General features: G+C 72.0%; 100 protein-coding genes. 47 read left to right on the top strand and 53 right to left on the bottom strand.

The features are described 5' to 3' along the window. The first annotated feature begins 5 nt into the window (after positions 1-5). Positions 6-821 (top strand): enoyl-CoA hydratase/isomerase family protein, encoded by an 816-nt coding sequence (locus tag ACFVDM_RS08040; RefSeq protein ID WP_383634655.1) that lies wholly within the window; start codon positions 6-8, stop codon positions 819-821. 9 nt (positions 822-830) lie between these two features. On the opposite strand, the gene ACFVDM_RS08035 is transcribed toward ACFVDM_RS08040, so the two are convergent. Together ACFVDM_RS08035 and ACFVDM_RS08030 are read right to left on the bottom strand one after the other, a co-directional pair. Next, entirely contained in the window at positions 831-1,424 is a 594-nt protein-coding gene (locus ACFVDM_RS08035; protein ID WP_383634653.1) for a DNA-3-methyladenine glycosylase I, read from the bottom strand. Continuing rightward, entirely contained in the window at positions 1,421-1,843 is a 423-nt protein-coding gene (locus ACFVDM_RS08030) for a hypothetical protein (RefSeq protein WP_383634651.1), read from the bottom strand. Before ACFVDM_RS08030 ends, ACFVDM_RS08035 begins: the two co-directional genes overlap by 4 nt. A gap of 119 nt (positions 1,844-1,962) precedes the next feature. Here ACFVDM_RS08030 and folP point away from each other — a divergent pair, with 119 nt between their 5' ends. Further along, complete coding sequence (folP, locus tag ACFVDM_RS08025; protein ID WP_383634649.1) at positions 1,963-2,835, top strand: dihydropteroate synthase; 873 nt, start codon at positions 1,963-1,965, stop codon at positions 2,833-2,835. Positions 2,836-2,892: 57 nt separating this feature from the next. Here folP and ACFVDM_RS08020 read toward each other — a convergent pair whose 3' ends face one another. Together ACFVDM_RS08020 and dapE are read right to left on the bottom strand one after the other, a co-directional pair. Continuing rightward, entirely contained in the window at positions 2,893-3,678 is a 786-nt protein-coding gene (locus ACFVDM_RS08020) for a TIGR00730 family Rossman fold protein (RefSeq protein ID WP_383634647.1), read from the bottom strand. Positions 3,679-3,775: 97 nt separating this feature from the next. Beyond that, complete coding sequence (dapE, locus tag ACFVDM_RS08015; RefSeq protein ID WP_383634645.1) at positions 3,776-4,855, bottom strand: succinyl-diaminopimelate desuccinylase; 1,080 nt, start codon at positions 4,853-4,855, stop codon at positions 3,776-3,778. Between the two features lie 96 nt (positions 4,856-4,951). Between dapE and ACFVDM_RS08010 the strand changes: the two genes are divergently transcribed. After that, the gene (locus tag ACFVDM_RS08010) at positions 4,952-5,908 is read left to right on the top strand and encodes a hypothetical protein (protein ID WP_383634643.1); all 957 of its coding nucleotides are present in this window, start codon (positions 4,952-4,954) and stop codon (positions 5,906-5,908) included. A 370-nt stretch (positions 5,909-6,278) separates the two neighbouring features. Continuing rightward, positions 6,279-6,665, top strand: a complete 387-nt coding sequence (locus ACFVDM_RS08005; RefSeq protein ID WP_383634641.1) for an ATP-binding protein — start codon at positions 6,279-6,281, stop codon at positions 6,663-6,665. A gap of 55 nt (positions 6,666-6,720) precedes the next feature. Here ACFVDM_RS08005 and ACFVDM_RS08000 read toward each other — a convergent pair whose 3' ends face one another. Both ACFVDM_RS08000 and fdxA read right to left on the bottom strand, forming a co-directional pair. Then, positions 6,721-7,815: a bifunctional succinyldiaminopimelate transaminase/glutamate-prephenate aminotransferase gene (locus ACFVDM_RS08000; protein WP_383634639.1), complete on the bottom strand. Its 1,095-nt coding sequence runs from the start codon at positions 7,813-7,815 to the stop codon at positions 6,721-6,723. A 117-nt stretch (positions 7,816-7,932) separates the two neighbouring features. Beyond that, entirely contained in the window at positions 7,933-8,253 is a 321-nt protein-coding gene (fdxA, locus tag ACFVDM_RS07995) for a ferredoxin (RefSeq protein WP_018956287.1), read from the bottom strand. Positions 8,254-8,370: 117 nt separating this feature from the next. On the opposite strand from fdxA, the gene ACFVDM_RS07990 reads away from it, so the two are divergent. Then, positions 8,371-9,372 (top strand): GNAT family N-acetyltransferase, encoded by a 1,002-nt coding sequence (locus tag ACFVDM_RS07990; protein WP_383634637.1) that lies wholly within the window; start codon positions 8,371-8,373, stop codon positions 9,370-9,372. Between the two features lie 2 nt (positions 9,373-9,374). After that, positions 9,375-10,214 (top strand): transglutaminase-like domain-containing protein, encoded by an 840-nt coding sequence (locus tag ACFVDM_RS07985; RefSeq protein WP_383634635.1) that lies wholly within the window; start codon positions 9,375-9,377, stop codon positions 10,212-10,214. 34 nt (positions 10,215-10,248) lie between these two features. Here the strand turns inward: ACFVDM_RS07985 and ACFVDM_RS07980 are convergent, their stop codons facing one another. Beyond that, positions 10,249-12,270 (bottom strand): GTP-binding protein, encoded by a 2,022-nt coding sequence (locus ACFVDM_RS07980; protein WP_383634634.1) that lies wholly within the window; start codon positions 12,268-12,270, stop codon positions 10,249-10,251. 394 nt (positions 12,271-12,664) lie between these two features. Between ACFVDM_RS07980 and ACFVDM_RS07975 the strand changes: the two genes are divergently transcribed. The 3 genes from ACFVDM_RS07975 (at position 12,665) to thrS (ending at position 15,636) form a co-directional block, all read left to right on the top strand. After that, entirely contained in the window at positions 12,665-13,270 is a 606-nt protein-coding gene (locus ACFVDM_RS07975; protein ID WP_383634632.1) for a hypothetical protein, read from the top strand. 191 nt (positions 13,271-13,461) lie between these two features. Then, the gene (locus tag ACFVDM_RS07970) at positions 13,462-14,193 is read left to right on the top strand and encodes a class F sortase (protein WP_383634630.1); all 732 of its coding nucleotides are present in this window, start codon (positions 13,462-13,464) and stop codon (positions 14,191-14,193) included. A gap of 201 nt (positions 14,194-14,394) precedes the next feature. Further along, the gene (gene thrS, locus ACFVDM_RS07965; protein ID WP_383634628.1) at positions 14,395-15,636 is read left to right on the top strand and encodes a threonine--tRNA ligase; all 1,242 of its coding nucleotides are present in this window, start codon (positions 14,395-14,397) and stop codon (positions 15,634-15,636) included. Here the strand turns inward: thrS and ACFVDM_RS07960 are convergent. Beyond that, complete coding sequence (locus ACFVDM_RS07960) at positions 15,626-16,915, bottom strand: MFS transporter (RefSeq protein WP_383634626.1); 1,290 nt, start codon at positions 16,913-16,915, stop codon at positions 15,626-15,628. The genes thrS and ACFVDM_RS07960 overlap by 11 nt on opposite strands. A gap of 83 nt (positions 16,916-16,998) precedes the next feature. Between ACFVDM_RS07960 and ACFVDM_RS07955 the strand changes: the two genes are divergently transcribed. Together ACFVDM_RS07955 and ACFVDM_RS07950 are read left to right on the top strand one after the other, a co-directional pair. Further along, positions 16,999-17,577, top strand: a complete 579-nt coding sequence (locus ACFVDM_RS07955) for a sugar O-acetyltransferase (RefSeq protein WP_383634624.1) — start codon at positions 16,999-17,001, stop codon at positions 17,575-17,577. Between the two features lie 20 nt (positions 17,578-17,597). Then, positions 17,598-18,155 (top strand): TetR/AcrR family transcriptional regulator, encoded by a 558-nt coding sequence (locus tag ACFVDM_RS07950; protein ID WP_383634622.1) that lies wholly within the window; start codon positions 17,598-17,600, stop codon positions 18,153-18,155. A gap of 147 nt (positions 18,156-18,302) precedes the next feature. On the opposite strand, the gene ACFVDM_RS07945 is transcribed toward ACFVDM_RS07950, so the two are convergent. Further along, on the bottom strand, positions 18,303-18,974 hold the full coding sequence (locus ACFVDM_RS07945; protein WP_383634620.1) for a class I SAM-dependent DNA methyltransferase: 672 nt from the start codon (positions 18,972-18,974) through the stop codon (positions 18,303-18,305). 291 nt (positions 18,975-19,265) lie between these two features. On the opposite strand from ACFVDM_RS07945, the gene ACFVDM_RS07940 reads away from it, so the two are divergent. Then, a complete protein-coding gene (locus ACFVDM_RS07940; protein WP_383634618.1) occupies positions 19,266-21,050 on the top strand; it encodes a coagulation factor 5/8 type domain-containing protein in 1,785 nt (594 codons plus the stop codon). A 113-nt stretch (positions 21,051-21,163) separates the two neighbouring features. On the opposite strand, the gene ACFVDM_RS07935 is transcribed toward ACFVDM_RS07940, so the two are convergent. Next, a complete protein-coding gene (locus ACFVDM_RS07935; RefSeq protein WP_383634616.1) occupies positions 21,164-22,030 on the bottom strand; it encodes an ABC transporter permease in 867 nt (288 codons plus the stop codon). After that, complete coding sequence (locus tag ACFVDM_RS07930) at positions 22,027-22,935, bottom strand: ABC transporter ATP-binding protein (RefSeq protein WP_383634614.1); 909 nt, start codon at positions 22,933-22,935, stop codon at positions 22,027-22,029. Before ACFVDM_RS07930 ends, ACFVDM_RS07935 begins: the two co-directional genes overlap by 4 nt. A 133-nt stretch (positions 22,936-23,068) precedes the next feature. On the opposite strand from ACFVDM_RS07930, the gene ACFVDM_RS07925 reads away from it, so the two are divergent. After that, entirely contained in the window at positions 23,069-24,301 is a 1,233-nt protein-coding gene (locus tag ACFVDM_RS07925) for a sensor histidine kinase (RefSeq protein WP_383634612.1), read from the top strand. Beyond that, the gene (locus ACFVDM_RS07920; RefSeq protein WP_383634610.1) at positions 24,298-24,972 is read left to right on the top strand and encodes a response regulator; all 675 of its coding nucleotides are present in this window, start codon (positions 24,298-24,300) and stop codon (positions 24,970-24,972) included. Before ACFVDM_RS07925 ends, ACFVDM_RS07920 begins: the two co-directional genes overlap by 4 nt. A gap of 55 nt (positions 24,973-25,027) precedes the next feature. Here ACFVDM_RS07920 and ACFVDM_RS07915 read toward each other — a convergent pair whose 3' ends face one another. The 8 genes from ACFVDM_RS07915 to ACFVDM_RS07880 all read right to left on the bottom strand — a co-directional run bounded on the left by ACFVDM_RS07915 (position 25,028) and on the right by ACFVDM_RS07880 (position 32,891). Next, positions 25,028-25,639, bottom strand: a complete 612-nt coding sequence (locus ACFVDM_RS07915; RefSeq protein ID WP_383634608.1) for a response regulator — start codon at positions 25,637-25,639, stop codon at positions 25,028-25,030. Next, a complete protein-coding gene (locus tag ACFVDM_RS07910) occupies positions 25,636-26,811 on the bottom strand; it encodes a sensor histidine kinase (RefSeq protein ID WP_383634606.1) in 1,176 nt (391 codons plus the stop codon). The genes ACFVDM_RS07915 and ACFVDM_RS07910 overlap by 4 nt, the downstream gene beginning before the upstream one ends. Beyond that, a complete protein-coding gene (locus ACFVDM_RS07905) occupies positions 26,808-27,563 on the bottom strand; it encodes an ABC transporter permease (protein ID WP_383634604.1) in 756 nt (251 codons plus the stop codon). Before ACFVDM_RS07905 ends, ACFVDM_RS07910 begins: the two co-directional genes overlap by 4 nt. Then, the gene (locus tag ACFVDM_RS07900) at positions 27,560-28,495 is read right to left on the bottom strand and encodes an ABC transporter ATP-binding protein (protein WP_383634602.1); all 936 of its coding nucleotides are present in this window, start codon (positions 28,493-28,495) and stop codon (positions 27,560-27,562) included. The genes ACFVDM_RS07905 and ACFVDM_RS07900 overlap by 4 nt, the downstream gene beginning before the upstream one ends. A 163-nt stretch (positions 28,496-28,658) precedes the next feature. Beyond that, positions 28,659-30,941, bottom strand: coding sequence for a hypothetical protein (locus ACFVDM_RS07895; RefSeq protein WP_383634600.1), 2,283 nt, complete (start codon positions 30,939-30,941; stop codon positions 28,659-28,661). Positions 30,942-31,278: 337 nt separating this feature from the next. Further along, positions 31,279-31,728 (bottom strand): DUF6113 family protein, encoded by a 450-nt coding sequence (locus tag ACFVDM_RS07890; RefSeq protein WP_383634598.1) that lies wholly within the window; start codon positions 31,726-31,728, stop codon positions 31,279-31,281. Then, the gene (gene mshB / locus ACFVDM_RS07885) at positions 31,725-32,624 is read right to left on the bottom strand and encodes an N-acetyl-1-D-myo-inositol-2-amino-2-deoxy-alpha-D-glucopyranoside deacetylase (protein WP_383634596.1); all 900 of its coding nucleotides are present in this window, start codon (positions 32,622-32,624) and stop codon (positions 31,725-31,727) included. Before mshB ends, ACFVDM_RS07890 begins: the two co-directional genes overlap by 4 nt. 72 nt (positions 32,625-32,696) lie before the next feature. After that, positions 32,697-32,891, bottom strand: coding sequence for a hypothetical protein (locus tag ACFVDM_RS07880; protein ID WP_383635406.1), 195 nt, complete (start codon positions 32,889-32,891; stop codon positions 32,697-32,699). A 210-nt stretch (positions 32,892-33,101) separates the two neighbouring features. Here ACFVDM_RS07880 and ACFVDM_RS07875 point away from each other — a divergent pair, with 210 nt between their 5' ends. Then, complete coding sequence (locus tag ACFVDM_RS07875; RefSeq protein WP_383635403.1) at positions 33,102-35,183, top strand: alpha/beta fold hydrolase; 2,082 nt, start codon at positions 33,102-33,104, stop codon at positions 35,181-35,183. A gap of 3 nt (positions 35,184-35,186) precedes the next feature. On the opposite strand, the gene ACFVDM_RS07870 is transcribed toward ACFVDM_RS07875, so the two are convergent. From ACFVDM_RS07870 to ACFVDM_RS07845, 6 genes are all read right to left on the bottom strand, one after another. Then, positions 35,187-36,260 (bottom strand): hypothetical protein, encoded by a 1,074-nt coding sequence (locus ACFVDM_RS07870; protein WP_383634594.1) that lies wholly within the window; start codon positions 36,258-36,260, stop codon positions 35,187-35,189. 219 nt (positions 36,261-36,479) lie between these two features. Further along, positions 36,480-37,892: an ABC transporter ATP-binding protein gene (locus ACFVDM_RS07865; RefSeq protein ID WP_383634592.1), complete on the bottom strand. Its 1,413-nt coding sequence runs from the start codon at positions 37,890-37,892 to the stop codon at positions 36,480-36,482. Further along, entirely contained in the window at positions 37,882-38,859 is a 978-nt protein-coding gene (locus ACFVDM_RS07860) for an ABC transporter ATP-binding protein (protein ID WP_383634590.1), read from the bottom strand. The genes ACFVDM_RS07865 and ACFVDM_RS07860 overlap by 11 nt, the downstream gene beginning before the upstream one ends. A gap of 13 nt (positions 38,860-38,872) precedes the next feature. Continuing rightward, positions 38,873-39,847, bottom strand: a complete 975-nt coding sequence (locus ACFVDM_RS07855; protein ID WP_383634588.1) for an ABC transporter permease — start codon at positions 39,845-39,847, stop codon at positions 38,873-38,875. After that, positions 39,840-40,763, bottom strand: a complete 924-nt coding sequence (locus tag ACFVDM_RS07850) for an ABC transporter permease (protein WP_383634586.1) — start codon at positions 40,761-40,763, stop codon at positions 39,840-39,842. Before ACFVDM_RS07850 ends, ACFVDM_RS07855 begins: the two co-directional genes overlap by 8 nt. A gap of 105 nt (positions 40,764-40,868) precedes the next feature. Beyond that, positions 40,869-42,500 carry an ABC transporter substrate-binding protein gene (locus ACFVDM_RS07845; RefSeq protein WP_383634584.1) on the bottom strand — a complete coding sequence of 544 codons (1,632 nt, stop codon included), beginning with the start codon at positions 42,498-42,500 and terminating at the stop codon, positions 40,869-40,871. A gap of 420 nt (positions 42,501-42,920) precedes the next feature. Here ACFVDM_RS07845 and ACFVDM_RS07840 point away from each other — a divergent pair, with 420 nt between their 5' ends. The 5 genes from ACFVDM_RS07840 (at position 42,921) to ACFVDM_RS07820 (ending at position 49,134) form a co-directional block, all read left to right on the top strand. Beyond that, positions 42,921-43,955, top strand: a complete 1,035-nt coding sequence (locus tag ACFVDM_RS07840) for an ABC transporter permease (RefSeq protein WP_383634582.1) — start codon at positions 42,921-42,923, stop codon at positions 43,953-43,955. 81 nt (positions 43,956-44,036) lie between these two features. Next, positions 44,037-45,803, top strand: coding sequence for an ABC transporter substrate-binding protein (locus tag ACFVDM_RS07835; RefSeq protein WP_383634580.1), 1,767 nt, complete (start codon positions 44,037-44,039; stop codon positions 45,801-45,803). Between the two features lie 161 nt (positions 45,804-45,964). Beyond that, a complete protein-coding gene (locus ACFVDM_RS07830) occupies positions 45,965-46,945 on the top strand; it encodes an ABC transporter permease (protein WP_383634578.1) in 981 nt (326 codons plus the stop codon). A gap of 57 nt (positions 46,946-47,002) precedes the next feature. Continuing rightward, on the top strand, positions 47,003-48,040 hold the full coding sequence (locus ACFVDM_RS07825; RefSeq protein WP_383634576.1) for an ABC transporter ATP-binding protein: 1,038 nt from the start codon (positions 47,003-47,005) through the stop codon (positions 48,038-48,040). A gap of 26 nt (positions 48,041-48,066) precedes the next feature. Further along, entirely contained in the window at positions 48,067-49,134 is a 1,068-nt protein-coding gene (locus ACFVDM_RS07820) for an ABC transporter ATP-binding protein (RefSeq protein WP_383634574.1), read from the top strand. A gap of 197 nt (positions 49,135-49,331) precedes the next feature. On the opposite strand, the gene ACFVDM_RS07815 is transcribed toward ACFVDM_RS07820, so the two are convergent. The 7 genes from ACFVDM_RS07815 to ACFVDM_RS07785 all read right to left on the bottom strand — a co-directional run bounded on the left by ACFVDM_RS07815 (position 49,332) and on the right by ACFVDM_RS07785 (position 60,318). Continuing rightward, positions 49,332-50,474, bottom strand: coding sequence for an ABC transporter ATP-binding protein (locus ACFVDM_RS07815; protein ID WP_383634572.1), 1,143 nt, complete (start codon positions 50,472-50,474; stop codon positions 49,332-49,334). Continuing rightward, a complete protein-coding gene (locus tag ACFVDM_RS07810) occupies positions 50,467-51,525 on the bottom strand; it encodes an ABC transporter ATP-binding protein (protein WP_383634570.1) in 1,059 nt (352 codons plus the stop codon). The genes ACFVDM_RS07815 and ACFVDM_RS07810 overlap by 8 nt, the downstream gene beginning before the upstream one ends. A gap of 11 nt (positions 51,526-51,536) precedes the next feature. Further along, the gene (locus ACFVDM_RS07805; RefSeq protein WP_383634568.1) at positions 51,537-52,484 is read right to left on the bottom strand and encodes an ABC transporter permease; all 948 of its coding nucleotides are present in this window, start codon (positions 52,482-52,484) and stop codon (positions 51,537-51,539) included. Continuing rightward, positions 52,477-53,409 carry an ABC transporter permease gene (locus tag ACFVDM_RS07800; RefSeq protein WP_383635400.1) on the bottom strand — a complete coding sequence of 311 codons (933 nt, stop codon included), beginning with the start codon at positions 53,407-53,409 and terminating at the stop codon, positions 52,477-52,479. The genes ACFVDM_RS07805 and ACFVDM_RS07800 overlap by 8 nt, the downstream gene beginning before the upstream one ends. A gap of 170 nt (positions 53,410-53,579) precedes the next feature. Next, on the bottom strand, positions 53,580-55,220 hold the full coding sequence (locus ACFVDM_RS07795) for an ABC transporter substrate-binding protein (protein WP_383634566.1): 1,641 nt from the start codon (positions 55,218-55,220) through the stop codon (positions 53,580-53,582). A 459-nt stretch (positions 55,221-55,679) separates the two neighbouring features. After that, on the bottom strand, positions 55,680-57,554 hold the full coding sequence (typA, locus tag ACFVDM_RS07790; protein ID WP_383634564.1) for a translational GTPase TypA: 1,875 nt from the start codon (positions 57,552-57,554) through the stop codon (positions 55,680-55,682). A gap of 406 nt (positions 57,555-57,960) precedes the next feature. Continuing rightward, complete coding sequence (locus tag ACFVDM_RS07785) at positions 57,961-60,318, bottom strand: ABC transporter family substrate-binding protein (protein WP_383634562.1); 2,358 nt, start codon at positions 60,316-60,318, stop codon at positions 57,961-57,963. 330 nt (positions 60,319-60,648) lie between these two features. Here ACFVDM_RS07785 and ACFVDM_RS07780 point away from each other — a divergent pair, with 330 nt between their 5' ends. The 4 genes from ACFVDM_RS07780 to ACFVDM_RS07765 are packed head-to-tail and all read left to right on the top strand — an operon-like array spanning position 60,649 to position 64,433. Beyond that, positions 60,649-60,876: a hypothetical protein gene (locus ACFVDM_RS07780; protein WP_383634560.1), complete on the top strand. Its 228-nt coding sequence runs from the start codon at positions 60,649-60,651 to the stop codon at positions 60,874-60,876. Between the two features lie 30 nt (positions 60,877-60,906). Continuing rightward, complete coding sequence (locus tag ACFVDM_RS07775) at positions 60,907-61,749, top strand: hypothetical protein (RefSeq protein ID WP_383634558.1); 843 nt, start codon at positions 60,907-60,909, stop codon at positions 61,747-61,749. Continuing rightward, complete coding sequence (locus ACFVDM_RS07770) at positions 61,750-63,660, top strand: fumarate reductase/succinate dehydrogenase flavoprotein subunit (RefSeq protein WP_383634556.1); 1,911 nt, start codon at positions 61,750-61,752, stop codon at positions 63,658-63,660. Next, the gene (locus ACFVDM_RS07765; protein ID WP_383634554.1) at positions 63,657-64,433 is read left to right on the top strand and encodes a succinate dehydrogenase/fumarate reductase iron-sulfur subunit; all 777 of its coding nucleotides are present in this window, start codon (positions 63,657-63,659) and stop codon (positions 64,431-64,433) included. Before ACFVDM_RS07770 ends, ACFVDM_RS07765 begins: the two co-directional genes overlap by 4 nt. A 57-nt stretch (positions 64,434-64,490) precedes the next feature. On the opposite strand, the gene ACFVDM_RS07760 is transcribed toward ACFVDM_RS07765, so the two are convergent. Both ACFVDM_RS07760 and ACFVDM_RS07755 read right to left on the bottom strand, forming a co-directional pair. After that, positions 64,491-65,045 (bottom strand): isochorismatase family protein, encoded by a 555-nt coding sequence (locus ACFVDM_RS07760; protein ID WP_383634552.1) that lies wholly within the window; start codon positions 65,043-65,045, stop codon positions 64,491-64,493. A gap of 91 nt (positions 65,046-65,136) precedes the next feature. Beyond that, positions 65,137-65,592 (bottom strand): MarR family winged helix-turn-helix transcriptional regulator, encoded by a 456-nt coding sequence (locus ACFVDM_RS07755; protein ID WP_383634550.1) that lies wholly within the window; start codon positions 65,590-65,592, stop codon positions 65,137-65,139. A 194-nt stretch (positions 65,593-65,786) separates the two neighbouring features. Between ACFVDM_RS07755 and ACFVDM_RS07750 the strand changes: the two genes are divergently transcribed. Further along, the gene (locus ACFVDM_RS07750) at positions 65,787-66,842 is read left to right on the top strand and encodes a LacI family DNA-binding transcriptional regulator (protein WP_383634549.1); all 1,056 of its coding nucleotides are present in this window, start codon (positions 65,787-65,789) and stop codon (positions 66,840-66,842) included. Positions 66,843-67,017: 175 nt separating this feature from the next. Here ACFVDM_RS07750 and ACFVDM_RS07745 read toward each other — a convergent pair whose 3' ends face one another. Then, a complete protein-coding gene (locus tag ACFVDM_RS07745) occupies positions 67,018-67,998 on the bottom strand; it encodes an acetylxylan esterase (RefSeq protein ID WP_383634547.1) in 981 nt (326 codons plus the stop codon). 300 nt (positions 67,999-68,298) lie between these two features. Between ACFVDM_RS07745 and ACFVDM_RS07740 the strand changes: the two genes are divergently transcribed. The 7 genes from ACFVDM_RS07740 (at position 68,299) to ACFVDM_RS07710 (ending at position 77,438) form a co-directional block, all read left to right on the top strand. Next, a complete protein-coding gene (locus tag ACFVDM_RS07740) occupies positions 68,299-69,549 on the top strand; it encodes a sugar ABC transporter substrate-binding protein (RefSeq protein WP_383634545.1) in 1,251 nt (416 codons plus the stop codon). A gap of 5 nt (positions 69,550-69,554) precedes the next feature. Continuing rightward, a complete protein-coding gene (locus ACFVDM_RS07735; RefSeq protein WP_383634543.1) occupies positions 69,555-70,538 on the top strand; it encodes a carbohydrate ABC transporter permease in 984 nt (327 codons plus the stop codon). After that, positions 70,535-71,446: a carbohydrate ABC transporter permease gene (locus ACFVDM_RS07730; protein ID WP_383634541.1), complete on the top strand. Its 912-nt coding sequence runs from the start codon at positions 70,535-70,537 to the stop codon at positions 71,444-71,446. The genes ACFVDM_RS07735 and ACFVDM_RS07730 overlap by 4 nt, the downstream gene beginning before the upstream one ends. Before the next feature lie 118 nt (positions 71,447-71,564). Continuing rightward, positions 71,565-72,767: a glycoside hydrolase family 1 protein gene (locus ACFVDM_RS07725; RefSeq protein WP_383634539.1), complete on the top strand. Its 1,203-nt coding sequence runs from the start codon at positions 71,565-71,567 to the stop codon at positions 72,765-72,767. Between the two features lie 159 nt (positions 72,768-72,926). Then, the gene (locus tag ACFVDM_RS07720) at positions 72,927-74,399 is read left to right on the top strand and encodes a glucoamylase family protein (protein WP_383634537.1); all 1,473 of its coding nucleotides are present in this window, start codon (positions 72,927-72,929) and stop codon (positions 74,397-74,399) included. 161 nt (positions 74,400-74,560) lie between these two features. Next, a complete protein-coding gene (locus ACFVDM_RS07715) occupies positions 74,561-76,663 on the top strand; it encodes a TPM domain-containing protein (RefSeq protein ID WP_383634535.1) in 2,103 nt (700 codons plus the stop codon). 61 nt (positions 76,664-76,724) lie between these two features. Beyond that, complete coding sequence (locus tag ACFVDM_RS07710; protein ID WP_383634533.1) at positions 76,725-77,438, top strand: PspA/IM30 family protein; 714 nt, start codon at positions 76,725-76,727, stop codon at positions 77,436-77,438. A 76-nt stretch (positions 77,439-77,514) separates the two neighbouring features. On the opposite strand, the gene ACFVDM_RS07705 is transcribed toward ACFVDM_RS07710, so the two are convergent. The 6 genes from ACFVDM_RS07705 to ACFVDM_RS07680 all read right to left on the bottom strand — a co-directional run bounded on the left by ACFVDM_RS07705 (position 77,515) and on the right by ACFVDM_RS07680 (position 84,507). After that, positions 77,515-80,112 (bottom strand): SpoIIE family protein phosphatase, encoded by a 2,598-nt coding sequence (locus ACFVDM_RS07705; RefSeq protein ID WP_383634531.1) that lies wholly within the window; start codon positions 80,110-80,112, stop codon positions 77,515-77,517. A 160-nt stretch (positions 80,113-80,272) separates the two neighbouring features. Next, on the bottom strand, positions 80,273-80,701 hold the full coding sequence (locus tag ACFVDM_RS07700; protein ID WP_383635397.1) for an ATP-binding protein: 429 nt from the start codon (positions 80,699-80,701) through the stop codon (positions 80,273-80,275). Positions 80,702-80,878: 177 nt separating this feature from the next. Beyond that, complete coding sequence (locus tag ACFVDM_RS07695; RefSeq protein WP_383634529.1) at positions 80,879-81,283, bottom strand: (deoxy)nucleoside triphosphate pyrophosphohydrolase; 405 nt, start codon at positions 81,281-81,283, stop codon at positions 80,879-80,881. Positions 81,284-81,362: 79 nt separating this feature from the next. Then, positions 81,363-81,563 (bottom strand): SPOR domain-containing protein, encoded by a 201-nt coding sequence (locus ACFVDM_RS07690; RefSeq protein ID WP_383634527.1) that lies wholly within the window; start codon positions 81,561-81,563, stop codon positions 81,363-81,365. A 206-nt stretch (positions 81,564-81,769) separates the two neighbouring features. After that, complete coding sequence (locus tag ACFVDM_RS07685; RefSeq protein WP_383634525.1) at positions 81,770-83,500, bottom strand: purine-cytosine permease family protein; 1,731 nt, start codon at positions 83,498-83,500, stop codon at positions 81,770-81,772. Positions 83,501-83,754: 254 nt separating this feature from the next. Beyond that, entirely contained in the window at positions 83,755-84,507 is a 753-nt protein-coding gene (locus tag ACFVDM_RS07680) for a GntR family transcriptional regulator (RefSeq protein ID WP_383634523.1), read from the bottom strand. A gap of 262 nt (positions 84,508-84,769) precedes the next feature. Here ACFVDM_RS07680 and ACFVDM_RS07675 point away from each other — a divergent pair, with 262 nt between their 5' ends. The 4 genes from ACFVDM_RS07675 to ACFVDM_RS07660 all read left to right on the top strand — a co-directional run bounded on the left by ACFVDM_RS07675 (position 84,770) and on the right by ACFVDM_RS07660 (position 90,904). Continuing rightward, complete coding sequence (locus ACFVDM_RS07675) at positions 84,770-86,164, top strand: glycoside hydrolase family 18 protein (RefSeq protein WP_383634521.1); 1,395 nt, start codon at positions 84,770-84,772, stop codon at positions 86,162-86,164. Between the two features lie 135 nt (positions 86,165-86,299). After that, a complete protein-coding gene (locus tag ACFVDM_RS07670; RefSeq protein WP_383634519.1) occupies positions 86,300-87,397 on the top strand; it encodes a threonine synthase in 1,098 nt (365 codons plus the stop codon). 216 nt (positions 87,398-87,613) lie between these two features. Further along, the gene (locus tag ACFVDM_RS07665) at positions 87,614-90,199 is read left to right on the top strand and encodes a glycosyl hydrolase family 65 protein (protein ID WP_383635394.1); all 2,586 of its coding nucleotides are present in this window, start codon (positions 87,614-87,616) and stop codon (positions 90,197-90,199) included. A 132-nt stretch (positions 90,200-90,331) separates the two neighbouring features. Further along, positions 90,332-90,904, top strand: a complete 573-nt coding sequence (locus tag ACFVDM_RS07660) for an SMI1/KNR4 family protein (protein WP_383634517.1) — start codon at positions 90,332-90,334, stop codon at positions 90,902-90,904. Positions 90,905-91,019: 115 nt separating this feature from the next. Here ACFVDM_RS07660 and ACFVDM_RS07655 read toward each other — a convergent pair whose 3' ends face one another. Both ACFVDM_RS07655 and ACFVDM_RS07650 read right to left on the bottom strand, forming a co-directional pair. Next, positions 91,020-91,442: a hypothetical protein gene (locus ACFVDM_RS07655; RefSeq protein WP_383634515.1), complete on the bottom strand. Its 423-nt coding sequence runs from the start codon at positions 91,440-91,442 to the stop codon at positions 91,020-91,022. Positions 91,443-91,605: 163 nt separating this feature from the next. Continuing rightward, the gene (locus tag ACFVDM_RS07650) at positions 91,606-92,052 is read right to left on the bottom strand and encodes an ATP-binding protein (protein ID WP_383634513.1); all 447 of its coding nucleotides are present in this window, start codon (positions 92,050-92,052) and stop codon (positions 91,606-91,608) included. A 314-nt stretch (positions 92,053-92,366) separates the two neighbouring features. On the opposite strand from ACFVDM_RS07650, the gene ACFVDM_RS07645 reads away from it, so the two are divergent. From ACFVDM_RS07645 to ACFVDM_RS07625, 5 genes are all read left to right on the top strand, one after another. After that, positions 92,367-93,236 carry a helix-turn-helix domain-containing protein gene (locus ACFVDM_RS07645; RefSeq protein ID WP_383634511.1) on the top strand — a complete coding sequence of 290 codons (870 nt, stop codon included), beginning with the start codon at positions 92,367-92,369 and terminating at the stop codon, positions 93,234-93,236. Further along, positions 93,233-93,484, top strand: coding sequence for a DUF397 domain-containing protein (locus tag ACFVDM_RS07640; protein WP_383634509.1), 252 nt, complete (start codon positions 93,233-93,235; stop codon positions 93,482-93,484). The genes ACFVDM_RS07645 and ACFVDM_RS07640 overlap by 4 nt, the downstream gene beginning before the upstream one ends. Positions 93,485-93,622: 138 nt before the next feature. Beyond that, positions 93,623-94,441 (top strand): SAM-dependent methyltransferase, encoded by an 819-nt coding sequence (locus ACFVDM_RS07635; RefSeq protein ID WP_383634507.1) that lies wholly within the window; start codon positions 93,623-93,625, stop codon positions 94,439-94,441. A gap of 212 nt (positions 94,442-94,653) precedes the next feature. Next, positions 94,654-95,160: a DUF6000 family protein gene (locus tag ACFVDM_RS07630; protein WP_383634505.1), complete on the top strand. Its 507-nt coding sequence runs from the start codon at positions 94,654-94,656 to the stop codon at positions 95,158-95,160. 116 nt (positions 95,161-95,276) lie between these two features. Then, positions 95,277-95,546, top strand: coding sequence for a type II toxin-antitoxin system Phd/YefM family antitoxin (locus tag ACFVDM_RS07625; RefSeq protein WP_383634503.1), 270 nt, complete (start codon positions 95,277-95,279; stop codon positions 95,544-95,546). 87 nt (positions 95,547-95,633) lie between these two features. Here the strand turns inward: ACFVDM_RS07625 and ychF are convergent, their stop codons facing one another. From ychF to ACFVDM_RS07590, 7 genes are all read right to left on the bottom strand, one after another. Further along, a complete protein-coding gene (gene ychF, locus ACFVDM_RS07620) occupies positions 95,634-96,722 on the bottom strand; it encodes a redox-regulated ATPase YchF (RefSeq protein ID WP_383634501.1) in 1,089 nt (362 codons plus the stop codon). A 223-nt stretch (positions 96,723-96,945) separates the two neighbouring features. Next, a complete protein-coding gene (locus tag ACFVDM_RS07615; RefSeq protein WP_383634499.1) occupies positions 96,946-98,214 on the bottom strand; it encodes a GNAT family N-acetyltransferase in 1,269 nt (422 codons plus the stop codon). An 89-nt stretch (positions 98,215-98,303) separates the two neighbouring features. Next, entirely contained in the window at positions 98,304-99,413 is a 1,110-nt protein-coding gene (locus ACFVDM_RS07610) for a peptidase C39 family protein (RefSeq protein ID WP_383635390.1), read from the bottom strand. Positions 99,414-99,521: 108 nt separating this feature from the next. Beyond that, entirely contained in the window at positions 99,522-101,633 is a 2,112-nt protein-coding gene (locus ACFVDM_RS07605; protein ID WP_383634497.1) for an iron ABC transporter permease, read from the bottom strand. A 32-nt stretch (positions 101,634-101,665) separates the two neighbouring features. Next, positions 101,666-102,733 (bottom strand): iron-siderophore ABC transporter substrate-binding protein, encoded by a 1,068-nt coding sequence (locus ACFVDM_RS07600; RefSeq protein WP_383634495.1) that lies wholly within the window; start codon positions 102,731-102,733, stop codon positions 101,666-101,668. Positions 102,734-102,823: 90 nt separating this feature from the next. Continuing rightward, positions 102,824-103,690, bottom strand: coding sequence for an ABC transporter ATP-binding protein (locus ACFVDM_RS07595; RefSeq protein ID WP_383634493.1), 867 nt, complete (start codon positions 103,688-103,690; stop codon positions 102,824-102,826). A gap of 278 nt (positions 103,691-103,968) precedes the next feature. Beyond that, entirely contained in the window at positions 103,969-104,841 is an 873-nt protein-coding gene (locus ACFVDM_RS07590) for a helix-turn-helix domain-containing protein (protein ID WP_383634491.1), read from the bottom strand. Between the two features lie 188 nt (positions 104,842-105,029). Between ACFVDM_RS07590 and ACFVDM_RS07585 the strand changes: the two genes are divergently transcribed. Beyond that, positions 105,030-105,689, top strand: a complete 660-nt coding sequence (locus ACFVDM_RS07585; protein ID WP_383634489.1) for a DUF6542 domain-containing protein — start codon at positions 105,030-105,032, stop codon at positions 105,687-105,689. A 114-nt stretch (positions 105,690-105,803) separates the two neighbouring features. On the opposite strand, the gene ppgK is transcribed toward ACFVDM_RS07585, so the two are convergent. Both ppgK and ACFVDM_RS07575 read right to left on the bottom strand, forming a co-directional pair. Next, positions 105,804-106,541 carry a polyphosphate--glucose phosphotransferase gene (ppgK, locus tag ACFVDM_RS07580; RefSeq protein WP_383634487.1) on the bottom strand — a complete coding sequence of 246 codons (738 nt, stop codon included), beginning with the start codon at positions 106,539-106,541 and terminating at the stop codon, positions 105,804-105,806. 77 nt (positions 106,542-106,618) lie between these two features. After that, positions 106,619-107,608: a 4-hydroxy-3-methylbut-2-enyl diphosphate reductase gene (locus ACFVDM_RS07575; RefSeq protein WP_383634485.1), complete on the bottom strand. Its 990-nt coding sequence runs from the start codon at positions 107,606-107,608 to the stop codon at positions 106,619-106,621. Positions 107,609-107,712: 104 nt separating this feature from the next. Between ACFVDM_RS07575 and ACFVDM_RS07570 the strand changes: the two genes are divergently transcribed. The 4 genes from ACFVDM_RS07570 (at position 107,713) to ACFVDM_RS07555 (ending at position 111,508) form a co-directional block, all read left to right on the top strand. Then, entirely contained in the window at positions 107,713-109,077 is a 1,365-nt protein-coding gene (locus tag ACFVDM_RS07570; RefSeq protein ID WP_383634483.1) for an APC family permease, read from the top strand. Positions 109,078-109,248: 171 nt separating this feature from the next. Next, positions 109,249-110,502, top strand: coding sequence for an exodeoxyribonuclease VII large subunit (gene xseA / locus ACFVDM_RS07565; RefSeq protein WP_383634481.1), 1,254 nt, complete (start codon positions 109,249-109,251; stop codon positions 110,500-110,502). Positions 110,503-110,512: 10 nt separating this feature from the next. Then, entirely contained in the window at positions 110,513-110,782 is a 270-nt protein-coding gene (locus ACFVDM_RS07560; RefSeq protein ID WP_383634479.1) for an exodeoxyribonuclease VII small subunit, read from the top strand. 135 nt (positions 110,783-110,917) lie between these two features. Further along, on the top strand, positions 110,918-111,508 hold the full coding sequence (locus tag ACFVDM_RS07555; RefSeq protein WP_383634477.1) for a malonic semialdehyde reductase: 591 nt from the start codon (positions 110,918-110,920) through the stop codon (positions 111,506-111,508). 73 nt (positions 111,509-111,581) lie between these two features. On the opposite strand, the gene ACFVDM_RS07550 is transcribed toward ACFVDM_RS07555, so the two are convergent. Beyond that, a complete protein-coding gene (locus ACFVDM_RS07550; RefSeq protein ID WP_383634475.1) occupies positions 111,582-112,100 on the bottom strand; it encodes a DUF4245 domain-containing protein in 519 nt (172 codons plus the stop codon). A gap of 141 nt (positions 112,101-112,241) precedes the next feature. On the opposite strand from ACFVDM_RS07550, the gene glpX reads away from it, so the two are divergent. Beyond that, the gene (glpX, locus tag ACFVDM_RS07545; RefSeq protein ID WP_383634473.1) at positions 112,242-113,273 is read left to right on the top strand and encodes a class II fructose-bisphosphatase; all 1,032 of its coding nucleotides are present in this window, start codon (positions 112,242-112,244) and stop codon (positions 113,271-113,273) included. Positions 113,274-113,366 lie beyond the last annotated feature (93 nt).

Below are 113,366 nucleotides of genomic sequence, written 5' to 3'. Positions count from 1 at the left end.
CGCAGATGGCCGATCACGAGGACGCCGTGCTCTACGAGGTCAGCGACGGGCTGGCGACGATCACGATCAACCGCCCCGACGCGATGAACGCCATGAACACGGCGGCCAAGGTCGCCCTGCGTGACGCGCTGCGGACGGCCGAGGCCGACACCGCCGTACGGGCGGTGCTGCTCACCGCGGCCGGCACACGCGCCTTCTGCGTCGGCCAGGACCTCAAGGAGCACCTGGGCAAGCTGGCCGAGGCCCGGGAGACGGAGGGCGGCAACGCGCTCAGCACCGTACGGGAGCACTACAACCCGATCGTGCGGGCGCTGACCGGGATGCGGAAGCCCGTCGTGGCCGGAATCAACGGGGCGGCGGCTGGCGCGGGCTTCGGCTTCGCGCTCGCCTGCGACTACCGGATCGCCGCCGACACCGCCTCGTTCAACACCTCGTTCGCCGGGGTCGCCCTCACGGCGGACTCGGGCGTCTCCTGGACGCTGCCCCGGCTGATAGGCCACAGCCGCGCCGCCGACCTGCTGCTCTTCCCGCGCTCGATCTCCGCCCAGGACGCGTTCGACCTGGGCGTCGTCAACCGTCTGGTGCCCGCCGCCGACCTCCTCGCCGAGGCGACCGCCGTGGCCCGCGCCCTGGCCGCCGGGCCCACCGTGGCGTACGCCGCGCTCAAGGAGTCCCTGGCCTACGGGGCCTCCCACAGCCTGGACGAGGCCCTGGAGAAGGAGGACGAGCTCCAGACCGCTGCCGGTGTCTCGGAGGACCACGCGATCGCGGTCCAGGCCTTCCTCGACAAGGACCGGAACCCGAAGTACGTCGGTCGCTAGGGCGACCGCCTAGGACGTGCCGCCCCCGCCCCGGGCCACGCAGTCGGCGAGGTGGTCGTCGACCAGGCCGCAGGCCTGCATCAGGGCGTAGGCCGTGGTCGGGCCGATGAAGCGCAGTCCGCGCTTCTTGAGGTCCTTCGCCAGCGCCGTGGACTCCGGGGTGACGGCCGGCACGTCGGCGAGGGTGCGCGGGGCGGGGCGGTCCGCCGCGTCGGGGGCGTAGGACCAGATCAGCTCGTCCAGCTCGCCCTCGGCCCAGCCGGCCAGCTCCCGGGCGTTGGCGAGGGTGGCGTCGACCTTGGCCCGGTTGCGGATGATGCCCTCGTCGGCCAGGAGCCGTTCCCGGTCGGTGTCGGTGAACTCGGCGACCTTCGGGATGCTGAACCCGGCGAAGGCGGAGCGGAAGCCCTCGCGGCGGCGCAGGATCGTCAGCCAGGAGAGGCCGGACTGGAAGGCCTCCAGGCAGAGCCGTTCGAACAGGGCGTCGTCGCCGTGGACCGGGCGGCCCCATTCGGTGTCGTGGTACGTGAGGTAGTCCTCGGTGGACAGACCCCACGGGCAGCGCGGACGGCCGTCGGCCGCCGGTTCGGTCCCGCCGCTCATCGTCCGTCCTCCTCGTCGGCCGGGGGAACGGCCGGGGGCGTCGGGGGCCGCTCCGGGGCCTCCCAGGGGGCCCTGGGGCGCTCGTCCGTCTCCTTGAGGAGGTCGGGTCCGCCGGACCGTACGGCCTGGGCGCCGGCGAGGGCCGATTCCAGCTCCGCGATCCGGGCGTCGCGCTCGGCCAGCTCGGCGCCGAGCCGGCTCAGGGCGTCGTCCACGTCCGCCATCCGGTAACCGCGCGGGGCGACGGGCAGCCGGAGCGCCTCCACGTCCGCCCGGCCGACCGGCCGGTTCTCGGGCAGCGGGTCCGTCAGCAGTTCGGGCGCCACGTCCTGAAGAATGGCGCTCCTCCCTCCGCCGACCACCGCGAGCGTGACCGCGGCCACGACCACCACCATCGCGAGCAGCAAGAACCAGAACACGCGTATCTCCCCGGGAGCGGAATTCGTCCGGGTCCGATCGTGCCATGCAGCACCGACCGTTAGGGTCGCAGTCGGTCCCGGGAGCGATCTTCCGGGCGGATTCGAAGGAGAGACACGGGATGCGAAGCGGTGTGCTCAGGCTGGGCCGGCGCGAGTTCGGCGCGCACGAGCCGGTGATCATGGCGATCGTCAACCGCACCCCCGACTCCTTCTACGACCAGGGCGCCACCTTCGACGACGAGCCCGCGCTGGAGCGGGTCGAGCGGGCGGTGTCCGACGGCGCCGCGATCATCGACATCGGCGGGGTGAAGGCCGGTCCCGGCGAGGAGGTCACCGCCGAGGAGGAGGCCCGCCGCACGGTCGGTTTCGTCGCGGAGGTGCGCCGGCGCCACCCGGACGTGGTGATCAGCGTCGACACCTGGCGTCACGACGTGGGCGCGGCGGTGTGCGAGGCGGGCGCGGACCTGCTGAACGACGCCTGGGGCGGGGTCGACCCGAATCTCGCGGAGGTCGCGGCCCGGTACGGGGCGGGGCTGGTGTGCACCCACGCGGGCGGCGCCGAGCCCCGGACCCGGCCGCACCGCGTGGGGTACGCGGACGTGATGGAGGACATCCTGCGGGTGACCACGGGGCTGGCCGAACGGGCCGTGGCGCTGGGCGTCCGGCCGGACGGGATCATGATCGACCCCGGTCACGACTTCGGGAAGAACACCCGGCACTCCCTGGAGGCCACCCGCCGCCTCGGCGAGATGACGGAGACGGGGTGGCCGGTGCTCGTCTCGCTCTCCAACAAGGACTTCGTCGGCGAGACGCTGGACCGCCCGGTCAAGGAGCGGCTGCTCGGCACGCTGGCGACGACGGCGGTCTCCGCGTGGCTGGGGGCGCGGGTCTACCGCGTGCACGAGGTGGCCGAGACCCGCGACGTCCTGGACATGGTGGCGTCCCTCGCCGGTCACCGCCCGCCCGCCGTCGCCCGGCGCGGACTGGCGTAACGGGCACGACGGGCGGAGGCGGGGGCGGGTCGCCCCCGCGGAGGCGGCGAAGGGACCCTAGCGGCCGACCTCCTTGGTCACCAGGTTGACCGCCTCGTCCACGTCGTCCGTGACGTGGAAGAGCAGCAGGTCCTTGTCCGACGCCTTGCCCTGGGCGACCACGGTGTCGCGGAGCCAGTCGACCAGGCCGCCCCAGTACTCCGTACCGAACAGCACGATCGGGAAGCGGGTGACCTTGCCGGTCTGGACGAGGGTGAGCGCCTCGAACAGCTCGTCGAGGGTGCCGAGGCCGCCGGGGAGCACGACGAAGCCCTGGGCGTACTTGACGAACATCGTCTTCCGGACGAAGAAGTAGCGGAAGTTCACCCCGATGTCGACGTGCGGGTTGAGCCCCGACTCGAAGGGCAGCTCGATGCCGAGGCCCACCGAGATGCCACTGGCCTCCCGGGCGCCCCGGTTCGCCGCCTCCATGGCACCGGGGCCGCCGCCGGTGATCACCGCGAAGCCCGCGTCGACCAGCGCCCGCCCGATCCGCACCCCCGCCTCGTACTCCGGGGTGCCCGCGGCGGTGCGCGCCGAGCCGAAGACGCTGATCGCGCTCGGCAGCTCGGCGAGCGCGCCGAAGCCCTCGACGAACTCCGACTGGATGCGCATCACCCGCCAGGGGTCGGTGTGCACCCACTCCGAGTCGCCCTCGGAGTCCAGCAGCCGCTGATCGGTGGTGCCGGGCTGCACCTGGTCCCTGCGGCGCAGCACCGGGCCGAGTCGCTGTTCCTCCGGCCTGACCGCGCCCTCGGGGATCTCCGCACCTTCGGGGATCCGCGCATCCTCGGGGTTGCCCATGACCTGCTCCCTCCGCCGACGTCGGGGGCGTCCTGCGACGCCCCGTCTCACGCCCAGCGTAGATCGCCGGAGGTTACGGGCAGGGGAATGCCGTGGGTCAGCCGGTGAGCCAGGAGCGGAGGCGTTCCTCGCAGTGGACGATCCGGTCGGTCCGGACGTGCTCCTCGCGCTTGTGGGCGAGGATCGGGTCGCCGGGGCCGTAGTTCACCGCGGGGACGCCCAGCGAGCCGAAGCGCGCGACGTCCGTCCAGCCGAACTTGGGCCGGGCGGTGCCGCCGACGGCCTCCATGAACGCCTTGGCCGCCGGGTGCGAGAGGCCGGGCATGGCCGCGCCCGAGTGGTCGTCGACGACGAACTCGGCGACGCCGCAGCCCTCGAAGACCTCGTGGACGTGGGCCAGGGCCTGCTCCTCGGAGAGGTCCGGGGCGTAGCGGTAGTTCACGACGACGGTGCAGGCGTCCGGGATGACGTTGGTGGCGACGCCGCCCTCGATGCGGACGGCGTTGAGGCCCTCGTGGTATTCGAGGCCGTCGATCACCGGCCGGCGCGGTTCGTACGCGGCGAGCCGGGCGAGCACGGGGGCGGCGGCGTGGATCGCGTTGGACCCCATCCAGCTGCGCGCGGAGTGGGCCCGCTCCCCCTCCAGGCGCAGGAAGACGCGCAGGGTGCCCTGGCAGCCGCCCTCGACCTCGGCGTCGGAGCCCTCCAGGAGGACGGCGAAGTCCGCCGCCAGCCAGTCGGGGTGGGCCTCGGCGATGTGGCCGAGGCCGTTGAGGTGGGCGGCGACCTCCTCGTTGTCGTAGAAGACGAAGGTGAGGTCGCGGTTGGGCTCGGGCACGGTCGCGGCGATCCGCAGCTGGACGGCGACGCCCGACTTCATGTCGGAGCTGCCGCAGCCCCAGAGCAGCCCGTTCTCGTCGAGCCGGGAGGGCACGTTGTCCGCGATCGGCACGGTGTCGATGTGGCCGGCCAGGACGACGCGTTCGGCGCGGCCCAGATCGGTCCTGGCGACGATGTTGTTGCCGTGCCGGTCGACGGTCAGGTGCCCGAGGGGGCGCAGCGCCGCCTCGATGGCGTCGGCGAGGTCCTTCTCCCCTCCGCTGACCGAGGGGAAGTCGACGAGCCGCGCGGTGAGCGCGGGCCCGTCCAGGGTGAGGTCAAGGGTGCTGTCGGCCATGGCCATGACCCTAGTACGTTGCCGCACGCCCCCTCGCGAGGTACATGAGCGAACGCGGCCCGGGACACCCACAGACGGCTCGCGTACGGTGGCCCCGTGCCCCGGACCGTTTCTCCCGCCCGCCGACACACCGCCCGCAGCCGCCGTCTGCGCCTCACGGCGGCCTTCGCCGTGCTCGTCGCCGTGGCCGGTTATCTGACCGCCCAGTATCTGACCGGCAGCCGGGGTTCGGAGCAGTGCACGGTGGAGTCGGCCGACGGCTCCGCGGGCGGGTCGCGGACGTACCGGCTGACGGCCGAGCAGGCGGCGAACGCCGCGACGATCTCCGCCGTGGGCACCACGCGCGGCATGCCGGAGCGGGCCGTGACGATCGCGCTGGCGACGGCGATGCAGGAGTCCGGGCTGCGCAACATCGAGCACGGCGACCGGGACTCGCTGGGCCTCTTCCAGCAACGCCCCTCGCAGGGCTGGGGCACGGAGACGCAGATCCTGGACCCGGTGTACTCGGCCGGGAAGTTCTACGCGCATCTGGCCGAGGTGCCGGGCTATTCGCGGCTGCCGCTCACCGTCGCCGCGCAGCGCGTCCAGCGCAGCGGCTTCCCGCAGGCGTACGCGAAGCACGAGCCGGACGCCGCGCTGCTGGCCGCCGCGCTGACCGGCCGCACGCCCGCCGCGCTGAACTGCGAGCCGCCGCGGAGCACGGCCGGGACGGGCCGCCCGGAGAAGCTGCGGACCGCGCTCGTCCGTTCCTTCGGCAAGGACGTCCTCCCGGCGGGGGACGCGGCGGACGGGACGTCCGGGGCCGCCGGGGCCAAGGCGGACGCGGCGCTCTCGGTGCCGGTGGACGGGGCCCGCCGCTCCGCGAAGGACGGCGCCCCGCAGCACGGCTGGGAGCTGGCGCACTGGGCGGTGGCGCAGTCCGAGGCGCTCGGCATCGACGAGGTCGCGTACGCGGGCCGGCGGTGGACGTCGGAGTCGGGCTGGCGGACGGAGCGCGCGAAAAACGGCACCGCTTCCGACAGCGCGACCGTCCGGATGCGCCTGGTGCGGTAGCGCCGGGGCCCCCGCGGGACCTCCCCGGGCGGGCGGCGACCGCGCAGGCACCCGCCCCCCGAAACGCCCCGCGAACCCCCGTACGAGACATCGCCCGCACGGGGGATCCGGTGGGTGCGCCGGCCTGTGCCGGGCGGTCGTGCGCGCGGCTGCTCGCGTATCGGCTGTTTCCCTTGGGGCGTATGGGAAGTGACGGTTCGGCGCGAGGCCGCGGAATGCCGGGTCCGCCCGGGTTCCTCCGCTGCGGATTATGTGACGCGTTACCCAGTCTTTACCCGGGGGCACCGCAACCTCCCCCTGCCCCGGGGCGGTTGTCATGGCGTCCGGTCCACGGACACCACGACTTTTCCCTCCCCGTCGAAGGAGCATCATGTCCCTCCCCCTGACCCGCCGGATCGCCCGTACCGCGCTGCTGCTCGCGGCGGGTGCGGCACCCGTGGTCGGTGCGGCCGGAGCCGCGGGTGCCGCGGAGCTGGCCCCGGACCTCGGCGGCCTCACCAGCGTCGAGGGTGCCGGGCTCGGCCAGGCGGTGAACGGCGCGGCCGGCGACGTCGCCGGACCGGCCGGTGCCAAGGTCGTCGACACGGCGCTGCCGGTGGCGGGCAAGACCCTGGGCGAGGCCGGCAAGCAGGCCGCCCCGGCCGCCGCCGGCGTCGGCAAGACCGTCCAGGGCGGGGCGGCCGACGCGCTCGGCGGCGCGGCCAAGGGCGCCCCGGCCGGCGGTCAGCTCATGGGCGGTCTGCCGATCGGCGGCTGACCCGCGTACGCGGAAGGGCCCCGGGAGCGCACGCTCCCGGGGCCCTTCGCCGTGGTCAGCCCAGCCGCTTGACGGCGGCGGCGACGCGCTCGTCGGTGGCGGTGAAGGCCACCCGGACGAAGCGGTCGCCCGCCGGTCCGTAGAAGTCGCCGGGCGCCACCAGGATGCCCAGCTCGGCCAGATGGGCCACCGTGTCCCAGCAGGGCTCGTCGCGGGTGGCCCACAGGTAGAGGCTCGCCTCGCTGTGCTCGATCCGGAAGCCGTGGGACTCCAGGGCGGTGCGCAGGGCCGCGCGGCGGTCCGCGTAGCGGCGGCGCTGCTCGGCCACGTGCGCGTCGTCGCCGAGCGCCGCGACGGTCGCCGCCTGGACGGGCGCGGGCGTCATCATGCCGCCGTGCTTGCGGATCAGCAGCAGTTCGCTCAGCACGGCCGCGTCGCCCGCGACGAACGCGGCGCGGTAGCCGGCCAGGTTGGACCGCTTCGACAGCGAGTGCACGGCGACGATGCCCTCGTACGTACCGCCGCAGACGTCCGGGTGGAGCACGGAGACCGGCTCGGCCTCCCAGCCCAGCTCCAGGTAGCACTCGTCGCTGAAGACCAGCACCCCGTGCTCGCGCGCCCAGGCGACGATGCGGATCAGCTCGTCCTTGGCGAGGACCCGGCCGGTCGGGTTGGACGGCGAGTTGAGCCAGAGCAGCTTGAGGCCGGCCGGGTCCAGCTCGGTCGGGTCGTCGTAGACCACCGGCTCGGCGCCGCAGAGCCGGGCGCCGACCTCGTACGTCGGGTAGGCCAGGCGCGGGTGGGCGACCCGGTCGCCGGGGCCCAGGCCCAGCTGGGTCGGCAGCCAGGCCACCAGTTCCTTGGAGCCGACGACGGGCAGCACGTTCTCGTGGGTGACGCCCGCGGCGCCCAGCCGTCGCTCCACCCAGCCGGTGAGGGCGTCCCGCAGCGCGGCCGTCCCCCACACCGTCGGATAGCCGGGGCTGTCCGCGGCGGCGACCAGCGCCTCACGGATCAGCTCGGGCACCGGGTCGACGGGCGTGCCGACGGACAGGTCGACGATGCCGTCCGGGTGGCTCTCCGCCGTCGACTTGTAGGGCGCGAGCCGGTCCCACGGGAAGACGGGGAGACGGGAGGAGACTGCGGACACGGATCTCTGCTTTCTCGTACGGGGTGCACACGGGGTGACACGGGACGACGGGGAAACACCGCGGTCCCGTACGGAGCGAGCCGTACGGGACCGGGGTGACGCACGCGCCGGACGCTGCTACTGGTTCTGCGGCGGCAGGGCGGCGATGAACGCGTGGTCGCGCTCGATCAGGCCCAGCTTGGAGGCACCACCGGGCGACCCGAGGTCGTCGAAGAACTCGACGTTCGCCTTGTAGTAGTCCTTCCACTCCTCCGGGGTGTCGTCCTCGTAGAAGATCGCCTCGACCGGGCAGACCGGCTCACAGGCTCCACAGTCGACGCACTCGTCCGGGTGGATGTACAAGGACCGCTGGCCCTCGTAGATGCAGTCGACGGGGCACTCTTCGATGCAGGCCTTGTCCTTGACGTCGACACAAGGCTGCGCGATGACGTAGGTCACGCTGTCGTTCCTCCTCGGTAGGGCGTTGGCTCTCGCGCGGGAGCGCGGCGTCGTCGATGCCCGCACCTAGTATCTCCGTTCCCGGGCACGATCCGAACAGGAGGGGCGGACAGAGCTGTGGAATTCACCATGGGCGGACGGCTGGAGGTCCGAATTGCACCGGCTGACGTGGGTAAACGGGTATCGGTCCGACGCCTGACCGAAGACGGCCCCGGGGGCGCGAAATTCACCGATACGGTCGGAGTTCTCACATCCTGGAACGACGGTGTGCTCTCCGTCACACCCAAGGACGGCGTGTCGGTCCGCATCGAGGCATCCGCTCTGGTCGCGGGGAAGGTCGTGCCGGCCGCCCCCGCACGCCGTCGCGGCCCCGCCGCCTCCTTCGCCGAACTGGCCCCCGTGTACGCCCGCGCCTGGCAGCCGGTGGAGAGCGAGCCGCTGGGCGAGTGGCGGCTGCGCGCCGCCGCCGGATTCACCCGGCGCGCCAACTCCGCCCTGCCGCTCGGGGATCCGGGTCTGCCGCTGCCGGAGGCGCTGGAACGGGTCCGGCAGTGGTACGCGGCGCGTGGCCTGCCCGCCCGTGTACAGGCGGCGACGGGTGCCGGGGACACCCAGGAGCGACTGTGCGCGGGGCTGGAGGAGCACGGCTGGCGGCGCGAGGTGTCGGCGCAGGTGCGGATCGCGGCGCTCGCCCCGATCGGCGATCTGCCGGCCGAGGTGGGCCGGGTGCGGCTGAGCCGTGCGGTGGACGACGCCTGGCTCTCCCGCTACCAGCGCTCCACCGCCCCCGGGCCCGAGGTGACCGCCGTGCTGGAGAGCGGGCCCTCGGTGTGGTTCGCGACCGTGCCCGGAACCGGCGGCGACACCGCGCCGGCCGCGATCGGGCGCTGTGTGGTGGACGGGCGGTGGGCCGGCTTCATGGCCGTCGAGGTGGCTCCCGAGCACCGCAGACAGGGGCTGGCCACCGCCGTGATGACCGCGCTCGCCCGGCAGGCGGCGGACGAGGGCGCGTCGGCCGCCTGGCTCCAGGTCGAGACGGACAACGACGGCGCGCGGTCCCTGTACGACGGGATGGGCTTCGTGACGCACCACCTGTACCACCACTTCCGGGCGGCGTAGCCGTGGCCGGGGAGGAGGACGGCCGGGAGGCGCGGCGGCGCAGGTTCGCCGAGGAGGCGCGGGCGGAGCGGCCGGATCTGGCGCTGCTCTGTCTGCTGCTGGCGGCGGAGGCCGATCCCGCGCTGGACACGGCCGCCATGGACGCGGCGCAGATCGAGCTGGACGCGCTCGCCGGGCAGCTGCCGTACGGGCTGCGCGGCGGGCGCGCCTGGGCGTCGGCGCTGGCCGAACTGCTGGGCGAGCGCCATGGTTTCGAGGGCGCGGCGGCGGACTACCGGCGGCTGGAGTCCTCGCTGCTGCACGAGGTGCTGCGGCGCCGGCGCGGGCTGCCGATCCTGTTGTCGGTGGTGTGGATCGAGGTCGCGCGGCGGGCCGGGGCGCCGGTGTTCGGGGTGGCGCTGCCGGGCCATTTCGTCGTCGGCTTCGGCGATCCGGCCGAGGGAGTGCTGGCCGATCCGTTCGCCGGGGGCCGGCCGCTGTCGGAGCAGGACGCGGAGCTGCTGGTGACGGGGGCGACCGGGGAACGGCTCGACGCGGCCGTGCGGGAGCCGGCCCGGCCGCTGGAGATCGTGCTGCGGATCCTGAACAACATCCGGGCCTGGGCGGCGGCCCGGCCGGAGCGCACGGACGTGGGGCTGTGGGCGGTGGAGCTGTCGCTGCTGCTGCCCTCGCATCCCGCCGCCCTGCGCCTGGAACGGGCCCGGCTGCTGGTGCAGTCCGGGGAGTTCGGGCGCGGGGCGGCGGAGATGGACGCGTACGCGGAAGTGGTCGCGGCGGTCGATCCGGCCGCCGCGGAGTCGGTGCGCCACCAGGCCAGGGCGGCGCGGGCGCTGCTGAACTGACGGGGCGCGGGGCCCCCGACGGGCCCGGCCGGGGTCAGCCCGGACCGCCCCCGGTGCCGGTGCGGCGGACGGTGTGGATCAGGTACTCCTTGCGGTCGGGGGGGTTGTGGTCGGTGCGGGAGCGGTGCGGCGGGGTGCCGGTGACGGGGCGGTGGGTGTGGAAGGCGGTCTCCAGGACGCCTTCGCCCCGGGTCAGTCCGGGCAGCCGCTGCTGCAGGTCGTGGACCCGGTCGGCGGGGATCTCGCCCTCCAGGACGCAGACCGTGCCGTCGGGGGACGGCGGGCCGGGGACGGCTCGCAGCCGGGCGAGGACGGGCAGCAGCGGCCCGAGGGTGTCGGCGGGGATCTCGGCGCGGAAGCGGTGCACCGGTTCGTACACCGTGGTGCCGGCCCTTCTCAGCGCGTCCATCAGGACCAGCGGGGTCAGCAGGCGGAAGTCCCCGGCGGTGCTCGACATGGACTTGTCGAAGGTGCCGTGCGCGTGGCTCTGGCGGGGCCAGTAGCCGGAGTGCGTCATCGTGACCGCGCAGTCGGTGACGCGCCAGCCGTACAGCCCCTGGGCGAGCGTCTCGACGACGGTGTCCTCGACGGCCCGCATCAGGGAGTACGGCATGGAGCCCAGCTCGACCTCCCGTGCGTAGCTCACCCCGCTGCCCGGCGGGGCGGGGTCGACGCGCAGACCGACCGTGGCCAGGAAGGGGTTGTCGCCCGTGTCGATGATCTCGTACGCGGCTCCGGAGCCGGTGGGCCGTTCCAGGCAGATGGTGGTGGTCGCGCGGAAGGTGACGCCGATGCCGTACTCCTCGGCGAGCGTGGCCTGGACGACCTCCTTCTGCACCTCGCCGTAGAGGGAGACCGAGATCTCCTCGCGGACATCGTCCTGGCGCAGGCCGATCAGCGGGTCCTGTTCGGCGAGCTGGGCGAGCGCGGCGTGCAGGTCGCCGCGGCCGGCCGGGGCGGTGGGGACGACGACGGACTCCAGGGTGGGCGGGGCGAAGTGGTGGGCGGGGCCGGCCGTCCCGGTGGTGCCGAGGGTGTCGCCGATGCGGACGGCGCCGAGCCCGGTGAGCTTCGCGATCCGTCCCGGTCCGACGGAGCCGGCGGGGGTGTCGGTCCCGCCGTCGAAGACCCGGATGCCGGTGACCCGGTCCTCGGAGAGGGCGCCGGGGCCCGGTCCGAAGGGCAGCCGGTCGCGGGTGCGCACGGTGCCGGAGAACATCCGGACCCAGGCGAGCTTCTCGCCGGACCGGCCGCGTTCGACCTTGAACACGGTGCCGGAGACCTCCCCGTCGGGGTCCCCCTGCGCCCCGGGCAGCAGCTCCCTGATGCCCCGGACCAGGTCGTCGGTCCCGGCCCCGGTGAACGCCGAACCGGCGTAGACCGGGTGGACCAGGGCCCGCCCGGTCTGCTCGGCCAGGGCGCGGCGGAGCCTGCCGGGGGCGAGGGTTCCGTCGCCCTCCACGTACGCGGCGAGCAGGGCGTCGTCGTGCCGGGTGAGCAGGTCGGTCAGGCGGGCGGTGAGGACGGGGTCGTCGTCGGCGTGGGCCGGGCCGTGCGCGGCACGGGTGCCGAGCCCGGTGGGAGCGGGGCCCATGGCGACCGCGCGGGGCGTGAGCCGTTCGGCGATCTCGCGCAGGACGGGCGCGTGGCGGGCTCCGGCCCGGTCGGTCTTGTTGACGAAGATCAGCGTGGGGATGCGCAGCCGCTGGAGCGTGCGCATCAGGACGCGGGTCTGCGCCTGGACGCCCTCGACGGCGGAGACCACCAGCACGGCTCCGTCGAGCACGCCGAGGACCCGTTCCACCTCGGCGATGAAGTCCGGGTGACCGGGGGTGTCGATCAGGTTGACGGTGACGTCGTCGAGGGGGAACGAGACGACCGCGGACTTGATGGTGATCCCGCGCCGCCGTTCGAGGGCGAGGGAGTCGGTCCGGGTGTTCCCGTCGTCGACGCGGCCGATCTCGTCGATGATTCCGGCGGTGTGGAGAAGCCGCTCGGTCAGGCTGGTCTTACCGGCGTCGACGTGCGCCAGGATGCCCAGATTCAGCGTGTGCACAGAACTCCATGTTCTCGGCGGTGGTGTGGATTCCCGTCGTGGTGAACATGTGAGCTCGGCGCATGGGCGTCTCCCGGTCCTGTGGCTGGTCCGCCGAGTACAGCAGCGGGCCGGAACGGCCCGCAAACCCTTTTCCGCGCCCCGTACGGCGGTGAGGCACCGTCAGCGAACGGGGGACACGGCCCCCGCCAAACCTCCGCCCGGCGCGGCGTGCCGTCCAACGGGTGATTATCCGGGCCCGGCCACTCGATGGGCCCATGCCGTCGCTCCAATGCGGAGCTCTCCGATGGCGCGCCCCGGAATCCGGGCTGACGGTGGATCACGTAGCCGCTGCGTTCCTCTGGGCTGACATCCCGTCACGCTCCGCAGTCGCCACGAAAGGACACGTGTTCAGATGCGCTCTGCCCGCACACTGTTCGCCACGGCCGCCGTCTCGGCCGTACTGACTCTCTCCGCTCCCTCCGCCTACGCCCTCGCGGCCGGCGACTGGGAGCACGACAGCGGTTCGTCCTCCAGCAGCGAGGACGGCGGCTGGAAGAAGGACAAGCCGAGCGGCGGTGTCCACACCGGCGGCGGCGCCCTCGCGAAGGCCGTCACGGAGTGGCAGCCCGGCAAGGACGAGGGCGGCAAGTACAAGGACAAGCCCAGCGGCGGCGTCCACACCGGCGGCGGCGCCCTCGCCAAGACCGTCACCGAATGGCAGCCCGGCAACGACGAGGGCGGCAAGTACAAGGACAAGCCCAGCGGCGGCGTCCACACCGGCGGCGGCGCGCTGTCGTCCACGGTCGCCAAGGAGTGGCAGCCGGGCAAGGACGAGGGCGGCAAGACCGACGAGGGCTGGAAGAAGGACAAGCCCAGCGGCGGTATGCACACGGGTGGTGGCGCGATGGCCATGACCGGTGGCGGTCTGGCCGCCGGTTCGCTGCTGCTCCTCGGTGGTGTCGGCGTCGGCGCGTACAAGCTGCGCCGCCGTCAGGCGGCGGGTGGCGCGATGGCCTGACCCGGCCGCTTCGCTGTCGCGGCCGCCGTCCCTCCGGACGGCGGCCGCGGCGCCGTCGTTTCCCCGGGGCTCCCGCCCGGACCGGGCGCGGGCGCGCCGGGCCTGTCCGGACGTGGTCCGGAGGACGGGCCCAGGGCGCTTCCCGCGGGGAGCCCCCTCATATCCCCGTACGGACGAAAGGCTCCGTTCCCATGGCCGCCCCGCAGTCGCCCGGTTCCCCCACCGCCGCTCCCTCCGCCCCCTCCCCCGAGACCGCCACGCTCGGCCGCACCCTGCTGTGGCCGGCCGTCGCGGCCGGCATCGGCATGCTGCTGATCTACAACTCGTTCGGCTCCTCGGCCGACGACAAACCACCCGCCCCGCCCGCTGCGGCCGCGCCCGCCGCCCCGGCCCCCGCCTCCTCCCCGGCCGCGGCCGTCCCCCGCCAGGCGTCCCCGAGCGCCGCGACGCCGGCCCTGTCCCGTTCGGTGCCGACGCGGCTGAAGATCCCGGCGATCGCGGTGGACGCCCCGTTCACGCCGCTGTCGATCGGGCCGTCCGGGCGGCTGGACGCGCCGCCGCCGAACGACAAGAACCTGGTCGGCTGGTTCAAGGACGGTGCGACGCCGGGCGAGCGCGGCGCCTCGATCGTCGCGGGCCACGTCGACACGACGACCGGTCCGGCCGTCTTCCTCCAGCTGCGGTTCCTGCGGCCCGGCTCCACGGTCGACATCACGCGCGCCGACGGCACGGTGGCCACGTTCAAGGTCGACACCGTGGAGACGTTCAGCAAGGCGAACTTCCCGGACAAGCGGGTGTACGCCGACACCCCGGACGCCCAGTTGCGGCTGATCACCTGCGGCGGCACCTACGACCGCAAGGCGAAGGACTACGTGGACAACGTGGTCGTGTTCGCCCATCTCGACTCGTCCCGGAAGGGCTGAGCCCCGGTGGCCGCGCGGAAAAGGCGGTGCGCCGCCCGCACGGCCGCTGCTAGCGTCCCGCGCATGAAGCGCGCCGACATGAGGACGACGACGCCGGAGAGTGTCCCGGCGCGCTGACTGCTGACCAGTGAGAAGCCCCGGGGCGGACGCCCCGGGGCTTCGCCGTGCGGTCGTCCGTCCCTCGTCCGCGAGGAGACCGCCATGCACGACCACCGCAGGCTCGGCCGTGAGCTGGAGCTGTTCGACACCGACCCGCTGATCGGGGCGGGCCTTCCGTACTGGCTGCCGGACGGCGCCGTGCTGCGGCACACCCTGGAGGAGTACATCCGCGCCGAGGAGCAGCGGGCCGGTTACCGGCACGTGTACTCGCCGGTGCTCGGGAAACGGGAGCTGTACGAGATCTCCGGGCACTGGGCGCACTACAGCGAGGACATGTTCCCGCCGATGGAGCTGGGCGGTGAACAGGTGGTGCTGCGGCCGAGCCTGTGCCCGCACCACGCCGTGATCTACCGCTCCCGGGCGCACAGCTACCGCGAACTGCCGCTGCGGATGGCGGAGCTGGGCGGGATGTACCGGGCGGAGCTGTCCGGGGTGCTCGGCGGACTGACCCGGGTGCGGGCCATCCAGCTGAACGACGCGCACATCTTCTGCACCCTGGAGCAGGTGGCCGGCGAGGCGCGGGACGCGCTGGAGCTGATCCGGCGGGTGTACGGGGCGCTCGGCATCGAGCCGGCCCGCTTCCGGCTCTCGCTGCCGGGTCCCGGCGGGAAGTACGTGGCCGCGCCGGAGCTGTGGGAGCGCTCGACCGCGCTGCTGACCGAGGTCCTGGAGGCGTCCGGGCTGCCGTACGAGGCGGCCGGGGGCGAGGCCGCGTTCTACGGTCCGAAGATCGACGTCCAGGTGGCGGACGCGGCGGGCCGGGAGTCGACCCTGTCGACCGTCCAGATCGACTTCCACCAGCCGGAGCGCTTCGGTCTGCACTACATCGGCGCCGACGGGGCCAGGCACCGCCCGGTCATGGTGCACCGCAGCGTCCTCGGCAGTGTGGAGCGGGCCGTCGCCCATCTCGTCGAGCGGCACGGCGGGGCGTTCCCCGGCTGGCTCTCCCCCGTCCAGCTGGTGGCCCTGCCGGTCTCCGACGAACAGCGGCCCGCCGCCGAGGAGCTGGTGCGGCGGTGTGCCGCGGCCGGGCTGCGTGCGGAGGTCAGGGGCCGGGAGCTGGGCAGTCTGGGGGCCCGGATCCGGCAGGCGCGGCTGGTGCCGTACCAGGCGGTGATCGGGGCGGCGGAGGCCGCCGACGGGCGGGTGGCGCCGCGGCTGAGGGACGGGCGCAGGCCCGGTCCGCTGCCGGCCGGTGAGCTGGTGGCGCGGATCGGGGCGCTGGTCGCCGCCCGCGGCACCGCGCTGTGGGACGAGCCGGAGGGGGCGGCGGTCAGGGAGTGACCGGCGCGGGCCGGGCGTCCGGATCCGTGCCCGGGTCGCGGGCCGCGCCGGGGGCCGTGCGCGGGTGGGTGCCCGGTCCCTGTTCCCCGTCCACGTCCGGGGCGTCGTGCTCGGTGCGCAGCGCCCCGGCCAGCGCGGCGGCGACGGCCACCAGGACGAGGACGACGCCCATGGTCAGGCGCAGTCCGATGTGGTCGGCGAGGAAGCCGAGCGAGGGCGGGCCGACGAGGAAGGCGAAGTAGCCGGCGGTGGAGACGGCCGCGACGCGGGCCGCCGCGTCGTGCGGGTGGTCGCCGGCCGCGGAGACCGTGACGGGGAAGCCGAGCGAGGCGCCGAGCCCCCAGAGCACCGCGGCCGCCCCCGCCATCACCGGGCTCGGCGCCACGATCACCACCGCGAGGCCGAGCGCGGCGGTCACACAGCTGAGCCGGACCGCCAGGACCCTGCCGTACCGCTCCAGGAGGGGGCCGCCGACGAAGCGGCCGAGGGTCATCGAGGCGGCGAAGAGAAGGAAGGTCAGCGAACCGACGGTGGCGCTCACGTCGTAGCCGTCGACCATCAGCAGCGGCAGCCAGTCGTTGGCCGCGCCCTCGGCGAAGGCCGTGGCGAGCACGATCACGCCGATCAGGACGAGCCGGCGGTCCCGCCACACCCGCAGCTGTCCGCCCCGGGCCTCCTCCCGGCCGGTGGCGGCCGGTGCGGTCTCCTTGCCGGTGCCGGGCGGAATGGCGAGGACCGCGCGGATGCCGGCCGCGGCTATGAGGACGGCGACGAGGGCGAGGTGCCAGCCGACCGGGAGGGCGGCGGCGGTGAGCGCCATGCCGAGGAGCGCCCCGACGACCGTGCCCAGGCTGAAGCAGCCGTGCAGGACGGGCAGGACGGACCGGCCGATGACCGTCTCGACGGCGGCCCCCTCGATGTTGAAGGCCACCTCGCTCATGCCCATCCCGCCGCCGAACAGGGCCAGTCCGCCGAAGACGACGGCCGCCCGGGGCAGCGCGGTGCCCGCCGCGACGACGAGCAGCCCGGCCACGATGAGGACGGTGCCGCCGAGGATCGTCGCCCGGCCGCCGTGGCGGCGCACCAGCGGTCCGGAGGCCGTGACGCCGGCCATCGAACCGGTGGACAGCCCGAACAGGACGAGGCCCATCGCGCCGGTGGAGACGTCGAGCCCGTCCCGGACGGCCGGGGTGCGCGCGACCCAGGAGGCCATGCCGGTTCCGGCGGCGAGCATGAAGAGGAACAGTGCGGCACGCCAGCGGCGTGTGGCGGCATCCATGAAGCGGGCCCCTGCGGATGGGTTCGGAGAGCGGTGCGCCGTACGAGCGTACGACCGTACGCCTGGAGTGTACGCTCGTACCCATGACGGACCACTTCGCGGGTGACCCCCGTACGAACCACGAGCGGATGCTCGCCGGAGACCTGTACATCGCGGACGACCCGCAGATCGTCGAGGCGCAGAAGCGGGCGGTGCGGCTCTCCGCCCGGTACCTCGCCGCGTACGCCGAGGACCCGGACGCCGCGCGGCCGCTGCTCGCCGAGCTGCTGGGCGGGCTGGGCGCCGGGGCGCACATCCGGCCGCCGCTGTACGTGGACTACGGGACGTACCTCACGGTCGGCGAGGACACGTTCGTCAACTACAACCTCACCGCCCTGGACGTCGCCCCGATCACCATCGGCCGCGACTGCCAGATCGGGCCCAACGTCCAACTGCTCACGCCCACCCACCCGGTGGAGCCGGAGCCGCGCCGCGACAAGCTGGAGGCGGCGCGTCCCATCACGATCGGCGACAATGTCTGGCTCGGCGGCGGGGCGATCGTGCTGGCCGGGGTGACCATCGGGGACAACAGCGTCATCGGCGCGGGAGCCGTCGTCACCAAGGACGTCCCCGCCAACGTGGTCGCCGTGGGCAGTCCCGCCCGGGTGATCCGCTCCATCTAGACCTTTGCGAGGGCGACAGCGTGGCGACCGGACAGACCGATCCCGAGCGGCGGGAGCGCATCATCACCGCGACGCTCGACCTGATCGCACGGGAGGGGGTCGCCGGGACCTCGCACCGGAAGGTCGCCGCCCTCGCGGGGGTGCCGCTCGGCTCGATGACGTACCACTTCGCCGGGATGGACGAGCTGCTGCGGGAAGCGTTCACGCGCTTCTCCAGCGGCATCGTCGCCGTCTTCGAGGACCGGCTGGGCGCGGCCACGACGCCCGACGAGGCCCGGGAGGCGGTGGCCGATCTGGTCCACCATCTGTCCGGCGGCAACCAGCGCGAGCTGGTGCTCACCCATGAGCTGTACACCCTGGCCGCCCGCAAGCCCGCCTTCCGCGAGCTGACGCGGGAGTGGATGCGGCGCAGCCGGGTCGCCCTGGAGTGGCACTTCGACCCGGCGACCGCCCGTCAGCTGGACGCGCTGATCGAGGGCCTGTCCATCCACCGCGCCCTGGAGACCGACCCGCACGACCGGGCCCTGACCGTGGAGGCGATCGCCCGCATCACCCGGGCCCCCGCACCGCGCCCCTGACCCGGGCCCCCGAACCCCTGGCCGGCACCTCACCTGACCGAGGTGCCGGCCAGGCCTCTTCCGCGGTGCGTCTGCGCGCCCGGTGCACGAGGCGGCGGGAGAACGGGCCGGCGCGCCCGAGGCGTGGCCGTGGGACAGCGGCCGGGATCAGGATCCGGCGGCCCCGGCGTCCTCGCCGAGCGGTGGCCGCCGCCCGGCCAGGCAGGCCCAGGGCCAGGTGCCGCCCTCGCCCTCCATCCGGACGGTGAGGGTGAATCCGGCGCGTTCCATGAGCGCGGCGACCCGGCCGGGGTCCAGCAGATGGATGGCGTAGGCGACGCCCCCCTCGCGCGGGCGGCCGGTGTAGGAGCCGTCGTCCCCGGCGTGGAAGCCGAGGAGCAGCCGGCCGCCGGGGGCCAGCACCCGGTGGAACTCGGCGAGGAGGACGTCCAGCAGGTCCGGAGGCGTGTGCATGATCGACCACCAGGCGACGGCGCCGCCCAGCTCCCCGTCCGGCAGCGGCAGGGCGTCCATGGAGCCGACCTCGAACCGCAGACCGGGGTGGGCGCGCCGGGCCACGGCCACCATGCCGGGCGAGAGGTCGATGCCGGACGCGTCCAGCCCCAGGCCCTCCAGATGGGCCGTCACATGGCCCGGCCCGCAGCCGAGATCGGCGACCGGTCCGCCGCCGTCGCCCCGTACCTCCTCGGCGAACCCGGCGAGCACGGCCCGCCCCCACACATCGCGGGCGAAGGCCTCGCGCACCCGGGGTGCGTACTCCTCGGCCACCGTGTCGTAGTAGGCCCTGGTCGCTCCGGTCACCCGCGTCAAGTCCGCCATGACGCACGATCCTAGGGATGTCGTTCCGGGCACCGTGACCCGGATCCCCGCCGGTTCTCCACATCACCCTCTGAAGTCAGCCACACCCCCAAGCATGCACAGAACAGCTCAATTGCCGTTCCGTAGACGTTATTTGTTGCGATCATGCGCATCCACTGAGGCTCCTGATGCACACCTCTTGACGTTTCCCGGGTGACGGCGGAAGCATCAACACCCGTCGGAGAGCGCTCTCAGAGCGTGATTCCGGTGCTTGTCGCGTCATCCGTTCCACAACTCAGGAGACGTACACCCATGCATGTTCCCCCCACGGAATCCCCCACGGCACCCCGCCACCGCCGCCGGACCCGCACGTTCGGGTTCGCCGCATTCGCCGTCTCCCTCCTCATGGCCGTCCCCACGGCGCAGACCGCCTTCGGCGAGGACGCGCAGGCCATCGAGGGAGGCGGCGACCTCGGCCCGAACGTCATGGTGTTCGATCCGTCGACGCCCGACATCCAGGCCAAGGTCGACGCGGTGTTCAAGCAGCAGGAGTCGGCCCAGTTCGGCGACGGCCGCTACGCGCTGATGTTCAAGCCCGGCACGTACGACAACATCAACGCGCAGATCGGGTTCTACACCCAGATCGCCGGTCTCGGCCTGAAGCCGGACGACACCACGTTCAACGGTGATGTCACCGTGGACGCGGGCTGGTTCAACGGCAACGCCACCCAGAACTTCTGGCGCTCGGCGGAGAACCTGGCCCTCAACCCGGTCAACGGCACCGACCGCTGGGCCGTCTCCCAGGCCGCCCCCTTCCGCCGGATGCACGTCAAGGGCGGACTCAACCTCGCCCCCAACGGCTACGGCTGGGCGAGCGGCGGGTACATCGCCGACAGCAAGATCGACGGACAGGTCGGCCCGTACTCGCAGCAGCAGTGGTACACCCGCGACAGCTCGATCGGCAGCTGGGGCAACGGCGTCTGGAACATGACGTTCTCCGGCGTCGAGGGCGCCCCCGCCCAGAGCTTCCCCAACCCGCCGTACACCACGCTGGAGAACACCCCGGTCTCCCGGGAGAAGCCGTTCCTGTATCTGGACGGCGACGACTACAAGGTGTTCGTCCCGGCCAAGCGCACCAACGCGCGCGGCGTCTCCTGGAACGGCACCCCGCAGGGCGAGTCGATCGGTCTCGACCAGTTCTACGTGGTGAAGCCGGGCGCGACGGCGGAGACGATCAACGCGGCGGTGAAGCAGGGGCTGCACCTGCTGTTCACGCCCGGGATCTACCACGTGGACCAGCCCGTCACCATCGACCGCGCCAACACGGTCGTGCTCGGCCTGGGGCTGGCCACCATCGTCCCGGACAACGGCGTGACCGCCCTCAAGGTCGGCGACGTCGACGGCGTCAAGCTCGCCGGACTCCTCGTCGACGCCGGACCGCAGAACTCGGACACCCTGGTCGAGGTCGGCCCGGAGGGCTCGTCCGCCGACCACGCGGACAACCCCACGTCCCTCCAGGACGTGTTCGTCCGGGTCGGCGGAGCGGGCGCCGGCAAGGCCACCACCGCCATGGTCGTCAACAGCGACGACACGATCATCGACCACACCTGGCTGTGGCGCGCCGACCACGGCGAGGGCGTGGGCTGGGAGACCAACCGGTCCGACTACGGCCTCCAGGTCAACGGCGACGACGTACTCGCCACCGGACTGTTCGTCGAGCACTTCAACAAGTACGACGTCCGCTGGTCCGGCGAGCGGGGCAGGACGATCTTCTTCCAGAACGAGAAGTCCTACGACGCCCCCAACCAGGCCGCCGTCCAGAACGGCAGCACCAAGGGCTTCGCCGCCTACAAGGTCGACGACTCCGTCACCACCCACGAGGGCTGGGGCCTGGGCAGCTACTGCTACTACAACGTCGACCCCACCATCCGCCAGGACCACGGATTCGAAGCACCCGTCAAGCCCGGCGTGAAGTTCCACGACCTGCTCGTCGTCTCCCTCGGCGGCCAGGGCCAGTACGAACACGTCATCAATGACACGGGTTCACCGACGTCGGGCACCTCCACGGTGCCCTCGCAGGTGGTGTCGTTCCCGTAGCGGAGCCGGGCGGTGCGCTGCCCCGCCCCGCCCGCCCCTTCGCTCCACCTCGTGCGCCCCGCCGGTCATCGGCGGGGCGCACCGCCGTCCGGTGCGCCGGGCCCGGCCGGGGCTCAGTGGTCGCGGCGGCCCACCACGAGCACCGGCACGGCGGAGGCCGCCAGCAGCCAGAGGACGCAGACCGTCCAGGCACCGGTCTCGCTCCACGGGAACATCTCGGGCGGTCCGTTGCGGACGGCCGTCTCGGTGAGGCGCTGCCAGGCGGTGAACGGCAGGGTGTGGGCGAGCACCGCCGTCAGGTGGCGGCGTTCGCTGAGGAACACCGGGACCAGGATCAGCAGCACCACACCCGCGACGACGGAACCCGCGGTGTGCCGGATCACGGTGCCGACCGCCAGTCCGGTGACCGCGGCGACCGGGGCGAGCAGGGCCGAGGCGGCGACGACCTGGAGCGCGCCCGGATGACCGAGGGAGACACCCGCGCCCCGGGCGTCCAGGACCGCCTGCGTCGCGGCGAACGAGGCGCAGGAGACGGCGGCGCCGAACACGGTGGTGACGGCGGCCAGGACGAGGACCTTGGCGGCCATCACCGAACGGCGGGCCGGCACCGCGGTGAACGTGGTGCGGATCAGCCCCGTGCCGTACTCCGCGGTGACGGCCACCGCCCCGATCGCGGCCAGGGCCAGGAGCAGCACCATCGCCGCGTTCGCGGTGAACGCGGTGATGAGCGGGAGGCCGTCGCGGACGAACGAGGCCCGGCTCCCCTCGTCGTAGGTGTTCCAGTACCGGTACTGGTCGTACGCCGTACCGACGTTGAAGGCCACGACGGACAGCGCGGTGATCACGTACATCCAGGGTGTGGACCGCAGCGACCAGGTCTTCAGCCACTCGGCGGCCAGCAGGTCGCGGAAGCGGGCGGGGGGCGCGTCGCGCGGGACGGGCTCCGCGGCGGCGGCAGTGGTGGGGGCGGTGGCCGTCATCGGGGGTCTCCGGCGAGGTAGTCGACGCGGTCGGCGGTCAGTTCCATGAAGGCCTGCTCCAGCGAGGCGCGCACGGGGGTGAGTTCGTGCAGCGGCACACCGTTGCGCAGGGCGAGTTCGCCGATCCGGGCGGCCGGCAGGCCGGACACGTCGAGCAGGTCGCCCTCGGCGGTGACGTCGGCGCCCTCACGGGTCAGGAGCGGGGCCAGGACCGCGGCGTCGGGGGTGCGCACGGTCACGGTGGTGCGGGCGGAGCGCGCGGCGAACGCGGACAGGGGCTCGGCGGCGATGAGTTCGCCCCGTCCGATGACGACGAGCCGGTCGGCGGTGTGCTCCATCTCCGTCATCAGATGGCTGGAGACGAAGACCGTGCGCCCCTCGGCGGCGAGCCGGCGGAACAGTCCCCGCACCCACAGCACCCCTTCCGGGTCCAGGCCGTTGAGCGGTTCGTCGAAGAGCAGCACCGGAGGGTCGCCGAGCAGGGCCGTGGCGATCCCGAGGCGCTGACGCATCCCGAGCGAGTAGCCGCCGATGCGGCGGCCGGCCACGGCGGCCAGGCCCACCTCCCCGAGGAGTTCGTCCACCCGGGCCCGGGGGATGCCGTTGCCGCGCGCCAGCACCGCGAGGTGCGCGCGGGCGGTCCGGCCGCCGTGCACATCGCCCGCGTCGAGCAGCGCACCGGCCTCCCGCAGCCCCCGCGCATGGGTGCGGAAGGCGCGGCCCCCGACGGTGGCCGTGCCCGAGGTCGGCTCGACCAGTCCGAGGAGCATGCGCAGGGTCGTGGTCTTGCCCGCGCCGTTGGGCCCGAGGAATCCGGTGACCTCGCCCGGCCGTACGGTGAACGTGAGGTCCCTGACGGCCGTGGCGGAGCCGTATCGCTTGGTCAGTCCGTTGACTTCGATCACATGGACCACTGTGGGCCGCGGGACCCCGGCACGTCGTCGGACCGGTGGCGACAGCCGTACGGTCCGGATGTCGACCCGGGCTGTACGACCGTGGTCGGATGCCGGGGCGGCGGGCGGTGGCTACGATCCCGGCATGTCCCCCTCGCCCTCCCTCCCGCTGCTCAAGCGCATGCCGCCGGCTCACTGGGTGACGGCGGCGTGGTGCGTGGGCGTCCTGCTCACCTTCCTCCTGCGGGTGCGGATGCCCGGGGAGGTGGAGCCTTCTGCCAGGGTCGGCGTGCTGTTCCTGCGCTGGGACGGCATCGTCGTCCAGCTGGCCTCCTGGACGCTCGCCGTGCGGGGCGCCGTGCTGCTGGAGCGGCGGCCGCTGAGGGCGCTCGCGCTGGTGCTCGCCGCCGGCGCGCTCGCCACGATGCCGCTGAGCGTGGCGGAGATCCCGCTCGCCCAGTTCCTCGCGGCCGACGCCGCGCTGTACTTCATCGCGGCCCGGCTGCCCCGGCGCACCGCGGCCCTCGCCCTCGCGCTGGCGCTCGGCACGCTCCTCGTCTTCCTCACCGTGCGCGGGCTCATGGGATGGCCGCTGGGCACCTCGGCGGAGCTGGTCGTCGCCCTGACCGCGGTGGTCGCCTGGCTGGTGGGCCGTTCGGCGTTCGAGACGCGCCGGCACGGCGAGGCGCTGGCCGCGCGCGCGACCGCACAGGCCGTGGTCGAGGAGCGGCTGCGGATCGCGCGCGAGATGCACGACATGGTCGCGCACAGCGTCGGCATCATCGCCCTCCAGGCGGGGGCGGCGGCACGGGTGGTGCACACCCGGCCGGACGCGGCGCGCGAGGCGATGAGCGCCGTGGAGACGGCGGGCCGGGAGACCCTGTCCGGGCTGCGGCGGCTGCTCGTCGCGCTGCGGGAGAGCGGGCCGGAAGGCGGCCACGGGGCGGAACGGGACGCCTCGCCGCTGCGCCCCGCCGAGGGCCTCGACGACCTCGACCGGCTGGCGGCCGCCACCACATCGGCGGGGGTCCGGGTGGAGCTGACCCGGCGGGGCGAACGCCGTCCGCTGCCCCCGGACATCGAACTCTCGGCGTTCCGCATCGTGCAGGAATCGGTGACCAACGTGGTCCGTCACGCCGCGGCCGACGCGTGCCTCGTCTCCGTCGACTACGGCCCCGAGGAGCTGACGGTCCAGGTCACCGACCGGGGCCGCGGCACGGGGGCCACCGCACCGCCCGGATTCGGCCTGGCCGGGATGCGGGAGCGGGTCGCCCTGCTGCACGGCGAGTTCAGCGCGGCGCCGCTCGCGGAGGGCGGATTCCGGGTGACGGCCAGGCTGCCCGTTCCGGCGGGCGCGGACACGGGAGCGTCCGTATGAGCGGGGAGGTGCCCGCGCCGGTCCGGGTCCTGCTCGCCGACGACCAGCCGCTGGTACGGACCGCGCTGCGCATGGTCATCGCCGACATCGAGGACATCGAGGTCGTCGGCGAGGCCGGAACGGGCGACGAGGCGGTCCGGCTCACGACCGAACTGGCCCCCGACGTCGTCGTGATGGACATCCGGATGCCGGGCACGGACGGCATCGAGGCGACCCGCCGGATCACCGGGGGCCCGGCCGCGACGCACGTCCTGATGCTCACGACGTTCGACGACGACGCGTACGTGTACGGGGCCCTGCGGGCCGGCGCGGCCGGGTTCCTCGTCAAGGACATGGCGCTGGACGACATCCTGGCGGCGGTCCGGGTGGTGGCGGCGGGTGACGCGCTGCTCGCCCCGGGCGTCACCCGGCGGCTGATCAGGGAGTTCGCGAACCGCCCCGCGGCCGCGCCGCCGCCCCCGCCGCTGCCGGCGATCACCGACCGGGAGCGCGAGGTGCTGGTCCTGGTCGGCAGCGGGCTCTCCAACGCGGAGATCGCCGAACGGCTCGTCATCAGCGTCGCCACCGCCAAGACCTACCTCACCCGGCTCCTGGCCAAGCTCGGGGCCCGGGACCGGGTCCAGCTGGTGATCATGGCGTACGAGGCGGGGCTGGTCTCCACCTCCCGGTGAGGGGGACCAGGGCGTGCCAGGTGTCGCCGAGCAGGCGGGACGTGTCGGACACGCCCTACAGCCAGCCCTTCTCGCGGGCCAGCCGGACCGCCTCGGCGCGGTTGCGGGCGGCCATCTTCTGGATGGCCATGGAGAGGTAGTTGCGGACCGTGCCCTGGGACAGGTGCAGGGCGGCGGCGATCTCCGCGTTGGTCGAGCCGTCGGCGGCGACGCGCAGGACGTCGCGCTCCCGCTCGGTCAGCGGGCTGGCTCCGTCGGCGAGGGCGGCGGCGGCGAGGGTCGGGTCGATGACGCGTTCCCCGGCGAGCACCTTGCGTACGGCCGCGGCGAGTTCGGCGGCCGGCGCGTCCTTGACCAGGAAGGCGTCGGCGCCCGCCTCCATCGCCCGGCGCAGATAGCCGGGGCGGCCGAAGGTGGTGACGACGACGACCTTGACCCCGGGGTGGGCCCGGCGCAGTTCCGCGGTCGCCTCGATACCGGTCATGCCGGGCATCTCGATGTCCAGGAGGGCCACGTCGACCTCGTGCGCGCCGGCCGCGGCGACGACCTCGTCGCCCCGGGCGACCTGGGCGACGACCTCGATGTCCGGTTCCAGACCGAGAAGGGTCGCCAGGGCCTCGCGGACCATGGACTGGTCCTCGGCGAGGAGAAGTCTGATCATGCTCATTCCCGGGATCCTAGGCCGGATTCCAGGGGAACGGTGAGGACGGTGCTGAAGCCCCGGCCGGAGCGCGGATCGGCGGAGGTGCTCAGGGTTCCGTCGACGGCGGCCAGGCGCTCGGACATGCCGGTGAGACCGTTGCCCGGTTTCGTGCCGGAGGAGCCCCGGCCGTCGTCGGTCACGGTCAGTTCGAGGATGCGTCCGCCGAGGGTCTGGCGGGGCGTCAGGGTGACCGCGCAGCGGCGTGCGCCGCTGTGCCGCACCACATTGGTGACGGCCTCGCGCAACGCCCAGGCCAGGGCCTCCTCGGCCTTCTCCGGGACGTCGTCGGGGGCCTCGGCCGGGACCTCGGCGGTGATGCCGGCGGCGGCCAGCGCGGTGCGGGCACCGGCCAGTTCGCCGGGGAGCGTGGGGCGTCGGTAGCCGGTGACGGCGCTGCGGACGTCCACGAGGGCCTGGCGGCTGACCTGTTCGATGTCGGCGACCTGGGCGGCGGCCTGTTCCGGGTGGTCGGGCAGCATCCGCCCGGCCAGCTCGCTCTTGAGGGTGATCAGCGAGAGGGAGTGGCCGAGCAGGTCGTGCAGATCGCGGGCCAGCCGCAGCCGCTCCTCGTTGGCGGCGAGCTGCGCCACGGTGGCGCGGGCCTCGCGCAGTTCGATCGTGGTGCGGATCAGCTGCCGTACGCCGGTCATCGCGAAGCCGCCGATGAGCGCGGGGACCAGCAGCGCCGGGATGATGGAGCGCGGATGGTCTCCGGCCAGTGCGATGCCCACCAGGACCGCGCCGACCACGGGGATCAGCCACCGCGCGTCCCGTATCGGCAGGGTGGCGCCGACGGAGACCGAGACGTACACGAACAGGACCAGCCAGGACGTCCCGAAGGTCAGCGAGAGCAGGACGGCGAGCGCCCCGAGGACGAGGAGGGTGGCCCGGACCCGCAAGGGGTCGAGCGCCCGCGAGGTGTGGCGGAAGACGAGGACCAGATAGGTCCCGACGAAGACCAGCAGTCCCAGGGTGCCGAGGGCGGTGGCCCAGGGTGTGTGGTTGCCCTCGGCGAGATCCTTGACGGGGGCGCTCATGAAGGCCAGCCAGACACAGATCCACAGCAGCTTGATCCGGGTCTGCCGGGCGTTCGTGGGCGGTCTGCCGATGCCCACCGACGTCTCGTCCTCGTTCACGCCTTCGAGGTGTCCTTCCGGTAGAGCCAGGCCGCGCCGCCCGTGAAGAGCAGGAAGTAGGCGCAGAGGACGGCGATGTCCCTGGCGTGGGGTGCGCCGCCGGTCTCGACGGCTTGGCCGAGTGCAGCGTACGCGTGGGTGGGCAGCCACCGAGAGATGTCCTGGAGCCACTGGGGGAAGGTGGTGCTGGGCATCCACAGTCCGCCGAGGATCGACAGGCCGAAGTAGATGATCATGGTGATCGGGCGGACGGCGTCACCGCCGGCGACGTAGCCGATGGCGACCCCGAGGGCGGCGAAGACCAGCGAGCCGGCCCAGATGACGCCGGTGAGCGCGAACCACTGCCAGGCGTCGACGCGGACGTGCTTGACGGTGGCGGCGACGAGGAAGACGACGACGATGCAGGGCAGCGTCACCATGGCGGCGCCGGCGATCTTCGCCAGGACGTAGCCCCGGCCGGGCAGGGCGGTCAGGCGCAGCTGGCGCACCCAGCCCTTCTCGCGTTCCTTGGCGATGCGTTCGCTGTTGCCCATGAGGACGGCGGTCAGCGCGCCGAAGGAGGCCATGGAGACCATGAAGAAGCCCTGGAGGGTCAGATCGGAGCCGGGAACCGTGTCGGTGGTGTTCCGGGTGCTGGAGATCAGCAGGTAGATCACCGACGGGTAGATGACCGAGAAGAACATGAACTTCTTGTTCCGCAGGGTGCGGGTGACTTCGAGCCGGACGAGCGGCCACGAGAGGAGCTGGTTCATGCGGTTCTGGCCTCCTCGGCCTCGGTGAGGGCGACGAAGGCCTGTTCCAGGCCCAGTCCGGCGACTTCGAGCTCGCGGGGGTAGAGCCCGAGGCCGTAGAGGGCGTGCACGGTGGCGTCGGCGTCGTGCGACTGGATGCGGACGCGGGGGCCGCTCACGTCGAGCCGGGTCAGGTGCGGGAGGGCGCGCAGGGCGTCCTCGTCCACGGGGGTGTCCAGGGCGAAGGAGATCCGGCGGGCCCCGGCCCGTGCCTTGATCTCGGCGGCGGTGCCGTCGGCGAGGATCCGGCCCTTGTGCAGGACCAGGACGCGGTCGGCGATGGCGTCGGCCTCTTCGAGGTAGTGGGTGGCGAACAGCACCGTGCGGCCCTGGTCGGCCTGTTCGCGCATGGTGGCCCAGAAGGCCTGGCGGGCGGTGACGTCCATGCCGGTGGTCGGCTCGTCGAGGACGATCAGGTCGTTGGCCCCGGCGGTGGCGAGCGCGAAGCGGACGCGCTGCTCCTGGCCGCCGGAGAGCTTGTTGACCAGACGGTCGGCGAGGGAGGTGACGCCGGCGCGGGAGAGCACCTCGGCGACCGGATGGGGCCGGGGGTGCAGTTCGCAGGCGAGCCGGACCAGTTCCCCGACGGTGACGTCCTCCATCAGTCCGCCGCTCTGGAGCATGGCGCCGACCCGGCCCGCGGCGATGGCCGCCTGCGGGGTGGTGCCGAAGAGCCGCACGGTGCCGGTGTCGGCGGTGCGCAGCCCGAGGAGGAGGTCGAGGGTGGTGGACTTGCCGGCGCCGTTGGGCCCGAGGAGCGCCACGGTCTCGCCGGGGTACAGGTCCAGGGTGAGTCCGTCGACGGCCCGTACGGCTCCGAAGGCCTTGCCGACCCGGTCGAAGCGGACGGCCGCGGTGCGGGCGGCCGTGGCTTCGGTGGCTGTCGTTGTCATACGCCAAGACTGGCGCGGCGGGGGGTGTCCCCGGCAGGGCCGGGGATCGTGGATCCGCGATGACAGATGTCATGCCCCGGGGGTGACGGCGGTGCGCGGCCGGGGGTACGGCTCCGCCCCCGGCCGGGTGGGGCCGGGGGCGGAGGCGTGCGGTGCGGGTGGGTCAGCCGTTGCCGCCGAGGTCGATCGTGACGGTCCGCTCGGCCTGGGTCTTGCCGAGCAGCGCGCCCTTCATGGCGAAGGCCACGTCGTCCGGGCCGACCTCGTGCTTCGTGCCGTTGCCCTTGGTGATCATGATGCCGTCGAAGACTCCGGCACAGAGTTCCTCGATGGCCTTCTTGTCGTAGTGGTCGACGAGCTTTCCGTCGACCGGCACCATCGAGAGGATCTTCGGCAGGGACTTGGCCGGTCCGAAGGGGATCTGCTTGGTCCCGGCCTTGATGGTGATCAGACCGGACATCGCGGGCTCCGCGAACTCCTTCATCGCCCGGTCCAGTTCCGCCTTGGTGATGGTGGGCTCGCGGGTGGTGACGGGCAGTTCGACGGTCTTCGTCCGCCCCGTCTCGACCTGCGCCCGGTACGCGTCGCGCACCGAGACCATCGACTGGTTGACGTCGAGGGTCTTGCCCGCCTTGCCCGGTACGGCGACGGCCTTGCCGGGGACGAACTCGATCCGGCCCTCGGTGGCCGTGCCGGAGGCGCCGGCCAGGTCCTTCAGGGCGACGCCGAGCTTCTCCTCGTCGACCGGGATGACCGGGTCGACGGTGCGCTCGCCGCCGAAGAGGGAGCCGATGACGGAGACGGGGTTGTAGTCGCTGCCCGCCGCCGCGCGGACGGTCGCCTGGCTGTCCAGGGAGAGGCCGGCCTTGTCGGGGGCGAGCTGGGTCTCCTTGCCGTCCACGGTCAGCTGGAGCGGGGCCTTGGACCGCTCGCCGAGGGCGGCGTCCAACTTCTGGACGGCGTCGTCCCGGGTGCCGCCGCCGATGTCGACGCCGAGCACGGTGGTGCCCTTGGCGACGTCGGAGTGGTTCATGAGCAGCCCGGCGCCGTAGGCGAGGCCGAGCACGCAGACGGCGGCCACGCCGAGCATGACCAGCTTGGAGCGGCCCTTCTTCGCCGGGGCGGCCGGGGCCGCCGGTGCGGAGCGGGCGGCCTGCGGGGCCTGGGCGGCGAATCCGCCGGGGCCCGCGGGGCCGGTGCCCATGGCGCCGTCCGCGGCGCGCGGACCGGTGTCGGCGCCGGAGAACGGGGACGGCCCCCCGGACGGTCCGCGGTCCGCGGGCACCACGGGGATGCCGCTGTTCAGCGTGTCGCCCGAGACATGGGCGGCCGGGGGCGCCGGGGCCTGCGGGGTGAGCACGGCGGTGTCGTCGGACATCCGGGGCGGCACACCGCCGGGTCCCTGCGGACGACCGCCCGGCCCCTTGGGACCGGTGGGCGCGAACGGGGAGGGGGCGTCCAGGTCCGGGGTGAGCGGGGAGGTTCCGGTGGCCGGGCCCGTGGTGGGGCCGGCCGGGCCCGGCGTACGGACCCCGAGATTCGGCGTGGAGCGCGGTCCGCCGGGGCCGTCGGGGCCGAAGCCCTCGGGTCCGGGCGCGGCCGGGCCGTCGGAGAAGTAGGGCAGGTCGACGCGGGGGCCGCCGGGCGGGGTGACCGGGCCGGGGCCCCGTCCCTCGCCGGGACCGCCGGGCGCGTCCGGTCCGGACGGACCGTCACCGCGGGCCGCGGCACCGTGCGCGGAGAAACCGGCACCGTCCGTGCCACCGGCACCGTTCACGGAGAAACCGGCGCCGTCCGTGCCACCGGCACCGTTCACGGAGAAGCCCGCACCGTCCGTGCCACCGGCACCGTTCACGGAGAAGCCCGCACCGTCCGTGCCACCGGCACCGTTCACGGAGAAACCGGCACCGTCGGTGCCACCCGGGCCGTCGACGGAGAAGCCCGCGCCGTCCGTGCCGCCCGGACCGGCCGGCGCGGTGCCGGCGGGAGCGGCGGCCGGGGCCACGGGCTTGCGCGGGGCGAACCAGTCGCTGCCGCTCTTCTCCTTGGCCGGCTTCTCGGCGGGATCGGTCACCACCGCGGTCTCACCGGTGTCCTGACCGGCCGTCTCCGACGCCGGGGCGCCGTCGGCCGCGGCGGTGCCCGGACGCGGGGTGGAGCCGGTGCGCTCGGCACCGCCCTCGCCCTCGGTCATGGGCGTACGCATGACAACCGGCGGGATGGGGCGGGACCCCGGAATGTTGATCCGGATCCGCGTCGTCAGGGTCGTCTCGGTCTTCGGTTCCCCGGCCGCGGACGGCTCGCCCGGCTCCGGGGAGTCCTCGGGGGCGTCGGACGGGTGCAGCGACGGATACTGGCGGGATCCGTACGGCGGCGTACCCGAGGGGTACGCGGCTCCACCGCGCCCCTGGGGCCCGGAGGACGAACTGTCAGTTTCACGACTCAAAGCAGGTTCTCCCGATTGGCTCGCCGCCCGTACTCTCCCCGTGCCACGGCACGGGGGACGACCAGAAGGTTGCCGGAGATCTTGGCCGGATCAGGAAAGCGGCCGCTGGCGCGTGCAGCTGCGAGGCGCCGGAGCGTCCTCATAGCGGAGCTATTAGGGCGTTCGGTGACGCCGCAGATGTGCGTGCCGGGCCCGCGAGCCCGGTCAAGATCTTCAGCACCCGACTAGGCGCGCGGACCACCATACTGTCCGCCGCCGACAGACACCCCGCGACCGGGGGAAACGAGTGCGCACCGGCCGGGCGGGACAGGGGCGCGACGGGAGGGGACGTGGCACGTCACTTGCCGGATGGGCCGCTGTCCGCCCCCGGCCGGGGCACCCGCGCCATGGTGGCGCAGATCACAGCGATGGCCATTCCCCCGAGCATGAAGAGGATCAGACCCAGCTCGTTGCCGAAGACGTAGTCGCCCTCCGGGCGGCCGCCCAGCAGAAAGATGACCGAAATCAACCAGCCCGCCGCAGGGGCGACGGCGCCGGGCTGGGTGCCCGTCAGCACGCGTCCGCCGTAGAAGAGGCCGCCGGCCGCGAGCAGGGCCAGCAGCAATCCGCCCGGGAACCAGGCGGCTTGGACCAGCGTCCCGGCGATGCCGGCGCACGCGCCGATCACCGCGAGGACGAGCAGGACGGCGATCCGGCGGGGGTTGAGGGGTGCGGCCAGTCCGGTGGCCGGAACGTCCCGGGGCGGGGCATTGGTCCGGGCCGCGGCCCGCGAGCGGTCGGTGCTCACCGGCCCGCCTCCGTCACTCCCGCGAAGAGGTCGGTCTCGCGGGCGCCGTCGGGGGATCCCGGGGTGCCGCCGGCCAACTCGTAGTACTCGGTGGTGAACAGCGGCTGGCCCAGATCGTTGGAGAGCGCGAACCAGGGGCCGTCCACCGTGATCTGGGTGGCGTGCGCGCGCATCGCGGCGGCCTTGGCCCCGCCGTACGCGCCCGCGTCGATCTCGGTGGTGATCAGGGCGTCGTCCACCACACCGGGGACGTCGCCGACGGCGGCGACACCCGGGAACGGGGCGGGGTCGGCGGCCCGCAGCCGGGCGAAGCCCTCCTCGGCGACCGTGCGGGGCACCCGGTTCCAGTAGATCTTGGCGATGGTGTGCGGGGCACCGGAGCCGGGGCGGTGGGCGGGGTCGGCGGCCAGTTCGGCGGCGCGGGTGGCGACCCGGTGCGCCTGGATGTGGTCGGGGTGTCCGTAGCCGCCGTCGGGGTCGTAGGTCACGAGGACCTGGGGGCGGACCTCGCGGATGACGTCCACGAGGTGCCCGGCGGCCTCGTCGAGGGAGGCGGACCAGAAGGCGCCCGGCCGGTGGTTCGGCGGGGTGTCCATCATGCCGGAGTCGCGGTAGCGGCCGGCGCCACCGAGGAAGCGGTGGTCGGTGACCCCCAGCTCCTTCATGGCGGCGGCGAGTTCACCGCTGCGGTAGGGGCCGAGGGAATCGTCCCGGTCTGCCGTGAGATGGGCGAGTCCGGGCGGAATGACCTCGCCCTCCTCGCCGAGGGTGCAGGTCACCAGCGTGACCCGGGCGCCTTCGGCCGCGTACCTGGCCATGGTGGCGCCGTTGTTGATCGACTCGTCGTCGGGGTGCGCGTGCACCAGGAGCAGACGCCGGGCGGGAAGATCCGTCATGGGGACCACCCTACGAGCCGGTGGCCCCGGTGGCGGACGGCGGCGCCGGACGGCGCCGGGCGGCCGCGGGCGTCAGAACTTGATGCCCCCGATCATTCCGGCCACGTTGGTGGTCAGCTCGGAGATGGTGGGGGCCATGGACGAACTGGCGAGATAGAAACCGAGGAGCATGCAGACGACCGCGTGCCCGCCCTTCAGTCCGGCTTTCCGGATCAGCAGGACGACGACGATCGCCAGCAGCACCACCGCCGAAATCGAGAGCGCCACGGCGGTCACCTCCATCTGTACGGTCGGAACGGGCAGCACGCGTGGAGCCAGCAGGTTCATACCCACCGAGCGCTACGGATCATAACTATGAGTGCGAAGGCATTGGTCGGCGCACGGCAGCACGAGGGGGGCACGGACCCGTGCTCCGGCCGATAGGTTCGGCATATGACTACGCCAGAGATCACCTTCCCGTCGCAGTCCGCCCGGACCATGCGATTCACCCTCGGTGCACCGCGCGCGTTCACGGTGTCGCCCGACGGGGAGCGCGTGGTCTTCGTCAGGACGGGGTCGGGGACCGACCGGAGCGGCAGGCTCTGGGTGCTGGACCTGAGCGACCCCTCGGGCCCGCGGGAGCGGGTCGTGGCCGATCCGGAGGTGCTGCTGGGCGGTTCGGCGGAGCGCCTGTCGGCGCAGGAGCGGGCCCGCCGCGAGCGGAGCCGCGAGGGCGCGTCGGGCATCGTCGGCTACGCGCTGGACGGGGCCGCCGAGTTGGCGGCCTTCGCGCTCTCGGGGAAGGTGTACGTCGCCCGGCTGCGGTCCGGTACGGCGCGCGCCCTGCCCGTGCCGGGTCCGGTGATCGATCCGCGCCCCTCCCCGGACGGACGACACGTCGCATACGTGTCCAAGGGCGCGCTGCGGGTCGTGGGCTCCGACGGAGAGGACGACCGGGCGCTGGCCGAGCCGGAGGACGGCCATGTCTCCTACGGTCTGGCGGAGTTCGTCGCGGCGGAGGAGATGGCCCGTACGCGGGGCTTCTGGTGGTCACCGGAGTCGGACCGGCTGCTGGTGGCCCGGGTCGACGACAGCGCGGTGCGGCGCTGGTGGATCTCCGATCCGGCCAACCCGGAGCGCCCGCCGGCGGAGGTCGCCTATCCGGCGGCCGGCACCCCCAACGCCGAGGTACGGCTCTTCGTCCTGGGGCTGGCCGGGGAGCGCACCGAAGTGATCTGGGACCGTGGCCGGTTCCCCTATCTGGCCCGGGTGCACTGGTCGTCGGACGGGGCGCCGCTCCTGCTGGTCCAGGCCCGTGACCAGCAGAGCCAGCTCTATCTCGCGGTGGACCCGGAGAGCGGGGCGACCCGGACGGTGCACGCGGACGAGGACCCGGACTGGCTGGAACTGTTCCCCGGGGTGCCGGGCTGGACGCCCGACGGACGGCTGGTGCGGATCGCGGACGAGGGCGGCGCGCGGGTCCTCGCGGTCGGCGACCGGCCGCTGACCGGTGCCCAGTTGCAGATCCGCTCGGTGCTGGACATCGGCGCCTCGGACATCCTGGTGACGGCCTCGGCGGGTGAGCGGGCGAGCGCGCCGGAGACCGGCGAGACCCATGTGTACCGGGTCAACGAGCTGGGGATCGAGCGGGTCTCCGAGGGCGTCGGCGTGCACACGGCCGTCCGGTCCGGCGGGGTCACGGTGCTCGTCTCCACCTCGGTCGACGCTCCCGGATCGACGGCCCGGGTGCTGCGCGACGGCAAGCCGGTCGCGACCGTGGCCGACCACGCGGAGCGACCGGTGCTGTCCGCCCGGCCGGTCCTCACCGAGGGGGGCGCACACCGGATTCCGTGCGCCGTGCTGCTCCCCACCAGGTACCGGGATGCGGACGGGCCGCTTCCCGTGCTGATGGATCCGTACGGCGGACCGCACGGCCGCCGGGTCCTCGCCGCCCACAATCCGCATCTGACCTCGCAGTGGTTCGCGGACCAGGGCTTCGCCGTGGTGGTCGCGGACGGCCGGGGCACCCCGGGCCGCTCCCCCGCCTGGGAGAAGGCGGTCAAGCACGATCTGGCGCTCACCCTCGACGACCAGGTCGAGGCGCTGCACGCCCTCGCGGAGCGGTTCCCGCTGGATCTGGACCGGGTGGCCATCCGGGGCTGGTCGTACGGCGGCTTCCTGGCCGGGATGGCCGCGCTGCGGCGCCCCGAGGTCTTCCACGCGGCGATCGTGGGCGCCCCGGTGACGGACCAGCGGCTCTACGACACCCACTACTCGGAACGCTATCTGGGCGATCCGGCGGAGCGGCCGGAGGTGTACGCGGACAATTCGCTGGTCACCGACGAGGGGCTGTCCCACGCCGCCGGGCCGGCCCGCCCGATGATGATCATCCATGGTCTGGCGGACGACAACGTGGTCGTCGCCCACACCCTGCGGCTCTCCTCGGCGCTGCTCGCGGCGGGCCGGCCGCACGAGGTGGTGCCGCTGAGCGGGGTCACGCACATGACCCCGCAGGAGAAGGTGTCGGAGAACCTGCTGCTGCTCCAGGTGGACTTCCTGAAGCGTTCCCTGGGGCTCTGAGCCTCACCAGCCGGGCGGCGGCTGCGAGGGCGGCGGGGGCGGTCCGAATCCCCCGCCGCCCTGCGGATAGCCGTAGCCCGGTGTGTGCGGCCGGGCGCCGGGGTCGCGCGCGTAGGAGGAGGGTCCGGCGGGCGGGTAGCCGTAGCCCGGGGCGTCGTAGCCGGGGGTCCCGTAGCCCGTCCCGGGGTCGTAGGGGCTGTTGACCTCGGGCAGGCCCCTGGGGCTCAGGACGAGCAGGACCACCAGCGCGACGAAGGTCTCGAAACCCCAGCTCGCGACCATCAGCTGGTTCTCGGTGCCCAGCGAGCCGAAGTGGTCGAAGACGTCCTCGTGCACCGCCCAGATCAGCTGCAGTCCGCCCGAGACCAGCAGCAGCGCCGCGGTCATCAGGCCGAAGGGCCGGGTGTGCACGGCGGGGGCCAGCGCGCTGCCCGCGATGTACAGCGCGAGGAGGGCGGGGGCGACGGCCGCCCAGCCGGGCGGTGGATCGGTGAGCGCCTGCCCGAAGCCTTCTCCGCCCACGTACCAGTCGGGGAAGAGGTCAGGCCGCACGACCACGTGCCGGATCTCCCAGGCGAGCAGGACCGCCCCCGCGGCGCCGAGCAGCAGGAACGTGGTGACGGCGGCGCCCGGTCCGGGCTTGCCGGGCAGTTCCTCGGTGGTGTCGAACGTCGGCCGCCGTCCGGCCCCGGCGGTGACGAACAGTCCGATTCCGGCGGCGAGGGCCACGAAGGCGCAGATCAGGGCCCGGGAGCGGAGTTCGTCGGAGTAGGCCTGCTCCATCTGCGTACTGCCGATGGTCCAGACGCCCGGCAGGCGCACGGCGAGGGTGACGACCCCGGCGGCGACGAGCGCGCTGCCGGCCACGGCCGAGCTGAGCGCGGCGACCGCGGTGGCCGCGTACACCACGAGCAGGACCACGTCGGACGCCGAGGTGGTGGGGACGCCGGTGCGGCCGGAATCGCGCCACCCGGCCCAGTAGCGCCACAGATGGTCGATTTCCACGGCCCTGACGTCCCGTACGAGCCAGCACGCGACGATCACGGCGAGCACCGCGCAGAGAGCGGCACCGGTCACTCTTGCACCACGGGTGAGTATCACCCCAGCGATACTCCACGGCACCGGCCCCGGCGACAAGAGGGCGGCCGGTACGGCCCGTTCGGGCAACCGGCCGACGGGACCCACGTCCCGCCGGCCGGTCCACGGCACCCGCACGGCCGTACGCTCTCCATGCTGACGGGTCCGTATATCGGACGTGCGTCGGGCGGGTTGCCCCCGCGTTAACGGCCCCGCGGCTCAGATCACCCGGCTGCTGCCGGAGGGCGGCGGCCCGTCGTCCTCGCCCCCGGTCCCCTCGGCCGGCGGCGTCTCCTCGGCGGGGGCCTCGCCGGCAGGCGTCTCCTCGGCGGGGGCCGCGTCCTCCGGGGCCTTCCCGGCCGCCGGTTCCTCGGCCGGGGCCGGTTCCCCGGGCGCCGGCTCCTGTTCCGCGACCGGCTCCCCGGTCGTGGCGGGGGCGGCCTCCCGTGTGGTCTCCGCCAGTTGCTCCGGGTGGTCGACCAGTTCCTCGCCGACCGTCTCCAGGGTGCCCTCGGGGGGCACGACCCGCTTCTCCTCGGCGAAGTGGCAGGCGGAGTCGTGCTTGGCCGGGGTGTCGGTGAGCCGGAAGACCGCGGGGACCGCGAGGAGCGGCACCTCCAGTTCGCACCGCTCCTGGGCCTTCCAGCACCGGGTGCGGAAGCGGCAGCCGGACGGCGGCTTCGCGGGCGAGGGCACGTCGCCGTGGAGGATGATCCGCTCGCGGTGCTCGCGCGCCATCGGGTCCGGTACGGGGACGGCGGACAGCAGCGCCTGGGTGTACGGGTGCGTGGGGTGGTCGTAGATCTCCGCGTCCGTACCGATCTCGGCGAACCGGCCGAGGTACATCACTCCGACCCGGTCCGAGATGTGGCGGACGATGGAGAGGTCGTGCGCGATGAAGACGTAGCTCAGGTGGAACTCGGCCTGGAGCCGGTCCAGCAGGTTGACGACCTGGGCCTGGACGGATACGTCGAGCGCGGAGACCGGTTCGTCCGCCACGATGATCTCGGGGTTGAGCGCGAGGCCGCGGGCGATGCCGATGCGCTGGCGCTGGCCGCCGGAGAACTGGTGGGGATAGCGGTTGATGTACTCCGGGTTGAGCCCGACCACGTCCAGCAGGTCCTGGACCTTGCGGCGGCGCTCGCCCTTGGGGGCCACCTCGGGGTGGATCTCGTAGGGCTCCCCGATGATGTCGCCGACGGTCATGCGCGGGTTCAGCGAGGTGTACGGGTCCTGGAACACCATCTGGATGTTGCGGCGCACGGCCTTGAGCGCGCGGCCCGAGAGCTTGGTGACGTCCTCGCCCTTGTAGCGGATGGCGCCGGCCGTCGGCTGTTCCAGATGGACGAGCATCCGGGCCACGGTCGACTTGCCGCAGCCGGACTCCCCCACGATGCCCAGGGTCTCCCCGGCGGCGAGGTCGAAGGAGACCCCGTCGACCGCCTTCACCGCGCCGATCTGCTTCTTGAAGAGGATGCCCTGGGTGAGCGGGTAGTGCTTGGCGAGGTCGCGCACCTCCAGGATCGGCTCGCCGCCCGCGTACGCGCTCTCCTGCCGCGACTTGGCGAGCAGGTCGCGGGCCGTCTCGCCCTCCTCGCGGGCTTCCCTGCGCCCCGAGTGGTCAGCGTGCATCGAGCGTCTCCTTCCAGAAGTAGCAGGCGCTCTGACGGTGCTCGGCCACGTCGAACAGCGGGGGCACGTCGGTGCGGCAGACGTCCTGGGCCATCGGGCAGCGCGGGTTGAAGGCGCAGCCCGGCGGGATGTGCAGCAGGTTGGGCGGCAGGCCCTTGATCGCGTACAGCTCCTGGCCCTTCTGGTCCAGGCGCGGGATCGAGCGGAGCAGGCCCTTGGTGTAGGGGTGAGCGGGAGCCTTGTAGATCTCGTGGACGGGGGAGGTCTCGACGATCCGGCCCGCGTACATGACGGCGATCTTGTCGGCGACGTCGGCGACCACGCCGAGGTCGTGGGTGATGAGGATCAGGCCCATGTTCAGCTCGCGCTGGAGCTCGGCGAGGAGGTCCATCACCTGGGCCTGCACGGTGACGTCGAGGGCGGTGGTGGGTTCGTCCGCGATGATCAGCGAGGGCTCCAGGGCCAGCGCCATGGCGATCATGATGCGCTGGCGCATTCCGCCGGAGAACTGGTGCGGGTAGTTGCCGACCCGTTCCTTGGCGGCCGGGATCCGCACCCGGTCCATGAGTTCGACGGCCTTGGCCTTCGCGTCCTTGCGGGAGAGCCCGCGGTGCACGACGAACATCTCGCCGAGCTGCTCGCCCACGGTCAGCACGGGGTTGAGGGAGGAGAGCGCGTCCTGGAAGATCATGGCCATCTCCTGGCCGCGGATCCTCCGGCGTTCCTCGGCCTTGAGCGTGAGCAGGTCGCGGTCCTTGAAGAGGATCTCGCCGCCGCTGATCTTTCCGGGCGGCATGTCGAGGATGCCCATGATCGCCTGTGCGGTGACCGACTTCCCGGACCCGGACTCGCCGAGCACGGCGAGCGTCTCCCCCTCGGACACCGAGTAGTTGACTCCGTTGACGGCCTTGGCGACCCCGTCGCGGGTGTGGAACTCCACGTGCAGATCGCGTACTTCGAGCAGCATGGCAGCGGACTCCTCAGCGCAGCTTGGGGTCGAGGGCGTCGCGCACCGCGTCGCCGAGCATGATGAACGCGAGCACGGTGACCGCCAGCGCGCCGGCCGGCCAGAGGAGCATGTGCGGGGCGTTGCGGATGTACTGGGACGCGGCCGAGATGTCGATGCCCCAGGAGACGGCCGGCGGCTTCAGACCGACGCCGAGGAAGGACAGGGTCGCCTCCAGGGAGATGTACGTGCCCAGCGCGATGGTCGCCACGACGATGACCGGGGCGACGGCGTTCGGGGCGATGTGGCGCAGCATCATCCGCCCGTTGGAGGCGCCGAGCGCGCGGGCCGCCTGGACGTAGTCGTTGTGCTTGGCGGTGATCACGGAGCCGCGGGCGATACGGGCGATCTGCGGCCAGCCGAGCAGCACGATGAAGCCGATGACCGGCCAGACGGTGGAGCTGGTGACCACGGAGAGGAAGACCAGACCGCCGAGGACGACCGGGATGCCGAAGAAGATGTCGGTGAGCCGGGAGAGGATCGCGTCCCACGCGCCGCCGAAGAAGCCGGCCAGTCCGCCGAGGACGCTGCCGATCAGGGAGACCCCGATGGTGGAGCACACGCCGACGGTCACGGAGTTGCGGGCGCCGTAGACGACGCGGGTGTAGACGTCGCAGCCCTGGCCGTCGAAGCCGAAGGGGTGGCCGGGCTGGGAGCCCTGCTGGGCCTTGCCGAGGTCGCAGTCGAGCGGGTCGCCGGAGGCGATGAGCTGCGGCCAGATCGAGATGATCACCAGGAACAGGATGATCAGCGCGGAGATGATGAAGACGGGGTTGCGGCGCAGATCGCGCCAGGCGTCGGACCACAGGCTCTGCGGTTTGGTCTCGGGGCCGGTGCCCTCGGGCCCGCCGGGGTTCTTCTCCAGGGTGTCGCCCTCGTCGAGGGCGAGGTCCATCGTCGCACCCGCTCCGGCCGGTGAGATCGCCTCGTCCGGTGTCTGGTCAGGCATAGCGGATCCTCGGGTCGAGTACGGCGTACAGGAGGTCGACGATCAGGTTCGCGGCGAGGAAGACCAGGACCAGGACGGTCACGAAGCCGACGACCGTCTGCGAGTTCTGGCGCAGGATGCCCTGGTAGAGCTGGTAGCCGACGCCGTGGATGTTGAAGATCCGCTCCGTGACGATCGCGCCGCCCATGAGGGCGCCGACGTCCGTGCCGATGAAGGTGACGACGGGGATCAGCGAGTTGCGCAGCAGATGCCGGACGATGACGCGGCGCCGGGGCAGGCCCTTGGCGACGGCGGTGCGGACGTAGTCGGCGCGGGCGTTCTCGGCGATCGAGGTGCGGGTGAGCCGGGTGACGTAGGCCAGGGAGACGGAGGCGACGACGAGCCCGGGGATGAGCAGTTCGTTGAGCGGGGCCTCGGGGGACACGGACGGTTTGATGACGCCCCACTGCACGCCCAGCAGGAGCTGGAGGAGCAGACCGGTGACGAAGGTCGGGATCGAGATGACGATCAGGGTGAGGATCAGCACGGTGGTGTCGACGGGCCGGCCGCGGCGCAGGCCGGTGACGACGCCGAGGCTGATGCCGATGACGATCTCGAAGACGATGGCCACGAGGGTGAGGCGGATGGTGATGGGGAAGGCCGTCGACATCAGTTCGGTGACCTTCTGACCGTTGAACGCGGTCCCGAAGTCGCCGGTGAAGACGTTCCCCATGTAGGTCAGGTATTGCTGCCACACGGGCTTGTCGAGGCCGAATTCCGAACGGAGTTGGGCGGCGGTCGCCGGGTCGCACTGGCGGTCGCCGCAGAGACCCGCGATGGGGTCACCCATCACGTTCACCATGAGGAAGATCAGCAGCGTGGTGCCGAAGAAGACCGGGATCATCTGCAGCAGCCGCCGGATCACATAACGTCCCATGAAGGGCTCCGGGGGTCGCGGGGTCGGGGGCTCGGGGGGTCCGGTACGGGGGACGGCAGGGCCGGGTGACCGGTGCGCGCAGGCACCGGCACCCGGCCCGGTCCGCTACTTGACCTTGATCTGCTCGTACACCGGGACGCTGAACTGGTTCAGCGAGACGTTGGTGACCCGGTCCGAGTAGCCCGCGCTGCCGTTCTGGTACCAGAGCGGGATGACGGGCATCTGCTCGACCATGACCTTCTCGGCGTCCTGGAAGGTGGAGACGGCCTTCGCCTTGTCGGACTCGGCGTTGGCCTTGTTGACGAGGTCGTCGAACTGCTTGTTGCTCCACTTGCCGTCGTTGGACGAGGCGTTGGTGTAGTAGACGGGCTGGAGGAAGTTCTGGATGAGCGGGTAGTCCATCTGCCAGCCCGCGCGCCAGGCGCCGTGCAGCTTCTGCTGGGAGACCTGGCTGCGGAAGTCGGCGAAGGTGCCGACGGGGGCGCCGACGCAGGCCTTGTTGTTGCCCATGACCTTGTTGATGCTGTTGCAGACGGCGTCGACCCACTCCTTGTGGGAGCCGGTGTCCGCGTTGTACGAGATCTTGAGCTGGCCGCCGGGGATGCCGCCGCCGTCCTGGATCATCTTCTTGGCCTCGGCGGCGTTGTACGTGCACTCCTTGCCGCACAGCCCCTTCTTGAAGCCGCCGTCGTCGCCGAGCACCGGGGAGGTCCAGTCGGAGGCGGGGGTGCGGGTCTGCTGGAAGATCTGGTCCGTGATCTGCGGGCGGTTGATGGCCATCGACAGGCCCTGGCGGACCTTCACGGCGCCCGGGGTGTTCCACTGCGGGTCGTAGAACGGGAAGGCGAGCGTCTGGATGATGCCGGCCGGGGTGTTGATGTAGCGGTCGCCGAGGTCCGACTTGACGTTCTTGAGCTGGGAGGCGGGCACGTCGTCGACGAGGTCGAGGTTGCCGGCCGTCAGGTCGGTGTAGGCGGTGTTGTTGTCGGTGTAGACCTTGAGGTCGATGCCGCCGTTCTGCGCCTTGTCGTCGCCGGGGTAGTCGTCCCACTTGCGCAGGCTCATCGAGGAGCCCTTGGTGTACTTGTCGATGGTGTACGGGCCGTTCCCGACCGGCTTGGACACCCAGGCGGCGTGGTCCGTGAAGAAGGCCTTGGGCAGCGGCGCGAAGGCGGGGTAGCCGAGGGTGTCGGGCCAGAGGGAGAACTTCTGCGACAGCTTGACCGTGAAGGTCATGTCGTTGACGACCTTCAGTCCGGACATCGTGGTGGCACTGGCCGAGCCGCTGTCGGGGTGGACCTTGGTGTAGCCGTCGATGTAGCCGAAGAAGTAGGCGTTCTTCTGATTGTTCTTCAGCAGGGCGCCGTAGTTCCACGCGTCGACGAAGGACTTGGCGGTGATCTTCTCGCCGTTGCTGAAGGTCCAGCCGTCCTTGACGGTGATCGTGAAGTTCTGGTTGTCCTTGGTCTCGATCTTGTCGGCGAGCATGTTCGTCGCCTCGCCGGTCTTCGGGTCGTACTTCTTGAGGCCCCGGAAGATCATGTCGAGGACCTTGCCGCCCTGCACCTCGTTGGTGTTGGCCGGCTCCAGCGGGTTCTGGGGGTCACCCCACGAGGAGCTCACGATCCCGTCGGCGCCACCACCGCCACTGCCGCTGTCCCCTCCGCCGCAGGCCGTCGCCGCCAGGGCTACGGCCACCGCGCATGCGGCCCACTTGACCTGTGTGGCTCCGCGCATGGAGTGCCTCCTCTTAGTGCTCGGTCTCACGTAGAGTCAAATATCACCTCATAGCGGAATCAATGCATCTGTACTACGGCCGAATGTGTCGTTGCGCCGGACGGGTGACCGGACGCCTTTTCAGGGAAACGCGCGCCCGTGCCCCGCTCCGGCGCACACACACCTGAACCCGGATAACGAAACGGATACACCAGGGATCGGACACCGTGGTCCGGATTGGGTGGATGCGCCGGGTCCGCAGCAGCGCTGTCCAGATGATGGACGATCAAGTTTTGACAAGTTCGGGTCAAGAACTTAAAGACCGGGTATGGACTTGCCTAGCCGATTGACCGCTGTCAACTCGATTGATTGGGTCCAACTCAACCTCTTCTTCACACTCCTCCCACCTGGAGGAAATGTTCGTACGGGGACAGGAGCACGATGACCACGCCATCCCCGACGCCCAGCCTGTCGGTGGAACTGACACCCACCGAAACGGGCGGGGAGTCCCGGCTTACCGAAGGCGCCGGCAAGGGATCCACATCCAGGAGTCCCGGCCGTCTCGCCTGGATCCGTTTCAAGCGTGACAGGACCGGCGTGGTGTCCGCCTGGATCGTCGCGTTCTTCTTCGTGGTCGCGCTGGCGGCGCCCCTGATCGCGAAGCTGTACGGCAAGGACCCGTACACCACCTACGCGAGCGACCGACCCGAGCTCCTGGACGCGTTCGCCTACCCCTCCGGGCCCAACGGCGGGATGAGCTCCGAGTTCTGGTTCGGCATCGAACCCCAACTGGGCCGCGACGTCTTCACGTTCCTCCTGTACGGCATCCGCACCTCGCTGAGCATCGCGCTCGCCGCCACCCTGCTGACCACCCTCGTCGGCGTGATCGTCGGGGTCACGGCGGGGTATCTGGGCGGCCGGACCGACTACTTCGTCGGGCGGATCATCGACATCCTGTTGTCGTTCCCGTCCACGCTGTTCTTCATCGCCTTCATGCCGGTCGTCTACGGGCTGTTCGTCGCCCCCGACGAGAACATCCCCACCGCCCTGCGGGCCGTCTCGCTGATCCTGGTCCTCTCCGCCTTCGGCTGGGCCTCCATCGCCCGGCTGCTGCGCGGTCAGGTACTCGGCCTGCGCGAGCGGGAGTTCGTCGAGGCGGCCAAGGTCACGGGGGCCTCGCCCCGGCGCATCGTCTTCAAGGAACTGCTGCCCAATCTGTGGACCCCGATCATCATCCAGTCCACCCTGATGCTGCCCGCGTTCGTCACGGCGGAGGCGGGACTGGCCTTCCTCGGCGTCGGCATCATCGACCCGACCCCGGACTGGGGCGTCATGATCCAGCGCGGGGCGCAGTTCTACACCGAGGACCTGACCTTCATGCTCTTCCCGGGCCTGTCGATGGTGGTCTTCGTCCTCGCCTTCAATCTGCTCGGCGACTCGGTGCGCGACGCGCTCGACCCCAAGTCCAAGCGGTAACCACCTCGTTCCACCCGGCCGCACCATGTCCGTCCCGGCCGGGCCATCCGTTCCGACCGTCCCTGTGAGGCAGGATCACCCATGTCTTTCTCCCGTAGAAACTTCCTGATCGCCACCGGCGTGGTGGCGGCCTCGTCGTCCGTCCTGACGGCGTGCGACAGCGGCGGCGGCAGCGGAAGCAACGGCAAGAAGAGCGCGCCCCCGAAGGTCAGCGACGCCAAGACCCAGGCGATACCGGTCGGCACCAAGGCCGACTCGACCGGTCCGGCCGCCGAGGTGCCGGGAGCGGTCAAGGGCGGGACGCTCTACTCGCTCGACCAGTTCGACATGGACCACATGGACCCGGCGCAGATCTACGTCTCCACCGAGGCCGCCATCACCGTCCCGATCCTGCGCGGTCTGACCGGCTACAAGATCGACAACAAGGGCGGCGCGGTCCTGGTCGGCGACCTCGCCACCGACGCCGGCACCATGAAGGACGGCGGCAAGACCTGGACCTTCACCCTGAAGGACGGCGTCAAGTGGGAGGACGGCTCGGAGATCTCCGGCGAGGACCTCCGCCACACCTTCGAGCGCCTCTTCGCCTCCTTCGTCACCGAGGGCCCCCGCTACGTCCAGCAGTTCATGGTCGGCGGCGACAAGTACAAGGGCCCGTACGACGGCAAGAAGCTGGACTCCCTCGAAGTCGAGGGCAAGACCATCACCTTCCGTCTGAACGAGCCGCGCGCGGACTTCAACTACACGCTGGCCATGCGTGGGTACGCCCTGGTGAACAAGAAGCACGACACCAAGGAGAAGTACGACAAGCAGCCGTTCTGCAGCGGCCCGTACCGGATCGAGAGCCGGAGCATCGGCAAGTCGCTGACCTACGTGCGCAACGAGCACTGGGACCCGGCCACCGACTCGATCCGGAACAACTACCCGGACAAGTACGTGTTCCAGTTCGGCTTCCAGCCGCTGGCCGCCACGGACCGCTTCATCGCGGACTCGGGCAAGGACCAGTACGCCATGGCGATCTTCAACGAGGTCGCCGCCGAGCGCATCGCCCAGGTCCTCACCAACCCGCAGTACAAGAAGCGCGTGCTCAACGCGGTCGACACCGCGACGTACTACTGGCCGATCAACACCACCCGCATCACGGACGTCAAGGTCCGCCAGGCGATCAACTGGGCCTGGCCGCACCAGCAGCTCCAGACCATCCGCGGCGGTGCCTCCAGCACCGAGATCGCCACCACCATCCTCTCGCCGGTGACCCCGGGCTACGAGAAGTTCGACCTGTACGGCGCGACCAAGAAGCCCGGCGGCGACCCCGAGAAGGCCAAGGCCCTGCTCAAGGAAGCCGGCAAGGAGGGCCAGAAGCTGGTCATCGCCTGGCAGACCTCGGACAACGCCCTGAAGCAGGCGGTCGCGGTCAAGAACGCGCTGGAGAAGGCCGGCTTCACGGTCGTCAACAAGCAGATCGACAAGTCGACCTTCTACACCCAGATCGGCAAGATCGACAACGACTTCGACATGTTCGCCGCGGGCTGGAGCCCGGACTGGCCGAACGGCTACTCCGTCTTCTACCCCTGCTGGAGCGGCAAGAACGTCGGCGACGGCCGCAGCAACTACGCGCAGCTGAAGGACCCGAGCGTCGACAAGGCCATCGACGCCGCCTCCGCGATCGCGGACGTCGACGCCGCCAACAAGGCCTGGGGCGCCATCGACCGGCAGATCATGGAGCTGGCCGCGACCGTCCCGGACTACCACCCGCTCCGTAACTGGATGTACGGCTCCAAGGTCGGCAACGTCGTCTACGACAGCGCCAACACCTGCGTCGCGCTCTGCAAGCTGTACGCCATGAAGTAGGCCGTACACCCGGGTCCCGCCGTCGGACTCCGCCGCCCCCGCCCATGGCGCGGGGGCGGCTTCGGCGGCGGGGCCCCGGGGCAGCCGCTCTCCGGCCTCCCCTCCCGGCCCTTTTCCCTTCACGCCCCGGCGACGGCGCCCCGTCCGGAAAGTCACGCCCCATGACCCGCTTCCTCGTCCGCCGCATCCTCGGTGCACTGGTCATCCTGCTGATCGTCAGTGCCATCACCTTCGCCCTCTTCTACGCCGTCCCGCGTGACCCGGCGATGATGTCGTGCGGCAAGAACTGCACGCCGGACGCCCTCGCGCAGATCCGGCGCAACCTGGGCATCGACTCACCGGTCCCGGTGCAGTACTGGCACTGGCTGGTGGGGGTCTTCGCGGGGCGCGACTACGCCAGCTACGGCCACTGCCCCGCGCCGTGCCTCGGCTACTCCTTCGCCAACCGCGAGCCCGTGCTCGGCACGATCATGGACCGCCTCCCGACGACCCTGTCGCTCGCCCTGGGCGCGGCCGTGGTCTTCCTGATCTTCGGCATCGGGGCCGGCATGCTGGCCGCCGTCAAGCAGGGCAAGTTCCTCGACAAGTTCGCCAGCTCCGCCTCCCTGCTCGGTTCCTCCCTCCAGATCTACTTCGTCGGCTACATCGCGATGTTCTTCCTGGTCACGAAGCTGGGCATCTTCGCGCAGCCGTCGTACACCCCGCTCACCGAGGACCCGGCCGCCTGGTTCTCCGGGCTCCTGCTGCCCTGGTTCGTCCTGGCGATCATCTTCACCGCCAACTACACCCGTATGACCCGCTCCCAGCTGGTGGAGGAGCTGAGCGAGGACTATGTGCGCACGGCCCGCGCCAAGGGCCTCTCGCGCGCGAACGTGTTCTTCCGCTTCGCCTGGCGCGGCGCCATGGGACCGATCGTCACCGTCTTCGGCATCGACCTGGGCGTGCTGATCGGCGGCGCGATCATCACCGAGACCACCTTCAGCATGCAGGGCATCGGCCGCCTCGCGGTGGACTCCACCATCAAGAGCGACCTGCCGATGCTCCTCGGCGTCACCGTCCTGGCGGCCGGCGCGATCGTTCTGATGAACATCGTCATCGACGCCGTCTACGCCTTCATCGACCCGCGGATCCGGCTCGCCTGACCCCGGGCGCCCCGCCCTCGACAGCTACTCCGGCATCACCCCCTCAGGAGCGTCCCCGTGACGAGCACCGACCAGCAGCCCTTCCTGTCCGTCAAGGACCTGAAGGTCCACTTCTCCACCGAGGACGGCACCGTCAAGGCCGTCGACGGTCTCTCCTTCGACCTGGCCAAGGGCAAAACCCTCGGCATCGTGGGCGAGTCGGGCTCCGGCAAGTCCGTCACCAACCTGACGATCCTGGGCCTGCACGACCCCGCCCGCACCTCCATCGACGGCGAGATCCTGCTCGACGGCCAGGACCTGCTGACGTCGACCGAACGCCAGCTGGAACGGCTGCGCGGCAACACGATGTCGATGATCTTCCAGGACGCGCTGGCCTCGCTCTCGCCGTACCACACGATCGGCCGGCAGATCGGCGAGACGTACCGCAAGCACACGGGCGCCTCCCGCAAGGAGGCCCACGAGCGGGCCGTCGAGATGCTGCGGCGGGTCGGCATCCCGCAGCCCGACATGCGCGCGAACGACTACCCGCACCAGTTCTCCGGCGGTATGCGCCAGCGCGCGATGATCGCCATGGCGCTGGTCTGCGACCCCGAGCTGCTGATCGCGGACGAGCCCACCACGGCGCTCGACGTCACCGTGCAGGCGCAGATCATGGACCTGCTCAAGGACCTCCAGCAGGAGTTCGGCACGGCCATCATCTTCATCACCCACGACCTCGGGGTCATCGCCGACATCGCCGACGACGTGCTGGTGATGTACGGCGGCCGGTGTGTGGAGCGCGGCACCAAGAAGGAGGTGCTGGGCGCGCCCCAGCACCCGTACACCTGGGGTCTGCTGGGGTCCATGCCGTCGCTGGACGGACCGGTCGACGTCCCGCTGTCCCCGATCCCCGGAGCGCCTCCCTCGCTCCTCAACCCGCCGTCCGGGTGCAGCTTCCACCCGCGGTGCGGCTTCACCGAGCGGACGGATCCGGGGCTCTGCTCGGGAGAGCTGCCGCTGCCGACCGGCGTCGGCGGCCACACCGCCGCCTGCCACCTCACAGCCGACCAACGCCGCGACTTCTTCGCCGCCTACGCGACGAGCCAGTCGCACTGACGTACACGAGACGGGATTTCACGATCATGAGCAGCACGAGCCCCCTCCTCGACGTCAGAGGCCTGACCAAGCACTTCCCGGTGATGGGCGGATTCCCCTTCAAGCGGCAGGTCGGCGCGGTCAAGGCCGTGGACGGTCTGGACCTCCAGGTCGCCGCCGGCGAGAGCCTGGGGCTGGTCGGCGAGTCCGGCTGCGGCAAGTCCACGACGGGCCGGCTGATCACCCGGCTACTGGAGCCCACCGGCGGGACCATCAGCTACCAGGGCCAGGACATCACCCACGCCGGCCGCCGGCAGCTGGCACCGATCCGGTCCGAGATCCAGATGATCTTCCAGGACCCGTACGCGTCGCTGAACCCGCGGCAGACCGTCGGGAAGATCATCTCCGCCCCGATGGAGATCAACGGCATCAAGCCGGCCGGCGGCTTCGAGAAGCGGGTGCGCGAGCTCCTGGAGACCGTCGGTCTCAACCCCGAGCACTACAACCGCTTCCCGCACGAGTTCTCCGGCGGTCAGCGCCAGCGCATCGGGGTGGCCCGCGCCCTGGCCCTGGAGCCGAAGCTGATCGTGGCCGACGAGCCGGTCTCCGCGCTCGACGTGTCCATCCAGGCCCAGGTCGTCAACCTGCTCCAGCAGCTCCAGCAGGATCTGGGCATCGCCTTCGTCTTCATCGCCCACGACCTCGCGATCGTCCGGCACTTCTCGCAGCGCGTCGCCGTGATGTACCTCGGCCGGATCGTGGAGATCGCCGACCGCGAGGACCTGTACGGCAGCCCCCGGCACCCCTACACCCGGGCGCTCCTGTCGGCCGTTCCGGAGGCCACCGCCGACGACGTGCCCGCGCGTGAGCGCATCCGGCTCACCGGCGACGTCCCCTCCCCCGTCAACCCGCCCTCGGGCTGCCGCTTCCGCACGCGCTGCTGGAAGGCCCAGGACAAGTGCGCGACCGAGATGCCGCCGCTGGTCCGGGTCGAGGGCAACCGGGAGGGCCATCTGACGGCCTGCCACTTCCCGGAGGAGACCGGCACCAGCCAGGCCGTGCCGGCGGCGCGCAAGGCGCCCGCCGGCCCAGTGCCCGGCCCGAAGAAGGAATAGGACGCGCCGGCCTGTTGACCCGAGCCCCTGCGAGCCCTGTTCCCCGGGTACGGGGAGAGGCGCCCGGAACCCCACGGTTCCGGGCGCCTTCGCGGTTGCCGGGCGGCGCGGACGCCCCGTACGGAAAGCACCGGACCCCCGGCGCCCTTGCGGGCTCCGGGGGTCCGGTCGTGCGCCGGGGACGGCGGGTGGAGGCGTCAGGCCGCGCCCACCACGTCCTTCTCCTCGGCGAAGTGGCACGCCGACTCGTGGGCGGCCGGGGTGTCCTCGGACTTGAAGCGCTCCGGGATCGCCAGCAGCGGCATCTCCGTGGCGCACTTGTCCTGGGCCTTCCAGCAGCGGGTGCGGAAGCGGCAGCCCGACGGCGGGTTGGCCGGGGACGGGACGTCGCCGGTGAGGATGATGCGCTCGCGGCCCTCGCGGGCGTCCGGGTCGGGGACCGGGACCGCCGACAGCAGCGCCTGGGTGTAGGGGTGCGTCGGGTGGTCGTAGATCTCCGTGTCCGTACCGATCTCGGCCATCTTGCCGAGGTACATGACCCCGACCCGGTCCGAGATGTGCCGGACGATGGACAGGTCGTGCGCGATGAAGAGGTAGGAGAGCTTGAACTCGTCCTGGAGCTTCTCCATCAGGTTGATGACCTGCGCCTGCACCGACACGTCGAGCGCGGAGACCGGCTCGTCGCAGATGATGATCTCCGGGTTGAGCGCGAGGCCGCGGGCGATGCCGATGCGCTGGCGCTGGCCGCCGGAGAACTGGTGCGGATAGCGGTTGATGTACTCCGGGTTGAGGCCCACGACGTCCAGGAGCTCCTGGACCCGGCGGCGCCGGTCGCCCTTGGGAGCCACCTCGGGGTGGATCTCGAAGGTCTCCCCGATGATGTCGCCGACCGTCATGCGCGGGTTCAGCGAGGTGTACGGGTCCTGGAACACCATCTGGATGTTGCGGCGCACGGCCTTCAGCGCGCGGCCGGACAGCTTGGTGATGTCCTGGCCCTTGAAGAAGACCTCGCCGGCGGTGGCCCGCTCCAGCGTCATCAGCAGCTTGGCGACGGTGGACTTGCCGCAGCCGGACTCGCCGACGATGCCGAGGGTCTCGCCCGCGTACAGGTCGAACGAGATGCCGTCCACGGCCTTGACCGCGCCGACCTGCTTCTTGAACAGGATGCCCTGGGTCAGCGGGAAGTGCTTCACCAGGTTGCGGACCTGGAGGATCGGCTCGCCCTGCGCGACGGGCGCGTCGATGGCCGCGACGGCCTCCGCCTCGGTGGCCGCGTCGACGGTCTCCACTTCGGTGACGTTGGGGGTGGCGTCCACGGAGTCCTTCTTGATGTCAGCCATGGATCGTCTCCTTCCAGAAGTGGCAGGCGCTGCCGCGGCCGGCCAGCTCGGTGCCGTCCTTCTCGGTCACCGGGCTGAGCGCCGGGATGTCCGTACGGCAGATGTCCTGCGCGGCCGTGCAGCGCGGGTTGAACGCGCAGCCCGAGGGCACGTTGAGCAGGTTGGGCGGCAGACCCTTGATCGCGAAGAGCTCCTGGCCCTTCTGGTCCAGGCGCGGGATCGACGCCAGCAGACCCTTGGTGTACGGGTGCGCGGGGCGCTTGTAGATCTCGTGCACCGGAGCGGTCTCGACGATCCGGCCGGCGTACATCACCGCGATCTTGTCGGCGACGTCCGCGACGACACCCAGGTCGTGGGTGATGAGGATCAGGCCCATGTTGTACTCGCGCTGGAGCTCCGCGAGCAGGTCCATGACCTGGGCCTGGACGGTCACGTCGAGCGCGGTGGTCGGCTCGTCCGCGATGATCAGGTCCGGCTCCAGGGCCAGCGCCATGGCGATCATGATGCGCTGGCGCATACCGCCGGAGAACTGGTGCGGGTAGTCCGAGACCCGGGCCGCGGCGGCCGGGATCTTCACCTGGTCCATCAGCTCGATGGCCTTGGCGCGGGCTTCCTTCTTGGACAGGCCCTGGTGGACCCGGAACATCTCGCCGAGCTGGTAGCCGACGGTGAGGACCGGGTTCAGCGAGGACAGCGCGTCCTGGAAGATCATCGCGATCTTCTGGCCGCGGATCCGGCGGCGCTCTTCGTAGGACATCTTGAGCATGTCCTGGCCGCGGAACATGATCTCGCCCTGCGGGATCTTGCCGGGCGGCATGTCGAGGATGCCCATGATGGCCTGCGCCGTCACGGACTTGCCGGAGCCGGACTCACCGAGAACGGCGAGGGTCTCACCGGCGTTCACGCTGTAGTTGACTCCGTTGACCGCCTTGGCCACACCGTCGCGGGTGTGGAACTCCACGTGCAGATCACGGACTTCGAGCAGCGGGCCGACGTAGTCGTCACCCGAGCGCGGGGACGGGACTGAGGCCGTCTTGTCGATGGTGGTCACGTTCGCCCTCCTTATCGCGACTTGGGGTCGAGGGCGTTGCGGACGGCTTCGCCGAGCATGATGAACGCCAGAACGGTGATGGAGAGCATGATCGACGGGTACAGCAGGATGTGCTGCGCGACGCGGATCTGAGCCGCGCCACCCGAGATGTCCATGCCCCAGGAGACGGTCGGCGCGGCCAGACCCAGACCCAGGTAGGACAGGGTCGCCTCGGCCGAGATGTAGACGCCGAGGGAGATGGTGGCGACGACGATCACGGGGGCCATGGCGTTGGGCAGGATGTGCCGGAAGAGGATCCGGCCGGTGCCCGCGCCGAGCGCCCTGGCGGCCTGCACGTAGTCCGACTGCTTGATCACGATCACCGCGCCACGCATGACACGCGCGATCTGCGTCCAGCCGAGGAAGGCCAGGGCGAAGATGACCACCCAGATCGTCCGGTCGGTGAAGGACTGGAGGACGACCATGGCACCCAGCAGGAAGGGGATGCCGAGGAAGACGTTGGTGAAGAAGCCGGCGAGCAGCGCGTCGACCCAGCCGCCGAAGTAACCGGCGAGCATGCCGATCAGTCCGCCGAAGAGCGTCACGAGGATCGTCACGCAGATGCCGACGGTGACCGAGGCGCGGGTGCCGTAGATGACGCGTGCGTAGACGCTGTGGCCCTGGCCGTCGTAGCCCAGCCAGCCCTCGGAGCCGATCTTGCCCAGCTCCGGCTTGCCCAGGTAGTGGTGCACCAGGTCGGCGGAGGTCGGCGAGGCGCTGGTGAACAGGCCCGGGAAGATCGCCATCACGACGAGGATGACGATCAGCACCGAGGAGATGATGAAGTACCAGTTGGAGCGCAGGTCCCGCCAGGCGTCGCCCCACAGGCTGCGGGCCTTCTCGGCCTTCACGGGCGCGGACGGGTCCACCACGGGCGTGGCGTCCTCGGGCGCGGGAGCGGTCTTGGTCACGTCAGGCATAACGGATCCTCGGGTCCAGGACCGCGTACAGCAGGTCGACTATGAGGCTCATGAGGAGATACACGAGCACCAGGATGGTCACGAGGCCGACGAGCGTCGTGCCCTCGCGCTTGACGATGGACTCGTAGATCGTGCCGCCGACGCCCTTGACGTTGAAGAGGCCCTCGGTGACGACCGCGCCGCCCATGAGGGCGCCCAGGTCCGTGCCGAGGAAGGTGATGACGGGGATCAGCGAGTTGCGCATCAGGTGCACACCGACGATCCGGCGCTTGGGCAGGCCCTTGGCGATGGCGGTGCGCATGTAGTCGGAGCGCAGGTTCTCGGCCATCGTCGTACGGGTGAGCCGCGCGATGTAGGCGAGCGAGAGGGAGCCCAGCACGATGGCGGGCGCCAGGAGTTCGCCCCACTTGGCGTCGCCCGAGACGTTCGGGTCGATCCAGCCGAGCTGGAAGGCGAACACCGTCTTGACGATGAAGCCGAGGACGAAGACCGGGATCGAGATGATCAGCAGCGTGAAGACGAGGATCACGTTGTCGGTCAGCCGGCCGGCGCGCAGACCGGCGACGACACCGAGCGCGATGCCGATGACGATCTCGATGACGAACGCCATTCCGGCCAGCCGGAGGGTGACGGGGAACGCGTCGCCGAGCACATCCGTGACGGGACGCCCACTGGCTATCTGCTCACCGAAATCGAAATGCAGGACGATGCCTGTCATGTAATTCCAGTACTGCTGCAGGATCGGAAGATCCAGACCCTTCTCGTGGCGGAGTCTCGCCAGAGTCGCCGGGTCGACTCCCTTGTCCCCGAAGAGCCCGCGCACGGGGTCGCCGGGCAGCGTGTAGACCATCAGGAAGATCAGCAGCGTTGTCCCGAGGAAGACCGGGATCATCTGGAGCAGTCGTCGTGCGACATAGCGCCCCATCATGCCTCCATGTAATAGGCAGGCGGCAGCCGACGGGCCCTCCCCCGCTCCGGCTCCCCCTGTGGGGTCGTCGGACACGTGGAAGGGCCCCCCGGCCACTGCCGTGCGGGCAGACGCGGACCGCTCGTCAGCGGCGGCCGCGCGTCAGCGCGCGGACTACGTAGGTGTGGTTACTTCTTGACTTCGATCTGGGTGAGGATCGGGTCGCCGTCCTGCGCGTAGTCCACGTTCTGGACCTTCTCCGAGTAGCCGGCGTTGACCTTGTAGTACCAGAGCGGGATGGAGGGCATGTAGTTCACCAGCTCCTTCTCGATCTTCTGGTAGGCCGCGACGGACTCGTCGAGGGAGGCGGCGGAGTCGGCCTTCTTGATCTCCGCGTCCAGGGCCTTGTTCGAGAAGTCACCCTGGTTACCGGCGGCACCGGTACGGAACAGGTCCGAGATGAAGTTCGCGTTCACCGGGTAGTCGAGCACCCAGCCGGAGCGGTACAGGGACTTGACCTGCTTGGCGTCACGGGCGTTGGTGTCGGCCTGGAAGTCGGCCTTCGAGTCGCCCACGCACGCGACGCCGGTCGACTGCGTGATGCTGTTGCAGACCGCCTCGACCCATTCCTTGTGGCCGCCGTCGGCGTTGAACTGGATCGAGATCTTGTTGCCCGGGACGCCGCCGCCGTCCTTGATGAGCTGCTTGGCCTTCGCCGGGTCGTACTTGGTGACGTCGCCCGTGGCGTCCTTCTGGAAGCCGAGGACGCCCTGCGCGACCCAGCCGGTGGCGGGCTCACGGGTGCCCTGGAGCACCGTCTTGGTGATCGTGGCGCGGTCGATGCCCATCGACAGACCCTGGATGACCTTGGGGTCGATCTTCTTGAACTGGTCCGTGTAGAACGCCACGGCGATCGTCTGGATCGCGGAGTACGGCTTGTCCACGGCGCGGTCACCGAGGTCGGACCGGTAGACCGGGAGGTCCTTCGGGCCGATCTGGCGCAGCACGTCGACGTTGCCGGACTTCAGGTCCTCGTAGGCGGTCTCCAGGGTGGTGTAGTTCTTGAAGATCACACCACCGTTCTTCGCCTTGTCGAGACCCTTGTAGTCGTCGTTGCGGACGACCTTGATCTGCTTCTTGTGGTCCCAGCTGACGAACTTGTACGCGCCGTTGCCGACCGGCTTCTCACCGGCGGCCTTCGGGTCCGCGTAGAAGGACTCGGGCAGCGGCGAGAAGACCGTGTAGCCGAGCTTGTACGCGAAGTACGGCAGCGGGGCGTTCAGCTCGATGGTGAACGTGTAGTCGTCCACCTTCTTCAGACCGGACATGGCGTCCGACTTCGGCTTGGCCTTGGCGTCGTCGGGGTGGACGTCGCTGAAGCCCTTGATGTCGCCGAACCAGGACGCGTTGGTCTGGTTGTTCTTGCTGTTGGCGGCCCAGTTCCACGCCTTGATGTAGGACTCGGCGGTGACGGGGGTGCCGTCGTGGAACTTCCAGTCCTTCTTGAGCTTGACCGTCCAGAGCTTGGAGTCCTTGGTGTCCACGGACTCGGCGTTGATCATCTCAAGCTTGCCGGACGGGTCGTAGTCGACCAGCTGCGAGAAGATCGCGTCGGTGACGATGCTGCCGTTCGACTCCATCGTGTTGGCCGGCTGCAGCGGGTTCTGCGGCTCACCGACCTCGACGGAGAAGATGCCGTCGGCGTTGACAGCGCCCTTGGCGCTGCCCTTGCCCTTGTCGGCGTCGTCGTCGCCGCCGCCACAGGCAGTCGCAGCCAGGGCGATGATGGCCGCTCCCGCGACCCACTTGGCGCTCTTGGCACCACGCATGGGTTTCCTCCTCATGAGTCCACTTTTGACTACAAGAAGGGCACTGGGTCGAATCACCGACACCCCTGACGGTGATCGTTTCAGTGCCCTTAGTGTGCTCGTGAGTCGGCACTCCCCACAGTGCGTGACCCATTGACCCGAGCTCAATGGAGCCAACTATTAAGTACGACTGGGCCGTAAACCACACTTAAAGGGTCTCGGTTTGACAACATCCACCAGCCACGAGGATCAAAATCCGGACAAACTGATCCCAGACAGACACCCCCGAAACGGACTGTTAACACACGTTTCGGAGAGCTACCTCCGATAATCGGACGGATTTGTCTCAGATCGTGGACAGTGGCCTTCAAAACCGCTTGACCAAGGCCCAGGGCCCCCACAGTGTCTGTGAGGGCCCTGGGCTTCGGCAATGCCTGGCGCTGACGGATCGTCGGCCGGAAACGGCCTGTCCGTGGCGGGTCAGTTGTGCTTGGCGCGCGAGGCGGCGCGACCGCGGTCCTTCTGGTCCAGGACGACCTTGCGGATACGCACGGTCTCCGGGGTCACCTCGATGCACTCGTCGTCGCGGCAGAACTCCAGGGACTGCTCCAGCGACAGCTTGCGGGCCGGGACCACGTTCTCCGTGGTGTCCGCGGAGGCCGCGCGCATGTTGGTGAGCTTCTTCTCCTTGGTGATGTTCACGTCCATGTCGTCGGCGCGCGAGTTCTCACCGATGATCATGCCTTCGTAGACCTCGGTGCCGGCCTCGGTGAAGATGACGCCGCGCTCCTGGAGGTTGACCATGGCGAACGGCGTGACCGTGCCCGCGCGGTCGGCGACCAGTGAACCGTTGTGACGGGTGCGCAGCTCACCGAACCACGGCTCGTGGCCCTCGAAGATGGAGTGGGCGATGCCGGTGCCGCGGGTCTGGGTCAGGAACTCCGTACGGAAGCCGATGAGGCCGCGGGAAGGAACGATCCACTCCATGCGGACCCAGCCCGAACCGTGGTTCGTCATGGTCTCCATGCGGCCCTTGCGGGTCGCCATCAGCTGGGTGATGGCGCCGAGGTGCTCCTCCGGGGAGTCGATCGTCATGCGCTCGATCGGCTCGTGGGTCTTGCCGTCGATCTGCTTGGTGACGACCTCCGGCTTGCCGACGGTCAGCTCGAAGCCCTCGCGGCGCATCTGCTCGACCAGGATGGCGAGCGCCAGCTCGCCGCGGCCCTGGACCTCCCAGGCGTCGGGGCGCTCGGTGTCCAGCACGCGCAGCGAGACGTTACCGATCAGCTCGCGGTCCAGGCGGTCCTTGATCTGGCGGGCGGTGACCTTGTGGCCCTTGCCGCCCTTGCCGACCAGCGGCGAGGTGTTGGCACCGATGGTCATCGAGATGGCGGGCTCGTCGACCGTGATCAGCGGCAGCGCGATCGGGTTCTCGGTGTCGGCCAGGGTCTCGCCGATCATGATGTCCGGGATACCGGCGATGGCGCAGATGTCGCCCGGACCCGCCTTCTCGGCCGGCTTGCGGGTGAGCGCCTCGGTCATCAGCAGCTCGGTGATGCGGACGTTGGACTGCGTGCCGTCGCGCTTGATCCAGGTGACCGTCTGGCCCTTGCGCAGCTCGCCCTGCTCGACGCGGCAGAGTGCGATACGGCCGAGGAAGTTGTCGGCGTCCAGGTTGGTGACGTGCGCCTGGAGCGGGGCCTCCTCGTCGTACTCGGGGGCCGGGACGGTGGAGAGGATGGTGTTGAAGAACGGCTCCAGGTTGGTGCTGTCCTGCGGGACCGTGCCGTCCTCCGGCTTGGTCAGCGAGGCGACACCGTCACGGGCGCAGGCGTAGACGATCGGGAACTCGATCTGGTCCTCGTCGGCGTCCAGGTCCAGGAAGAGGTCGTACGTCTCGTCGATGACCTCGGCGATCCGGGAGTCCGGCCGGTCCGTCTTGTTGATGCAGAGGATGACCGGCAGCTTGGCGGTCAGCGCCTTGCGCAGCACGAAGCGGGTCTGCGGGAGCGGGCCCTCGGAGGCGTCCACCAGCAGCACGACCGCGTCCACCATCGACAGACCGCGCTCGACCTCACCACCGAAGTCGGCGTGGCCGGGGGTGTCGATGATGTTGATCGTGATGACGTCGCCGCCATCCTTGGGGTGGTACTTCACGGCCGTGTTCTTGGCCAGGATCGTGATGCCCTTCTCACGCTCCAGGTCGTTCGAGTCCATCATGCGGTCGTCGAGGGACTCGGCAGCGTGCGCGGCGAAGGAGCCGGCCTGCTTGAGCATGGCGTCGACCAGGGTGGTCTTGCCGTGGTCGACGTGGGCGACGATGGCTACGTTACGGATGTCGTGGCGCGTGGGCATGGGTGGCTTGCGCTTCTCTCGGATCGGGGATTCAGGCGTCTTAGTCGGTCTTGAGTCCTCGTACGCCCGCCGGGCGGACGCGCCACGGCTCCTCCCATGGTACGGGGCTGCCGCCCCTGCGGCTTCCCGGGCAAGCGTTACCGGCCATGGGGCGCCTGATCCGCGCGGCCCGGAACGGTGTCCGGCCCGGCGACTCCGGAGGTGGGGCTCCGAAGTCACGGCTCCGTCGTGGGGGGTGGGGGACGGAGCGGGGCTCCGCGGCGCGGTCCTCGGGGTTGGGGCCCCGGGTCCTGGCAGGCGGCGGAGTGGTCACCCGGGTCGACGGGTGGGCACAGCCTTGCCCGCCGGCAGGCCGGCGGGCAAGGGACTTGAGCTGCTTCTGAGCTTTCGATCAAGCGTTGACCTGCTAATTCATCGGATGTGCGGGGGCTCCGGCCGACTGCGGGGCCTTGAATCCGATGTCCTGGTAGTGCGGGGTCCCGAGGCCGAAGGCGCCGGCGTTGACCAGTGTCCGGCCGGTCGCGACCAGCTGCGGGCGCTGATAGAGGGGGATGGAGCCCGCGGCGGCCCAGATCCGGGCGTCGGCCTGCTTCATCAGCCGTTGGGCGGCGTCCTCGTCGAGGGTCGAGACGGCCTCGTCGAAGAGCTGGTCGATGTGGTCGGTGCCCACCCGGGTGTAGTTCTGCTCGACGAGCAGGGATCCGTCACTGGCGGGCACCGGCTTCGCGAAGACGGGGCGGTCGTCGGTGGCCGGGTAGGCGGTGCCCGGCCAGGAGTACAGCGCCAGGTCGTAGTCGCCGGAGGCGACGTGGTCCTTGAAGTAGCTGTCGTCGGAGACCTTGGTGATCACGGTACGGATGCCGATGGTGTCGAGCATCGAGGCGATCCGGTCCCCGACGGTGCGCAGGGTCTCCGAGCCGGGTCCGGACGGCAGGACGAAGCGGAGGGTCAGCGGTTTGCCGTTCTTGCCGAGCGGTCCGCGCGCCGCGTCGGCGGCCGGGGACGGGGCCGCGGTCCCGACGGGGGCGTAGGCACCGGCAGCGCCGCCGGGCTGCCGGTCCTGGGCGGTGATCCGGAGGGGGGCGTCCTCGGACGTGCCGGTCCCGCCGAGCCGGCCGGCCTGGCGGAGCAGGGCCTCGCCCTGGAGGGCGGCGGCGGGGGCGGGCGCGATCACGTGCCGGGCGGGGTCGCGGGGCTCGCCGGGCTTGCCGTCGTCGCCGACGATGTAGAGGCCGTCGTCCTTCGACGGTTCGCGCCCCGCCGTGTCGCGGTTCCTGCCGTCGTCCTCCTTGCCCTTCTCCTGCTCCGTGCCCTTGTCCTTGTCCTGCTCCTTCTCCTTGTCCTTCTCCTTCTGGTGGTCGCTCTCGCTGCCGGCCTTCGTGCCGTCGGTCTTCGCCGCGCCCTCGCGGGTCCAGCCGGCGGCGGCCAGCAGCGCCTGGGCCTTCTCGGTGTCCTGGCCGCCGAGCGCGCCGCTGCCGTCCGTGTACGCGGGCTGCCCGGCGAGGGCCAGATGACTGCCGAGCGGCTGGGCGGGCAGGCCGAGCGGCCCCAGCACCAGATCGACGAGCTGCCGGCGGTCCAGGGCGCGGGCGACGGCGCGCCGGACCCGGTCGTCGGCGAGCGGTCCGGACTCGCCGTTCAGCGCGAGCTGGGTGTAGGCGGGCTCCAGGGACTTGCGGACCACATAGGCCCGCAGGTCCTTCTGCTCGGCGGCGTACGCCTCGGCGGCCTCGGCCTTCTCGGCCCGGTCCGCCCGCGCCTCCTCGGCCGCGTCCTCGTCGGAGCCGTGCGCGAGCGCCCAGGACCGCAGGGCGGCGGCCGGGGTCAGTTCGGCGCCGGGGCCCGCGGCGGGGGGCGCGCCCGCGGTGGTGCCCCGGGCGGCCTCGGTGATGCGACGGGCGACGGCCGGGTCGACGTCGGCGATGTCGACGGCGCCCTCGGTCAGCGCCTCGGCCCGGTCCTTCGGCGCGACCGCCGTGAAGACCAACTCGTCCAGCTTGGCCCGGGAGCCCCACCAGCGCGGGTTGCAAACCAGGGTGACGGAGCCCGCCTTCTTGTCGACCGTGCGCAGCCGGAAGGGGCCGGCGGTGGCCTTGAGGGTGGTCCGCGCCCCGTCGTTGAAGGCGTCCGGGGAGCCGGTGACCTGCTTCGGGTAGAGCGGGGAGAACAGGGAGCGCCAGTCCGCGTAGGGCTTGGCGAAGGTGACCTTGACCTCCAGGTCGTCGGCGCCGCGCTCGATCTTCTCGATGCGGTCGTACCCGGCGTTGCGGGCGGTCCAGAACGCGGAGTCCTTGCCGCTCAGCGCGCGCCACTGGGCGACGAAGTCGGGGGCGCCGATCTCCCGGCCGTCGCTCCAGACGGCCTGCTGGTTGAGCCGGTAGAGCACGACCTGCCGGGGCTCGGTGGAGACCACCTTCGCGGATTCCAGGTAGTCCGGGTTGAGCTGCGGGCGGCCTCGGGCGTCGAGCGGGAAGAGGGTGGGCAGCACGGCGCCGGTGATCCGGGTGGTGGCGGCGTCGGCGTCGGCCTGGAAGGCGTTGAGGGTGGCGGGCAGCGCGTCGACCGCCCAGGTGACCGTGCCCCCGTCGGCGACACGGGCGCGGGCGGCGGGCGCGATGTCCTGGGGGACGACGGTGGCGGCCGCGGTGTCGTCGTGGTCCGCGCTGCAGCCGGCCAGGACGGGGAGGGTGAGCACCCCCGTGGTGAGCAGGGCGAGCGAGCGCCGCTTTCGGGATGTCCCGCGCGGGACGCCGACGTGGGACATGACTGACTACCTCCGGGGACGGCCCGGCCCCTCTGCCTGCGCAGATGTGCCGGATGACGCGTATGGGTGGATTTGCAGTTGATCACACCGATTCCGTCCGTCCACTGAAGGCGCCCGCGCGCGGGAGTGCACGGGGACACGGCGCGAACCGCGCGAAGCTCACCCGGGCGGCGGAGTGCGGGCGGCGGCCGGAAAGCGACGCGCCACGGAGCCGTATCCCCTCCTCGCGCAAGCCCGTGCGGCCCGCTCTCTTCCCAACCGGGATGTGACGCGCGACACTCGCAGGCGCATGAACATGACCACCCGCGCCGGCGGAAGTGAGAGCAAGTCATGTCACTGCACGATGAGTTGACGGATGTTCAGCACTGTCTCGACGATCTGGTCCGCACCGTCGCACGGCTGGAGCGGAGCATCGCCCGGCTGCGCGAGACGGACCGGGCCACGGACCCGCTCGCCCGCGACGACGTCATCACGATCGCCGAGGCGCCCTACGACTCCAGCCTCTGGACGGACGCGGACGACGAAGGCCTGGGGGTCCCCGGCCGGCACGCACCGTAAGGCGCATCAACCGAATCCAGGAGAGTTCCTTTGGCCACCGGTACAGAACCAGGAACCGAACCGGGAACGGGCACGGGCCGCGCCACCGGGGTGCGTCACCCCGGGCGGGCCGCCATCGCCGCCCGGCATCTGCGCACCGACCGCTGGTGGCTCCAGCCCGCCGCCACCGCGGGCGGGCTGCTCGCCTTCATCGTCTACTCGACCTGGCGGGCCTTCTCGGACGCGCACTACTACACCGCGCCCTATGTCTCGCCGTTCTACTCGCCCTGTCTGGCCGACAGCTGCGTGCCCATGCGCGACGGCCCCAACTGGGCGCTCTTCGGCAGCTGGTGGGTCCTGTCCCCCGCCCTGCTGATCCTGGTCTTCCCGCTCGGCTTCCGGCTGACCTGCTACTACTACCGCAAGGCCTACTACCGGGGCTTCTGGGCCTCGCCCCCGGCCTGCGCGGTCGCCGAGCCGCACGCCTCGTACAGCGGCGAGACCCGCTTCCCGCTGATCCTCCAGAACATCCACCGGTACTTCTTCTACGCCGCGCTGCCGGTCGCCGGGATCCTCACCTACGACACCGTGCTCACCTTCCGCGACCCGGACTACAGCTGGGGCCACATGGGCCTCGGTTCGGTGTTCTTCCTGGTCAACACGGTGCTGATCTGGGCGTACACCCTGTCCTGCCACTCCTGCCGGCACATCGTCGGCGGCCGGCTGCGGCACTTCTCGAAGCATCCCGTGCGCTACCGGCTCTGGGGCTGGGCCGGGCGGCTCAACGGCCGGCACGCGCCGCTCGCCTGGGCGTCCCTGGTCAGCGTGGCACTCGCCGACTTCTACGTGTATCTCGTCTCCTCCGGCGCCTTCGACGATCCGAGGTTTTTCTGAATGACTGAGCTCGAACGACAGCAGTGGGACGTCGTCGTGGTCGGTGCCGGGGGCGCCGGACTGCGTGCCGCGATCGAGGCGCGCGAGCGCGGCGCCCGTACCGCCGTCATCTGCAAATCGCTCTTCGGCAAGGCGCACACGGTCATGGCGGAGGGCGGGATCGCCGCCTCCATGGGCAATGTGAACTCCGGCGACAACTGGCAGGTGCACTTCCGCGACACCCTGCGCGGCGGCAAGTTCCTCAACCAGTGGCGGATGGCCGAGCTGCACGCCAAGGAGGCCCCCGACCGGGTCTGGGAGCTGGAGACCTGGGGGGCGCTCTTCGACCGCACCCCCGAGGGGAAGATCTCGCAGCGCAACTTCGGCGGCCACGAGTACCCCCGGCTCGCCCACGTCGGTGACCGCACCGGCCTGGAGCTGATCCGCACCCTCCAGCAGCGGATCGTCGCCCTCCAGCAGGAGGACGAGCGCGAGTTCGGCGACTACGAGGCCCGGCTCAAGATCTTCCAGGAGTGCACGGTCACCCGCGTCCTCAAGGACGGCGAGCGGGTGGCGGGCACCTTCTGCTACGAGCGCGAGAGCGGCCGTTTCTTCGTGCTGGAGGCCCCGGCCGTCGTCCTGGCCACCGGCGGCATCGGCAAGTCCTTCAAGGTGACGTCGAACTCCTGGGAGTACACCGGCGACGGCCACGCCCTGGCCCTGCTCGCGGGCGCGCCCCTGATGAACATGGAGTTCGTGCAGTTCCACCCCACCGGCATGGTCTGGCCGCCCTCGGTCAAGGGCATCCTCGTCACCGAGTCGGTGCGCGGCGACGGCGGGGTGCTGCGCAACTCCGAGGGCGAGCGGTTCATGTTCGACTACGTCCCGGACGTCTTCAAGGAGAAGTACGCGCAGTCCGAGGAGGAGGGCGACCGCTGGTACGAGGACCCGGACCACAACCGCCGCCCGCCCGAGCTGCTGCCGCGCGACGAGGTCGCCCGCGCCATCAACGCCGAGGTGAAGGCGGGCCGGGGCTCCCCGCACGGCGGGGTCTTCCTCGATGTGTCGACCCGGATGCCGGCCGAGCGGATCAGGCGCCGGCTGCCGTCGATGTACCACCAGTTCAAGGAGCTGGCGGACGTCGACATCACCGCCGAGGCGATGGAGGTCGGTCCGACCTGCCACTACGTGATGGGCGGCGTCGCCGTCGACTCGGACAGCGCCGCCGCGCTCGGGGTGCCCGGACTGTACGCGGCCGGCGAGGTCGCGGGCGGAATGCACGGCTCCAACCGGCTCGGCGGCAACTCCCTCTCCGACCTGCTGGTCTTCGGCCGGCGGGCCGGTCTGCACGCCGCTGCGTACGCCGCGGGCACCGGTGACCGGCCGCCCGTGGACGCGGCGCAGGTCGACGCGGCCGCCGCGGAGGCGCTGCGCCCCTTCGGGGCGGAGGAGCGCGCGGACGGCGGCCCCGTCGAGAACCCGTACACCCTGCACCAGGAGCTCCAGCAGACGATGAACGACCTGGTCGGCATCATCCGGCGGGCCCCGGAGATGGCCGAGGCCCTGGAGAAACTGGCCGGGCTGCGCGAACGGGCCGCGCGCGCCGGTGTCGAGGGCCACCGGCAGTTCAACCCCGGCTGGCACCTCGCGCTGGACCTGCGGAACATGCTGCTGGTCAGCGAGTGCGTGGCGCGGGCCGCGCTGGAGCGCACCGAGAGCCGGGGCGGCCACACCCGGGAGGACTGCCCGGACATGGAGCGCTCCTGGCGCGCGGTCACCCTGCTCTGCCGGCCGCCGGCGGATCCGGAGGCCGCGGGCGCCCGGATCGCGCTGGAGCGCGTGGCGGCCGAGCCCGTCCGTCCGGACCTGCTCTCCCTCTTCGAGAAGGAGGAGCTGGTCAAGTACCTCGCCGATGAGGAGCTTCCCGAATGAGCGGCTACCAGGCACGGTTCAGGGTGTGGCGCGGGGACGCCGGGGGCGGCGCGCTGGAGGACTTCGACGTCGAGGTCAACGACGGCGAGGTGGTCCTCGACCTCATCCACCGCATCCAGTCCACCCAGGCCGGCGACCTGGCGGTGCGGTGGAACTGCAAGGCGGGCAAGTGCGGTTCGTGCAGCGCCGAGATCAACGGCCGGCCCCGGCTGATGTGCATGACCCGGATGTCGGTCTTCGACCGCGACGAGACGATCACGGTCACCCCGCTGCGGGCCTTCCCCGTGGTGCGCGATCTGGTGACGGACGTGTCGTTCAACTACGCCAAGGCGCGGGAGGTGCCCGCCTTCGTGCCGCCGGAGGGCGTGGCACCCGGTGAGTACCGGATGCGGCAGGTCGATGTGGACCGCTCGCAGGAGTTCCGCAAGTGCATCGAGTGCTTCCTGTGCCAGGACACCTGTCACGTGGTGCGGGACCACGAGGAGAACAAGACCGCGTTCGCCGGTCCGCGCTTCCTGATGCGGGTGGCCGAGCTGGACATGCATCCGCTGGACGCGGCGGCCGAGGCCGGTCTCGACCGGAAGGCCACCGCCCAGGACGAGCACGGGCTCGGGCTCTGCAACATCACGAAGTGCTGTACGGAGGTCTGCCCCGAGCACATCAGGATCACCGACAACGCGCTGATCCCGCTCAAGGAACGGGCCGTGGACCGGAAGTACGACCCGCTGGTCTGGCTGGGCAACAGGATCCGGCGCCGCGACGCCTCGTCGTGACTCCCTACGGCCGTGCGGCGGCTCTCCCCGAGGGGTGGGACGCCGCACGGTCCGGGCTCAGCCGAGCAGTTTGACGATCGCGTCCGTGGTGTCGGACTCGCCCAGGCGCGGGAAGATCCGGGCGAGGCTGTTGTCGTGGGCCTCGGCGCTCATGTCGGTCATGGCGTCGGTGGCGAGGGTGACGTGGTAGCCGTGCTCGTGCGCCGCACGGGCGGTGGACTCCACGCCGATGCTGGTGGCGATGCCCGCCAGGACGACCTGGGTGATGCCCCGGCGGCGCAGCAGGAGGTCGAGGTCGGTGCCGTAGAAGGCGCCCCACTGCTGCTTGGTGACGACGAGGTCGCCCTCGCGCGGGCCCAGCTCGGGGACGATCTCGGCCCAGTCGGCGGCCGGGGCCCCGCCGGAGCGGGCGGGCCCCTCCGTGCGGCCGGGGGCACCCCCGGTGACCCGGACCAGGACGACCGGGAGGCCCTTGGCCCGGAAGGCGTCCGCGAGCGTCGCGGCACGGGCGACGACCTCTGCGGCGGGGTGGGCGGTGGGCAGTCCCACGATGCCCTTCTGGAGGTCGACGACGATCAGCGCGGTGGCCGGATCGAGCGTGGTGGCGGTCATACGGGGGCTCCTTGCGGGGTGGCGCCTGAGGGGCGGTACGGGGGTGGTGCGGGGCGGTACGGGGGTGGCGGTGCGGTGCGCGGCCGGCCGGTCAGGAACCGATCAGCCGCTCGACGAGAGCCACGGCCTCGGCGACCGTGCGGCGCTCCGCCCCGTCGAGTTCGGCGGCGACCGCGTCGGCCAGCCAGTCGCGCTTGGCGGCCCGGACCCGGGCCAGGGCCGCGCGGCCGGTGTCCGTGAGCGAGATGACGGACTTGCGGCCGTCGGCCGGATCGGGCGAGCGCGCGACGAGTCCCTCCTCCTCCAGCGCGCCCAGGGTCAGCCGCATGGACTGCGGGCGGACGAACTCGGCGCGGGCCAGACCGGCCGTGGTGGTCGGCCCCATGTCGTGGAGCCGGGCCAGCGCGGAGCGCTGCGTCGGTGTGAGCAGGCCCTCGGACGAGGTCGAGCGCAGCCGGCGCAGCAGCCGGCCGACCACGGAGGCGAGCTGGTCCGCCACCTCCTCGGGGGTCGGGTCGGCGGGGGCGGTACCGGAGGGTCGGGCCATGCCGTCACCGTACGAGATACGCAGGAAATCTTGCAAGGTTGCCTGTCGACTTCAGCGGGGCGATTCGGCGCGATACGGGTCACCCTTGCCCTTGACATGTCCCGCGATCTAGGGTGAATGCGCTTTCAAAACGTGTGCGCGGTCCTCCGTCGCGGCACGTCCCGGTACGGAAGAAGAAGCGGACGGTCGGTCGAGTGAGCGCCCCTACGGTGTACGACGTCGCGGAGCGGTCGGGCGTCTCCATTGCCACGGTGTCCCGGGTCTACCGGACCCCCGATTCGGTGCGCGCGCAGACCCGTGAGCGGGTGCTGGAAGCCGCCCGGGAGCTCGGTTACGTGCCGAGCGGCAACGCCCGGGGGCTGGCGAGCCGGACGACCGGGGTGCTCGGGCTCTGCTTCCCGGACTACGCGGACCCGGACGCCGAGGCCGACGCGGAGGCCGACAGCGACGCCGACGACGCGGTGATGCTCTACTCCGACCAGATCATCCGGGGCATGGAGCGGGCCGCCCGGCGCCACGGGTACGCGCTGCTGATCGCCGCGTCCCTGGAGGGCGGCCCGGAGTCGCTGGTCGCGAAGGTCGCCGGACGGGTCGACGGTTTCGCCGTCCTCGCCCAGACCGTGCCGACCGAGGACCTGGAGGTGATCTCGCGCCGGCTGCCGGTGGTGATGCTCGCCGGCCCCCGTGAGATAGACCACCTCGACCACATCGTCGTCGCCAACGAGGAGGGCGAGCGCGAGCTGGCCCGCCATCTCATCGAGGACCACGGGCTGCGCCGGCTCGCCTTCGTGGCGGGCGAGACCGACTCGCCGGACTCGGAGGCCCGCTTCCGGGGCTTCCGCGAGGCCTGCCGGGACGCCGGACTGCCGGTGCCGGACGCCCCGGCGCTGCGCACGCCGATGATGAAGCAGGCCGAGGGCGCCGCGGCCGCCGAGGCGCTGCTGGACCGGGGCGGGGAGCCGCCCGAGGCAATGCTCTTCGCCAACGACCAGATGGCCGTGGGCGCGCTGCGCGCGCTCGCCCGGCGCGGGGTGCGGGTGCCGCAGGACATGGCGGTGACCGGCTTCGACGGGATCCCGCTCAGCCGGATCGTCCAGCCGCCGCTGACCACGGTCCGCCAGCCGATCCGGCAGCTGGGCGAGCAGGCCGTCGAGCTGCTGGTCGAGCGGCTCAACAACACCGGCCGCGAGCCCGTCTCCCTCACCCTCCCGGTCTCCCCGGTCCGCCGCGCGAGCTGCGGCTGCGGCTGAGGGGCGATGGCCCGCGCGGGTCCGGTGAGCCGCGCGGGTCAGGTGAGCCCCGCGCGCCGAACCGGGAATCGCCGGAGCGGCCGGTCCGGGAGCCGTATCCCCGGCCCCCGGACCGGAAACGCCCCGGGAGGCCGCCGCGCACCCGCGCCGCGGCCTCCCGTCGTCCGTGCGGCAGCTACCCCAGGTGCTTGCCGAAGAACTCCCGCCGGGCCGCCACCAGCGCGGCCACCTCGGCCGCCAGGCCCTCGTGCTCGAAGTGGCCGGCCTCCAGGACCCGCAGTTCCGCGGGGCCCGCGAGGGCGTTGTGCACGGCGAACTGGCCGGGCGGCGGCACGTACGGGTCGAACAGCGCGGCGGCCACCAGCGTCGGCAGCTCCACGAATCCGGCGGCGGTGGCGGCGTCGAAGTAGCGGAGCACCTCCACGACCTCGGGGTGGTCCGCGTGGTACCCGCGCACGGCCTCGCCGCTGCCCGCGCAGGGGAGCGTGAGCCGCAGCGGGTGGTTGCCGAAGGTGGGCACGGTCAGCTGGGCCGCGGCGAACCGGGGGTCCCAGGGCAGGGCCAGTGCGCCGAGGCCGCCGCCGAAGCTCTCGCCGAGGTAGCCCAGCCGCCCCGGGCCCGCGAGTTCGGGCACCAGTTCCTGGAGCGCGGAGGCCGCGCACCAGAGGTCGGCCACGCAGTCGCCGATGACGTAGGTGTCGCGCGAGGCGATGCCGTGCAGCACGTGGGCCGAGGAGACCTCGGGGATGCCTTCGACGGTGCCCCGGGTCACCATGCCCCGGACGCACGGCAGGATCGCGGCCGAGCCGGGCAGCGGCAGCGGCACCTCGGGGCCGGGGTCCTGCCGGCCGCCGTACCCGTGGCCGATGACGAAGCCGTGGCGCACCGGCCCGGCCTCCAGGGGCAGCGCCACCCAGCCGCCGAGCCGGACGCCGCCGACCGAGGTGTACGTCACGGAGTGGATCCGGACCCCGTCGCGCTCCTCCTCCACCGGGCCGAGCTCCGGCGCCGTGTCCACCGCGAGGGCGGCCTCGTAGCGGGCCCGCCAGAACGCCGCGAAGTCCTCGGGGGCGGGCGGGGCGGGCACGGCCCTCAGGTCGTCGAGCGTGTGCCCGTAGGCCGGGTCGAAGGGGAAGTCATGCACGAACGAAGTCATGATCACGACACTATCCCGCCCCCTTCCAGGACGTTCGCGGGCATCCTCCTGACGTTCCGGGGCATCCGCCGGTCATCCGCGGGCGCCCGTCGAACCCCGGGCCAACCATGCGTAATCGGTCACATCACCCCCTTTCACCCCCACACCCCCCGTACCGTTTCAAGCTGACCCATTACGTGACCGGCACGTTGCACGAGTGTGACCCAGCACCCTCTTGCGGATTTCCGAATCTCTGCCGCAGAGTGATGTATGCGCTTACAGGCAGCGCATACATCCGGATTGCTCAAGGAGGAGCCCTCCATGTCCCGCACCGCCAGAAACGCCTCCACCGGAGTCGGCATCGCCGTCGTTCTCGCCCTCGGTCTCACCGCCTGCGGCGGCTCGGGGGGCGACGACGTCGCCGCGGACAGCAAGCAGACGCTGACCGTCTGGGCCATGGGGGCCGAGGGCGAGAAGCTCACGGATGTGGCCAAGGAGTACGAGAAGGCCCACCCGAACATCACCGTCAAGGTGACCCCGGTCGGCTGGGACGTCGCCCACCAGAAGCTCGTCTCCGCGGCCGCCGCCGGCACCATGCCGGACGTGGCCCAGATGGGCGGGAGCTACATGGGCGAGTTCGCCGAGCTGGGCGTGCTGGAGCCGGTCGACACCAAGACCTTCCGGAAGAAGGACTTCTTCCCGGCCGGCTGGCAGCAGGGCGAGGTCGACGGCCAGGCGTACGGCGTGCCGTGGTACGTCGACACCCGCGTCCTCTACTACCGCACCGACCTGGCCGAGAAGGCCGGGATCACCAAGGCTCCGACCGACTGGAAGGAGATGCAGGACCTCGCCACCGCGTACCAGAAGAAGGCCGGTACCAAGTGGGGCCTGTCCATCCAGCCCAGCGGCCTGGACACGGTGCAGAACTTCTACTCCTTCCTGTACTCGGCCGGCGGCGAGATCGTCGACGACAAGGGCGACGTCGTCATCGACAGCCCGGCCGCCGTCAAGGCGCTCAAGGAGTACGGCTCGTACTTCGACAAGGGCCTGTCCAACAAGTCCGTGCAGCCCGGCTACGACGTCGTGAAGGACTTCGGCAACGGCCGCGTCCCGATGTTCTTCGGCGGCCCCTGGCACGTCACCCTGCTCAACGAGGGCCAGCCGCAGATCAAGGGCAAGTGGGCGGTGGCCAACGTGCCCGCCGACCGGTCCTCCGTCTCGATGGCGGGCGGCTCCTCCCTGGTGGTCTCCAAGGACAGTGAGCACAAGGCCGCGGCCACCGAGTTCATCAAGTACCTGACGGACACCAAGGGCCAGGCCGACTGGTACGAGCGCACCAAGGACCTGCCGGCGAACACCTCCGCCTGGACCTCCGGCGCCCTCGCCGACGACGCCGACCTCCAGGTCTTCAAGAAGCAGATGGACACCGCCAAGTCCTCGCCGTCGCTGTCCAACTGGACCGAGATCACCGACAAGGTCGACCAGGCCATCGCCAAGGTGACCCAGGGCAAGGCCTCCGCCGAGGACGCGCTGAAGACCGCGCAGTCCCAGATCGAAGGCCTCGTGAAGTAGGAGCCATGAGCACCATGACCGGAAGGGCCGCGCAGCCGGCCGAGGTGCAGGCCGGGCCGGGGACCGCGTCCCCGGCCGCCGGGCCCGGAAAGACGCGGAAGAAGGGCTCGCTGGGCCGGCAGAACCTGGCCGGGTGGCTGTTCTCCACCCCGTTCCTCGTTCTGTTCCTCGTCTTCATGGCCGTCCCGATCATCGCCACGCTGGTGATGAGCTTCACGGACTTCGGCCTGCGCAACGTCACCCACCCGATGGACGCGAACTTCATCGGCTTCGACAACTACACGAAGCTGTTCGGCGACGAGAAGTTCGTGAAGTCGCTGTGGAACACCGCGTACTTCGTGGTCGTCGGCGTCCCGCTCACGATCTTCCTCGGACTGGTCGTGGCGGTGCTGCTGAACAACGGCATCGACCGGGCCCGGACCTTCTTCCGGGTCGGGTTCTACGCCCCGGTCGTCACGACGATCGTCGCGGTCGCCGTCGTCTGGCGGTTCGTGCTCGATCCGAGCGACGGCCTGATCGCCGGCCTCTTCTCCGAGGTGGGCCTCACCGCCCCCGACTTCCTCGGCAACGAGAAGCTCGCCATGCCCTCCATGATCGCGATGGCGGTCTGGCGGAACCTCGGCACGGTCATGGTCCTCTTCATCGCCGGCCTCCAGGCCATCCCCACCGAGGTGCGGGAGGCCGCGCGGCTGGACGGGGCGAACCTCTGGCAGGAGTTCCGGTCCATCACCGTGCCCCTGCTGCGGCCCACCCTGCTCTACGCCACGGTGATCACCACCATCGGCTACCTCAACGTCTTCGAGGAGCCCTTCGTGATGACGCAGGGCGGTCCCTCGGACTCGACGCTCACCGTCTCGCTGAACATGTACCGCGAGGGCTTCAACTTCTTCCACATGGGCTATGCCAGCGCCATGGCGTACGTCCTCTTCGTGGTGATCATGGGCATCACGGTGCTCCAGCTCCGACTGCTGAAGGACAACACGAAATGAGCGCCACCCGAGCACCGGGCGCCGTCCCGACGGCGCCGTCGCAGAAGTCCTGGAACGCCCCGGACCCCGCCGCCCGCAAGCGGCCCCGTTCGGTGCGGCGGGTCCTCGTCTACGTCCTGCTCTCCGTCGGTCTGCTGATCATGTCGGCGCCGTTCCTGTGGATGGCCCTGTCCGCGTTCAAGACGCAGAGCGAGCTGACCGCCAGCCCGCCGGTCTGGATCCCGACCGAGTGGACCCTGGACAACTTCCGGGAGCTGCTCGACAAGCTCGATCTGCCGCTGTACTTCATGAACTCGGTGATCGTGGCGGTGCTGGTCACCGTCTCGAACCTGGTGTTCTGCTCGATGCTCGGGTACGCCCTGGCCAAGCTGAACTTCGCCGGCCGCAACAAGATCTTCGGTCTGGTGCTGGGCGCCCTGATGGTGCCGGGCAACCTGATGCTGCTGCCGCTGTTCGTGCTGATGAGCAAGATGGGCCTGATCGACTCGTACGCCGGTCTGGTGCTGCCGTTCGCGGCGGGCGCCTTCGGGGTCTTCCTGATGCGCCAGTTCATGCAGTCGATCCCGGACGAGCTGCTGGAGGCGGCCCGGATGGACGGCGCCGGCGAGTGGTACATCTTCTGGCGCATCGTGATGCCGCTGGTCAAGCCCGCCCTGGCGACGCTGTCGATCTTCACGTTCCTGGGCTCCTGGAACAACTTCGTCTGGCCGCTCATCGCGACCAACGACCCCGACAAGTACACCCTGCCGGTCGCGCTGGCCACGTTCGCCACCGACCCCAACAAGGCGGGCGGATCCAACGGCGTGCTGATGGCCGGGTCCTTCCTGATCGTGCTGCCCGTCCTGGTCGTGTTCATCGCGCTCCAGCGCCACTTCACCCAGGGCATCGCCACCGCGGGCATGAAGTAGCCCGCCCCGGGCGGCCCGGACCCCCTTCCCGGGCCGCCCCACCGACTTCCACGAGGCCGCGCCGCCCCACCACCCCGCGCCGGCCGCACCCCTCACGCACCCAGAAAGACAGTTTGCGATGACGCACACCCAGGTCCCGTTCCCCGAAGGATTCCTGTGGGGCGCCTCCACGGCCGCCCACCAGATCGAGGGCAACAACACCAACAGCGACTGGTGGGTCAAGGAGCACACCGCGGGCACCCACATCCAGGAGCCCAGCCTGGACGCCTGCGACAGCTACCACCGCTGGCACGAGGACATGGACGTGCTCGCCGGACTCGGCTTCACCGACTACCGGTTCTCCATCGAGTGGGCCCGCATCGAGCCGGCCGAGGGGAAGTTCTCCCGGGCCGAGCTGGCCCACTACCGCCGGATGGTCGAGGGGGCCCTCGCGCGCGGCCTGCGCCCCATGATCACCCTGCACCACTTCACCGTCCCGCAGTGGTTCGAGGCCCGCGGCGGCTTCACCTCCGAGGGCGCCACCGAACTCTTCGCCCGGTACGTCGCCGCCTGCGCACCCGTCATCGGCACGGACGTCACCCATGTCTGCACGATCAACGAGCCGAACATGATCGCCGTCATGGCGGGGCTCGCCAAGCGCGGCGAGATCGGCTTCCCGCCCGCCGGACTGCCGACCCCCGACGACGAGACCACCGCCGCCGTGATCGCCGCCCACCACGCGGCCGTCAAGGAGGTCAAGGCGATCAACCCCGACATCCAGGTCGGCTGGACCATCGCCAACCAGGTCTACCAGGCGCTCCCGGGCGCCGAGGAGATCACCGCCGCCTACCGCCACCCCCGCGAGGACGTCTTCATCGAGGCCGCCCGCGGCGACGACTGGATCGGCGTGCAGTCCTACACCCGTACGCGGATCGGCACCGACGGGCCGATCCCCACCCCGGACGACGTCGAGCGCACCCTGACGCAGTGGGAGTACTACCCCGAGGCCGTCGGGCACGCGCTGCGCCACACCGCCGAGATCGCCGGCCCCGGCATGCCGCTGATCGTCACCGAGAACGGCATCGCCACCGACGTCGACAGCCGCCGCGTCGACTACTACACCGGCGCGCTGAACGAGGTCGCCGCCGCGCTGGAGGACGGCCTCAACGTCCAGGGCTATCTGGCCTGGAGCGCGCTCGACAACTACGAGTGGGGCTCCTACGCGCCCACCTTCGGCCTCATCGGCTGGGACCCGGAGACCTTCGAGCGGCTGCCGAAGCCCTCCGCCGTCTGGCTGGGCGAGATGGGCCGCACCCGCGCCCTGCCGCGCACCGCCGGCTGACCGCCGGCCCCGAGACCGGGAGCACCTGACCGCTCCCACCCCGTACGGGGGCCGGCGGAACCTGACCTCCGCCGGCCCCCGTACCGCTTCGCCGTACCCCGCACCCGAGCAACACCACGCAACGCCGCCATTCCTCTTCTGCCACAGGGAGCCGGATCCATGGACCGTCGCACGTTTCTCACCGCCGCCGGAACCGGGGCCGCGGCCCTGGCCCTCCCGGCCGTCACGGCGCCCGCCGCGGGCGCCGCACCCCTCGCCCGCACCCCGGACCGCGCCCTGCTGCTGCGCTGGTTCCGCGACACCTACCGTTCGATCGAGGCGATGACGACCGGGCTCGGCCTCGCCGTCGACAAGATCGACCTCAGCGGGCCGGGCGCCCCCGTCCTGTCCCGCCAGACCTCCCCCACCAACATCGGCTGCGGGCTCTGGTCCACGGTCGCCGCCGCCGGTCTCGGCGTCATCGACGACGCCACGATGCACGAGCGGCTGGAGCTGACCGTGCGGTCCGTGGAGCGGCTGGAGCGCCACCACGGCTTCTGGCTCAACTGGTACGACGCGCACGACGGTTCGGTGCTCACCGAGTGGCCGGGCACCGGCGACCCGGTCCGCCCCTTCCTCTCCTCCGTCGACAACGCCTGGCTGGTCACCGGTCTGCGCATCGCCGCCGACGCGGCCCCCGCGCTGCGCCCCCGGGTGGCCCGCATCCTGGCGGACGCCGACTGGTCGTACTACTACACGCCGTACGACCCGGCGGACCCGGTCGCCGGTCCGGGCCAGCTGCGCGGCGGCTTCTGGACCGACACCGAGGAGCCCACCGGGCACCACTACGGGGCGCTCAACACCGAGCCCCGCATGGCCAGTTACCTGGGCATCGCGGACGGCTCGCTGCCCGCCGACCACTACTGGCACCTGCTGCGCACCATGGTCCCGGGCAACGAGCAGGAGCAGCAGCCGCAGGGCAGCTACGTGGCGATGGACGGCATCCGCGTCTGGCAGGGCCACTACACCCACCGGGGCCGCAAGCTGGTGCCCACCTGGGGCGGTTCGATGTTCGAGGCGCTGATGGTCCCGCTGTTCGTGCCGGAGGCCGAGTGGTCGCCGCACTCCTGGGGGCGCACCCACGCGCGCTATGTGCGCGGCCAGATCGACCACGGTCTGAAGGAGGCGGAGTACGGCTACTGGGGCTTCTCGCCCGCCAACGTCCCCGAGGGCGGCTACCAGGAGTACGGCGTCGACGCGCTCGGCATGCAGCTCGACGGGTACGCGTCCAACACCGACCGCACGTACACCACGGACGGCGCCCCGCTGCCGCCCCCGTCGGCGTTCACCAACGGCGTGGTGACGCCGCACGCCTCCTTCCTCGCCCTGCCGTACGCCCCGGCCGAGGCGCTGGCCAATCTGCGGGCGCTGGACCGGGACTTCGGCGCCTACCACGAGGGGTACGGCTTCCGGGACTCGGTGAACGTCGCCACCGGCCGGGTCAGCGACTTCGCGCTCGCCCTCGACCAGGGGATGATCGCCGCCGCCCTGGCGCAGGCGCTGCGCCCCGGCCTGCTCCAGCGGCCGTTCCGCACCGGCGGCTTCCGCGCCCGGGTACGCCCGCTGCTCGCGAAGGAACGCTTCAGCATCTGACCCGGGCACCGCCGCCCCGGTGTCCCCCGGCCGTACCAACGGCGGGGCGGGACGCCGGGGCGGTCCGGGAACGGGCAGCGGGGCACGGGCGGGCACGGACCCCGCCCCGGGACCGCCCGGCCGGGTCGCGGGGGCCCGGGGGCGGACTTAGCCTCGCAGACGTGACGCCGCCCGAGAGCCGCACCCGGATCCCCATAACCGGCCGGGCCCTGCTCACCGTGCTGCTGGCGGTGGCCTGGCTGGCCCTGTCGCCGCTGTCCGGCGCCCGCGCCGACGATCCGGTCGCGCTGTCCCGGGACGGGCAGATCACCGACCGGGTGGGGGCGCTCGGCGACCGCGGGCCCGAGGTGGTGACCGCCCTCGACCGGCTCTACGACGAGCGGCGCCTCCAGCTCTTCGTGGTCTACGTCCGCGACTTCTCCGGGCGCCCGCCCCAGGACTGGGCCGACGCGACGGCCGACCGCAACGGGCTCGGCCGCGAGGACCTGCTGCTGGCCGTCGCCACCCACGACCGCCAGTACGCCTACTCGGTCGACCAGGACTCCCGTCTCACCGACGCCCAGCTCCGGGACGTGGCGGACACCGCGATCGAACCGGCGCTGCGCCGCTACGACTGGGCGGGCGCCGCGATCGGCGCCGCGCACGGCTACGCGGCGGTGCTGGCGGGCCGGCCCGTGCCCGTCCCCTCGATCACGCCGGGCGCCGCCGACCCCGGAACGGGGAAGTCCGGCGGGACGAGCACCGGCGATCTGGTGCTGCCGATCGTGGTGGTCTGCGGAGCGGCGGCGGTCGCGGCGTACGCCTTCACCCGGCGCCGCCGGCGGACCGCCACCCGCACCACCCCGGCCGCCACCGGCTGGGGACCGGCGGACACCGGACGGGACGGGGAGCCGCTGCCCGCACTCGACGAACGCGCCCGGCGGCTGCTCGTGGAGACGGACGACGCGGTCCGTACGAGCGACGAGGAACTGGGCTTCGCCACCGCCCAGTTCGGCGAGGAGGCCGCGGCCCCGTTCACCGAGGCGGTGGCCTTCGCCAGGGGCGAGCTGACGGCGGCCTTCCGGCTGCGCCAGCGGCTCGACGACGCGGACCCGGAGGACGACGCCACCCGCCGCCGGATGCTGGAGGAGATCGTCACGCGCTGCACCGACGCCGATGCCCGGCTGGACGCCGTCGCCGCCGACTTCGACCGGTTGCGTGAGCTGGAGCGCGACGCCCCGCAGGCGCTGGAGGCCGCCGAGACCGCGTTCCGGGAACTGACCGGCCGGGTCGCGGACGCCGAGACCTCCCTCGCCGCGCTGCGCGAGCGGTACGCGCCCGCCGCCTCGGCCCCCGCCGCGGGCGCCGTCGACCAGGCCAAGGACCGGCTGGTCTTCGCGACCTCCTCGCTCAACCGGGCCCGGCAGGCGGTGGACGGCGGCGACACCGCCGGGGCCGCCGTCTTCGTCCGGGCGGCCGAGGGCGCGGTCGGCCAGGCGGCCACCCTCGTCGACGGGGTCGGCCGGCTCGCCGGGGAACTGGCGGCGGCCGACGGGCGGCTGCCCGCCGCGCTCACCGAGCTGGAGGCCGATCTCGCGGAGGCGGGCGGGCTCCTGGAGGGCACCGCGGACGGCGTGCCCACCGCCGGTCTGCGCGGCCGGGTCGCCCGCGCCCGGACGGTGGGGACGGAGGTGCGCGAGGAGCGGGGCGCGGGCGGCTACGACCCGGTCGACGCGCTGCGCCGGGTGGAGGAGGCGGACGCGGCGCTGGACGAGGCGCTCATCGAGACGCGCGAGCGGGAGCGGGGCGGCCGCCGGGCCCGTTCGCTGCTGGACCAAGCCCTGCTCACCGCCCGTTCGGCCGTCGGCACGGCCGCCGACTACGTCGAGACCCACCGGGGCGCGGTCGGAGCCGAGGCCCGCACCCGGCTGGCGGAGGCCCAGCGGCTGCTGGAGCGGGCCGGCGCGGCGGCCTCGGGCGAGGCCCAGTCCGCCCTGGAGGAGGCGCGGCGGGCGGACGCGCTGGCCCGGGAGGCGCGGAGCCTGGCCGAACAGGACGTACGGGCGTACGCGGGCCCCGGCGGGGCGGGAGGCGGGGCGGGCGGCGGCATGGGCGGAGCCGTGCTCGGCGGGATCATCCTCGGCGGGCTGCTGGGCGGCGGCCGGGGCGGGGGGTTCGGCGGCGGAGGCCTCGGGGGCGGGGGGTTCGGCGGCGGGGGCGGCGGGCCGGGAAGCTTCGGCGGCGGGGGGACCCGCGGCCGGCGGGGCGGCGGGGGCCGGTTCTGACCGGCCGGGCCGCAGTCGGGCGTACGCACATGTGACGACAGGACCATCCAGGAGAGGTGCCATGAGCAAGCAGACCGTTCTCGGCCGCGTCACCCAGCTGGCCAGGGCCAATATCAACGCGCTGATCGACCAGGCCGAGGACCCGCAGAAGATGCTGGACCAGCTGATCCGCGACTACACCTCCAACATCGCCGAGGCGGAGGGCGCGGTGGCGGCGACCATCGGCAATCTGCGGCTGATGGAGCAGGACCACCGCGAGGACGTGGCCGCCGCCGAGGAGTGGGGGCAGAAGGCGCTCGCGGCCAGCCGCAAGGCCGATGAGCTGCGGGCGGGCGGGGCGGGCGCGGACGCCGACCGCTTCGACCATCTGGCGAAGGTCGCGCTGGGCCGGCAGCTCCGGTCGGAGGAGGAGGCGAAGGTGGCGGAGCCGACCATCGCCCTCCAGACCGAGGTGGTGGACAAGCTCAGGACCGGGCTCGACCGGATGAAGGCCAAGCTCGCCGAGCTGAAGGCCAAACGGGACGAGCTGGTGGCCCGGTCGAAGTCGGCCGAGGCGCAGAACCGGATGATGGACGCGGTGAAGAGCGTCGACCTGATGGACCCGACCAGCGAGATCAGCCGCTTCGAGGACAAGGTCCGGCGTGAGGAGGCGAAGGCCCTGGGCAAGCAGGAGCTGGCCGCCTCCTCGCTCGACGCGCAGTTCGAGCAGTTGGACGCGATGGACGAGGGCGCCGAGGTGGAGGCGAGGCTGGCCGCGCTGAAGGCCGCCTCCTGAACGCGCCCCGCTCCGGGGGGCGCGAGCGGGCCGGAACGCGGGCGGGCCGCCCCTGCGGGCCCTCCGGAAGCGGCCCTCAGAACATGCTGAGCAGTTCCTCCACGGTGGGCTCGGCGGCGGGCCGGCCGTCGGGCAGCGGGAGTTCGAACCAGACGGTCTTGCCGCGCGGGGTCCGCCTGGATCCCCAGCCGGTGCTGAGCAGTCCGACCAGCTGGAGCCCCCGGCCGCCCTCGTCGGTGTCGCGGGCCCGCCGGCGCCGGGGCTGGACGAGACCGGCGTCCCAGACCTCGCAGACCAGGGTGCGGTCCCTCAGCAGCCGGAGCCTGATCTCGCCCTCGCCGTACCGCAGGGCGTTGGTGACCAGTTCGCTGACCAGCAGTTCGGTGGTGTCGACCAGTTCGTCGAGGTCCCAGGCGATCAGCTGGCCCCGGGCCAGTTCGCGGGCGCGGCCCACCGAGCGGGGCTCGCGGGGCAGTCGCCAGTCACCGACGGCGTCGGCCGGAAGGCCCTGGATCCGGGCCATCAGGAGCGCGATGTCGTCCTCGCCGTGCCGGGTGTCGAGCGAGCCGAGCACCTGGTCGCAGACGTCCTCCAGCGGCCGGGCCGGTTCGACGAGGGCGGCCCGCAGGGCCTCCAGGCCCTCGTCGAGCGGATGGTCGCGGGATTCGACGAGCCCGTCGGTGTAGAGGGCGAGCAGGGCGCCCTCCTTCAGCTCCACCTCGACCTCCTCGAAGGGTTCGCCGCCGACTCCGAGCGGCATGCCGGGCGGTACGTCCAGGAGCAGGGCGGCCTCGCCCGGTTCGACCACGACGGGCGGGAGGTGGCCGGCGTTGGCGAAGGTGCAGCGCCGGGTGACCGGGTCGTAGACGGCGTAGACGCAGGTCGCGAGGTAGACCTCGGAGAGGTCGGCGTCCCGGGACTTGTGGGAGCCGCGCGCGGGCCACTGGCTGCCGCCGAGCCCGCCGGAGCCGCCCGGGGTGCCCAGCCCCCGCGCGACCTCGTCGAGCGCGGAGAGCACCTCGGCGGGCTCCAGGTCGAGCAGGGCCAGCGTCCGTACGGCGGTGCGCAGTTCGCCCATGGCGACGGCGGCGCGCAGGCCGCGGCCCATCACGTCGCCGACGACGAGCGCGGTGCGGTGTCCGGGCAGTTCGATCACGTCGAACCAGTCGCCGCCCACCTCGGTCGCCGTGGTGCCGGGCAGATAGCGGCAGGCGATGTCGAGTCCCGCGGCCTCGGGGTCGCCGGGGGGCAGCAGACTGCGCTGGAGGATCAGGGCGCGTTCGTGCTCGCGCCGGTAGAGGCGCGCGTTGTCGATGCAGACGGCGGCGCGTGCGGCCAGTTCGGTGGCCAGGGCGCGGTCCCGTTCGCCGAACGGTTCGCTGCCCTTGGTCCGGGAGAAGCGGACCAGGCCGACCACGGTGTCGTGGGCGACCATCGGCACGGCGAGGGTGGACTGGACGAAGCCCCGGTCGTCGCCCGGCACGTCCTCCACATGTCCGGTGCGCAGGGCGATGGCACCGGGCGAGCCGAAGGCGTAGCGGTGGACGGCGCCGAGGGCGGGGGCGCCGGGCTCCCCGCGGGTCCCGGAGGCCTCGCCCCCGAGGCCGTCGGGGCCGAGGTCGGGCAGGGCGTCGGAGACGGCGCTGGCGAAGGCGACGCGGCGCAGTTCGGCGGAGCCGCCGACGGCCTCGCGGCGCGGGGAGCCGGCGCTGCCGGGCGGGGCCTCCTCGCCGGTGAGCAGGGCCTGGTAGAGGTCGACGGAGGCCAGGTCGCAGAAGCCGGGGACGGCGACGTCGAGGAGTTCGCGGGCGGTGGTCTCCAGGTCGAGGGAGTTGCCGATACGGGCGCTGGCCTCGTTGAGCAGGGCCAGGTTGCGGCGGGCGCTGGCGGCCTCGCGGGCGGCGATGTGGCGGCGGGTCACATCGGTGGCGAGTCCGGCGATGCCGATGGGGCGGCCGGAGCCGCTGTGCACCCGGTAGAGGTTCATGGACCAGTGGCGCCGCTCGCTGTCACCGGGGACGGTGCCGACGAGCGGGAGGTCGGTGACGGATTCGCCGGTGGCCAGGACCCGTTCGAGGGTGGCGGTGAGCCGGTCGGCCTCGCTGCCGGCGAGGTAGTCCTCGACGGTGCGGCCCCGGTGGTCGTCGGCGCGGCCGCCGAAGACCGTGGCGAAGCGCTGGTTGGCCCGGATCACGGCGAGGTCGGTGCCGAACAGCACGAATCCGAACGGAGATTGACCGAAAATCGCCTGCGAGGCGGCGAGGTCCGTCTCGATGAGGCGGAGCGCGCGGACGTCCACGACGATGCAGACCGCCGCGCGTTCGCCGGTGGCCGTCTCGCTGGGCATGACATAGATCTCGGCCAGTCCTTCGAGGCCGTCCCCGCCGGGCATCCGGAAGGGGACGAGTCCCGTCCACTCCCGGCCGTCGAGCACCTCGCCGATCCGGCGGTGGGCGTCAGGGCGCAGGGCACCGGGCAGGAAGGCCTCGACCGGGTCCTTTCCCACCGCGTCGTGGGCGGCAACGCCGAAGAGACCGGTGGCCCGGTGGCTCCACTGCTCGATCCGGCCGTCCGGGCCGATCGAGAAGGAGGCGACCCTGATGTAGTCGTAGATCGAGCCAGGCGGACTGCTCTGCCATACGACGTCGCCCGCTGTCCCAGGTATTTCGCTCACGCGACCGTCCCCTCCAGCTCACACACCGGACCGGTCCTGCCCGCAGTATTCAGCACTACGGCCCCGACCGACACGGCGTTCACGATCACAGCACGGTCTCAGTCCGTTTCGGCCAGGTTCCGGCCGACCGCCGTGATCGCTTTCTCGTCCCACCTCACTCCTAACCAGGCAGGGCCAGCTCGAACCACACGGTCTTGCCGGTCTTTCCCTTCCTGGTCCCCCAGCGCCGGGCCGAACAGGCCACGAGCTGCAGTCCCCTGCCGCCCTCGTCATCGGGTCCCGCACTGCGTTCGGTGGGCGGATCCGGAACCGGATCGGAGACTTCCACGAGCAGTCCGGGGTGCGCGGAGGGGCCGTCCCCGTTGGGGTGCGGGCGCACCAGACGCAGTCCGATGGGACCGGCCGTGTACCGCATGGAGTTGGTCACCAGCTCGCTGACCAGCAGAACCGCCACATCACCGACGGCGGAGTCGAGGTCCCAGCCGCGCAGCACCTCGTGGACGGCGTGCCGTGCCGAGCGTACGGCGCCGGGGACAGCCGGAAAGCTCCACTCGGCCCAGTCGCCTTCGGTTCCGATCACGCCGACCACTTCCCAGAGCACGGCAGAGGACCGTCCCGCATCCGGGGACTAAACATCACATACCCGTAATAACGGATGAAATACCGCCCGTGTCGGCACGTGGGGCGTACGGAGGCAATGCCGTACGCACGAACGGCTGTACGGCGGGGGAAAGGGGCGCACACCGACGGGGGCAGGGCGCTCCGCTCAGGGGCGGGCGCCGTCCGGCAGCCGCCGTGCGGCCTCCTCGACGGCGGGCCGGTCCTGTTCCAGCCAGTCCACCGTGTCCATCTCTCCGGGGCCGAGCCAGCGCAGTTCGTCGTGGTCCTGGAGCGGGGCGGGCACACCGGAGACCAGCCGGGCCGTCCACACCCGCAGCACCCGGCCGCGCCCCAGCGGCCATTCGCCGGGGATGCGCTCCAACGGCCGCGTCTCGATGCCCAACTCCTCGCGGAGCTCGCGGACGAGCGCCTGCTCGCCGCTCTCGCCCGGTTCCACCTTGCCCCCGGGCAGCTCCCAGCGCCCGGCCAGCTCCGGCGGGGCGCTGCGGCGCGCGGCCAGGAGCCGCCCCCGGTCGTAGACGGCTCCGGCCACCACCACGCGTTCAGTCATGGTGCGGAGCGTAGTGCCCGGTTGTCGCCGCCCCCGACAGAGCGGCGCAGGGCGTGCGCCCGCGCACCCGGCCCCCCTCTCAGGAGGTCGCGGCCTGCCCCACGCGCTCCACCCAGTAGAGCTGCTTGTGGCCGCGGTGGTCGAGCTTGTCGGCGATCCGCTGCGCCTCGTCCTGCGTGGCGTAGCGGCCCACGCGGTACCGGTTGCCGTTGTCGTCCTGCCGTATGACCAGCCAGGGAAGCACGGCACCGCTGTCGCTCATCGTGTCCCTCCCGGGCATCGCGCCCCTCCCTCGAACGATGTGCACGTTTCTAAGCATCCCCAGGAAACCGCAGTACGCATATGCCGGAGCCTACGCCTGACCTTCACTCACCGGATACGTGATTGCACAAAGAGATACTCATCCGGCCAGGATCGGACAAGCCCCAGGGGGCGCATCCGACTGAATGCGCCCCCTGGGGCAGTTGAGGCGTCCTCCGGGGACCGTCAGGCCGGGGCCTCCCCGCGCACCACCGGCAGCGGCAGGAGCACCGGTCCCGCGGCGGGGTCCTTGCGGCAGGCGTCGCCGCATTCGGCGTCCAGGGAGCAGCACAGCGAGCAGATCGGCCCCGACCGCACCGGGCAGTCGGCGATGTCGGGCAGTTCGTACGCCGTGGCGCAGACCGCGCAGGTGTGGGTGGCGGTGATGTCGGGGACCTCGACTCCGGGCCCGTTCACCGGGTTGGGTCGGGCCAGGTAGTACTTCCCCCGGGTGGCCCAGGCGATCAGCGGACAGAGCGTCAGCGAGAGCCCGGCCGCGATGAAGGTCGAGAAGGCCTCCGCGTAGGTGCCGAACAGCCCGAAGAAGGCGAGGATCGAGACGGTCGAGGCGATCACCATGGCGCCGAATCCGGCCGGGTTCACCGCGTGCAGATAGGCGCGTTTGAACTCGATGTACGGCGGGCTCAGCCCGATCCGCTTGTTGATGACGAGATCGGCGGCGACCGCGGCGATCCAGGCGATGCCCACGTTCGAGTAGAAGCCCAGCAGCTTGTTGAGGGCGGCGAACATGTTCATCTCCATCAGCGTCAGCGCGATGACGAGATTGAGGAAGATGTACCAGACCCGGCCCGGGTGGCGGTGGGTGACGCGGGAGAAGAAGTTCGACCAGGACAGCGAGCCGCTGTAGGCGTTGGTCACATTGATCTTGATCTGCGACACGATCACGAAGACCGCGGCGGCGGGCAGCGCGAAGGAGCCGAGCCAGGGCCGGAGCGCCTCGATCTGCGGGGCGATCGGCTCCAGCGCGTGGGTCGTGCCGACGGCTTCCAGGGCGGCGAAGGCGAGCAGCGCGCCGCCGATCTGCTTGGCCGCGCCGATGATCACCCAGCCGGGGCCGGCGGCGAGGACCGCGAGGTTCCAGCGGCGGCGGTTTGCCTCCGTACGGGCCGGCATGAACCGCAGATAGTCGGCCTGTTCGCCGATCTGGGCGATGAGCGAGAGCGCGACACCGGTGCCGAGTCCGAAGCCGATCCAGGAGAAGCCGGGCGCCGCCCCCTCCGTCCCCGTGAAGGAACCGAACGCGCCCCAGGCGTCGGGCGCCTCGAAGGCCAGGACGAGGAAGGGCAGCACCATGCCGATGATCCAGACGGGCTGGGTCCAGGCCTGCACCTTGGCGAGGGCGCCCATGCCGCGGAAGACGATCGGGATGACGATCAGCGTCGTCACCAGATAGCCGGCCTCGACCGGCAGTCCGACGGCCTGGTGCATGGCCTGCGCCATGATCGAGCCTTCGAGGGCGAAGAAGATGAAGGTGAACGAGGCGTAGATCAGCGAGGTCAGGGTCGAGCCGAAGTAGCCGAATCCGGCGCCCCGGGTGACCAGGTCCATGTCCAGGCCGTAACGGGCGCAGGCCCGTGCGATGGGGATGCCGGTCAGGAAGATGATCGTCGCGGCGGCCAGGATCGAGGCGAGTCCGCTGGTGAATCCGTAGGTGAACACGATCGAGGCGCCGATCGCGAAGTCGGCGAGATAGGCGATCCCGCCGAGCGCGGTGCCCGCGACCGTCCCGGGCGACCAGCGCCGGAAGGAGTGCGGGGCGTAGCGCAGGGAGTAGTCCTCGCGGCTCTCGTCCGCGGCGAGCCGCGCATAGCTGCGCCGGGGCGGCGGGGGCGCTGCCCCGCCCCCGGGTCCTGGCCCGGGGGCGGGCTGCGTCTTCGGTACGGCTGTGTCCGTCATCGCTGACTTCCCGTTCGTCGGTGCCGGTGTGCGGGTCCGGACGGGAAATTAGGAGCGGGACATGACAAGCCGTCACGGCGGACGATTGCCCGGCCGTTACGGGGGACGGGTGGCGGTTAATTCGCCGTCACACGCCCCGGACGCGCCCGCCCGGATATCGGTGGACCGCCGCGGACGGCCGGACACGGCGCCACCGGGCACGGGCCCGCCGCCCTGCGCCCACCGGGACGGACGGCCGCGGCCGCCGCGCCCGGTCACCGGACCGGCAGATGGTAGGCGACCCGGTAGCGGTCGGCGGGAACGACCACGTCGGCGGTCTCGACGGCGCGCCCGGAGGCGTAGAAGGTCCGCTCGATCACCATCACCACATGGCCCGGCACCCCGCCGAGCGCCAGGAGCTCCTCCGCCAGCCCCGGGCGCGCGCCGACCTGCTCGGCCACGTTGTCCACCACGACATCGATCGCGGCCATCCGCTCCACCACCCCGCAGCCGCCCAGCGGGCCCTCCTCCGGCAGCATCACCGGGGTGCGCCCGGTGATGGCCAGGGGCTCCCAGGAGGTGGAGAGCATCATCGCCTCGCCGCCGTCCCGGAAAACGTAGCGCGTCCGCATCACCCGGTCCCCCGGCTCGATGCCGAGCCGCTGGGCGACCTCGGCGCTCGCCTCCTCCTGCTCGCTGCGGGACTCCCAGGTGCCCCGCGCGTCCTCCGCCGTCTGTTCCTGGCGGAACGGGCTGGCGCCGGACTCCGAACGGAAGCCGGACCGGGCGATCCGGCGCGGCACCGGGCGCTCGCGCACATAGGTGCCGGAACCGGACCGGCCCTCGACCAGCCCCTCGGCCATCAGCACCTTGCGCGCCTCCAGCGCCACGGTGTCCGAGACCCCGTACTCCTCACGGATGCGCGCCTGCGAGGGCAGGCGCGTATGAGGCGGCAGCGAACCGTTGGCGATCTTCTCTCTCAGATCGCCCGCAACACGCAGATAGGCGGGCTGCTCACCGAAAGTCACAGGCCACTCCCCAAGAGGTTGACAGACTGCAACAGCGTCGCAACCGTCGGTTCCGGATCGCAAGCGAAGGCCAGAGTTTCACCTGATGTGATGATTCCTCGTCCGCGCAGGCATGGGCTCCCCCTTGCCGCCACAGGACATTCGGCCAAACCGGTCCGCCCGACCCCTTGACCCTTTTTGGTCCAGACCAATAACTTCCTCAGACAGCACGACCATGCACCTCTCCCGCACATGTCTCCGCATACGCACAGGAACGGGCCTCATGCGTCGAAGAACCCTGTCCGGACTGGCCATCACCGCCTGCGCCCTCACTCTGGCGGCCACCGTCTCCCCCACCGCCAGCGCCCACGGCGGCCACGGCAAGGGCCACCAGGGCGGCAGCCACCACGGCTCCTCCCCCGACTACAAGCGCGTCGGCTACTTCACCCAATGGGGCGTCTACGGCCGCGACTTCCAGGTCAAGGACCTGGACACCAGCGGCCAGGCGGCCAAGCTCAGCCACATCAACTACTCCTTCGGCAACATCAACGCCGAGGGGAAGTGCTTCACCGGCAACATCGCCGGCGAGGCCGACGCCTGGGCCGACTACCAGCGCCCGCTGGACGCGGCCGGCTCGGTGGACGGCGTGGCCGACACCGACGACCAGGCCCTCGCGGGCAACTTCAACCAGCTGCGCGAGCTCAAGGCCAAGCACCCCGGCCTCAAGGTGATGATCTCGCTCGGCGGCTGGAGCTGGTCCACGCACTTCTCCGACTCGGTCCGCACCGCGGCCTCCCGCAAGGCGCTCGTCTCCTCCTGCATCGACCTGTACATCAAGGGCAATCTGCCGGTGGACGGGGCACGCGGCGGCGAGGGCGCGGCGGCCGGTCTCTTCGACGGCGTCGACCTCGACTGGGAGTGGCCGGGATCCGCCGGTGACACCGACACGGTCCACCGCCCCGAGGACAAGAAGAACTTCACCGCGCTGGTGCACGAGTTCCGCGTCCAGCTCGACGCCTACGCGAAGAGCAGCGCGGCCGCCGCGCGCAAGGGCCACCACGGACCGAAGCCGAAGCCCAAGCACTACGACCTCTCGGCCTTCGTGCCCGCGTCGGCCTCGAAGATCGACGCCGGCTTCGATGTCCCGCGCCTGATGCGCGACTTCGACTTCGTGAACCTGCAGGGCTACGACCTGCATGTCTCGGGCGAGAAGACGACGGCCCAGCAGTCCGCGCTGTACGCGAAGAAGGACGACTTCAGCGTCGACCGGACCGTGCGCGACTGGCTGAAGCGGGGCGCTCCGGCCCGCAAGCTCGTGATGGGCATGCCGTTCTACGGCCAGGGCTGGACCGGCGTGACCGGGGGCGGCACCGGCATGGGGCAGCCCGCGGCCGGCCCGGCGCCCGCCACCTGGGCGGCCGGCTCCGAGGACTACAAGGTCCTCAAGAAGCTGGCCGAATCCGGTGCGTTCAAGGTCCACCGCAATGTCCGCGACGGCAGCGCCTGGCTCTTCGACGGCACCACGATGTGGACGTACGACGACCCGCAGGTCCTGCGGACGAAGACCGCGTACATCCGTGACCACAAGCTCGGCGGCGCGATGTTCTGGTCGCTGGACGGGGACACGGAGGACGGCGAGCTGACGAAGGCCGTCGACCGCGGGCTGAACGGGCGGTAGCGGTAACCGAAGTCCCGTCGGGCACGGACAACGCCCCGGGGCGGTGGCCGAAGGGCCCCGCCCCGTACGGGCGGTTCCCCGGGGGGGTCGCGCAGTCCGCGGCCGCCCCGGGGCCTGCCTGGCATGCTGGCCGTCATGGCCACCACGTATCACTGCCCGCAGGACGGCACCCGCGCGGACGTCGCGTCGGCGCCCTGGTGCTGCCCGGTCTGCCGGGGCCCCTGGGACCTGGACTTCACCCCCTCCCGGCCGCTGAGCGCCGCCGCGCTGCCCGGCCGGGTCAACTCCCTGTGGCGCTACGAGGAGGTGCTGCCGCTCTCCTCCCCCGCCACCACCCTCGGCGAGGGCCGCACCCCGCTGGTCCCGCTCACGGCCACGGTCTCGGCCAAGCTCGACTATCTGATGCCGACGCTGTCGTTCAAGGACCGGGGCGCGGTCATGCTCGCCGAACTGGCCCGCCGGCTCGGCCCCGAGCGCGTCGTCGCGGACAGCAGCGGCAACGCGGGCACCTCCGTCGCCGCGTACTGCGCCCGTGCCGGACTGCCCTGCACGGTGTACGTCCCCGAGGGCACCTCGCCCAAGAAGACCGAGCAGATCCGGGCCCACAGAGCCGAGCTGGTCACCGTGGCCGGCGATCGCGAGGCGACGGCCCTCGCGGCCCGCGCCGCCGCCGACGCCCCCGGCACCTTCTACGCCTCCCATGTCTTCAACCCCTACTTCCTGCACGGCACCAAGACGTACGTCTACGAGCTGTGGGAGGACCTCGGGGGCCGCCTTCCGGACGCCCTCGCCGTGCCCGTCGGCAACGGCACGCTGCTGCTCGGGGCCGCCCTGGCCACGGCGGAACTGCTGGCCCAGGGACTGATCGCGCGCCGCCCCGCGCTGATCGCGGTCCAGGCCGAGGCGGTGTCCCCGCTCGCGGCGGCCTTCCACGCGGGCGCCGACGACCTCCTCGACACCCCGGCCGGGGCCGCGCCCACCCTCGCCGAGGGCATCGCCATCACCCGCCCGCCGCGCGCCCGCGCGATCCTGGCGGCCGTACGGGAGTCGGGCGGCACCTTCCTCACCGTTCCGGAGGACCGGATCCGGGCCGCCCAGCGCGAACTGGCCGCGCGCGGGCTCTTCGTGGAGACGACGGGCGTGGCCTGCTGGGCGGCGGTGGGCGACCGCCGGGACGCCGACATCGTCGTCCCGCTGTGCGGCGCGGGCCTGAAAACGGGGACGGCCGCCTGAGGGAACGGGGCGGAGGGGACGGAGCCGGACGGGTCGGACGGGACGGACAGGACGGAGGGGGCGGAGGGGACGGGCCGGCCGACCCGAAGGACCCGTGGGAGGGCGACCCGGCCGTCGTCGCGTCAGCCGTTCACCCGCGCGCCGTGCCCCACCCCGCCGGTCCGGCGTCCCTACGTTCGTACCGTGACCCGATCGCGTACCTTCCGCATCTCCCGCATGCCCCTCCTCGCCGGTCTCCTCGCGTGCGCGCTCGTCGCGCCGCTGCCGCCCGTCGCGTCCGCCGGCGACCGGACGCGGGCGCCGTCCGCCCCGGCGGCGCCGGCCTGCGGCCGGGACACGGACCCCGCATGGGCCCTGACGTCCACGACGTACGGGGAGGCGGCCGGTTACGACCCGTACGTCGGCAACGGCTATCTGGGCCACCGGATCCCGCCGGCCGGGGCGGGGTACGCCGAGCGGGCGGAGAAGACCGGCTGGCCGCTGTTCACCCCGCGCTACGACGGGGCGTTCGTCGCCGGGCTGTACGGCCGGGAGAAGGATCTGGCGGCCGGGCGGGAGGTGGTCGCCGCCCTGCCCAGCTGGACGAACCTCGATGTGCGCGTCGGCGGCGAGACCTTCGGTTCCGCCACCCCGGCAGGCCGGGTCTCGCACTACCGGCAGACGGTGTTCCTGCGCTGCGGACTGGTGCGGACCTCGCTGCGCTGGACCGCGGCCGACGGCCGGGAGACGGACCTCGACTACGAGGTGCTGGCGGACCGTTCGGACGTGCACACCGGCGCGGTGCGGCTGCGTCTGACCCCTCGGTGGAGCGGCACGGCGACGGTGAGCGGCCGGCCGGACCCGCGCGGGGCGCGCCGGATCGACCTGAGGGACGACGGGACCTTCCGCACCCGGGGCACGGGGACGGCGGGCGCGATCGCGCGGACCGTGCGGCCGGCCGGGTCGGACGGGCGCGCCACCCGGGTGCGGGCGGGGCGGACGTACACCTTCGAGAAGTACGTGGGCGTGGACACCGCGCTCACCGCGCGCGATCCGCACCGGGCGGCGCGCGAGGCCTCGCGGCGCGCGGCGGGGCGCGGCTGGTCCGCCGTACTGGCCGGCAACGCCGCCGCCTGGCGCCGGGACTGGTCGGCGGACGTGGCGGTGCCGGGCAGCCCGGAGCTCCAGCGGTGGCTGCGCTCCGCCCAGTACGGGCTGCTCGCCTCCACCCGGCCCGGCGCCCGCGACAGTGTCGCCCCGGCCGGGCTGACGGGGGACGCGTACGCGGGGATGGTGTTCTGGGACGCGGAGACCTGGATGTATCCGGGGCTGCTCGCCACCCGACCGGAGCTGGCCCGTTCGGTCGTCGAGTACCGCTACCGCACCCGCGACCGGGCCGCCGCCAACGCGCGGAAGCTGGGCTTCCAGGGGCTGTTCTACCCCTGGACGAGCGCGAGCCGGGGCGACCTCTGGTCGGAGTGCCAGAGCTGGAACCCGCCGCACTGCGTCACCCAGAACCACCTCCAGGGCGATGTGTCGCTGGCCGTCTGGCAGTACTACCTGGCCACCGGGGACCGCGCCTGGCTGGCGGAGCGGGGCTGGCCGCTGCTGCGGGGCATCGCGGACTTCTGGGTCTCCCGGGCCACGGCCAACGACGACGGCAGTTATTCGGTGAAGGAGGTGGCGGGCCCCGACGAGTACAGCAACGGCGTCACGGACGGGGTGTTCACCAACGCGGGCGCCGCCACCACCCTGCGCCACGCCGCCCGCGCGGCCGCGCTCCTCGGCCACGAGGCCCCGCCCGCCTGGACCCGGGTCGCGGACGGGCTGCGCATTCCGTACGACCCCGAGCGGAAGCTGTTCCTCCAGTACGCCGGGTACGACGGCTCGACGATCAAGCAGGCCGACACCGTGCTGCTGGTCTATCCGCTGGAGTGGCCGATGGAGCCGGGTGCCGCCGCCGCGACGCTCGACTACTACGCGGAGCGCACCGATCCGGACGGTCCGGCGATGACCGATTCGGTGCACGCGATCGACGCGGCGGCGACCGGGGAGCCGGGCTGCGCCACGTACACCTATCTCCAGCGGTCCGTGCGCCCGTTCATGCGCGGTCCGTACGCCCTGTTCAGCGAGGCGCGCGGCGCGAAGGCCGGTGCGCAGGATCCCCTCTCGGGGTTCCCGGCGGAGGACTTCCTCACCGGGAAGGGCGGTTTCCTCCAGGTGTTCACGCACGGGCTGACGGGGCTGCGGCTGCGGGAGGACGGCATCCGGCTGGACCCGATGCTGCCGCCGCAGCTGGGCGAGGGCGTGACCCTGACGGGGCTGCGCTTCCGGGGCCGTACGTACGACGTGGAGATCGGCCCCCGGACGACGCGGGTCCGGCTCACGGCGGGAGCCCCCTTCACCGTCGAGACGCCTGCCGGCCCGCGCCGCCTCTCCTCGGTCCTCACGCTGCCCACCCGCCGCCCGGACCTGACGCCGACCCGGAACGCGGCCCGCTGCCGGCCGGTGACGGCGACGTCCGAGGCGCCGGGTCTGTACGCGGCCGCGGCGGTGGACGGCAGCCCGGCGACGGCCTGGTCCCCGGACGGGGCCACGGGCGCGCTGACGGTCGACCTGGGCAGCGCGGCCCCGGTGACGTCCGCCGAGCCCTCCTGGACGGACGTGCGCCCCGCCGCGTCCCGGATCGAGACCTCCGTGGACGGCCGCCGCTGGGAGCCGTTCCGGGCGGGGGCGGTGGCCCGTCAGGTGCGTCTGACGGTCCGTTCCGCGGACCCGGCGGCGCCGGCCGGCGTACGGGAACTGACGGTGACCCGGCCCTGAACGACGGGGGCCCGGGGAGGCTGCCCCGCCCCCGGGCCCGGTGTCGGACTCCACTGCCGGACCCCGGTGTCGGACCCCGGCGCTAGGCTGCGACGCCTTGAGCGTTGTTGGGCGTCGATGAGGAGAGCCACCATGCCCGGACAGGTCGGGGAAGCCGTTTCGGCCGCGTGGGAGAAGATCGAGACGTGGTACGCGGAGCAGGACGCGTCCGGTTTCCTGCTGCCCCCGGCCACGCCCGAGGAGATAGCCGCCGCCGAGAAGGAGCTGGGTGTCACCCTGCCCGAGCCGGTCCGCGTCTCGCTCCTGCGCCACAACGGGACCCTGTCCGACTGCTGGCCGGGCGGCACGCTGCTGTCCTGTGCGGAGATGGTGCGCGAGACCGGCATCTGGCGGGAACTGCTGGACTCCGGAGACTTCGACGACGTGGCGGACTTCGAGGCGGACGAGAACAGCGACGTCCGGGCGCTCCGGCGCGGCTGGTGGAACACCGGCTGGATCTCGCTGGACGCGGACGGCTCCGGGAACGGCGCGGTGCTGGACCTGGACCCCGGTGCGGACGGCAGCTGTGGCCAGATCCTCGACATGGACCACGAGGTGGGCCCGAGCGGCCCCACGGCGGCGGATTTCGTCGCGTACCTGGAGGGTCAGCTGGAGGACCTGGAGGACTGCGTGGTGGTGGACGGCACGTATCTGGAGACGGCGTAGGCGCATCCGGCCCGCGCCGGCGCGCGAAGCGGGCGGGGTGGTCGCGTCGACCTGGGCGGCCGGGCTGGTCGTGTCGGCCTGATCGCGTCGGCCTGATCGGCCGGGGCGCGTCGGGTCAGCGGGCTTCCGCGCCCTGGGCGGAGAGCGGGGCCCAGGTGTAGCGCACGCGCACGCCCCGGTCGCGGAGCCAGGCGGCCTCGCGGCGGCGCAGTGCGCGGGCGGACTCCGGGGCGATGGCGCTGGGCCAGCGCACCAGGACGGCGGTGACGTCGCCGCTCTGCACCAGCTGCCGCACCCGCCGCCAGCCCCGCCGGCGGGCCGGGTCCGGCTCGCCGTAGACGTCGGTGACCACTTCGGCGATGGTCAGACCGCGTTCCCGGGCGAAGGCGCGGCCCTCGGACTGGGCGCGCCGCGTCGCCTCCCCGGGCGTCCCGGTGGTGCGGTCCGCGCACACGTACAGCACGACGGGGCGGGCACGTCCGCCGGGGCCGGAGGGGGTCGGGGAGTCCGAGGACGTCGTACGGGTCGAAGAAGTCATGGGCGCCTTCTGCGGACGGTTCGAGGAGGGGAGGGGCCTGCCCGCCGCTCGGAGGGGACGGGAGGGGCTGCCCGCCGCTCGGAGGGGACGCGGCGGGGACGTACCGTCACCGGGGCCGTCGGGAGCGGAGCGGAACGCGTCCGACGGCACCGGAACAGGTGTCCTAGGCGTGAACGGTCAACTCGGCCCAGACGGCCTTTCCTTCGGCCAGTGTGGAGCGGGCGGAGCCCCACCGGTCCGCGAGCTGCTGGACGAGGAGAAGTCCGCGCCCGCCCTCCTCGCCGGGGCCGGTGCGGCGTCCGGGCGGCTGGACCGGCTCGCTGCTCTCGTCATGGACTTCGACGCGCAGGCGCCGCCCGTCGTCGGTCAGCGTGAGGCCGCACAGCAGATGGCCGCTGCCGGTGTGCAGGAGGGCGTTCGTGGTCAGCTCGGAGACCAGCAGCACCGCGTCGCAGCAGGTGTCGCCGGGCAGATCCCAGGCGCGGAGCCGGTCGCGCACGGTGTCGCGGGCCGCTCGGGCGCTGGTGCGCAGGGCGGGCAGGCCGAACCAGTACTCCCGGCGCGACCCGGCCCGGACTAAGGCAGGGGCCGGGGGCGTGGACGTCGTCACGGTTGTCGCCTTCCAGCGCTGCCCTGGGGGGCGGGCGCGGTGAGGGGATGCGGGCCCAACACGAGCGGCGGGGGACGTGCGTCGGAGCAGGCGTACGGCGACGGGGTGCGGGCGACACCGTCGGCGTCGCGCGTCCCTCCGGGCCGGACCCTGCTGCGGAGCTGTGACCCACCGCTCACACCCCCACTATGCGCGCGGACGCATTCATGCTGCAACCGACTCCCTGATAATTTCAGCAGCGCTGTTATCAACCTGGTGTATGCATCAAGTCGGTGCGAGAATGACCATGTTGACGGCCCCTCAGGAGGTAGGGCGTGAGCGAAGCCCGTTCCGGCACCAGTGCGCCGACGGTCCTGCGCATGATCCTGGGCCGCCGGCTCCAGGACATGCGGCTGGCCGCCGGGGCCTCGCTGGAGGACGCGGCGAAGGCGCTTCGCGTGAAGACCCTGACGATCCGCCGTCTCGAAAAGGCCGAAGTCGCCCTGAAGCCCCTGTACGTGGAGAAGCTTCTGGAGACCTTCGGCGCGGGCCGCCAGGAGATCGACGAGTTCGTCGACCTGGCCGAGCAGGCCAACCGGCCCGGCTGGTGGCATTCGTACCGGGACGCCGTACCCGGCTGGTTCACCGCCTACGTCAGCCTGGAGACCGGCGCGAAGACCCTGCGCACCTACGAACCGCAGTACGTCACCGGCCTGTTGCAGACCCCCGACTACGCCCGCGCCGTACTGCGCGGCGGCCTCCCGCACGGCAGTGAGGAGGAGGTGGAACGGCGCGTGGAGCTGCGCCTGCGCCGCCAGAGCCTGCTGGACCGCGGGGACGCGCCCACGCTGTGGGTGGTCATGGAGGAGGCCGTCCTGCACCGCGTGGTGGGCGGTCCGGAAGTGATGCGGGAGCAGCTCGACCGCCTCCTGGAACTCTCCGAACTGCCGCACGTCAGCCTGGACATCGTGCCCTTCTCGGCCGGGGCGCACGTGGGCGCGTGCGCCCCGTTCACGTACTTCCGTTTCGAGGAACCCGAGTTGCCCGACATCGTCTACAGCGAGCTGCTGTCCGCCTCCGTCTATCTCGACCAGCGCGCGGACGTCGTCTCCCATCTCGAGGCACACACCCGCATGGCCCTGCTGACGTCCTCCGAGGCCAGCCGGGCGCTCTTGGACCGCATGCGCAAGGAGTACGCATCATGACGATCGCCGACGAGTCCATCTACAACGGAATGCCCGCCACCGACCTCGGGGACCAGGGCTGGGAACGCCCCTGGAGCGGGCCCAACGGCGGCCAGTGCGTCGAGACGAAGCAGCTCAACGACGGCCGCGTGGCCGTCCGCCAGTCGACGGACCCGGCCGGCCCCGCGCTGATCTACGCACCGGAGGAGATCGCGGCGTTCGTGCGCGGGGTCAAGGCGGGACTGGCCGATCATCTGGCGGCGGGCTGAGAGGCGGCCGACCGACCGCCGCAGGCCCGGCACGGGTACTGAAACAGGCCCGCCGCAGGCCCGGTTCGGGCACCGACACAGGCAGCAGCACGGCAGCAGCACGGGCAGCAACACCGACACAGGCACGAAGGGACGCACATGAGCGCCAGGCAGACGGGCCGGGACCTCGACACGAGCAGGCCGCACTCGGCCCGGATGTACGACTACTTCCTCGGCGGCAAGGACCACTTCGAGGTCGACAAGGACGCGGCCCTGGTGGCGGCCGAGGCCCACCCCGGCCTCTATCTGACCGCCCGGGAGAACCGTGCCTTCATGCACCGGGCCACCAAGGTCCTGGCCCAGGAGCACGGCATCCGCCAGTGGCTGGACATCGGCACCGGCATCCCGACCGAGCCCAATCTGCACCAGGTCGCCCAGTCCGTGGTCCCCGAGGCCCGTGTCGTCTACGCGGACAACGACCCCCTGGTCCTGAAGTACGCCGAGCGCCTGATGCGCAGCACCGCCCAGGGCCGCACCGCCTACGTCGAGGCCGACGCCACGGACCCCGACGCCCTGATGAGCGCCGTGGAGGAGGCGGGAGTCCTGGACTTCACCCGCCCCATCGCCCTCTCCCTCAACGCCCTCATGCACTTCATCACCGAACCGAACGACCCGTACGCCATCGTCCGCCGCCTCCTCGACCCCCTCCCCGCGGGCAGCGCCCTCGCCATGAACCACTGCACCCCCGACTTCGACCCCCCGACCTGGAACCAGGTCGCCGAGGTCTACACGAAGTCCGGCACCCCGGTCCACTTCCGCTCCCACACCGACGTCGCCCGCTTCTTCGACGGCCTCGACCTCATCGCCCCCGGCATCATCTGCTGCCACCGCTGGCGCGCCACCGGCCTCGGCGCGGACGGCGGGGAGATCCCGGACGCGCAGATCAGCCTGCTGGCCGGGGTGGGGATAAAGCGGTAGAGCGCTGCGGCACGGCCCTCACGGCCGCCACCCGGCCGAACCGACGGATCGACCGGGACCGAGACGGGCGCCGGGCGACGTCCCGGCCCGCCCCCTTCTCCGGAGAGGCATGTGATGCCGCCCCAGCCCCCCGACGAGACCGGCCGGAACCATGCGGTCAAGCGCTACGTGACAGCCTCCCCCGCTACCTCGTACTGAACAGCGGGCACTTCATGGGCCCCCGGTGGCGGCGCACCACCCGCTTCACCCGTCATCTGATCGACGACGCCACCACGATCACGGACGCCGAACTCGACGCCCTCCTCGCCTTCGAATGGCGCTCGCGCCTCACCGCCGCCTGGCTGATCGGCGTCGACCGCCGCGAACGGTTCCGCGCCCGCCTGGGCGACCTGCTCCTGGCGAGCGAGGTCTCCTACTCGGGCGGCGCCTACTGCTTCGCCCTGGCCCGCTTCGGCACCCACACCGACGCGGAGATCCTCACCGCCTACCTCCCCCGCACCGACCCCCACTACGACCAGCCCGCCGCCCTGGGCGCCCTCCTCCACCTCGACGCCCACCTCGGCACCCACCACGCCGCCCGCTTCACGGAGCCCGACGGCCTCTGGGCCGCGTGGGCCGAGGGCGTCGGACACCTCGGCCACCCCAGCGACAGCCCCGCCGAACTTCGCCGCTGGACCGACCGCCAGTGCGAGTTCGCCAACGGCTGGGAACGCCCGTAGGCCGACGCTCGACCTCACCAGTGCGTCCAGTCCCCTGCCCCCGGTTGCCACACCCCGTAGCGAGGGATCGACAACACACTTTGTGTACACATGGCACGCTCGGCACTTTTGAGCCCATGACACAGCCACTGCCCATAGAGTCCATCCGCGATGTTCGAGCACATCTGGCCGAGGTCGTGGAGCGAGCCGACCGAGACGATGTCCCCACCGTGATCACCCGGCGGGGCAAGCAGGTCGCCGCCGTCGTCTCAATCGAAGTGCTGCGCAAGTATCAGGAGTGGGAAGAGCGCGAGATCAACCGGATCATCGACGAGCGCATGGCCACCCCGGCACCCGGCATCCCGATCGAGGACATCATGAGGGAGACGCTGACGCGCAGTGAGTGACAGACCGCCTCAGGCCCTCCCGCCCTCAAGAGAAAAAGGCCGCCCAACCCGCTCCATCGCAGGTCAAACGGCCTTTCGCTAGACGGTTCACACGTTGAAGCGGAACTCCACGACGTCCCCGTCCTGCATCACGTACTCCTTGCCCTCCATGCGGGCCTTGCCCTTGGCGCGGGCCTCGGCGACGGAGCCGGCTTCGACGAGGTCGTCGAAGGAGATGATCTCGGCCTTGATGAAGCCCTTCTGGAAGTCGGTGTGGATGACACCGGCCGCCTCGGGGGCGGTGGCGCCCTTCTTGATGGTCCAGGCGCGGGATTCCTTGGGGCCGGCGGTGAGGTAGGTCTGGAGGCCGAGGGTGGCGAAGCCGACGCGGCTGAGGGTGGCGAGGCCGGGCTCGTCCTGGCCCATGGACTGGAGGAGTTCGAGGGCCTCGTCGTCGTCGAGTTCGATCAGCTCGGACTCGATCTTGGCGTTGAGGAAGATGGCCTCGGCGGGGGCGACCAGGGCGCGCTGTTCGTTCTTGAAGTCCTCGTCGACCAGCTCGTCCTCGTCGACGTTGAAGACGTAGAGGAAGGGCTTGGTGGTGAGGAGGTGCAGCTCGTGGAGGAGGTGGCCCTTCTCGGTGCCGGCGGTGATGCCGGCCTGGAAGAGGGTGTCGCCCGCTTCGAGGATCTTCTTGGCCTCCTCGACGGCGGCCAGGACGGCGACCTTCTCCTTCTGGAGGCGGGATTCCTTCGTGAGGCGCGGGATGGCCTTCTCCACGGACTGGAGGTCCGCGAGGATCAGCTCGGTGTTGATGGTCTCGATGTCGTCCTTGGGCGAGACCTTGCCGTCGACGTGGACGACGTTCTCGTCCTTGAAGGCCCGGATGACCTGGCAGATCGCGTCCGACTCGCGGATGTTCGCCAGGAACTTGTTGCCCAGGCCCTCGCCCTCGCTCGCGCCGCGCACGATGCCCGCGATGTCGACGAAGTCGACGGTCGCCGGGAGGAGCCGCTGGGAGCCGAAGATCTCGGCCAGCTTGTTGAGGCGCTGGTCCGGGACACCGACCACGCCGACGTTGGGCTCGATCGTGGCGAACGGGTAGTTGGCCGCCAGCACGTCGTTCTTGGTCAGGGCGTTGAACAGGGTCGACTTGCCGACATTCGGCAGACCGACGATTCCGATACTAGTACTCATGCCACAAACGTCCGCTCAGGATCAAGAAGGGTGGGGTCGGCCGCGACTCCGGACGCACCACCGGCTCCCCCTTCCGGGCGGGAGCCCGAGCGCATCGGCGTCCACGTGCGCGTATCACGGTACAGGGACACGGGCGAGGACATCTCCCTCGAACGCGGGATCGGCCCTTACCTCGCGTGGATGAGCGGGAACGGGCACGGGGCGGACGCTCCCGCCCCGCCCCTCAGAACCAGTGCAGGCAGTGCGGGGGCTCCTCCGTCGCGAACAGCGTGTCCGCCAGCGCCGCCGCGCCGGGGTGGTGCGCCGTGATGTGTCCGGCGCGTACAAGTGTGCTCGGGCGGGTGCCGCCCAGGTACACCGAGCCCAGGTCCCGCACGTCCAGGGAGAGGTCCGGGTCCCGGTCCGTGGGAACGCACTCCGCCTTCCCGTCGCGGACGGTCAGCAGGTGGCGGGCCCGCTCCCCGAGGAACGGGTCGTCGACGTCCAGGACGATCTCCCCGTCCGCGAACCAGCCCCGCGCGGTCAGCGCACGCGGTACGTCGAGGAGGCGCACCCACAACCAGTCCGTCTGACCGCCGACCTCCCCGGCCCGGACGTCGGCGAGCTGCCAGCGCAGCGGGTGCTCGGGCGGGACGTGCCGGAACACGATCCGGGAGACCAGGTCGTGCCCGAGGACGCAGCGGGCCAGGGCCGTGAACACGGCGTCGTCCGTGGCGACGGTCTCGTCGACCGTCAGGGTGTTCTCCTCGCCGAGGGAGTAGCTGGCGTACCCGTCCGGCACGCCGTCCGCGTCCCGGTGCACCGCCACGTAACGCGGCGCCGGGGACACCGGCGGCTGCCCCGCCCCCCGCGCCCACCAGCGGGGCGGCCGGGACAGCGCCCCAGGCTGCGCGCGGCGGTACCGGTCGTACACCGCTTCGAGAATCTCGCCGCACTCGGCCCGCCTCAGCACCTCGACCGAACCGCCGTCGGCCCCGGTCCCCGGGCCGGCACCAACGTCGGTGCCGGTCTCCGCGCCCCCGCCCGCACCGGTCCCGCGCCCCCTGGCCACCGCGAACGCCGCCCGGTCCCTCGGCACCGTCAGCCGGGCGGTGGACGTGGCCGGGCCGTAGCCGAAGCGGCCGTAGATCGGGGCCTCCGACGCCAGCAGTACGGAGAGGTACTCGCCCCGGGCCCGTACCTCGGTGAGCTGGTGCCGCATCATCGCGCCGAGCACCCCCTGCCGCCGGTGCGAGGGCACGACGCCCACGGCGGTCACGCCGGCGACCGGGACGGGTATGCGGCCGGGCAGGGTGAGTTCGAAGGAGTACGCGGCGGCGGTGCCGACGGGCCTGCCGTCCGGTGCGACGGCGAACAGGGCGCGCTCCATCTCCAGCGCCGACCACCAGCGCCCGTCGTCCGTGACGGGGGTCTCCGGGAACCTCCCGAACGCGGTGTGGACGGTGTCGACGAAGACCTCCAGGTCCTCGTCGGTCGTGGAACGGATCTCCATCGCTTCGTCTTCCCCTCGGTACGGCGGCTCGGTACGGCGGTGCCGGGCACCGGGCAGCGTAGCCCCCGGCCCGGCGCGGTCGGGGGCGTTCACCGGTGCGGGCGGCCGAGGGTCACCGCTCCGCGGAAGCCGCCCGGAGCCATCGTCGACATGGTGTCGAGGGACGCGTCGGGCACCGGCAGGAGGTGGGCGTCGACCCAGGTGTCCCCCGTCGCGGCGTTGGCCCAGGGGTCCTCGATCACGAGGGCGCCGGGCACGGCGCCGTGGCAGAGCACCCAGTGCGGCACGTCGAACCCCTGCATCGCGGCGAGCGAGAGAAGGAGCAGGACGTGGTCGCGCCGGCCGATCGCCTCCCGGACCGCGCTCAGGGGGAGGTGGTGCGGGTCGACGGGGACGCCCAGGCGCTCCGCCTCCGCTCGGGACACCTCCTGGAGCAGGGCGCGCCACTCCTGGTCGTCCGGCGCGAGGTGGTCGAGCAGGACGGGGCGGTCGGTGTCGAGGTGGACCGTGACACGGGACGACGGCCTGGCCCTGCGCAGGGCGACCCCCAGCCCGACGGGTTCGCACGCCATGACGTTGTTCGCGTCGCGCCACAGCGTCAGCTCCGCCCGGCGGTCGAGCGCCTCGCGCGGCAGGACTCCCGCGTGCGCCTGGGCGACCAGGGCGGTGACGGCGCCGCAGGTGAAGTGGGTGCTCTGTCCGTAGTACGGAGGTGGCGCCACCATGTCGGCGTACGCGTGCTCCCTCGCCCGGCCCTCGGGTACAGACGCCATCGCCGCGTCCTCCTCCGCAGGCGCCGCCACCAGTTCCTCGTACAGCCAGCGCACATAGCCGGTTTCCGGGCCCGCCGCGCCCTGCGCCTGCGCGACCGGCGGGTCCAGGGCGGTGAAGCCCGCGGCCGCCGCTTCCTCGGGGGTCGCCGTCCACCCCTCCCATTTCAGCTGGACCAGTCCTCGGCGGACCGCGTGGGCGGTGACCGCCGCAAGGGCCGCCGGTACGTCCCCGACGGCATCGACGATCTTCAGATACGCCGTCCCCGGACGGGCCGTCACCAGCGCGGCGGCGGTCCAGTCGTCGCCCCTCTCACCGGCTACGGCCACCACGTGCGGGGCATGGGCCGAGCGGTCCACCGACCGCCAGCGCTCCGCCACCCCGGGGTGCCCGAGCCGCGCCGACACCTCCTCCGGCTCGTACGGCATGACGACGACACTCTGCACAGACCGCACGAAACTCTCCTGACACGATACGGATGGGAACGGAGTCGGGGACGGGGACGGGGAAGTACGGAGGCACGGACCTGCCCGGCCTCACGCCCGCGACCGCCGGAGCACCCAGACGAAGTACGGGGCCCCGACCAGCGCGATCATCAGGCCCGCCGGCACCTGCGCGGGGGCGACGACCGTGCGGCCCAGCGCGTCGGCGACGCAGACAAGCAGGCCGCCGAGCAGCATCGCGACGGGGATCGCGCGGGCCTGGCGGGCGCCCACGAGGGACCGGGCGAGGTGCGGGGCGACGAGCCCCACGAAGCCGACGACCCCGACGGCGACCACACCGAGGGCCGCGAGCACCGCGGCGATCGCCAGCGCGGTGAAGCGGGTGCGCTCCACGCGGACGCCGACCAGGCGCGGGGTGTCCTCGTCGACGGCGAGCAGGTCGAGCCGCTCGCGCAGGAGCAGCAGGGCGGGGAGGGCGAGCGCCAGGCCGATGGCGACCGGGACGACGTCGGGGAACGTACGGCCGTACGTCGTCCCGGAGAGCCAGGTGAAGATGCGGGGGGTGTTGTACGGGTCGGCGCGCAGCAGGAGGAACGTGGTCACCGCGCTGAGCCCGTACCCCGTACCGATCCCGATCAGGACGAACCGGTCGGGCAGGAAGCCCCCGCGCCGGGCCAGCAGGGCGATCAGACCGAACGTGGCGAGGCCGGCCGCGACGGCGACCGTGATGAGCACCGGCCGTCCGCCGCCCAGGCCCGAGGTGGCGACGCCCGCCGCGCCCAGTCCGGCGCCCGCCGTGATGCCGAGGATCCCCGGCTCCGCGAGCGGGTTGCGTACGGTGCCCTGCACGACGCATCCGGCCAGTCCGAGCGCCGCGCCCGCGAGCACCGCGGCGGTCACCCGCGGCACCCGGTCGTCGAGCGCCTGGCCGACCAGACCGGGGGCGGTGCCGCGGATCCAGAGGGCGAGGTCCCCGGTGCGCAGCCAGAGGCTGCCCGCCAGGACGGCCACGAGGACGGCGGCGGCCAGCAGGACCAGCGCGCCGGCCACGAGGAGGAGGTAGCCGCGACGGGAGCGCACGGCGACCCGGGCCGGCGGGGGCTGCCGCAGCCGGCCCGTGTCGCGCAGCCGCAGCGCGAGGACCACGATCACGACGGAGCCGAGCAGGGTGGTCGGCACCCCGGTGGGGATGGAGGCCGCCCCGTCCGCCCCCTGTACGGCGCGCAGGACCGCGTCCGCGAGCAGGATGAGCAGCGCGCCGAGCAGCCCGGCCGCGGGGATCAGCAGCAGGTGCCGGCGCAGTGCGCGGACCCGCCCGGCCAGCAGTCGGGCCAGGACGGGGGCGCCCAGGCCGACGAAGGCCATCGGGCCGGCGAGGGTCACGGAGGTGCTGGTCAGGAGCACCGCGCAGACCACGGCGGCCACCCGGGTGGAGCGGACGGGCACACCGAGGGTGGCCGCGGTGTCGTCGCCCAGGTTCATGACGTCCAGCCGCCGGGAGAGGGTCAGGGCGGCGCAGAGCACCACGAGGACGAGCGGGATCGCGCGCAGCGACGCGTCGATGTTCAGCTGGGAGAGCGAGCCGCTGCCCCAGGCGTAGAGGCCGGTCGTGTTCTGTTTGAACAGGATGAGGAGCATCCCGGTCGCGGAGTCCAGGGCCATCGCCATGGCCGATCCGGCGAGGACGAGGCGGGTGCCGGAGGTGCCGGCGGCCCGGCCCGCGAGGAGCAGGACGAGGGCCGCCGCGACGAGGCCGCCGGCGAAGGCGACGGCGCCCGACGCCCAGAGCGGGGCGGTGACGCCGAAGGCGGCGACGAGCGTGACGGCGCAGTAGGAGCCGGCCGAGACGGCGAGGGTGTCGGGCGAGGCGAGGGTGTTGTGCGTGACGGACTGGAGCAGGGTGCCGGCGCAGCCGAGGGCGAAGCCCACCGCCACGCCCGCGAACAGGCGCGGCAGCCGTGAGCCGGTGAGGATCTCGCCGACGGGTGCGCCGTCGGCGTTCTCCGGCTGCCCGGTGAGGTGGCGCAGCAGGTCGGTGACGCCGACGCCGGAGGTCCCCTGGGTCAGATGCCAGAGCCCCACCAGGACGGTCGCGGCAAGGAGGGCGGCCAGGACGGCCGCCCCGGCCGGGCCGCCGCCGCGCTCCTCGCGCGACGGGACGGCCGGTTCCGACACAGCCCGTTCCGACGCGACCCGTTCCGACACCGCTCGTTCCCGCCCCGCTCGGTGCGCGGTGCTCACTTCTTGTCGAGTACGTCGACGTAGGCGTCGATCGCCTGCTCGTTGGAGCGGGGGCCGCCGGCGCCCCACACCCGTGCCGGGAAGGCGTGGGCGCGGCCTTCCTTCACGGCCGGGAGGGTCTTCCAGATCGGGTTCTTCTCCAGCGCGGCGACATATCCGCCGGCGCCCTCGTCGTTGGCGTAGAAGAGGTTGGCGCCGCCCACGGCGACGAGTCCTTCGACGTCCGTCTGCGCGAGGCCGTAGGAGGGATCGACGCCTCCGTTGCCGTGCTTCTTGTCGACGCTGCTGGTCCAGGCGGGCTTCAGTCCGAGTTCCTTGCCGAGTTCGGTGAAGAGGGCGCCGTCGCTGTAGGGGCGTACGGTGAGGTTGCCGCCCTCCAGCCAGCCGTCGAAGAAGACGAAGTCGCGGGTCGGCAGGTCGGCGTCGATGACCTTCTGCTTGGCCTCGGCCAGGTGGGCGTCGAACTCCTTGAGCACCTGGTCGGCACGCTCGGTGCGGCCGGTCGCCTTGCCGATCATGCTGAACACCTCGCGCATGTTCCCGATCGGGTCCTTGGGGTTCGCGCCGCGCGTGGCCATCACGGGGACGCCGCGCTTCTCCAGCTTCTTGATCGTCTCGTCCTTCGCGTCGAACGCCTCGACGACGATGAGGTCGGGCTCGGTGGCGTAGAGGGTGTCGAGGTCGGGCTCCTCGCGGGTGCCGATGTCCGTCACCCCGGCGGGCAGCTTCTCCGCGCTGACCCAGGTGCTGTACCCCTTGACGTCGGAGACGGCGGTGGGGGTGACGCAGAGGGTCAGCGCGTCCTCGACCTGCTGCCATTCCAGGACGGCGATGCGCTGGGCGGGCTTGTCGAGCTTCACCTGGCGGCCGACGCCGTCCGTGAGGGTGACCGGCCCGGTCGAGGTGGCCGTGGTGTCCTGGGCGCAGTCCTTCGACGCGGGGGACGGGTCGGCGCTGCTGCCGGCCTTGACCGCATCGGCGTCGGTCGTCCCGCAGGACGTGAGGGCGAACAGGGCGAGTCCGGCCGAGGCGGCTGCGGACGTCAGGCGACGGGCACGGTTCATGAGGGTTCTCTTTCTCCGACCGGTCGGACGGACCGGTCTGAAACGATTCGAAGGGGCGGCGTACGGGCCGCTCCGGGAGGGTGGCGCGCGTCAGGAGAGGTGGCGCCCGAGTGGGTCGATGCGCAGACGGCCCGTACGCGGGTCGATGCCGGCCTCGACCCGGATGTCGTAGACCTCGCCGATGTTCGCGGCGGTGAGGACGTCGGCGGGCGGTCCGGCCGCGTACACCCGGCCGTCCCGCATGAGGACGAGCGTGTCCGCGATCCGGGCGGCGTGGTCCAGGTCGTGCAGCACGATGCCGACCGCGATGCCGTGCTGTTCCACGAGGTCCCGCACCAGGTCGAGCGTCTCGAACTGGTACCTGAGGTCCAGGTGGTTGGTGGGTTCGTCCAGCAGGACGACGCCGGTGTCCTGGGCGAGGCAGGCGGCGAGCCACACCCGCTGCATCTCCCCGCCGGACAGTTCGCCGACCTGGCGCGCCGCCATGTCCCGTACGCCGGTGACGCCCATGGCCCGGTCGACGGCGGCCGTGTCCTCGGGGGCCGGTCCGGCGAAGCCGCGCCGGTAGGGGTGGCGTCCGAACGCCACGACCTCCGCGACCGTCAGCCCCTGGGGAGCGGGCCTCGACTGGGAGAACAGCGTCACCTCGCGGGCGAACCGGCGGGGGGTGAGCAGCGCCGCGTCGTACTCCTCGGGTCCGTCGGGAACGCCGAGCGTCACCCGGCCCGCGTCCGCCCGGTGCAGCCGGGCGAGCGCGCGCAGCAGCGTGGACTTCCCGCTGCCGTTCGGCCCGACGAGGGCCGTCACCCGGCCGGATTCCAGGGTGACCGAGACCCCGTGGACGACCTGTTCGCCGCCGTAGCGCAGCACCAGGTCGCGCCCGTTGAGCGCGGCGGCCGGGGCTGTCGCGGAACGGGCCGGGGGTTCTCCGGTACGCCGGAAGGGGCTGGTGAGCATGAGAGGGTCCGGATGGTCGCAGGGGTGCGGGCGGCGGCACCCCGCCCTGCCGTCACCGGCCGGGCCGCGCGCCCGTCCGCGCACGGGCAGCGCCGAGCACGTCGAGCAACAACTAAGGGTTACCTAACTTCGGGAAGTCTATATTCCGCTTAGCGGGCCGACAATCAGGTGTTCTCGCCACCCGATACGGGATTCCGGACACCCCGGAGGGCCGCGTCAGCCACGCGGAACGGCCTCCCGGACCCGCCGGAGGACCGCGTCGGCCCTGCCTGAGCAGATCAAGGACTCATGGACTCCGGGGTCCGCCCGGACACCGGGTCCGCGGCGCCGAAGAACGCGCCCGGTGTGGTTCCCATGACCCGCCGGAACGCGGCGATGAAGGTGCTGGGCTGGGCGTAGCCGAGACTCTCGGAGACCGACGTCACGTCCCATCCGTCGGAGAGCAGCATCAGGGCCCGGTGCACCCGGAGCATCTGCCGCCACTGCGCGAAGGAGAGACCCGTCGTCCGGCGGAACGCGCGGGTGACCGTACGGTCGCTGCTCCCCAGCTCCCGCGCCCAGTCCTCCAGCGAGCGCCCGTCGGCGGGGTCGTCGAGCAGGGCTTCGGCGATCGCGTCGATCCGGGGGTCGCCGGGCAGCCGCAGCGCGAGCTGGTGCTCCGAGGGCCGGATCACGTCGAACACGACGGACTCCGCCCGCAGCCGGGCCGCCTCGTCGAGATCGGTACGCGCCAGATGGGTGAGCAGGGACGTGAGCAGCGGCGTCATCTCGATGGCCTTCGGTTCCCCGAACGCGATCGGCGTGCGGTCGGGGGCGAAGAAGGCGTCGTGGAAGCGCGCGCCCCCGGTCGCCCGGCCGGCGTGCACCACTCCGGCGGGCATCCACAGTCCGTGTCCCTCGAACACGGTGAAGACGCGGTCGCCGACCCGGGAGGTCAGCGTCCCGCCGCGCACCCAGACGAGTTCGTGCAGGTGGTGGGCGTGCGGCGGCCATTCCGTGGGGGCGGGGACGACCCGGAACTCGGCGACGACTGCGCTGGAGGCCCCCGAGGCCCCGGACCGCTCCGGGAGCGCCCCGGCCCGGCGCATCACCGTGCCCGCCTCGCGCCGCCACATCCCCGGGGTCATCTCACCGCGGGACGCCCGAACCATGCGGACGAGTCTAGGCGCCGTGCGAGACCGCCCGTTCGCGCGACGGCGCGCGGAACCCCCGTCCGCGCCCCGGCGCCGGGTCCTGACCGGTTCCCGTTGGGCCGTGTGGCATCGAACTCATCGCCAAGCTCGGCCAAAGCGCGTGTCCCGCACCCGCTTCCCCGTACCCGGCGACCTACGTTGTCCCGGTGGAGCAGCCCAGGACACGTCCCCCGCAGCGTAGGCAGACCCGTCAGACCCCCCTGTCCCCGCTCAAAACCCATGCGGCCCCGGGCGCCGGTGCCCGCACCGGTCAGGTCTCCGGGGCGCCCGTCCACCGGGGGCCGGGCGGCACGGCACGTCCGGGGGGCCCGGCCGTGCCGGTCCTGCGGCGGCTGCCGAACCCGCGGCTGACCGGGATCGGGGCGGGGCTCTTCGCCGCCGCCGTGATGTTCGTCCTCGCCTGCCTGGACTGGCTGGTCCTCGACGCCTCGCCGACCGTCTACGGCGTGCTCTTCCTGCCGGTCAGCGCGCTCACCGCGCTCTGGGTCCGCCCCGCGGACCTGGTCACCGCGCCGATCAGCGTCCCGATCGCCTTCGCCGTCGGCGTCATCCCGATCGCCGGCGGAACGGGCGGCATCGGCGGGCAGACCATGGCCGTCGTCACCGCGCTCGCCGTGCACGCCGGCTGGCTGTACGGCGGCACCCTCGTGGCCGGGATCATCGCCACCGTACGCAAGGTCCGTCTGATGCGGGCCCGGCAGCGGCGGCTCGTCATCGCCGCCCACACCGGCCGGCCCGCCGGCTCCCCCGCCGCCGCACCCCGGCCCGCGAGCCGGACGACGCCCCGCCGCACCACACCGCAGTGAGCCCCGGGGGTCAGCGCCACGCCGCAGGGAGCACGGCAGCCTCAGCGCCCCGCCGCACCACGCCACCGTGAGCGCGCGCGGGGTCAGCGCCACGCCGCAGTGAGCCCGGGAGCCTCAGCGCCCCGCCGCCGCCATCGCCGCGCCGACGATCCCCGCGTTGTTCTGCAGCTCCGCCGGGACCATCTCGGCCCGTACGTGCTCGATCAGCGGCAGGAACTTGTCGGCCTTCCGGCTGACGCCCCCGCCGATGACGAACAGCTCCGGCGAGAACAGCATCTCCACATGGGCCAGGTACTTCTGCACCCGGTGCGCCCAGTGGTGCCAGCTCAGGTCCTCGTCCTCCTTGGCCTTCGTGGAGGCGTGCTTCTCGGCGTCGTGGCCGTGCAGCTCCAGATGGCCCAGCTCCGTGTTGGGGACGAGCCTGCCGTCGATGAAGAGCGCGCTGCCGATGCCCGTACCGAGGGTCAGCACGATCACGGTGCCCTTGCGGCCCCGGCCCGCGCCGAAGGTCATCTCGGCGATGCCGGCCGCGTCCGCGTCGTTCAGGAGCGTGACCGGGAGGCCCAGCTTCCCGCCGAGCAGGGTGCGGGCGTCCAGGTCGATCCAGCCCTTGTCCACATTGGCCGCGGTGCGCGTCAGACCGTCCGTGACGACGCCCGGGAAGGTGATGCCGACCGGGCCCTTCCAGTCGAAGTGGCCGACCACCTCGGCCACGCATCCGGCCACGTCCTCAGGGGTGGCCGGATGCGGGGTGAGCACCTTGTGGCGCGGCTGCGCCAGATCGCCGCGGTCCAGGTCCACGGGCGCGCCCTTGATCCCGGAACCACCGATGTCCACACCGAAGATCTCCATGGGATCCACGGTACGGGCAGCCGGGCCCGCCCACTTCCGGAACGGGAAGCCCGGGGGAACGCGGGCCCCCGCGGCGGCTACTCGGCCGCCAGCTCCGCCGCCTCGGCGCGCAGGTCGCGGCGGAGTTCCTTCGGCAGCGAGAAGACGATGGACTCCTCCGCCGCCTTGACGATCTCCACGTCCTCGAAACCGCGCTCGGCCAGCCAGGCCAGCACCCCGTCGACCAGCACCTCGGGCACGGAGGCACCGGAGGTGACACCGACCGTGGAGACGCCCTCCAGCCAGGCCTCGTCGATCTCGTCGGCGCCGTCGACCAGATGCGAGGCGCCCGCGCCCGCGCCGAGGGCGACCTCGACGAGGCGGACCGAGTTCGAGGAGTTCTTGGAGCCGACGACGATCACCAGGTCGGCGTCGGCGCCCATCTGCTTCACGGCGATCTGGCGGTTCTGCGTGGCGTAGCAGATGTCGTCGCTGGGCGGCGAGATCAGGAGGGGGAACTTCTCCTTGAGCGCGCCGACGGTCTCCATCGTCTCGTCGACGGAGAGCGTGGTCTGGGAGAGCCAGACGACCTTGGACGGGTCGCGTACTTCGACGTTCGCGACGTCCTCGGGGCCGTCGACCAGGGTGATGTGGTCGGGGGCCTCGCCGGAGGTGCCGATGACCTCCTCGTGGCCCTCGTGGCCGATCAGGAGGATGTCGAAGTCGTCCTGCGCGAAGCGGACGGCCTCCTTGTGGACCTTGGTGACGAGCGGGCAGGTCGCATCGATCGTGGCGAGCTTCCGCTCGGCCGCCTCCTGGTGCACGGTCGGGGCGACGCCGTGCGCGGAGAACATGACGATCGAGCCCTCGGGGACCTCCGCCGTCTCCTCGACGAAGATCGCGCCCTTCTTCTCCAGGGTCTGCACGACGTACTTGTTGTGGACGATCTCGTGGCGCACGTAGACCGGGGAGCCGTACTGCTCCAGGGCCTTCTCCACGGCGATCACGGCACGGTCCACGCCCGCGCAGTAGCCACGGGGAGCGGCGAGGAGGACGCGTCGGGGGGTCGTAGCAGTCATGCGCCCCATCGTAACGGCCTCCCCCGCGGCGGGCGGGGCCGTAAGGACGCACCTGACGGGCGCGGGGCGCGGCGGGTCGGGAGACTGATCACGACGCTACCTACGGAGGGCTCATGGCCGGCAACGCTACGGATTCCGGCTCCACGGAGCGGGCGCGCCTGCGGCGGACGCTCGGCTTCCGGGACCTGGTCGTCTACGGGCTGCTGTTCATCGCCCCGATGGCCCCGGTCGGCGTGTTCGGCACGCTGGACGCCAAGTCGGACGGGGCCGTGGCGCTCGTCTATGTCGCCGCGACGGTCGTGATGGCGTTCACCGCCTTCAGTTACGCCCAGATGGTGCGGGTGGCTCCGCTGGCCGGTTCGGTGTTCGCGTACGCGCGCAAGGGGCTCGGCGAGGGGGCGGGGTTCGTCGCCGGGTGGATGGCGATGCTCGACTACCTGCTGATCCCGGCCGTCGCGTACCTCTTCTCGGGCATCGCGATGAACGCCCTGGTCCCGGAGGTCTCGCGCTGGGTGTGGACGGCCCTCGCGGTGGTCCTCACCACCTTCCTCAACCTGTGGGGGGTGCGGGCAGCGGCCCGGGTCGGCTTCGCGGTGCTGGCCATGGAGATCGCCGTGCTCCTGGTCTTCCTGGGATCGGCGGTGGTCGTGCTCGTCCGGGACGGGGCGCAGCGCGGCTGGCTGTCGCCGCTCACCGGGGATTCCGGGTTCTCGGCGACGGCCGTGCTGGGCGCGGTCTCGGTGGCGGTGCTCTCCTATCTGGGCTTCGACGCCATCGCCTCCTTCGCCGAGGAGGTGACGGGCGGTTCGGAGAAGGTGGCCCGCGCGGTGCTGTTCTGTCTGGTGTTCGCGGGGGTGCTGTTCGTCGCCCAGGGGTATCTGGCGGCGCTCCTGGAACCGATGTCGTCGGCCGAGCTGGCCGCCGACCCGGAGGCGCAGGGGTCGGCCTTCTACGACACGGTGGATTCCGCGGTCGGCACGTGGCTGCACGATCTCGTGGCGGTCAGCAAGGCGATCGGGGCGGCGTTCGCGGCGCTGGCGGGGCAGGCGGCGGCCGGGCGGCTGGTCTTCGCGATGGCCCGGGAGCGCCGGCTGCCCGCGCTGCTGGCCAGGGTCGACGCGCGGTCGGGCGTACCGCGTCCGGCGATCCTGATCGCGGCCGCCATCACCCTGGTCGCCGCGGTGTGGGCGGCCCGGCGCGACGACGGTCTCGATCATCTGGTCTCGGTGGTGGACATCGGGGCGCTGACCGCGTTCGTGCTGCTCCACGCGTCGGTGGTCGGCTGGTTCGCGGTCCGCCGGATGGAGGGGCCGCCCGTCTGGTGGCGTCATGTCCTGGTCCCCGTGGTCGGGGCGGGCATCCTGATCGCGGTGATCGTGGAGGCGACGGGCAGCGCCCAGGTCGTCGGTGCCTGCTGGCTGGTGGTGGGGCTGGCGGTGCTCCTCGCCCAGCGGGGCCGGGTGGTGGGGCAGCCGTAGAGCCGTTCGTGGTCGACGGCGGGACGACCGTAAAGCCGTTCGTGGTCGACGGCGGGACGACCGAAGAGCCGTTCGTGGTCGACGGCGAGACGGTCGTAAAGCCGTTCGCCCGTCGGCGGTGGGGATGTCGTCGGCCCGTTCGTTGTCGGTGGCGGCCGATACGCTCGCCGCATGGCTCTGCAAACTTCTCCGGACGCCCCGCTGCCGGTCGGTGACGTGTCGCGGCTGATCGGGGGCTGGATCGACCGGCTGGGCGCGGTCTGGGTCGAGGGGCAGATCACGCAGCTCTCGCGGCGGCCGGGGGCCGGTGTGGTCTTCCTGACGCTGCGCGACCCCTCGCACGACATCTCGGTGGGCGTGACCTGTTTCCGGCAGGTGTTCGACCGGATCGCGGATGTGGTGACGGAGGGGGCGCGGGTCGTCGTCCTCGCCAAGCCCGAGTGGTACGCGCCGCGCGGCCAGCTCTCGTTGCGGGCCACGGAGATACGGCCGGTGGGCATCGGTGAACTGCTGGTGCGGCTGGAGCAGCTGAAGCGGTCCCTGGCGGGCGAGGGACTGTTCGCCGCCGACCGCAAGAAGCCGCTGCCGTTCCTGCCGCAGCTGATCGGGCTGGTCTGCGGGCGGGCCTCGGCGGCCGAGCGCGATGTGCTGGAGAACGCCCGCCGCCGCTGGCCGGCCGTCCGCTTCGAGGTGCGCAACACCGCGGTGCAGGGGGTGCACGCGGTGAATCAGGTGGTGCGGGCGGTCGAGGAGCTGGACGCGCTCGACGAGGTGGACGTGATCGTCGTGGCGCGCGGCGGGGGCAGTGTGGAGGACCTGCTGCCGTTCTCGGACGAGCAGCTGATCCGTGCGGTCGCGCGGTGCCGCACCCCGGTCGTCTCCGCGATCGGGCACGAGCCGGACTCGCCGCTGCTCGACCTGGTCGCGGACGTCCGCGCCTCCACGCCCACCGACGCGGCGAAGAAGGTCGTGCCGGACGTGGGCGAGGAGCTGGACCGGGTGCGGCAGCTGCGGGACCGGGCGCTGCGGACGGTACGGGGGCTGCTCGACCGCGAGGAGCGGGGCCTGGCCCACGCCCTGGGGCGGCCCTCGATGGAGCACCCGCACCGCATGGTGGACGAGCGCGCCGCCGAGGTGGACGCGCTGACCGGCCGCGGCCGGCGGGTGCTGGGCCATCTGCTGGACCGGGCGGACTCGGAGCTGGCCCACACCCGGGCCCGGGTCGTCGCGCTCTCCCCCGCCGCCACCCTGGAGCGCGGCTACGCGGTCCTCCAGCGGGCGGACGGCCACGTCGTCCGGTCCCCCGGGGACGCCGGCGAGGCCGGGGACGCGCTGCGGGCCCGGGTCTCGGGCGGCGAGTTCACCGTACGGGTCGCCGCACCGGACGGGGCGGCAGCCGATCAGACCGACCGAGCCGACGCATAGGGTGGATCACATGACGGACGACCAGGGCGCGGCCTCCGCCGCCACGGCGGCGACGGGCACGCTCGGCTACGAGCAGGCGCGCGACGAGCTGATCGAGGTGGTGCGCCGGCTGGAGGCCGGCGGGACCTCGCTGGAGGACTCCCTCGCGCTCTGGGAGCGCGGTGAGGAGCTGGCGGGTGTGTGTCGCCGCTGGCTGGAGGGCGCGCGGGCCCGGCTCGACGCGGCCCTGGCGGACCCGGAGGACGGCCCGGGGGGCGCCCGGTCCGCGGGTACCGAGTAGTCGCGCGGGCGCAAGGGGGCCGCACTGTGGAGTGGATCACTCCCCCACCGTTTTAGTTGAAAGTTAACCTAATCCTGCCGTACGGTGATCCGCGTTGCTCGATCCACCGTGTACGTCCGGAAGGTAATCCCCACGATGTCCCTCGCTCTTGACCCCGCCGCCCAGGACCTCCTCTTCCGCGAGGCCCGTACCGCCAACACGTTCACCGACGAGCCGGTCAGCGACGAGCAGGTCCAGGCGATCTACGACCTGGTCAAGTACGGCCCGACCGCCTTCAACCAGTCGCCGCTGCGCGTCGTCCTGGTCCGCTCGGACGAGGCCCGCGCCCGTCTGGTCTCGCACATGGCCGAGGGCAACCAGCCCAAGACCTCGACCGCCCCGCTGGTCGCGATCCTGGCCGCCGACAACGAGTTCCACGAGGAGCTCCCGGCCCTGCTGCCGCACTTCCCGCAGGCCAAGGACGCGTTCTTCTCCGAGCGCCCGGTCCGCGAGTCGGCCGCCGGTCTGAACGCCGCCCTCCAGGCCGCCTACTTCATCATCGGCGTCCGCGCCGCCGGCCTGGCCGCCGGCCCGATGACCGGCTTCGACGCCGCGGGCATCGAGAAGGAGTTCCTGGACGCCGACCACAGCCTCCTCATGGTCGTCAACATCGGCAAGCCGGGCGAGGACGCCTGGTTCCCGCGTCTGCCGCGCCTCGCGTACGACGAGGTCGTCACGACCGTCTGAGCCGCCGCCCCCAGGGGCGTACGCACACGAGGAAGGCCCCGGAGCACCGCTCCGGGGCCTTTTCCGCACCCGCTCAGGAGGTCTTGAGCGCCGCCGCCATCTCGGCCAGCCGCTCCGCCGACGCCGAGCCGGTCACGACCGTCGTGGTGCCCTTGTCGTGGCGCACCAGCGCGTCGTAGCGCGGGCCCTCCCAGCGCTGCCAGGTCTCCCCGGCCACCTGCTGGGTGCGGCCGGTGTCCTTGGCCTGCTGGCTCACCTCGGTGACGTACTTGCCGGCCGCCGCGGTCGACTGCTCGACCGCGACGTACTTCCCGTCCGGATCGATGAAGCCCAGGTGCCAGCTGTTGCCGGAGGCGCCGTCGTACCGCACGGAGGTCGCCTTCCACTCCTCCGCCAACCCGCCGGGGGCCGCCACCGGGTACGGGGCCGCGCGCCGGGCGGTCAGGAGTTCCACCCGGTAGTCGACGGGCTTGACCGGGTCGGCCTTGTCGTCGTGCGGAACGAAGAGGTAGACGACGCCCGCCACGGCGGCGATCACCATCACCGACAGGAACATGTCCCGCGCTGTCTGCTTGCCACGCTGCTTTGCCACGGACCCATCGTCGCATCAGCGCCGGCGCGTCCGAACCGGGGGCGCCCGCTCAAACGTGACCCGGTCTGCTCATTTTATCGACGTGGCGATAGAGTCACATCACCCTCATCCGGTCGTCGTCGTACAGAAAGGTGCGCTCCGATGTCCGAGCATCATCTGCCGTCGCAGTTGGAGGTCTCCCCGGAGGCCCCCGACCGCAACCTCGCCCTGGAGCTGGTCCGGGTCACCGAGGCCGCCGCCATGGCCGCCGGGCGCTGGGTCGGCCGCGGGGACAAGATCGGCGCCGACGGCGCCGCCGTGAAGGCCATGCGGACCCTCGTCTCCACCGTGTCGATGAACGGCGTCGTCGTCATCGGCGAGGGCGAGAAGGACGAGGCCCCCATGCTGTTCAACGGCGAGCGCGTCGGCGACGGCACCGGGCCCGAGGTCGACATCGCCGTCGACCCGATCGACGGCACGACGCTGAACGCCAAGGGCATGCCCAACGCGATCGCCGTGCTGGCCGCGGCGGACCGGGGCGCCATGTTCGACCCGTCCGCCGTGTTCTACATGGACAAGCTGGTGACGGGCCCGGAGGCCGCCGACTTCGTCGACATCAACGCCCCGGTCTCCGTCAACATCCGCCGCGTCGCGCGGGCGAAGAACTCGATGCCCGAGGACGTCACGGTCGTCGTCCTGGACCGGCCGCGCCACGAGGGCATCGTCAAGGAGATCCGGGAGACCGGCGCCCGGATCAAGTTCATCTCCGACGGCGACGTGGCCGGCTCCATCATGGCCGCCCGCGAGGGCACCGGCGTCGACCTGCTCATGGGCATCGGCGGCACGCCCGAGGGGATCATCTCGGCCTGCGCCATAAAGTGCCTCGGCGGGGTGATCCAGGGCAAGCTCTGGCCCAAGGACGAGGCCGAACGGCAGCGCGCCCTGGACGCCGGGCACGATCTGGACCGGGTGCTGTCCACGGACGACCTGGTCAGCGGCGACAACGTGTTCTTCGTGGCGACCGGCATCACGGACGGCGAGCTGATGCGCGGAGTGCGCTACCGCTCGGAGACCGCGACCACCGAGTCCATCGTCATGCGGTCCAAGTCCGGCACCATCCGGAAGATCGACTCCACCCACCGGCTCTCGAAGCTGCGCGCCTACAGCGCCATCGACTTCGACCGGGCGCAGTGAGTCCCCGCCGCGCGTGGTGAACCCCGCGCGGCGGGCCGCACGCCCCGGTCCCGTCCGCCCGAAGAGGCGCCCCCCATGTGCGGTGGGGGCGCC

Origin of the sequence: Streptomyces sp. NPDC057682, from assembly GCF_042799575.1 — a bacterium.
Classification (GTDB): domain Bacteria; phylum Actinomycetota; class Actinomycetes; order Streptomycetales; family Streptomycetaceae; genus Streptomyces.
This window is presented reverse-complemented; position numbering and strand designations above follow the sequence as displayed.

What these genes read in the sequence shown, in the direction of transcription:
- ACFVDM_RS08040 (WP_383634655.1), top strand. Translation starts at nt 6, where the DNA reads ATGGCCGATCACGAGGACGCCGTGCTCTACGAGGTCAGCGACGGGCTG.
- ACFVDM_RS08035 (WP_383634653.1), bottom strand. Translation starts at nt 1,424, where the DNA reads ATGAGCGGCGGGACCGAACCGGCGGCCGACGGCCGTCCGCGCTGCCCG.
- folP (WP_383634649.1), top strand. Translation starts at nt 1,963, where the DNA reads ATGCGAAGCGGTGTGCTCAGGCTGGGCCGGCGCGAGTTCGGCGCGCAC.
- ACFVDM_RS08020 (WP_383634647.1), bottom strand. Translation starts at nt 3,678, where the DNA reads ATGGGCAACCCCGAGGATGCGCGGATCCCCGAAGGTGCGGAGATCCCC.
- dapE (WP_383634645.1), bottom strand. Translation starts at nt 4,855, where the DNA reads ATGGCCGACAGCACCCTTGACCTCACCCTGGACGGGCCCGCGCTCACC.
- ACFVDM_RS08005 (WP_383634641.1), top strand. Translation starts at nt 6,279, where the DNA reads ATGTCCCTCCCCCTGACCCGCCGGATCGCCCGTACCGCGCTGCTGCTC.
- ACFVDM_RS07975 (WP_383634632.1), top strand. Translation starts at nt 12,665, where the DNA reads ATGCGCTCTGCCCGCACACTGTTCGCCACGGCCGCCGTCTCGGCCGTA.
- ACFVDM_RS07970 (WP_383634630.1), top strand. Translation starts at nt 13,462, where the DNA reads ATGGCCGCCCCGCAGTCGCCCGGTTCCCCCACCGCCGCTCCCTCCGCC.
- thrS (WP_383634628.1), top strand. Translation starts at nt 14,395, where the DNA reads ATGCACGACCACCGCAGGCTCGGCCGTGAGCTGGAGCTGTTCGACACC.
- ACFVDM_RS07960 (WP_383634626.1), bottom strand. Translation starts at nt 16,915, where the DNA reads ATGGATGCCGCCACACGCCGCTGGCGTGCCGCACTGTTCCTCTTCATG.
- ACFVDM_RS07955 (WP_383634624.1), top strand. Translation starts at nt 16,999, where the DNA reads ATGACGGACCACTTCGCGGGTGACCCCCGTACGAACCACGAGCGGATG.
- ACFVDM_RS07945 (WP_383634620.1), bottom strand. Translation starts at nt 18,974, where the DNA reads ATGGCGGACTTGACGCGGGTGACCGGAGCGACCAGGGCCTACTACGAC.
- ACFVDM_RS07940 (WP_383634618.1), top strand. Translation starts at nt 19,266, where the DNA reads ATGCATGTTCCCCCCACGGAATCCCCCACGGCACCCCGCCACCGCCGC.
- ACFVDM_RS07935 (WP_383634616.1), bottom strand. Translation starts at nt 22,030, where the DNA reads ATGACGGCCACCGCCCCCACCACTGCCGCCGCCGCGGAGCCCGTCCCG.
- ACFVDM_RS07925 (WP_383634612.1), top strand. Translation starts at nt 23,069, where the DNA reads ATGTCCCCCTCGCCCTCCCTCCCGCTGCTCAAGCGCATGCCGCCGGCT.
- ACFVDM_RS07920 (WP_383634610.1), top strand. Translation starts at nt 24,298, where the DNA reads ATGAGCGGGGAGGTGCCCGCGCCGGTCCGGGTCCTGCTCGCCGACGAC.
- ACFVDM_RS07915 (WP_383634608.1), bottom strand. Translation starts at nt 25,639, where the DNA reads ATGAGCATGATCAGACTTCTCCTCGCCGAGGACCAGTCCATGGTCCGC.
- ACFVDM_RS07905 (WP_383634604.1), bottom strand. Translation starts at nt 27,563, where the DNA reads ATGAACCAGCTCCTCTCGTGGCCGCTCGTCCGGCTCGAAGTCACCCGC.
- ACFVDM_RS07900 (WP_383634602.1), bottom strand. Translation starts at nt 28,495, where the DNA reads ATGACAACGACAGCCACCGAAGCCACGGCCGCCCGCACCGCGGCCGTC.
- mshB (WP_383634596.1), bottom strand. Translation starts at nt 32,624, where the DNA reads ATGACGGATCTTCCCGCCCGGCGTCTGCTCCTGGTGCACGCGCACCCC.
- ACFVDM_RS07875 (WP_383635403.1), top strand. Translation starts at nt 33,102, where the DNA reads ATGCGATTCACCCTCGGTGCACCGCGCGCGTTCACGGTGTCGCCCGAC.
- ACFVDM_RS07865 (WP_383634592.1), bottom strand. Translation starts at nt 37,892, where the DNA reads ATGCACGCTGACCACTCGGGGCGCAGGGAAGCCCGCGAGGAGGGCGAG.
- ACFVDM_RS07860 (WP_383634590.1), bottom strand. Translation starts at nt 38,859, where the DNA reads ATGCTGCTCGAAGTACGCGATCTGCACGTGGAGTTCCACACCCGCGAC.
- ACFVDM_RS07855 (WP_383634588.1), bottom strand. Translation starts at nt 39,847, where the DNA reads ATGCCTGACCAGACACCGGACGAGGCGATCTCACCGGCCGGAGCGGGT.
- ACFVDM_RS07850 (WP_383634586.1), bottom strand. Translation starts at nt 40,763, where the DNA reads ATGGGACGTTATGTGATCCGGCGGCTGCTGCAGATGATCCCGGTCTTC.
- ACFVDM_RS07845 (WP_383634584.1), bottom strand. Translation starts at nt 42,500, where the DNA reads ATGCGCGGAGCCACACAGGTCAAGTGGGCCGCATGCGCGGTGGCCGTA.
- ACFVDM_RS07840 (WP_383634582.1), top strand. Translation starts at nt 42,921, where the DNA reads ATGACCACGCCATCCCCGACGCCCAGCCTGTCGGTGGAACTGACACCC.
- ACFVDM_RS07835 (WP_383634580.1), top strand. Translation starts at nt 44,037, where the DNA reads ATGTCTTTCTCCCGTAGAAACTTCCTGATCGCCACCGGCGTGGTGGCG.
- ACFVDM_RS07830 (WP_383634578.1), top strand. Translation starts at nt 45,965, where the DNA reads ATGACCCGCTTCCTCGTCCGCCGCATCCTCGGTGCACTGGTCATCCTG.
- ACFVDM_RS07820 (WP_383634574.1), top strand. Translation starts at nt 48,067, where the DNA reads ATGAGCAGCACGAGCCCCCTCCTCGACGTCAGAGGCCTGACCAAGCAC.
- ACFVDM_RS07815 (WP_383634572.1), bottom strand. Translation starts at nt 50,474, where the DNA reads ATGGCTGACATCAAGAAGGACTCCGTGGACGCCACCCCCAACGTCACC.
- ACFVDM_RS07805 (WP_383634568.1), bottom strand. Translation starts at nt 52,484, where the DNA reads ATGCCTGACGTGACCAAGACCGCTCCCGCGCCCGAGGACGCCACGCCC.
- ACFVDM_RS07800 (WP_383635400.1), bottom strand. Translation starts at nt 53,409, where the DNA reads ATGGGGCGCTATGTCGCACGACGACTGCTCCAGATGATCCCGGTCTTC.
- ACFVDM_RS07795 (WP_383634566.1), bottom strand. Translation starts at nt 55,220, where the DNA reads ATGCGTGGTGCCAAGAGCGCCAAGTGGGTCGCGGGAGCGGCCATCATC.
- typA (WP_383634564.1), bottom strand. Translation starts at nt 57,554, where the DNA reads ATGCCCACGCGCCACGACATCCGTAACGTAGCCATCGTCGCCCACGTC.
- ACFVDM_RS07785 (WP_383634562.1), bottom strand. Translation starts at nt 60,318, where the DNA reads ATGTCCCACGTCGGCGTCCCGCGCGGGACATCCCGAAAGCGGCGCTCG.
- ACFVDM_RS07780 (WP_383634560.1), top strand. Translation starts at nt 60,649, where the DNA reads ATGTCACTGCACGATGAGTTGACGGATGTTCAGCACTGTCTCGACGAT.
- ACFVDM_RS07770 (WP_383634556.1), top strand. Translation starts at nt 61,750, where the DNA reads ATGACTGAGCTCGAACGACAGCAGTGGGACGTCGTCGTGGTCGGTGCC.
- ACFVDM_RS07765 (WP_383634554.1), top strand. Translation starts at nt 63,657, where the DNA reads ATGAGCGGCTACCAGGCACGGTTCAGGGTGTGGCGCGGGGACGCCGGG.
- ACFVDM_RS07760 (WP_383634552.1), bottom strand. Translation starts at nt 65,045, where the DNA reads ATGACCGCCACCACGCTCGATCCGGCCACCGCGCTGATCGTCGTCGAC.
- ACFVDM_RS07755 (WP_383634550.1), bottom strand. Translation starts at nt 65,592, where the DNA reads ATGGCCCGACCCTCCGGTACCGCCCCCGCCGACCCGACCCCCGAGGAG.
- ACFVDM_RS07745 (WP_383634547.1), bottom strand. Translation starts at nt 67,998, where the DNA reads ATGACTTCGTTCGTGCATGACTTCCCCTTCGACCCGGCCTACGGGCAC.
- ACFVDM_RS07740 (WP_383634545.1), top strand. Translation starts at nt 68,299, where the DNA reads ATGTCCCGCACCGCCAGAAACGCCTCCACCGGAGTCGGCATCGCCGTC.
- ACFVDM_RS07735 (WP_383634543.1), top strand. Translation starts at nt 69,555, where the DNA reads ATGAGCACCATGACCGGAAGGGCCGCGCAGCCGGCCGAGGTGCAGGCC.
- ACFVDM_RS07730 (WP_383634541.1), top strand. Translation starts at nt 70,535, where the DNA reads ATGAGCGCCACCCGAGCACCGGGCGCCGTCCCGACGGCGCCGTCGCAG.
- ACFVDM_RS07725 (WP_383634539.1), top strand. Translation starts at nt 71,565, where the DNA reads ATGACGCACACCCAGGTCCCGTTCCCCGAAGGATTCCTGTGGGGCGCC.
- ACFVDM_RS07720 (WP_383634537.1), top strand. Translation starts at nt 72,927, where the DNA reads ATGGACCGTCGCACGTTTCTCACCGCCGCCGGAACCGGGGCCGCGGCC.
- ACFVDM_RS07710 (WP_383634533.1), top strand. Translation starts at nt 76,725, where the DNA reads ATGAGCAAGCAGACCGTTCTCGGCCGCGTCACCCAGCTGGCCAGGGCC.
- ACFVDM_RS07695 (WP_383634529.1), bottom strand. Translation starts at nt 81,283, where the DNA reads ATGACTGAACGCGTGGTGGTGGCCGGAGCCGTCTACGACCGGGGGCGG.
- ACFVDM_RS07690 (WP_383634527.1), bottom strand. Translation starts at nt 81,563, where the DNA reads ATGCCCGGGAGGGACACGATGAGCGACAGCGGTGCCGTGCTTCCCTGG.
- ACFVDM_RS07685 (WP_383634525.1), bottom strand. Translation starts at nt 83,500, where the DNA reads ATGACGGACACAGCCGTACCGAAGACGCAGCCCGCCCCCGGGCCAGGA.
- ACFVDM_RS07675 (WP_383634521.1), top strand. Translation starts at nt 84,770, where the DNA reads ATGCGTCGAAGAACCCTGTCCGGACTGGCCATCACCGCCTGCGCCCTC.
- ACFVDM_RS07670 (WP_383634519.1), top strand. Translation starts at nt 86,300, where the DNA reads ATGGCCACCACGTATCACTGCCCGCAGGACGGCACCCGCGCGGACGTC.
- ACFVDM_RS07665 (WP_383635394.1), top strand. Translation starts at nt 87,614, where the DNA reads ATGCCCCTCCTCGCCGGTCTCCTCGCGTGCGCGCTCGTCGCGCCGCTG.
- ACFVDM_RS07660 (WP_383634517.1), top strand. Translation starts at nt 90,332, where the DNA reads ATGCCCGGACAGGTCGGGGAAGCCGTTTCGGCCGCGTGGGAGAAGATC.
- ACFVDM_RS07655 (WP_383634515.1), bottom strand. Translation starts at nt 91,442, where the DNA reads ATGACTTCTTCGACCCGTACGACGTCCTCGGACTCCCCGACCCCCTCC.
- ACFVDM_RS07640 (WP_383634509.1), top strand. Translation starts at nt 93,233, where the DNA reads ATGACGATCGCCGACGAGTCCATCTACAACGGAATGCCCGCCACCGAC.
- ACFVDM_RS07635 (WP_383634507.1), top strand. Translation starts at nt 93,623, where the DNA reads ATGAGCGCCAGGCAGACGGGCCGGGACCTCGACACGAGCAGGCCGCAC.
- ACFVDM_RS07630 (WP_383634505.1), top strand. Translation starts at nt 94,654, where the DNA reads ATGGGCCCCCGGTGGCGGCGCACCACCCGCTTCACCCGTCATCTGATC.
- ACFVDM_RS07625 (WP_383634503.1), top strand. Translation starts at nt 95,277, where the DNA reads ATGACACAGCCACTGCCCATAGAGTCCATCCGCGATGTTCGAGCACAT.
- ychF (WP_383634501.1), bottom strand. Translation starts at nt 96,722, where the DNA reads ATGAGTACTAGTATCGGAATCGTCGGTCTGCCGAATGTCGGCAAGTCG.
- ACFVDM_RS07615 (WP_383634499.1), bottom strand. Translation starts at nt 98,214, where the DNA reads ATGGAGATCCGTTCCACGACCGACGAGGACCTGGAGGTCTTCGTCGAC.
- ACFVDM_RS07610 (WP_383635390.1), bottom strand. Translation starts at nt 99,413, where the DNA reads ATGCCGTACGAGCCGGAGGAGGTGTCGGCGCGGCTCGGGCACCCCGGG.
- ACFVDM_RS07600 (WP_383634495.1), bottom strand. Translation starts at nt 102,733, where the DNA reads ATGAACCGTGCCCGTCGCCTGACGTCCGCAGCCGCCTCGGCCGGACTC.
- ACFVDM_RS07595 (WP_383634493.1), bottom strand. Translation starts at nt 103,690, where the DNA reads ATGCTCACCAGCCCCTTCCGGCGTACCGGAGAACCCCCGGCCCGTTCC.
- ACFVDM_RS07590 (WP_383634491.1), bottom strand. Translation starts at nt 104,841, where the DNA reads ATGGTTCGGGCGTCCCGCGGTGAGATGACCCCGGGGATGTGGCGGCGC.
- ppgK (WP_383634487.1), bottom strand. Translation starts at nt 106,541, where the DNA reads ATGGAGATCTTCGGTGTGGACATCGGTGGTTCCGGGATCAAGGGCGCG.
- ACFVDM_RS07575 (WP_383634485.1), bottom strand. Translation starts at nt 107,608, where the DNA reads ATGGGGCGCATGACTGCTACGACCCCCCGACGCGTCCTCCTCGCCGCT.
- ACFVDM_RS07570 (WP_383634483.1), top strand. Translation starts at nt 107,713, where the DNA reads ATGGCCGGCAACGCTACGGATTCCGGCTCCACGGAGCGGGCGCGCCTG.
- xseA (WP_383634481.1), top strand. Translation starts at nt 109,249, where the DNA reads ATGGCTCTGCAAACTTCTCCGGACGCCCCGCTGCCGGTCGGTGACGTG.
- ACFVDM_RS07560 (WP_383634479.1), top strand. Translation starts at nt 110,513, where the DNA reads ATGACGGACGACCAGGGCGCGGCCTCCGCCGCCACGGCGGCGACGGGC.
- ACFVDM_RS07555 (WP_383634477.1), top strand. Translation starts at nt 110,918, where the DNA reads ATGTCCCTCGCTCTTGACCCCGCCGCCCAGGACCTCCTCTTCCGCGAG.
- glpX (WP_383634473.1), top strand. Translation starts at nt 112,242, where the DNA reads ATGTCCGAGCATCATCTGCCGTCGCAGTTGGAGGTCTCCCCGGAGGCC.